This is a genomic window from Flavobacterium beibuense, from assembly GCF_004151245.1.
Lineage (GTDB): Bacteria > Bacteroidota > Bacteroidia > Flavobacteriales > Flavobacteriaceae > Flavobacterium > Flavobacterium beibuense_A.
In genome coordinates this window covers 115344-230686 of sequence record NZ_JUIW01000008.1, presented here as the reverse complement: position 1 = coordinate 230686, position 115343 = coordinate 115344, and the positions used below count along the sequence as shown (strand labels likewise).

Annotated in this window: 85 protein-coding genes, 4 tRNA genes and 1 riboswitch (2 of these 90 cut by a window edge); of the genes, 25 read left to right on the top strand and 64 right to left on the bottom strand. The window is 38.1% G+C overall.

Going from position 1 to position 115343, the window contains the following annotated elements; genetic code table 11:
• Window positions 1-824 carry the 3' portion of a hypothetical protein gene (locus NU09_RS12635; protein WP_129751656.1) on the top strand. Its footprint begins 433 nt before the window's first position, so only the last 824 of its 1257 coding nucleotides appear in the window; its start codon lies off the left edge, out of view; the stop codon is at window positions 822-824.
• The gene (locus NU09_RS12630) at window positions 824-2068 is read left to right on the top strand and encodes a hypothetical protein (RefSeq protein WP_129751655.1); all 1245 of its coding nucleotides are present in this window, start codon (window positions 824-826) and stop codon (window positions 2066-2068) included. Before NU09_RS12635 ends, NU09_RS12630 begins: the two co-directional genes overlap by 1 nt.
• Window positions 2069-2114: 46 nt before the next feature.
• On the opposite strand, the gene NU09_RS12625 is transcribed toward NU09_RS12630, so the two are convergent.
• The 31 genes from NU09_RS12625 to NU09_RS12475 all read right to left on the bottom strand — a co-directional run bounded on the left by NU09_RS12625 (window position 2115) and on the right by NU09_RS12475 (window position 36952).
• Window positions 2115-2426 (bottom strand): DUF3467 domain-containing protein, encoded by a 312-nt coding sequence (locus NU09_RS12625; protein ID WP_129751654.1) that lies wholly within the window; start codon window positions 2424-2426, stop codon window positions 2115-2117.
• A 5-nt stretch (window positions 2427-2431) separates the two neighbouring features.
• Window positions 2432-6730 carry a DNA-directed RNA polymerase subunit beta' gene (gene rpoC, locus NU09_RS12620; protein ID WP_129751653.1) on the bottom strand — a complete coding sequence of 1433 codons (4299 nt, stop codon included), beginning with the start codon at window positions 6728-6730 and terminating at the stop codon, window positions 2432-2434.
• Between the two features lie 72 nt (window positions 6731-6802).
• Entirely contained in the window at window positions 6803-10615 is a 3813-nt protein-coding gene (gene rpoB / locus NU09_RS12615) for a DNA-directed RNA polymerase subunit beta (RefSeq protein WP_129751652.1), read from the bottom strand.
• Between the two features lie 126 nt (window positions 10616-10741).
• Window positions 10742-11119, bottom strand: a complete 378-nt coding sequence (rplL, locus tag NU09_RS12610; protein WP_129751651.1) for a 50S ribosomal protein L7/L12 — start codon at window positions 11117-11119, stop codon at window positions 10742-10744.
• Between the two features lie 63 nt (window positions 11120-11182).
• Window positions 11183-11698, bottom strand: coding sequence for a 50S ribosomal protein L10 (gene rplJ / locus NU09_RS12605; RefSeq protein WP_129751650.1), 516 nt, complete (start codon window positions 11696-11698; stop codon window positions 11183-11185).
• A gap of 22 nt (window positions 11699-11720) precedes the next feature.
• Window positions 11721-12410 (bottom strand): 50S ribosomal protein L1, encoded by a 690-nt coding sequence (gene rplA, locus NU09_RS12600; RefSeq protein WP_129751649.1) that lies wholly within the window; start codon window positions 12408-12410, stop codon window positions 11721-11723.
• Window positions 12411-12431: 21 nt separating this feature from the next.
• Window positions 12432-12869 (bottom strand): 50S ribosomal protein L11, encoded by a 438-nt coding sequence (gene rplK, locus NU09_RS12595; RefSeq protein ID WP_129751648.1) that lies wholly within the window; start codon window positions 12867-12869, stop codon window positions 12432-12434.
• A gap of 70 nt (window positions 12870-12939) precedes the next feature.
• On the bottom strand, window positions 12940-13491 hold the full coding sequence (nusG, locus tag NU09_RS12590) for a transcription termination/antitermination protein NusG (protein WP_129751647.1): 552 nt from the start codon (window positions 13489-13491) through the stop codon (window positions 12940-12942).
• Between the two features lie 10 nt (window positions 13492-13501).
• A complete protein-coding gene (secE, locus tag NU09_RS12585; protein WP_129751646.1) occupies window positions 13502-13699 on the bottom strand; it encodes a preprotein translocase subunit SecE in 198 nt (65 codons plus the stop codon).
• A 16-nt stretch (window positions 13700-13715) separates the two neighbouring features.
• Window positions 13716-13786: transfer RNA gene (locus NU09_RS12580), tRNA-Trp, on the bottom strand.
• Window positions 13787-13846: 60 nt separating this feature from the next.
• Window positions 13847-15034 (bottom strand): elongation factor Tu, encoded by a 1188-nt coding sequence (gene tuf / locus NU09_RS12575; RefSeq protein ID WP_129751645.1) that lies wholly within the window; start codon window positions 15032-15034, stop codon window positions 13847-13849.
• Window positions 15035-15090: 56 nt separating this feature from the next.
• Window positions 15091-15162: transfer RNA gene (locus NU09_RS12570), tRNA-Thr, on the bottom strand.
• A 28-nt stretch (window positions 15163-15190) separates the two neighbouring features.
• Window positions 15191-15271: transfer RNA gene (locus NU09_RS12565), tRNA-Tyr, on the bottom strand.
• Window positions 15272-15307: 36 nt separating this feature from the next.
• Window positions 15308-15381, bottom strand: a tRNA-Thr gene (locus tag NU09_RS12560).
• A 92-nt stretch (window positions 15382-15473) separates the two neighbouring features.
• Entirely contained in the window at window positions 15474-15776 is a 303-nt protein-coding gene (hpf, locus tag NU09_RS12555) for a ribosome hibernation-promoting factor, HPF/YfiA family (protein WP_129751644.1), read from the bottom strand.
• Between the two features lie 27 nt (window positions 15777-15803).
• Window positions 15804-16706: a tyrosine-type recombinase/integrase gene (locus tag NU09_RS12550; protein WP_129751643.1), complete on the bottom strand. Its 903-nt coding sequence runs from the start codon at window positions 16704-16706 to the stop codon at window positions 15804-15806.
• A 71-nt stretch (window positions 16707-16777) separates the two neighbouring features.
• A complete protein-coding gene (rpsU, locus tag NU09_RS12545) occupies window positions 16778-16972 on the bottom strand; it encodes a 30S ribosomal protein S21 (RefSeq protein WP_129751642.1) in 195 nt (64 codons plus the stop codon).
• A gap of 72 nt (window positions 16973-17044) precedes the next feature.
• Window positions 17045-18397, bottom strand: coding sequence for an alpha-amylase (locus NU09_RS12540; RefSeq protein ID WP_129751641.1), 1353 nt, complete (start codon window positions 18395-18397; stop codon window positions 17045-17047).
• A 161-nt stretch (window positions 18398-18558) separates the two neighbouring features.
• The gene (locus NU09_RS12535) at window positions 18559-19701 is read right to left on the bottom strand and encodes an acyl-CoA dehydrogenase family protein (RefSeq protein ID WP_129751640.1); all 1143 of its coding nucleotides are present in this window, start codon (window positions 19699-19701) and stop codon (window positions 18559-18561) included.
• A 14-nt stretch (window positions 19702-19715) separates the two neighbouring features.
• Entirely contained in the window at window positions 19716-20594 is an 879-nt protein-coding gene (locus tag NU09_RS12530; RefSeq protein ID WP_129751639.1) for a ComEA family DNA-binding protein, read from the bottom strand.
• A 21-nt stretch (window positions 20595-20615) separates the two neighbouring features.
• A complete protein-coding gene (locus tag NU09_RS12525; RefSeq protein ID WP_129751638.1) occupies window positions 20616-20843 on the bottom strand; it encodes a PspC domain-containing protein in 228 nt (75 codons plus the stop codon).
• Between the two features lie 40 nt (window positions 20844-20883).
• Complete coding sequence (locus NU09_RS12520) at window positions 20884-22155, bottom strand: DUF2851 family protein (protein WP_129751637.1); 1272 nt, start codon at window positions 22153-22155, stop codon at window positions 20884-20886.
• A 40-nt stretch (window positions 22156-22195) separates the two neighbouring features.
• Window positions 22196-22708: a 3'-5' exonuclease gene (locus tag NU09_RS12515; protein WP_129751678.1), complete on the bottom strand. Its 513-nt coding sequence runs from the start codon at window positions 22706-22708 to the stop codon at window positions 22196-22198.
• Window positions 22709-22755: 47 nt separating this feature from the next.
• Window positions 22756-24117, bottom strand: coding sequence for a pyridoxal-phosphate dependent enzyme (locus NU09_RS12510; protein ID WP_129751636.1), 1362 nt, complete (start codon window positions 24115-24117; stop codon window positions 22756-22758).
• Window positions 24118-24195: 78 nt separating this feature from the next.
• Window positions 24196-26163, bottom strand: coding sequence for a putative porin (locus NU09_RS12505; protein WP_129751635.1), 1968 nt, complete (start codon window positions 26161-26163; stop codon window positions 24196-24198).
• A gap of 102 nt (window positions 26164-26265) precedes the next feature.
• Window positions 26266-27111 carry a hypothetical protein gene (locus tag NU09_RS12500; protein WP_129751634.1) on the bottom strand — a complete coding sequence of 282 codons (846 nt, stop codon included), beginning with the start codon at window positions 27109-27111 and terminating at the stop codon, window positions 26266-26268.
• 26 nt (window positions 27112-27137) lie between these two features.
• Complete coding sequence (locus tag NU09_RS12495; protein ID WP_129751633.1) at window positions 27138-27992, bottom strand: hypothetical protein; 855 nt, start codon at window positions 27990-27992, stop codon at window positions 27138-27140.
• Window positions 27993-28012: 20 nt separating this feature from the next.
• Window positions 28013-29494, bottom strand: coding sequence for a RagB/SusD family nutrient uptake outer membrane protein (locus tag NU09_RS12490; RefSeq protein WP_129751632.1), 1482 nt, complete (start codon window positions 29492-29494; stop codon window positions 28013-28015).
• 11 nt (window positions 29495-29505) lie between these two features.
• Window positions 29506-32580 (bottom strand): SusC/RagA family TonB-linked outer membrane protein, encoded by a 3075-nt coding sequence (locus NU09_RS12485; RefSeq protein WP_129751631.1) that lies wholly within the window; start codon window positions 32578-32580, stop codon window positions 29506-29508.
• 244 nt (window positions 32581-32824) lie between these two features.
• Window positions 32825-34780 carry a S8 family serine peptidase gene (locus NU09_RS12480; protein ID WP_129751630.1) on the bottom strand — a complete coding sequence of 652 codons (1956 nt, stop codon included), beginning with the start codon at window positions 34778-34780 and terminating at the stop codon, window positions 32825-32827.
• Window positions 34781-35011: 231 nt separating this feature from the next.
• Window positions 35012-36952 carry a S8 family serine peptidase gene (locus NU09_RS12475; protein WP_129751629.1) on the bottom strand — a complete coding sequence of 647 codons (1941 nt, stop codon included), beginning with the start codon at window positions 36950-36952 and terminating at the stop codon, window positions 35012-35014.
• 198 nt (window positions 36953-37150) lie between these two features.
• Between NU09_RS12475 and NU09_RS12470 the strand changes: the two genes are divergently transcribed.
• A complete protein-coding gene (locus NU09_RS12470; RefSeq protein WP_129751628.1) occupies window positions 37151-37756 on the top strand; it encodes a ribonuclease HII in 606 nt (201 codons plus the stop codon).
• Here the strand turns inward: NU09_RS12470 and lipB are convergent, their stop codons facing one another.
• Window positions 37757-38485 carry a lipoyl(octanoyl) transferase LipB gene (lipB, locus tag NU09_RS12465; RefSeq protein ID WP_129751627.1) on the bottom strand — a complete coding sequence of 243 codons (729 nt, stop codon included), beginning with the start codon at window positions 38483-38485 and terminating at the stop codon, window positions 37757-37759.
• Between the two features lie 93 nt (window positions 38486-38578).
• Window positions 38579-39313, bottom strand: coding sequence for a hypothetical protein (locus tag NU09_RS12460; RefSeq protein WP_129751626.1), 735 nt, complete (start codon window positions 39311-39313; stop codon window positions 38579-38581).
• Between the two features lie 138 nt (window positions 39314-39451).
• On the opposite strand from NU09_RS12460, the gene lysS reads away from it, so the two are divergent.
• The gene (gene lysS / locus NU09_RS12455) at window positions 39452-41146 is read left to right on the top strand and encodes a lysine--tRNA ligase (RefSeq protein WP_129751625.1); all 1695 of its coding nucleotides are present in this window, start codon (window positions 39452-39454) and stop codon (window positions 41144-41146) included.
• Between the two features lie 44 nt (window positions 41147-41190).
• Here lysS and NU09_RS12450 read toward each other — a convergent pair whose 3' ends face one another.
• From NU09_RS12450 to NU09_RS12435, 4 genes are all read right to left on the bottom strand, one after another.
• Entirely contained in the window at window positions 41191-42144 is a 954-nt protein-coding gene (locus NU09_RS12450; protein WP_129751624.1) for a transporter, read from the bottom strand.
• A gap of 4 nt (window positions 42145-42148) precedes the next feature.
• Window positions 42149-43192, bottom strand: coding sequence for a cytochrome-c peroxidase (locus tag NU09_RS12445; RefSeq protein ID WP_129751623.1), 1044 nt, complete (start codon window positions 43190-43192; stop codon window positions 42149-42151).
• 47 nt (window positions 43193-43239) lie between these two features.
• The gene (locus tag NU09_RS12440; RefSeq protein ID WP_129751622.1) at window positions 43240-44067 is read right to left on the bottom strand and encodes an MbnP family protein; all 828 of its coding nucleotides are present in this window, start codon (window positions 44065-44067) and stop codon (window positions 43240-43242) included.
• Between the two features lie 128 nt (window positions 44068-44195).
• Window positions 44196-44567 (bottom strand): hypothetical protein, encoded by a 372-nt coding sequence (locus tag NU09_RS12435; RefSeq protein ID WP_242501878.1) that lies wholly within the window; start codon window positions 44565-44567, stop codon window positions 44196-44198.
• Window positions 44568-44675: 108 nt separating this feature from the next.
• Here NU09_RS12435 and NU09_RS12430 point away from each other — a divergent pair, with 108 nt between their 5' ends.
• Window positions 44676-45107, top strand: coding sequence for a hypothetical protein (locus tag NU09_RS12430; protein ID WP_129751620.1), 432 nt, complete (start codon window positions 44676-44678; stop codon window positions 45105-45107).
• An 83-nt stretch (window positions 45108-45190) separates the two neighbouring features.
• Window positions 45191-45544 carry a hypothetical protein gene (locus NU09_RS12425; RefSeq protein ID WP_129751619.1) on the top strand — a complete coding sequence of 118 codons (354 nt, stop codon included), beginning with the start codon at window positions 45191-45193 and terminating at the stop codon, window positions 45542-45544.
• Between the two features lie 50 nt (window positions 45545-45594).
• On the opposite strand, the gene hemL is transcribed toward NU09_RS12425, so the two are convergent.
• From hemL to NU09_RS12410, 3 genes are read right to left on the bottom strand one after another with little or no spacing between them, the layout of a single operon-like run.
• Complete coding sequence (gene hemL, locus NU09_RS12420; RefSeq protein ID WP_129751618.1) at window positions 45595-46881, bottom strand: glutamate-1-semialdehyde 2,1-aminomutase; 1287 nt, start codon at window positions 46879-46881, stop codon at window positions 45595-45597.
• Window positions 46882-46885: 4 nt separating this feature from the next.
• Complete coding sequence (locus NU09_RS12415) at window positions 46886-47782, bottom strand: glucosaminidase domain-containing protein (RefSeq protein ID WP_129751617.1); 897 nt, start codon at window positions 47780-47782, stop codon at window positions 46886-46888.
• A gap of 5 nt (window positions 47783-47787) precedes the next feature.
• Window positions 47788-48675, bottom strand: coding sequence for a 1-aminocyclopropane-1-carboxylate deaminase/D-cysteine desulfhydrase (locus NU09_RS12410; RefSeq protein WP_129751616.1), 888 nt, complete (start codon window positions 48673-48675; stop codon window positions 47788-47790).
• A 129-nt stretch (window positions 48676-48804) separates the two neighbouring features.
• On the opposite strand from NU09_RS12410, the gene NU09_RS12405 reads away from it, so the two are divergent.
• The gene (locus tag NU09_RS12405; protein WP_129751615.1) at window positions 48805-51174 is read left to right on the top strand and encodes a GAF domain-containing protein; all 2370 of its coding nucleotides are present in this window, start codon (window positions 48805-48807) and stop codon (window positions 51172-51174) included.
• Window positions 51175-51181: 7 nt separating this feature from the next.
• Here the strand turns inward: NU09_RS12405 and NU09_RS12400 are convergent, their stop codons facing one another.
• A complete protein-coding gene (locus tag NU09_RS12400) occupies window positions 51182-52366 on the bottom strand; it encodes a Pycsar system effector family protein (RefSeq protein ID WP_129751614.1) in 1185 nt (394 codons plus the stop codon).
• Window positions 52367-52458: 92 nt separating this feature from the next.
• Here NU09_RS12400 and NU09_RS12395 point away from each other — a divergent pair, with 92 nt between their 5' ends.
• Window positions 52459-56124: a metallophosphoesterase gene (locus NU09_RS12395; protein WP_242501877.1), complete on the top strand. Its 3666-nt coding sequence runs from the start codon at window positions 52459-52461 to the stop codon at window positions 56122-56124.
• Here NU09_RS12395 and NU09_RS12390 read toward each other — a convergent pair.
• A complete protein-coding gene (locus NU09_RS12390; protein WP_129751612.1) occupies window positions 56107-56976 on the bottom strand; it encodes an SdiA-regulated domain-containing protein in 870 nt (289 codons plus the stop codon). The genes NU09_RS12395 and NU09_RS12390 overlap by 18 nt on opposite strands.
• Window positions 56977-57294: 318 nt before the next feature.
• Here NU09_RS12390 and NU09_RS12385 point away from each other — a divergent pair, with 318 nt between their 5' ends.
• The 7 genes from NU09_RS12385 (at window position 57295) to NU09_RS12360 (ending at window position 60786) form a co-directional block, all read left to right on the top strand.
• A complete protein-coding gene (locus NU09_RS12385) occupies window positions 57295-57825 on the top strand; it encodes a DUF892 family protein (protein WP_129751611.1) in 531 nt (176 codons plus the stop codon).
• Window positions 57826-57832: 7 nt separating this feature from the next.
• Window positions 57833-58684, top strand: a complete 852-nt coding sequence (locus NU09_RS12380) for an SDR family oxidoreductase (protein ID WP_129751610.1) — start codon at window positions 57833-57835, stop codon at window positions 58682-58684.
• A 30-nt stretch (window positions 58685-58714) separates the two neighbouring features.
• Window positions 58715-58984 carry a hypothetical protein gene (locus NU09_RS12375; protein ID WP_129751609.1) on the top strand — a complete coding sequence of 90 codons (270 nt, stop codon included), beginning with the start codon at window positions 58715-58717 and terminating at the stop codon, window positions 58982-58984.
• Window positions 58985-59138: 154 nt separating this feature from the next.
• Complete coding sequence (locus NU09_RS12370; RefSeq protein WP_129751608.1) at window positions 59139-59429, top strand: hypothetical protein; 291 nt, start codon at window positions 59139-59141, stop codon at window positions 59427-59429.
• A 144-nt stretch (window positions 59430-59573) separates the two neighbouring features.
• Window positions 59574-59849 (top strand): SemiSWEET family sugar transporter, encoded by a 276-nt coding sequence (locus tag NU09_RS12365; protein WP_129751607.1) that lies wholly within the window; start codon window positions 59574-59576, stop codon window positions 59847-59849.
• 76 nt (window positions 59850-59925) lie between these two features.
• Window positions 59926-60096: a hypothetical protein gene (locus NU09_RS17095; RefSeq protein ID WP_165357691.1), complete on the top strand. Its 171-nt coding sequence runs from the start codon at window positions 59926-59928 to the stop codon at window positions 60094-60096.
• 18 nt (window positions 60097-60114) lie between these two features.
• Window positions 60115-60786, top strand: coding sequence for an MgtC/SapB family protein (locus NU09_RS12360; RefSeq protein WP_129751606.1), 672 nt, complete (start codon window positions 60115-60117; stop codon window positions 60784-60786).
• Between the two features lies 1 nt (window position 60787).
• Here the strand turns inward: NU09_RS12360 and NU09_RS12355 are convergent, their stop codons facing one another.
• Window positions 60788-61498, bottom strand: a complete 711-nt coding sequence (locus NU09_RS12355; protein WP_129751605.1) for an SRPBCC family protein — start codon at window positions 61496-61498, stop codon at window positions 60788-60790.
• Window positions 61499-61801: 303 nt separating this feature from the next.
• Here NU09_RS12355 and NU09_RS12350 point away from each other — a divergent pair, with 303 nt between their 5' ends.
• From NU09_RS12350 to bglX, 3 genes are read left to right on the top strand one after another with little or no spacing between them, the layout of a single operon-like run.
• A complete protein-coding gene (locus tag NU09_RS12350; protein ID WP_242501876.1) occupies window positions 61802-62878 on the top strand; it encodes an SGNH/GDSL hydrolase family protein in 1077 nt (358 codons plus the stop codon).
• Window positions 62871-64253 (top strand): sialate O-acetylesterase, encoded by a 1383-nt coding sequence (locus tag NU09_RS12345; protein WP_129751603.1) that lies wholly within the window; start codon window positions 62871-62873, stop codon window positions 64251-64253. The genes NU09_RS12350 and NU09_RS12345 overlap by 8 nt, the downstream gene beginning before the upstream one ends.
• 2 nt (window positions 64254-64255) lie before the next feature.
• Window positions 64256-66529 carry a beta-glucosidase BglX gene (gene bglX / locus NU09_RS12340; RefSeq protein WP_129751602.1) on the top strand — a complete coding sequence of 758 codons (2274 nt, stop codon included), beginning with the start codon at window positions 64256-64258 and terminating at the stop codon, window positions 66527-66529.
• Between the two features lie 47 nt (window positions 66530-66576).
• Here bglX and NU09_RS12335 read toward each other — a convergent pair whose 3' ends face one another.
• The 19 genes from NU09_RS12335 to NU09_RS12245 form a co-directional block, all read right to left on the bottom strand.
• The gene (locus tag NU09_RS12335) at window positions 66577-66996 is read right to left on the bottom strand and encodes a lysozyme inhibitor LprI family protein (RefSeq protein ID WP_129751601.1); all 420 of its coding nucleotides are present in this window, start codon (window positions 66994-66996) and stop codon (window positions 66577-66579) included.
• A gap of 49 nt (window positions 66997-67045) precedes the next feature.
• Window positions 67046-67699 carry a thiaminase II gene (gene tenA / locus NU09_RS12330; RefSeq protein ID WP_129751600.1) on the bottom strand — a complete coding sequence of 218 codons (654 nt, stop codon included), beginning with the start codon at window positions 67697-67699 and terminating at the stop codon, window positions 67046-67048.
• Window positions 67686-68522, bottom strand: coding sequence for a bifunctional hydroxymethylpyrimidine kinase/phosphomethylpyrimidine kinase (thiD, locus tag NU09_RS12325; RefSeq protein ID WP_129751599.1), 837 nt, complete (start codon window positions 68520-68522; stop codon window positions 67686-67688). The genes tenA and thiD overlap by 14 nt, the downstream gene beginning before the upstream one ends.
• Entirely contained in the window at window positions 68519-69151 is a 633-nt protein-coding gene (gene thiE / locus NU09_RS12320) for a thiamine phosphate synthase (RefSeq protein ID WP_129751598.1), read from the bottom strand. The genes thiD and thiE overlap by 4 nt, the downstream gene beginning before the upstream one ends.
• Complete coding sequence (gene thiM / locus NU09_RS12315; protein ID WP_129751597.1) at window positions 69129-69947, bottom strand: hydroxyethylthiazole kinase; 819 nt, start codon at window positions 69945-69947, stop codon at window positions 69129-69131. The genes thiE and thiM overlap by 23 nt, the downstream gene beginning before the upstream one ends.
• A 66-nt stretch (window positions 69948-70013) precedes the next feature.
• A riboswitch (TPP riboswitch) is annotated at window positions 70014-70106 on the bottom strand.
• Window positions 70107-70198: 92 nt separating this feature from the next.
• The gene (locus NU09_RS12310; protein ID WP_129751596.1) at window positions 70199-70999 is read right to left on the bottom strand and encodes a TIGR00266 family protein; all 801 of its coding nucleotides are present in this window, start codon (window positions 70997-70999) and stop codon (window positions 70199-70201) included.
• 63 nt (window positions 71000-71062) lie between these two features.
• Window positions 71063-72055 (bottom strand): sodium:calcium antiporter, encoded by a 993-nt coding sequence (locus tag NU09_RS12305; RefSeq protein WP_129751595.1) that lies wholly within the window; start codon window positions 72053-72055, stop codon window positions 71063-71065.
• A gap of 5 nt (window positions 72056-72060) precedes the next feature.
• The gene (locus NU09_RS12300) at window positions 72061-72645 is read right to left on the bottom strand and encodes a hypothetical protein (RefSeq protein WP_129751594.1); all 585 of its coding nucleotides are present in this window, start codon (window positions 72643-72645) and stop codon (window positions 72061-72063) included.
• A 108-nt stretch (window positions 72646-72753) separates the two neighbouring features.
• On the bottom strand, window positions 72754-73569 hold the full coding sequence (locus NU09_RS12295; protein WP_129751593.1) for a M15 family peptidase: 816 nt from the start codon (window positions 73567-73569) through the stop codon (window positions 72754-72756).
• A 90-nt stretch (window positions 73570-73659) separates the two neighbouring features.
• The gene (locus NU09_RS12290; RefSeq protein WP_129751592.1) at window positions 73660-74037 is read right to left on the bottom strand and encodes a YchJ family protein; all 378 of its coding nucleotides are present in this window, start codon (window positions 74035-74037) and stop codon (window positions 73660-73662) included.
• Window positions 74038-74098: 61 nt separating this feature from the next.
• Window positions 74099-74902 carry a hypothetical protein gene (locus NU09_RS12285; protein ID WP_129751591.1) on the bottom strand — a complete coding sequence of 268 codons (804 nt, stop codon included), beginning with the start codon at window positions 74900-74902 and terminating at the stop codon, window positions 74099-74101.
• Between the two features lie 76 nt (window positions 74903-74978).
• On the bottom strand, window positions 74979-76301 hold the full coding sequence (locus NU09_RS12280) for a glycoside hydrolase 5 family protein (RefSeq protein ID WP_129751590.1): 1323 nt from the start codon (window positions 76299-76301) through the stop codon (window positions 74979-74981).
• Between the two features lie 3 nt (window positions 76302-76304).
• Window positions 76305-77336, bottom strand: coding sequence for a UDP-glucose--hexose-1-phosphate uridylyltransferase (locus NU09_RS12275; RefSeq protein WP_129751589.1), 1032 nt, complete (start codon window positions 77334-77336; stop codon window positions 76305-76307).
• Window positions 77329-78498: a galactokinase gene (gene galK, locus NU09_RS12270; RefSeq protein WP_129751588.1), complete on the bottom strand. Its 1170-nt coding sequence runs from the start codon at window positions 78496-78498 to the stop codon at window positions 77329-77331. The genes NU09_RS12275 and galK overlap by 8 nt, the downstream gene beginning before the upstream one ends.
• Before the next feature lie 6 nt (window positions 78499-78504).
• A complete protein-coding gene (locus tag NU09_RS12265; protein ID WP_129751587.1) occupies window positions 78505-79731 on the bottom strand; it encodes a glycoside hydrolase family 26 protein in 1227 nt (408 codons plus the stop codon).
• A 140-nt stretch (window positions 79732-79871) separates the two neighbouring features.
• Complete coding sequence (locus NU09_RS12260) at window positions 79872-81044, bottom strand: AGE family epimerase/isomerase (RefSeq protein WP_129751586.1); 1173 nt, start codon at window positions 81042-81044, stop codon at window positions 79872-79874.
• Window positions 81044-82240 (bottom strand): glycosidase, encoded by a 1197-nt coding sequence (locus NU09_RS12255; RefSeq protein ID WP_242501875.1) that lies wholly within the window; start codon window positions 82238-82240, stop codon window positions 81044-81046. Before NU09_RS12255 ends, NU09_RS12260 begins: the two co-directional genes overlap by 1 nt.
• Before the next feature lie 34 nt (window positions 82241-82274).
• A complete protein-coding gene (locus tag NU09_RS12250) occupies window positions 82275-84200 on the bottom strand; it encodes a sodium:solute symporter family protein (protein WP_129751585.1) in 1926 nt (641 codons plus the stop codon).
• Between the two features lie 30 nt (window positions 84201-84230).
• A complete protein-coding gene (locus NU09_RS12245) occupies window positions 84231-85409 on the bottom strand; it encodes a glycoside hydrolase family 26 protein (protein ID WP_129751584.1) in 1179 nt (392 codons plus the stop codon).
• A gap of 190 nt (window positions 85410-85599) precedes the next feature.
• Here NU09_RS12245 and NU09_RS12240 point away from each other — a divergent pair, with 190 nt between their 5' ends.
• The 7 genes from NU09_RS12240 to NU09_RS12210 all read left to right on the top strand — a co-directional run bounded on the left by NU09_RS12240 (window position 85600) and on the right by NU09_RS12210 (window position 95417).
• Window positions 85600-86475, top strand: a complete 876-nt coding sequence (locus NU09_RS12240; RefSeq protein WP_129751583.1) for an AraC family transcriptional regulator — start codon at window positions 85600-85602, stop codon at window positions 86473-86475.
• A 275-nt stretch (window positions 86476-86750) separates the two neighbouring features.
• Window positions 86751-89924, top strand: a complete 3174-nt coding sequence (locus NU09_RS12235; RefSeq protein ID WP_129751582.1) for a SusC/RagA family TonB-linked outer membrane protein — start codon at window positions 86751-86753, stop codon at window positions 89922-89924.
• Between the two features lie 10 nt (window positions 89925-89934).
• A complete protein-coding gene (locus tag NU09_RS12230; RefSeq protein ID WP_129751581.1) occupies window positions 89935-91497 on the top strand; it encodes a RagB/SusD family nutrient uptake outer membrane protein in 1563 nt (520 codons plus the stop codon).
• Window positions 91498-91514: 17 nt separating this feature from the next.
• Window positions 91515-92549, top strand: a complete 1035-nt coding sequence (locus NU09_RS12225; protein ID WP_129751580.1) for a hypothetical protein — start codon at window positions 91515-91517, stop codon at window positions 92547-92549.
• Between the two features lie 118 nt (window positions 92550-92667).
• Window positions 92668-93906 (top strand): glycoside hydrolase family 27 protein, encoded by a 1239-nt coding sequence (locus NU09_RS12220; RefSeq protein ID WP_129751579.1) that lies wholly within the window; start codon window positions 92668-92670, stop codon window positions 93904-93906.
• Between the two features lie 2 nt (window positions 93907-93908).
• Complete coding sequence (locus NU09_RS12215; RefSeq protein WP_129751578.1) at window positions 93909-94865, top strand: glycoside hydrolase family 5 protein; 957 nt, start codon at window positions 93909-93911, stop codon at window positions 94863-94865.
• Window positions 94866-94949: 84 nt separating this feature from the next.
• Window positions 94950-95417 (top strand): hypothetical protein, encoded by a 468-nt coding sequence (locus NU09_RS12210; protein WP_129751577.1) that lies wholly within the window; start codon window positions 94950-94952, stop codon window positions 95415-95417.
• A 324-nt stretch (window positions 95418-95741) separates the two neighbouring features.
• Here the strand turns inward: NU09_RS12210 and NU09_RS12205 are convergent, their stop codons facing one another.
• Both NU09_RS12205 and NU09_RS12200 read right to left on the bottom strand, forming a co-directional pair.
• On the bottom strand, window positions 95742-96677 hold the full coding sequence (locus NU09_RS12205) for a type IX secretion system membrane protein PorP/SprF (protein WP_129751576.1): 936 nt from the start codon (window positions 96675-96677) through the stop codon (window positions 95742-95744).
• Window positions 96678-96749: 72 nt separating this feature from the next.
• Window positions 96750-115343: the 3' portion of a T9SS type B sorting domain-containing protein gene (locus NU09_RS12200; protein WP_129751575.1), read on the bottom strand. 1620 nt of this gene lie beyond the right edge of the window; only the last 18594 of its 20214 coding nucleotides appear in the window; the start codon falls outside the window, past its right edge; it ends in the stop codon at window positions 96750-96752.

The following is a 115343-nucleotide window of genomic DNA, read 5'->3' as shown; positions in this document are numbered from 1 at the left end:
TTAAACAAAATTTTGAGGACGGTAAAACTAAGGTAGATTATGAGGAAAAATATAAATCTTATAATTTATATTTCACAATATGGACGAATTTAACCGAAACAGAATTAGTAAAAAAAATGTTAATCCTAAATGCAGGACATAAAGCTGTATCTACTCAACATCAATTTGAAATTCTATTTCTTAATCTTTGGAAATCTCTTAAAGACAATAACAAGAATATTACTATAATTCGAGAAAAAGAATCTCAATTTAATCAAGTAAAAAGAGGAAATAGAAATCCTGGAGAATATTTATTTTCCACAATCATTACTTCATTAATGTCCTTAGTTTTAGCTAAGCCTCAAAGAATTAGCAGTGATATTATCTATAAATATGATTTAATTGATGAGAAAGAACAAGGTGGATCTTTAAAATTTGCTGAAATAATTTTCAACAGTGGTTTTATATCCGAATTGTTAAATAAGATTTATCTGCTAGATAAAAAAATTAATTCCGAATATGGTGAACTTGGAACTTCATGGTTTGGTAAAGACACAACATTAAATGGAATTTTTGCAGGAGTTGGAAGTTACTTAGACATTAATGAAGATGAAGATACCTCAGAATTAACAATAAAAATTTTGATAACATTTGACATCTTAATCGAAAACTTCTCAAGTAAACTTGAATTGGAAAAATTCAATTCTCAATACGATAATTTAAGTGGTAGATCTGTTAATATTGGAAACCTTATACGAACAGTTATAATGAATTATACCGTTAAAGTTCTAAATAAAGAGACTACAAGTTGGAATACATTGTTTAATCAGCAAATGAAAAAATAATGAGTATTGAAGAACATATAAAGCTTTTTTTAAAGAGACTATCTCAATATTATGGAGTATTGAATGAAGACTTAGAGCTTTCGTTTGAATATGATATTCCGGAAACTTTTTTAGAAAATATTAAAAACATCATTCCAAGTAATGAACAACTTGAATACTTTTATACTATAATAACAGATTTTTTATCAGACACAAATATCGATTTGAATGACGATGCAACTTCCTATCAAAATATTTATAAATTAGAAATAAAACATCTCTCGAGGAAAAAGGAAACTAAATTTAGAATAAGAAATTTTGCTATTACAATTGATTCTGGAGCTATAATACCGCTATCATTCTTTAAAACTCCACATTCTTTTTCTTTTTTAAATACAGAAAAAGACAATATTATCAGAAAAATAAGAGAAATTATACTATTTTACGGGGACTCATCTTTACCTCAAATTGAATTTGAAGAAACAATAAACAAAATTATCAATCCAGCCAAAAATAGCATTATTGCCATTTATAACACTACAGATAAAGATTTTGTAAAACTTTATTCAAAAAGTTATTTCATATATTTACTCAAAGGTCATAAAACTATCTATCCCACGGAACTGCTTCATACTTATAGAATAAATAATACCTTAATTAATACTGTTAATCATTCAACTTCGGATTTTACGCAGTTTTTCGAAATTTATGACGTCATAGATGAATATCATCATATTGATGACCTACTAATAAAATACTTAAAGCTTTATCAAATCATTGAATACTTAATTACAAGACATATATTAGTAAACATACAAAGTAATACATCTAATCAAAATTTATTTTTAAGGGAAATGTACAGCTTAGCTAAAATTGACGATTTTGACGAAAAAAATTTTAAAAAAGTTTTTGAAAATAATCGTACAGATCTCTCAAATTGGTTTAAATCAAAAATAGATGGAAATAGTAAAATTAAAGTTGCTGTTGAGCATTTGCTTTACCCAAATGAAACAAAAAGTTTTGACACATCAAATCTGAATCAAGTTTATAATGGACTATTTAGAGTGTTATATAAACTTCGTAATACTATTGTTCATAATAAAGAAAGTGAAATTCATTTAACGATACATAATATACTTTTAAAAGAAGGCATAATATTATTAATAAAAGAACTAATCATAAAATTTGAATTTATAATATTAAAAAAAGTAGCTGATTTCGAATCAACAATAAAGTATAAAAATAAGCACTTAGATTTATATTAAATCAATAAAAAAACCCACTCTAACGAGTGGGTTTTTTGTTTCTATATTAAGCCTGACCTGCAGGCCCAAAACTCAAAGGAAGCGGCGGTTGTTCCGTTTCGCTTATCGGGCCGTGAGCGGCTTCAAAGCGCTGGATGTTCTCGCCTAGTGCCTTAAGCAGCCTTTTGGCGTGCTGAGGCGTTAATACAATGCGTGATTTAACTTTAGCTTTAGGCACGCCCGGCATAATGGTTACAAAGTCCACTACAAACTCAGAAGCCGAGTGGTTTATAATTGCCAGGTTAGAATAGATACCTTCTGCTGTTTTTTCATCCAGTTCAATATTTATTTGTCCCGGTTGCTGTTTTTGATCACTCATTTGTATTAGTAATTAAATTCCTCTTTAGGAGTTAGTAATTCATTATACTCTTCTTTAGAACCTACGATAATGTTATCATAATCCCTCATACCTGTACCAGCAGGTATTCTGTGTCCTACAATAACGTTCTCTTTAAGTCCTTCAAGTCCGTCAACTTTACCAGCTACAGCTGCCTCGTTAAGTACTTTTGTAGTTTCCTGGAACGATGCTGCCGAGATGAACGATTTAGTTTGAAGCGATGCTCTTGTAATACCCTGAAGTATTGGAGTAGCAGTTGCCGGAACAACGTCTCTTGCCACAACAAGGTTTTTGTCACCACGCTTAAGGATTGAGTTCTCATCCCTTAACTCACGAGGAGTAATGATCTGGCCCGGTTTAAGGGTATCAGAATCACCAGCATCTTCAACAACTTTCATTCCGTAAAGTTTATCATTCTCAACGATAAAGTCGCTTGTATGAGCTAACTGATCTTCTAAGAATAATGTATCTCCCGGATCTTCAATCTTCACTTTACGCATCATTTGGCGGATAACAACCTCAAAGTGCTTATCGTTGATTTTTACACCCTGTAGTCGGTAAACTTCCTGAATCTCGTTTACAAGGTACTGCTGTACTGCAGAAGGTCCCTGTATTCTTAAGATATCGTCCGGAGTAATAGCACCGTCTGAAAGTGGCATACCCGCTTTCACGTAGTCATTCTCCTGAACAAGTATCTGGTTAGAAAGTTTTACAAGATATTTCTTGATCTCACCAAATTTAGACTCAATTACAATCTCACGGTTACCTCTCTTGATCTTACCGAATGATACTACACCGTCAATTTCAGATACTACTGCCGGGTTAGAAGGGTTACGTGCTTCAAGAAGCTCGGTAATCCTTGGTAAACCACCGGTAATATCACCCGCTTTAGATGAACGCCTAGGTATCTTAACAAGTACCTTACCAGCCTTAATCTTCTCACCGTTATCTACCATAAGGTGGGCACCTACCGGTAAGTTGTAAGAACGGATTAGTTCGCCATCATTTCCGTAGATCAATAAAGTAGGGATTAATTTCTTATTCCTAGCTTCAGAGATTACTTTCTCCTGGAATCCGGTCTGCTCATCGATCTCAACAATGAACGATTGTCCCTGCTCGATATCTTCATAAGCAATTTTACCGGTAAACTCAGATATAATTACCCCGTTATAAGGGTCCCATTTACATATTACAGTACCTTCATCAACTAACTGGCCGTCTTTCACATAGAAACTAGAACCGTAAGGGATGTTATGTGTATTTAAAACAATTCCGGTGTTCTCGTCAACAAGTTTTAACTCAGTAGAACGTGATACCACGATATCCACTTCATTACCTTCGCTGTCTTCACCTTTAACTGTTTTAAGGTCTTCGATTTCAAGTCTACCACGGAATTTAGTGATGATGCTTGATTCCTCAGAAATGTTACCAGCGGTACCACCCACGTGGAACGTACGTAGTGTAAGCTGTGTACCCGGCTCACCAATTGACTGTGCTGCAATAACACCTACTGCCTCACCTTTTTGTGTCATCTTAGCTGTTGCAAGGTTACGTCCGTAACATTTTGCACATATACCTTTAGGAGCCTCACATGTTAATGGAGAACGTACTTCTACGCTTTCAATTGGTGAAGCTGTAATAGCTCTAACCTCTGCTTCAGTAATTTGCTCACCAGCGTGAACAAGAACTTCTGAAGTAAGCGGATTAATAACATCCTGTAAAGCTACACGTCCTAATATTCTTTCTCCTAAAGATTCTACTATCTCTTCGTTTTTCTTAAGAGCAGTAACCTCAATACCTCTTAAAGTACCACAGTCTACAGAGTTAACAATAACATCCTGAGAAACGTCATGCAGCCTCCTTGTAAGGTATCCTGCATCGGCAGTTTTAAGAGCCGTATCCGCAAGACCTTTACGAGCACCGTGAGTAGAGATAAAGTACTCAAGAATTGAAAGACCTTCTTTAAAGTTTGATAAGATCGGGTTTTCGATAATCTCACCACCACCGGCAGTCGATTTCTTAGGTTTAGCCATCAAACCACGCATACCTGTTAACTGACGAATCTGCTCCTTAGAACCCCTCGCCCCAGAGTCAAGCATCATGTACACCGAGTTGAAACCTTGCTGGTCTTCTCTAATGTTCTTCATTGCAAGCTCAGTAAGTAATGCGTTAGTAGAAGTCCATACGTCAATAACCTGGTTGTAACGCTCATTATTGGTAATAAGACCCATGTTATAGTTCATAGAAATAGCATCTACCTGCTCGTTTGCATCAGCGATAAGCTCCTCTTTTCTTTCAGGGATAATAATATCACCTAAGCTGAAAGAAAGACCTCCTCTAAATGCGAAACGGTAACCCATATCTTTAATATTATCAAGGAAGGCAGCCGTTGTAGGTACATCAGTAGCATTTAATATCTTACCGATAATATCCCTTAACGATTTTTTAGTTAATACCTCATTGATATATCCTGCTGCTTCAGGTACAACTTCGTTGAATAATACCCTACCTGCAGTAGTTTTTATAATTTGATAAACAAGTTCACCTTCTTTATTAAAGTCTTTAGCCCTAACTTTTACAGAAGCATTAAGCTCTACTCTACCTTCATTTAAAGCAATGTTTACTTCTTCAGCAGAATAGAAAGTAAGGCCTTCACCTAAAATCTTGTGCGTATCTGTAGACAAACGCTCTTTGGTCATATAGTAAAGACCAAGAACCATGTCCTGAGATGGTACAGTAATAGGCGCACCGTTAGCAGGGTTAAGTATGTTGTGCGAAGCAAGCATTAATAGCTGTGCCTCAAGTATAGCCTCCGGTCCTAGCGGTAAGTGAACCGCCATCTGGTCACCGTCAAAGTCGGCGTTAAATGCCGTACATACTAACGGGTGCAGCTGTATCGCTTTACCTTCAATAAGTTTAGGCTGGAATGCCTGAATACCTAAACGGTGAAGCGTAGGAGCACGGTTAAGTAATACAGGGTGTCCTTTAATTACGTTTTCAAGGATATCCCATACTACAGGCTCTTTTTTATCGATTATCTTTTTAGCCGATTTAACTGTTTTTACAATACCTCTTTCGATAAGCTTACGGATAACGAATGGTTTGTAAAGCTCAGCAGCCATATCTTTTGGAAGACCACATTCAAACAGTTTCATTTCAGGACCAACAACAATTACCGAACGTGCAGAATAGTCAACACGTTTACCAAGTAGGTTTTGACGGAAACGTCCCTGCTTACCTTTTAATGAATCTGAAAGTGATTTAAGCGGCCTGTTTGATTCTGTTTTAACAGCAGAAGCTTTTCTTGTGTTATCGAATAACGAGTCAACAGATTCCTGAAGCATACGTTTTTCGTTACGAAGGATAACTTCCGGTGCTTTAATCTCCATTAATCTCTTAAGACGGTTGTTACGGATAATAACCCTTCTGTAAAGGTCATTAAGGTCAGACGTAGCAAAACGTCCACCATCCAGAGGTACTAACGGACGAAGCTCTGGCGGGATAACAGGTATAACTTTAAGAATCATCCACTCAGGGCGGTTTTCCCTGTTAAGGTTAGCCTCACGGAAAGATTCTACAACCTGTAATCTTTTAAGTGCTTCTGTTTTACGTTGTTTAGACGTTTCTGTATTAGCACTATGACGTAGGTCATAAGACAACTGGTCAAGATCGATTCTTGCCAATAAATCCATAATACATTCAGCACCCATTTTAGCAATAAACTTATTAGGGTCTGTATCGTCTAAGTATTGATTTTCCATCGGAAGAGAGTCTGCAATGTTCAGGTACTCCTCCTCTGTTAAAAAGTCTAGTTCTTTAAGCGCCTCCCCATCAGGACCTTTAGCAATACCCGGCTGGATAACCACATACCTTTCATAGTATATGATCATGTCTAATTTCTTAGACGGAAGGCCAAGAAGATAACCAATTTTGTTTGGTAATGAACGGAAGTACCATATGTGAGCAATAGGCACAACAAGGTTGATGTGTCCTACTCTGTCACGACGTACTTTTTTCTCCGTAACCTCTACACCACAACGGTCACAAACGATTCCTTTATAACGGATTCTTTTGTATTTACCACAAGCACACTCAAAGTCTTTTACAGGACCAAAGATACGCTCACAGAAAAGTCCGTCCCTTTCCGGTTTGTGGGTACGATAGTTAATGGTTTCCGGTTTTAACACCTCACCTCTTGATTCGGCAAGGATTGACTCCGGAGAAGCAAGACCTATCGAAATCTGGTTAAATCTTTTAACGGTATTTTTATCTTTTAATCTCGTCATGATATGAATCTATCAATTATATTAAAAACGCTATAAAAGGGAATGGCGCCAAGGCACCACTCCCGTGGAAATTTATTCTTCTAATCTGATGTCTAGTCCAAGACCTTTAAGCTCGTGCATCAATACGTTGAATGATTCCGGCAATCCTGGTTCCGGCATGGTTTCACCCTTAACGATAGCCTCGTAAGTTTTAGCCCTACCTATAACGTCATCCGATTTAACAGTCAGTATCTCCCTTAAGGTACTAGAAGCACCATATGCCTCAAGAGCCCATACCTCCATCTCTCCAAAACGCTGACCACCAAACTGAGCTTTACCTCCAAGAGGCTGCTGAGTGATAAGCGAGTAAGGACCGATAGAACGTGCGTGCATCTTATCATCTACCATGTGACCCAGTTTAAGCATGTAGATAACACCTACAGTTGCTGCCTGGTGGAAACGCTCTCCGGTACCACCATCATATAGATAAGTGTGACCAAAACGAGGTATTCCAGCCTCATCAGTAAGCTTGTTGATCTGATCAAGCGAAGCACCATCAAAAATAGGAGTAGCGAACTTCTTACCTAACTTCATACCAGCCCATCCAAGAACAGTCTCATAAATCTGACCGATGTTCATACGAGATGGTACCCCTAGTGGGTTAAGAACGATATCTACCGGTGTTCCGTCTTCAAGGAATGGCATATCCTCCTGACGAACAATCTTAGCAACAATACCTTTGTTACCGTGACGACCCGCCATTTTATCACCCACTTTAAGCTTACGTTTCTTAGCGATGTAAACTTTAGCAAGTTTTAAAATTCCTGATGGAAGCTCATCCCCTACAGTAATAGTAAATTTCTCTCTTCTTAATGCACCCTGAAGGTCGTTCAGCTTAATTTTATAGTTGTGGATAAGGTCGTTAACCATAGCATTGGTTTCGTCATCCGTTGTCCACTGTCCTTTAGTTAAGTGAGCGAAATCTTCAACAGCATAAAGCATCTTCTGAGTATATTTCTTACCTTTTGGTAATACTTCCTCACCAAGATCATTCATTACTCCCTGAGAAGTTTTTCCGTTAACGATATTAAATAACTTATCGATAAGTCTGTCTTTAAGCTCATTGAACTTAACTTCAAACTCCATTTCAAGTTTAGTTAAATCGTCTTTATCTTTTGTACGTTTGCGTTTATCTTTTACTGCTCTCGCAAATAATTTCTTATCAAGAACAACACCATGTAATGATGGAGAAGCTTTTAATGAAGCATCCTTAACATCACCCGCTTTATCACCAAAGATAGCTCTTAATAACTTCTCTTCAGGTGTAGGGTCTGATTCTCCTTTAGGAGTAATCTTACCAATAAGGATATCACCAGGTTTAACTTCTGCACCAATCCTGATCATACCGTTCTCATCAAGATCCTTAGTAGCCTCTTCACTTACGTTAGGAATATCGTTAGTTAATTCTTCGTTACCTAATTTAGTATCCCTTACCTCTAGTGAATAGTCATCTACGTGGATAGATGTAAAGATATCATCACGAACTACTTTCTCAGAAATTACGATCGCATCCTCAAAGTTATAACCTTTCCAAGGCATGAACGCCACCTGAAGGTTTCTACCAAGAGCAAGCTCTCCGTTTTGTGTTGCATAACCTTCACAAAGTACCTGTCCTTTTACAACTCTGTCACCTCTTCTTACGATAGGCTTAAGGTTGATACTTGTACTCTGGTTGGTTTTTCTGAACTTGATAAGCTTGTATGTCTTCTCATCCGTATCAAAGCTAACGCTTCTTTCACGATCTGTTCTGTCATACTTAATAGTAATCTCGTTTGCATCAACATACTCAACAACACCGTTACCTTCGGCATTGATAAGTACTCTTGAATCTGACGCTACCTGACGCTCAAGACCGGTACCAACGATAGGTGAATCAGGACGTAATAATGGTACGGCCTGACGCATCATGTTTGATCCCATCAACGCACGGTTAGCATCATCGTGCTCAAGGAATGGGATTAATGAAGCTGAGATTGAAGCAATCTGGTTAGGAGCAACGTCAGTATAATGTACTACAGATGGCTCAACAACCGGGAAGTCACCTTCCTCACGGGCAATAACTCTTTCGGCAGTGATATCACCTTTGTCGCTCATCTCAATATTTGCCTGAGCAATAAGCTTACCTTCTTCTTCCTCTGCACTTAAATAAATTGGTTCAGACTCTAAATCAACTTTACCGTTTTCTACTTTACGATAAGGTGTTTCAATGAAGCCCATACCGTTTACCTTAGCATAAACACCTAGAGAAGAGATCAAACCAATGTTTGGACCCTCTGGTGTTTCAATAGGACATAAACGTCCGTAATGCGTATAGTGAACGTCTCGCACCTCGAAACCTGCTCTCTCTCTCGAAAGACCACCAGGCCCTAGTGCAGACAATCTTCTTTTGTGTGTAATCTCCGCTAATGGATTTGTTTGATCCATGAACTGAGATAGCTGGTTAGTACCAAAGAAAGAGTTGATAACTGACGACAATGTTTTAGCATTGATAAGGTCAATTGGTGTAAACACCTCGTTATCCCTAACGTTCATACGCTCTCTGATGGTTCTCGCCATACGCGCCAAACCTACGCCAAACTGAGCCGAAAGTTGTTCACCTACAGTTCTTACACGACGGTTTGATAAGTGGTCGATATCATCAATTTCTGCTTTAGAGTTGATAAGTTCAATTAGATATTTAACGATAGTAATGATATCCTCTTTGGTAAGCACCTGCTTATCCATAGGAATATCAAGATTTAGTTTTTTGTTCATTCTGTAACGACCAACTTCACCTAAGTTGTAACGCTGATCTGAGAAGAACAATTTATCTATAATGCCACGAGCCGTTTCCTCATCAGGCGGTTCTGCATTACGCAGCTGACGGTATATGTGCTCTACAGCTTCTTTTTCTGAGTTTGTTGGGTCTTTCTGTAAAGTATTATGGATAATAGCATAATCTGCCTGATTATTATCCTCTTTATGTAACAGAATAGATTTTACATTAGAATCAATGATCTCCTCAACATTATCTTTGTCGATAAGAGTATCCCTGTCTAATATAATCTCATTACGCTCAATAGACACTACCTCTCCTGTATCCTCATCCACAAAGTCTTCATGCCACGTGTTAAGAACACGAGCAGCAAGCCTTCTGCCTATATACTTCTTAAGACCGGTTTTAGAAACCTTAACCTCTTCAGCAAGGTCAAAAATTTCAAGGATGTCCTTATCCCTTTCAAAACCAATTGCCCTGAATAATGTTGTAACCGGTAACTTTTTCTTCCTGTCGATGTAAGCATACATCACATTGTTGATATCGGTTGCAAACTCAATCCATGAACCTTTGAAAGGAATTACCCTTGCAGAATATAATTTTGTTCCGTTTGCGTGGAAGGATTGACCGAAGAAAACACCCGGTGATCTGTGTAACTGAGATACAACTACACGCTCTGCACCATTGATAACAAATGTACCGCTAGGTGTCATATAAGGTATAGTACCTAAATATACGTCCTGTACAATTGTCTCAAAATCCTCATGCTCAGGGTCTGTACAATACAGCTTTAATCTTGCCTTTAACGGCACGCTGTAAGTTAGCCCCCTGTCTATACACTCCTCAATTGTATACCTAGGCGGATCAACAAAGTAGTCAAGGAACTCCAGTACAAACTGATTTCTGGTATCAGTGATCGGAAAGTTTTCCATGAAGGTGTTATAAAGACCTTCGTTGCCTCTTTCGTCAGATTTAGTTTCAAGTTGAAAAAAATCCTTGAAAGACTTAACCTGAATATCCAGAAAGTCAGGGTACGCAGGAATGTTTTTCGTAGAGGCAAAATTTAATCTCTCAGTCTGATTTGTTATCATCAATGGACAAAATTTTGATTAAAAAAGTTTAATAAGAAAGCGTATAATGTTATTATACGAAAAATGGTTTAGGCCTTTGAGAGATTTTCTCAAGGCCTAAACCTAGGTTTTCAAACCGAAGTCTGCTTATTTAAGCTCAACTACAGCTCCAGCTTCTTCTAAAGATTTTTTAAGACCTTCAGCCTCGTCTTTAGCAACACCTTCTTTTACGTTTGCAGGAGCAGAATCTACAAGATCTTTAGCCTCTTTAAGACCTAGACCAGTAAGTTCTTTTACAGCTTTAACAACAGCTAATTTAGAAGCACCAGCATCTTTAAGTACTACAGTGAATTCTGTTTGCTCAGCAGCAGCCTCAGCACCAGCACCACCTGCAGGACCAGCAACAGCTACAGCAGCAGCTGCAGGCTCGATACCATACTCATCTTTTAATATTGTAGCTAGTTCGTTAACTTCTTTAACTGTTAAGTTAACTAATTGTTCTGCGAATTGTTTTAAATCTGCCATTTTCTATCGTTTTAAATAGTTTTTAAAATATATAATTTATTAAGTGCGTACTCGCGTTGGTTATTATCTTTCAGATAATGTTTTAACAATACCCGCAATCTTGCCTCCACCTGATTTAAGAGCAGAAACAACATTTTTAGCAGGCGATTGAAGTAATCCGATGATGTCTCCGATAACTTCTTCTTTAGATTTAAGAGCAACAAGAGAATCTAACTGGTTGTCGCCGATAAATACCGCCTCATTAATGTAAGCTCCTTTTAATAAAGGCTTATCAGATTTTTTACGGAATTCTTTGATTACTTTAGCAGGAGCATTTCCTACTTCAGCAAACATAATGGAAGTGTTTCCTTTTAATATCGATGGTAATTCACCATAGTTATTTTCAGAAGACTCCATTGCTTTCTCAATAAGAGTATTTTTAACAACCTCTAACTTGATACCTGCTTTAAAGCAAGCTCTTCTTAAGTTTGAAGTAGTTTCTGCATCAAGGCCCGATATATCTGCAAGATAGATCACATTTGAACCGGTTAACTGTGCAGTTAAATCTTCAATAACTCTTGATTTTTCTTCTCTGGTCATAATAAAACTTTTTAACTACCAATTATACCGCCTTAGGATCTAAAGCAATAGCAGGACTCATAGTACTAGAGATGTGAATACTCTTAATGTAAGTACCTTTTGCTGCAGTTGGTTTTAATTTGATTAATGTTTGAATAATTTCGTGAGCGTTCTCAGAAATCTTGTCAGCATCAAAAGATACTTTTCCGATTCCGGCGTGAACAATACCGGTTTTATCAACTTTAAAGTCAATTTTACCAGCTTTCACTTCCTGAACAGCTTTTGCAACGTCCATAGTTACGGTACCTGTTTTAGGATTAGGCATTAAACCTCTTGGACCTAAAACTCTACCTAACGGACCCAGTTTACCCATAACGCTTGGCATAGTAATGATAACATCAACATCTGTCCAACCGTCTTTAATTTTTTGAAGGTAGTCATCTAAACCTACGTGGTCTGCACCAGCAGCCTTAGCTTCAGCTTCTTTATCAGGAGTTACTAATGCAAGTACTCTAACGTCTTTACCTGTACCGTGTGGTAATGTAACAACCCCTCTAACCATTTGATTCGCTTTCCTAGGATCTACACCCAAACGTACTGCGATATCAACAGACTCATCAAATTTTGCAGAAGCAACTGTTTTGATTAATGCAGAAGCATCTTTCAGAGAATACAGCTTGTTCTTTTCAATTTTTGAAGCAGCCTCTTTTTGTTTTTTTGTCAATTTTGCCATGTCTTTTTTTTCTTTTTACGATTAAAAAGGAGCTGTTCCTGATACTGTTATACCCATAGATCTTGCAGTACCGGCAACCATACTCATTGCTTTCTCAATAGTGAATGCATTTAGGTCAGCCATTTTGTCTTCTGCAATAGCTCTAATTTGATCCCAAGTAACACTAGCTACTTTCTTACGGTTTGGTTCACCAGAACCCGACTTTAACTTAGCAGCTTCTAATAATTGAATAGCTGCAGGTGGCGTTTTAACAACAAATTCAAAAGACTTGTCTTTATACACAGTAATTTGTACTGGTAATACTTTGCCTGGTTTATCCTGAGTTCTAGCATTAAATTGCTTACAGAACTCCATGATGTTAACTCCAGCAGCCCCCAAAGCAGGTCCAACCGGTGGCGAAGGATTCGCAGCACCTCCCTTAACTTGTAGTTTAACTACTTTACTAATTTCTTTAGCCATTTCTTTAAAAGATTTAGCACATCTTCATTTGGAAGCGAATGATGTGATTTATATATTAGTGTAACAAAAATTATACTTTTTCAACCTGCATAAAGCTTAACTCCAATGGTGTCTTTCTTCCAAAAATCTTCACCATCACCTCAAGCTTACGCTTATCTTCGTTAACCTTCTCAACTGTACCGTTAAATCCGTTAAACGGCCCGTCGATAACTTTAACTGTTTCACCTACTACATAAGGTATCGCAACGTTATCTGTCTTAACAGAAAGTTCGTCTACTTTACCCAGCATCCTGTTAACTTCCGAAAGACGTAACGGCACAGCGTCTCCGCCTTTAGTTTCACCAAGGAAACCAATAACTCCGGAAATTGACTTAATTATATGAGGTATTTCTCCGGTTAGATTTGCTTCAATCATAACATATCCCGGAAAATAAACTCTGTCTTTGCTAATTTTCTTACCATCTCTAACCTGTACTACTTTTTCAGTAGGAACAAGTACCTGAGAAACATAATCAGCCATACCTAAACGGCTTATCTCAGTTTCGATGTAGTTTTTAACTTTATTTTCCTGACCGCTTACCGCTCTAACCACATACCATTTTTTGACATTGTTATCAGTCATCGTAATAAAATTAATTTTTTAAGAAATCATAAATTCTCGCAACAACAACTTCAAACCCTCTATCAACTGCAAATGTTGCTAAAGCAAAAAGTATAGAAAAAACAGCAACAATAATAGTTAATCGCTGTACTTCTGACCATTCAGGCCACGTTACATTTGTCTTTAACTCAGTAAATGCTTCTGATATATAATTGGTAACCTTTGCCATATAATTTCGTTTTTTGCACGGGCGGAGGGATTCGAACCCCCATCAACGGTTTTGGAGACCGCTATTCTACCCTTGAACTACGCCCGTTTGTTATAAAAGCCGGCAGTTACAAAAGCACTGCCGGCCTTTTATTATTTAACTAATAAATTAGTCTAGAATTTCAGTAACCTGACCAGCACCTACAGTTCTACCACCCTCACGGATAGCGAAACGTAGACCTACGCTTAGAGCGATTGGACTAAGTAATTGTACATCAATAGTAAGGTTATCACCAGGCATAACCATCTCAACACCTGCAGGTAAGTTAATAGTACCTGTTACGTCAGTTGTACGAACGTAGAACTGAGGACGGTAGTTGTTATGGAATGGAGTGTGACGACCACCTTCTTCTTTTTTAAGGATATAAACCTCTGCTTTGAATTTAGCGTGAGGCTTAACTGATCCTGGCTTACAGATAACCATACCACGACGGATATCAGCTTTATCTATACCACGAAGAAGTAGACCTACGTTATCACCAGCTTCACCTCTGTCAAGGATTTTACGGAACATCTCAACACCTGTAATAGTAGATGTCAATTTGTCAGCACCCATACCAATGATTTCTACAGGATCACCTGTGTTAGCAACACCAGTTTCGATACGACCTGTAGCAACAGTACCACGACCAGTGATTGTGAATACGTCTTCAACAGGCATAAGGAATGGCTTCTCTCTATCACGTACCGGCTCTTCGATCCAGTTATCAACTGCATCCATAAGCTCCATAACAGTATCAACCCATTTTGGCTCACCGTTAAGTGCACCTAGAGCAGAACCTTTAATTACAGGACCGTTATCACCATCATACTGATAGAATGATAATAGGTCACGGATTTCCATCTCTACTAGCTCAAGTAGCTCAGCATCATCAACCATATCCACTTTGTTCATGAATACAACGATTCTTGGAACACCTACCTGACGACCTAGAAGGATGTGCTCACGAGTTTGTGGCATTGGACCATCTGTAGCAGCAACTACAAGAATAGCACCGTCCATCTGAGCAGCACCAGTAACCATGTTCTTAACGTAATCCGCGTGACCTGGACAGTCAACGTGAGCGTAGTGACGGTTAGCAGTAGCGTACTCTACGTGAGATGTATTAATAGTAATACCCCTTTCTTTTTCTTCAGGAGCATTATCAATTTGATCAAATGATCTTGCTTCAGAAAGACCTGCATCAGCTAATACTTTAGTAATAGCAGCAGTCAAAGTTGTTTTTCCGTGGTCAACGTGTCCAATAGTACCAATATTCAAGTGCGGTTTGGAACGATCAAAAGTTTCCTTTGCCATGATTTAATAATTTAATCTTAGTTATATAATTAGTGTTCAAATTTTTACTAATATTGAGCCAATGACGGGATTTGAACCCGTGACCTCTTCCTTACCAAGGAAGCACTCTACCCCTGAGCTACACCGGCTTAATCCTAAGCTCTCGCTTAAAGTTAGTGGGGAGAGCAGGATTCGAACCTGCGAAGGTTTCCCAACGGATTTACAGTCCGTCCTCGTTGGCCGCTTGAGTATCTCCCCTAACCTTTATCTTCAGTTGCTTTTCAAAAAACTTTGAGCCGATGGAGGGACTCGAACCCACGACCTGCTGATTACAAATCAGCTGCTCTAGCCAGCTGAGCTACACCGGCAACTTAGAATAAAAAAAGTCCGCTATTTCTAACGGACTGCAAATGTATAGATTTTTTATTTTAATCAAAACATTTTTGAACTTTTTTTTCAGTTATGAATGCGCTCTTACTTTTTGTTTTCTTTTCACCAATAAACGCTCCATGGAATCAGCCGCTAACATTACAGCCTCCTCAAATGTCTTACACTGTTTTTTGACTACAAATTCGTCTCCGGGAACACTAACTTTAAGCTCTGCAATCTTATTAATTTTTGCACTCGTATTATCCAGTTTAAAAAACACATCAGAACATACAACTCTGTCATAATACTTATCAAGCTTATCCAATTTTTCCTGAACATAGCCAACCAGTTTTCTGTCAACATTAAAGTTGACTGCATGAACATTTACTTTCATAAACATAACTTTTAAAATAGTTAAACATTATGAATCATTTCGGTTACGGGGATGCGCTTCCTGATATACTTTTTTAAGCTCCGCAAGACTGCTGTGCGTGTATATTTGAGTAGAAGACAAACTTGCGTGACCTAATAATTCTTTTACTGAGTTTAAATCTGCTCCGTTATTGAGTAAATGTGTAGCGAAAGTATGACGCAACACATGAGGACTCTTTTTAACCTTAGCAGAGACAACACTAAAGTAACTATTTATTAACCTATAAACAAAAGATTCACTCACTTTTTGACCCCTCCTGTTTAAAATTAACACATCTCTGTCTACTATATTTTCAAGCTCATTTCTTTCTGTAAGATATTTTGTAATAAGTTGAGCAGTACAGCTCAAAACCGGTAATATTCTCTCCTTATTTCTCTTACCTAAAACCTTTAAAGTCTGCCCACCTTTATCATAGGAGTTAAGTTTTAGACCAATAAGCTCTGCCCTACGCATGCCTGTTGTATAAAAAAGCTCCACAATAAGCCTGTCCCTAACACCATCAAAATCATCGGCATACTCCATTTCCTCATACACAGCAGTAAGCTCTTTTTCAGAAAAAGGAACCTGGATTTTTTTTTCTGTTTTAAGCGACTTGTGTTTTTGAAGCGGATTGATCTCAATCTGCTTTGCACGAAGTAAAAATTTGTAAAACGATTTAAGCGAAGATATCTTTCGGTTTACCGAGCGGTTAGATAACCCCTGCTCCACCAAATTTACTATCCAACCCCTAATGTGAGCATAAACCACATCTTCAAGTTCCATACTTTCATCATCCTGTTTGATAAATGATTCAAATTCAGACAAATCATTAGTATAAGCCTTAAGGGTTAAAAGAGAATAATTCTTCTCCTTTAAAAGATAATCTGCATATGCCTGTTTAGAATTAATCATAAAAAAACCGTTAACAGCAAAGTTAATGAACTTTTCTGCTAACGGTTATTATTTTAAATCCAAAAAATTAATTAGTTCTCTACAGAGTCTCTTAATGTTTGGATATAAGCTGCTTTCTGGATTTGAGCTCTTCTTACAACAGATGGTTTCGTGAACTGCTGACGACTTCTTAGTTGTCTAACAACTCCTGTTTTATCAAATTTTCTCTTGTAGCGCTTTAGAGCTCTATCGATATTCTCTCCGTCTTTAATTGGTATAATCAACATAATATAACACCTCCTCTCGTTAAGGGTGCAAACTTATAAAATATTTTTTGATTAAAAACCAATTATTTAAATTTATTTTACCGACCAAATGGTATACCCATGAGGGGGCGCCTGAATTTTTACCCAGGTATCACTTTGAGTAGTAGGCTCCCAACCTGAATTACCCGTATAATCTTTTATAACTGTATTAGCCCAGTTAGTATCTACCCATCTTTCCTGCCATGAATTACTATTATTGATATAAACTACTAACCCCGGACTTCCGTTTCTTCTCGCCACATACTCATCATTGTCTGCATATAAATAAGTTGTGTTACCCGAAGCCTTATTATTATGTATCCATATAAGGTTATTCATTTTATTTTTATCCAGCCACTCTTCATAATCCCTGTAAAATACACAAGGGTAACCTTCATGAGTCATTATATAAGCATAAGCCAGTAACTTATTATTATATATCTCATCCGTATCATGGTTAGCTACAAAAGTTACAGCTTTATAGGAATTACGTTTTAAAAGCATATCTCCATTTAGCTGAGTAAGATCATTACCCATAAAAGCATCCCTCATCCTGTAGTAACACGCAAAGTCAAAAGCACTGGCTTCTGCCTGATTAGCCCACCACTCTAAAGTAGCCGCATTGCCATCCCAATACTCCCCTACAGCAAAACCACCTGCGGCATTTTTAAAATTCTTAACCACCCACGGTTCAAAACCTTTTACATAATCAAAACGCCAGCCATCAAACCCCATCACATTCTTATAATATTTAGCTATAGAGTTAGAGTTGTTGTACAACCAGTCCTGCACATATTGTTTATCATGACACAAATCAGGATATCCGCCAAACGAACCTGAATCCCCGGAATGCACATCATTAGGATGAAAATCATAATAAGACCTATTAAACAATCCTGAAGCAGGCTGAAAGTTGGTCCATGTATTGCCCCCCGTAAAAGGGTTAGCCTGCGAAGCACCACCGCTGTTGTGATTAATAACGATATCAGCTATAACACTTACCCCGTTTGAATGAGCTGTAGAAATAAGTGACTGAATCTCCGATAGGGAACCGAAGCGGGTTTCCGTACTACCCATTTGATTATAGCTACCGAAATCAAAATAATCAAAAGGATCATACCCCATAGAAAACGGGCCGTTTTGTGCCTTTGTAGCAGGAGGCAGCCATATAGCATCTATACCGGCGTTTTTCCATGCAGGAACTTTACCTTTTACCGTATTCCACCATGTCCCCCCAGCCGGAACATCCCAGTAAAAGGCCTGCATCATAACCTTAGAACCTATAGCCTTTGTATTGAATACCGGAGTGGTAACCTCCTGACTTGTCTGGATGTCATCTTTAACATCCGCTTCATCGCTACAGCTTATTAAAGCCAAAGCGAACAGTAGAGTAAATATGTATTTCATAATTAAAAGGGTTAAATTTTATTTAATCTACATATATAACCCCTTCATTTTACGAAATCAAAAAATATTTTAACACTACAACGTTGTAATGTTGATAAGTTTAATAAAAAAAGAGCAACCTATATAAGTTGCTCTTTTACAATTATTTAAATTATAAATAATTAGTCTTTTAATATGTTCCGTGATATTACAAGTTTCTGGATTTCAGTTGTTCCTTCACCTATAGTACATAATTTGGAGTCTCTGTAAAACTTCTCAACTGGGTAATCTTTAGTATAGCCATACCCTCCATGTATCTGTACCGCTTCATTAGAAACCCTTACACATACTTCAGATGAATACATTTTACCCATTGCTCCCGCAACGGTCATTTTTTTATTGTTATTCTTAAGATAAGCCGCTTTGTGAAGTAGTAATTCAGATGCCTCAATTTCTGTAGCCATATCGGCAAGCTTAAAAGCAATACCCTGGAAACTACTGATAGGCTGACCAAACTGATAACGCTCTTTAGAATATTTAAGAGCAGCTTCATAAGCTCCTTTTGCTATACCTAACGATAACGCACCGATAGAAATCCTACCTCCGTCAAGAACCTTCATCGCCTGAACAAAACCATCTCCTACTTCACCTAATCTGTTTGCATCCGGAACACGGCAGTTATCAAAAATAAGCTCTGCAGTTTCGCTGGCACGCATACCTAACTTGTCTTCTTTTTTACCACTTGTAAAACCAGGCATGCCTTTTTCAAATACAAAAGCAGTCATACCTTTAGAATCACCTTTTTCTCCCGTACGAACAATAACCACAGCTATATCACCCGATTTAGCATGCGTAATAAAGTTCTTAGCACCGTTAACAACCCAGTGGTCTCCGTCTTTTACAGCAGTAGTATTCATACCCCCTGCATCAGATCCTGTATTGTGTTCCGTTAACCCCCATGCACCTATATGCACGGCAGTTGCCAGTTTAGGAATCCATCTCTTTTTTTGCTCCTCATTACCAAAAGTAAGGATATGATTTGTACATAACGAGTTATGTGCCGCTACCGATAAACCTATTGAAGGGTCTACCTTAGATATTTCTTCTACAACAGTAATATATTCATGATAACCAAGCCCTGTTCCTCCATATTCTTCCGGAACAAGAACTCCCATATATCCCATTTCGCCAAGTTTCTTAAAAAGGTCTACCGGAAAGTGTTGTTTTTCGTCCCATTCCATAATATTAGGACGTATATGCTGATCTGCAAAATCCTTAATGGAGTCAGCAATCATTTTTTGGGTTTCGCTATATTCGAAATTCATTTTGACTATTTTTTTTAGAATTCCAAATATAAGGCAATTATTTTTTCTTTTTCAACAGGAAAACCATTTATTTCTAACAAATCCTCAATTTTAGAAAAATTTCCTAACATGCTGCGTTGGGTAATAATTGCTCTGGCTAAATCTTTATTAAAATAAGGAAATCTTGAAAGTTGATGTAAAGAAGCCGTATTTACATTTATAGTTTTTACTATCGGTTCATGAAGCACTGCGAACTTATCCCCTATAAGAAGTAAAGCATCAGAGGGAACATCATCAAAATCATCAAGCTGATTCATATTCACATAACCGCCAAGCTGCTCCCTTTTTTCAAGAATACACTTGGCATAATAAGGTCCTATCCCATAAACACTCTGCAGTTGTTCGCTGGTTGCAGCATTAATATCTATTACTTTAATCCTTTCTTCTTTTACAGGTTTTTGTTTTGCCTCTCCCTTACTTACCATAATGTCAGGTTTTTCAGAAAAGCGGAAGTAAGGTTTTAGCTTTAGTAATAAAGTATCATGTATACCGGTAACTTCCTTAAACTCTTCGGGAGAGTTAACATAAGCTCCTGTTTTTCTAAATACGGTCAGTTTATCAAGCTGTACTTCATTCAGCCCAAGTATATACGCTTTATAGTCGGAAATGAAATTAGGATTAAAAGGAAAGATAGTATCTTTCTTAACAGACTTCGCTTCTTTAAGCCTGTCAATTTCTTCCTGATGAGATAACCATTCTGCCTCTTCAGGAGAAATCTCTTTATTACCCGAAAAACCAAATGATGTGAATATAAAATAGCCTGCCTGAAAAATGATAATCAGAAACAGTAAAGCCATAACACCCTTTCGTTGCCCTTTAGTAAAACGCAAAAAGAATCCGAAAGGTTTTTTCATTCTTAAGAATGTATAAGAAGTTTATAAATCGAATACCGAACTGCGTTTGGTATAAACAGCATCTTTTAAGCGAAGCCAGAAGGCAAGCGTAAGATATACCCCAAACCATAACCCAACAGTTACAAAGGATATATATATAAAGAACAGTCTTACGTTTGTAGCACGCATACCCAGCCTGTCGGCCAGACGGGCTGACACACGAAAACCGTGTCTTTCAAAAAAGTGCCTGATGTTTGTTACAAATGACATAAATAGAATTTGAAGTCCAAATTTAAACAAAAAGTTAGTATTATAAGCTTTTAATAAGCTCTAACCCTAAAGCGCACTGCATACATTTTTTATGAGCGCAGTATTCATTCCTTAATTGTAATAAAGACTGACTATCGTATGCCGATTCCACGGGAACCTTATAGTATTTAAACTTATCGATAACAGCATTCTTTTCAGGTGCTATTTCCTGAAGTAAGGCAATCATCCCCTCGTCTGATTCTTTACCTACATGCTTATTGTAAGCAAACTTAAAGGGAATAACCGTATTAATAACCAGCAGGTCTATAAATGATGACGAAAGGGTTTTTCTTTTTCTTGTGCTTTCTTTATCAAACTGGTAATGGGTTTGCCAATAGTCTCCAGACTGAATCTTTAAAATATCATGGATACTTTTTAAAGAATCTGCTTCTATTATTTTAGAAAAAAGGTTTTGATGCAAATGATATAACTGTGCTAATTGCGACAGGCGTATAGTAGGAAAATTATCGGGGCGCAGTTTAAAAAACTGCAGTTCGTTTATATGGACTTCTTCAAACCTGTATTTGGTAAAGAGGTAATTGTACCTTGTCTGTAATTCTTTATAGTAAACATCCTCTTTATCTCCTTTAAGTAGTCCTGCCCTACCCATAAAGAGTGCTTCAAGATTTTCTGCTTCAAATCCTTCTTTCCTTATAATAGCAAACGGAATTGACCCTGCTATTTTATAAAAAATCTCTCCATTTGTATTTAATCCGAAATTCTTAGCCAAAAAACAGAACAAAACAGCCTCCCAGTCATTTGCCGTTTCTTTTGCCAACTCCAGCACAGGTAAAGATTTCCTTTCCAGCCTTTCAAAAAACAATCTCTCTTTCCAGTTGGCAAAAACAAAACTGTTTACCGTAGCCAACTCCTTTTCACAATATATCCAGGTTTTAGGTGAGGTTAACGAACGGTAACTATCTACAAGACTTTTATCTGTATAATCCTTTAATTGCAATACCGGAATCTCAGTATTATCCTTTCTAAAGATTTCTGTATCATGTTCCCATACCACATGAAGCACCACATTCTCATAAGCGGCATCTCGTTCATGATTATGCACATACCAATCGGAAGACTTTAAATGTATCTCTACATTGCCTGCCCATTTTTGTGTACCTATTATAAGTTGTGCATTAAAAAAATCAGGACCCGCCTGTTGCAGGTATTGTCCTGAATTCAGGATCTCTATTTTTTCTCCTTTGGTGGTATGTATATTCAGCAGATCAAACTTTTTGAACTGCCATAAATAATGGAGGAAGTCTTCTTTCATTTTAGGGTGTGGTTACAAACCCCTAAAGTAAAGAAAAATCTTAAAAAAGCTTTATCTGATTGTTATGAAGTAAATAAAGTTTAGCGCAGGCCCTCGCATCAGACAATGCTTCATGGTGATTAAGTTCTATACCGTTGCGCTCACTACAATATTTTAAATTAGCTGGCTTATAGCCCTTTGCCCTATAAATACGACAGGTACACTCCCATTTATCAGCCAGCTCCAGTTCGTCATAATACAACCCGTAATATTTCATGGTTTTTATCAGCACATTTCTATCAAAAGCTTCATTGTGTGCTACAATCTTCCTGCCGTAAAGCCTTTTTTGTATTTCGGGAAAAATATCGTCAAAAGTTGGGATATCAAGAGTCTCTACAGGCTTTATACCGTGTACCATTATATTCCTGTACCAGTATTCATTATCCGGTGGCTGGATAAGTGTATAATATTCTTCGGTTATTTCACCATTTTCAACAGTTACTATACCTACTGCACAGGCACTATGTGCATAACCGGTTGCAGTTTCAAAATCTATGGCTGTAAACGTACTCATATAAAAAAAGAAAAGAGCCATAAAGGCCCTTTTCAAATATAGTCAAATTATTTTATCGAACTTATGATATCATGCTTGGTTATAATATGGTGTTTACCATTTCCTAAATCTACCAACACTGCCTGATTGTCCTTATTGATAAGCTTAGACACTTCCTCAATTGAAGTATTGGCCTGTACTACAGGATATGGTTTACCCATTACCTCCCTGATTGGCTTTTCAGCTATATCCTTATCCTCCACATAGCTCCTGAATAAATCAGTCTCATCAACCGAACCTATAAAACCATTAGTATCTATAACCGGGATTTGAGATATTTTGTATTTACGTAAACGCTCTATAGCATGCGACACCAATTCTTCGGTTCTTACCACCACAAGTGGTTTATCTGCATGATCTTTAATCAGATCCTCTGCTTTAGTAATTTCCTCATCAAGGAAACCTCTTTCACGCATCCAGTCGTCGTTAAACATCTTACCCACATAACGGCTGCCGCTATCATGGAATAATACCACAACAACATCGTCTTTTTTAAAGTTTTCTTTCAGCTGAAGTAAGCCTTTTATAGCAGCCCCGGCAGAGTTACCTACAAATATTCCTTCTTCAAGAGCCAATTTTCTGGTATAAACCGCCGCATCCTTATCGGTCACTTTAGTAAAGCCGTCAATTAAAGAGAAGTCTACGTTTTTAGGTAATATATCCTCCCCTATACCTTCTGTGATATAAGAGTAAATTTCATTCTCATCAAATACTCCGGTTTCATGGTATTTTTTGAATACTGAACCATAAGTATCAATACCCCATATCTTGATATTAGGGTTTTTCTCTTTTAAATATTTTGCAACGCCCGATATAGTACCTCCGGTACCTACCCCTACTACAAAATGTGTAATCTTACCTTCCGTCTGTTCCCAAATCTCAGGACCAGTCTGCTCATAATGAGCAACAGCGTTAGACGGATTATCATATTGGTTAACATACCATCCGTTAGGTGTTTCTTGTGCCAGTCTTTTAGATACCGAATAGTAAGAACGAGGGTCGGTTGGTTCAACATCGGTAGGACAAACCACAACCTTGGCTCCAACAGCTCTAAGAATATCCATTTTTTCTTTAGACTGCTTGTCTGAAATAACACAAATAAGCTTATACCCTTTAACAATCGCTGCTAAAGCAAGTCCCATACCTGTATTTCCCGAAGTACCTTCAATAATAGTACCTCCCGGTTTTAAACGACCGTCAGCCTCTGCATCTTCTATCATTTTCACAGCCATCCTGTCCTTAACCGAGTTACCCGGATTAAAAGTTTCAACTTTCGCCAAAACCAAAGCTTCAATATCTTCAGTCAGTTTATTAAGTTTTACTAAAGGTGTATTACCAATGGTTTCAAGTATGTTTTTTGCGTATTTCATTATAATAGTAAATGTTGCCTCAAATTTGAGGACAAAGATATTAGATAAAGCTTAAAAAAACAGTTAAATGACAGAATCTTAAGAGAAGAAATCCCAGATAACACCAAAACGTATAACAAAATCCTTATAAGGATAAGTAGGTGCCGAATAATAGTTATACCCTGAAAAAGAAGAATTAAAATGTTCTGCCTTAAGGAACACCCTAAACTGTTTTACTTTTGCATTGATAAAGAAATCCATTAAAGGAAAGTCGCCTATCTTCTTTTCATCCTGAACATAAAACTCTCCCAAAAGCGGATTATAACCATTCATATAGTATTTTGTAAAATACTGGAATGTTACTCCTGTCTGGACAAACAATGCTTTTTTAAACAGGTATTCTGAAAAATAAAGGGTATTTCTGGTAGTAAAGTCCGGTACATTTAAAATCGCATCGCTTTGTGAAACACTTTGATAAAGGAGTGTGTTATCAAGTCCAAACTTACCAAACTTAATATCCTTTGATGCTTTTACCGAAAAGTAATTAATTGTACCATCAAACTGAGCAGGTTTTACAATCAAAGGTTCAACATCATCCGAATCATAAGCTACATCAAGCCTTTCAAAATACAATTTATCTTTTAATACTGTATACTGCATAGAAGCAGTGAGCCACTTGGTTTTAGCTTCAAACTCAAAGTTGTTTATTTTTTCATTCTTTAGCTCATTATACCAGTTGTATTCCACATAACTGCTCTGGTAAAGTCTATAGTTTAAATCAGGAAGCTTGTTCATGTTCTGGTACCTAAAGCTAAGCTCATTTTCATCGTTAAACCTATATCTGGCAGAAGCCTGTATATTAGCCAACGACTGATCTGTTATAGAATTTGAGAAAAGTACCGATCCTTTAAGCTTACCTTTTTGATAAGTATATCTTGCACCATAAGTATCAATCCTGTCATTTAATAAATTGGGTACAAAGTTATCTCCCAATATAACTCTGTTATAGTAATAGTTATATGTATAGTCTTCAACATAAAACTCAAGTGTACCTATATTATCATTTGTATAGGCTGCACCTACCATATTATACATTCTGTTGTATCTGGTTTTATTGTTTACATTTGAGGTATACCACGGACCAAACCTTGCACTCGCAGTTGGCTGGGTATATGTAAACGATTTATTCTCATAGTTAAACTGATGATGCAACAGTATACTATTAGGATTGCTTTTACTTAATCTAAAGGTATGGTCAACAAAATACCTATTACCCTTAAGCAAAGAAGAAGCATCCTGAAAATACACCTCTAACCTTTCTCTATCAGTGTAAAGTGCATCACCGCTCTCAAAAAGATTAGTATCTATAATACCTCCATTCTCCTGATTGGATATATCCTGAGCTGTTACATGAAGTTTTAAGTTATATCTTTTGTCTTTTGTATTATAACTTGTAATAAACCTGAAGTTACCATTACTGGAAATAGAGTTTACATATTTACCTATAGAGCGTAAACCTTTATAGGCTACTGCAAAGTTTAGATTTTCAGAAGTATTTAAAGTAATAAATGCATCCAGCATCTGTCCCTGAGACAGTACCGACCTGTAAAACAAATCAGTATAAGGAGTAGGAACATTATAATAGTTAATATCATTTACCTCCATATAAGCCGCATGTTTAGCTTTAAAACCAAACTCAGGAAACGGGTTATGATCTACCAATCCATAGTCAAGAATATTATAGGTTTGTCCTATATTAGGGAACTGCAGTAAGCCGAAATTATCTTTTCTAAGATAATTAACTTTATAATCATTTTGTACTGTTAGTGATGTATCAACATAGGTAGTATCCCTATCCAGTGTTATAATTTTATACATGTCAACAGTAGCAATTGTATCCTTTTCCTTCTTAGCCCCTCGCTTTAAATCGGCATTACTATCAGACGTCTGCATCTTATTTTCAGATGTAGTATTACCAGCAGATCTTAATCCTTTCTTATTGTTTATTTGTGAAAACAACACAACAGGAAAAAGCAACATATAAAAAATAATAAACTTCTTTAGCATCGGGCTTTGATAATTTGGACAAAGATAATTTTTTAGCTTTAAACAAACATATAAAAAAACCCGCTTAACAGCGGGTTTTTAAATTATATATAAAATATAATATTATTGCTTAGTTAGTACAAGACTATTAGTAGCATAAAGTGTAGTAGTAGTTCTTAATCTAAAGCTAAGAGCCATAGTACCACCATTTAAACAAGTTGAAAGACCGTTAAAACCTTCAACATAGATACTTGTACCACCGTTAGTGAATAAAAAGTTATCTGTGTAATCAGGGAATGATATAGACCCATCCTCATTAACATAAATAGTAGTTTGAGAACCAGGAGCAATACCATAAATATCACCAATGATTAAAGAGTTTGGCTCTTCTCCTAAAGTTACATTACACTGATACTGGTCTTCACCATCTAATAAAGCGTTATAAGTACCTACCATTGCATTTAAATCATAAGCACCTACAACAAAAGTTTGAGAAACAATGTTATTTTCCTCAAAACCAACAGAAACGTTAGAATTACTTGTAGAAGTTAATGTTACTTTAAACTCTGTACAAGAAACCTGAGCAGACGCAGGAACTGTAAAAGCGATATTAGCACTTAACTCTCCTTTAGGAATATAAACAGATCCTGAAGCGTTTAAATAAGCTGAAGAACCATCTATATCTTCAATTGTATAATAAACTGTTAATCCATTGTTTACTGGGTTATTAGAAACAAGATCATTATTTAAGTCAATTAAGTCAACGCTCTTGATAACAACCGGGATAGTAGCTTCTACTGTAGACCCTGAACCTTGAACTACACTAAGATAGCTTACACCATCTTCTTCAAATTCAACCCATCCTGCAGAAGATTCACCTCCAAATTTACCGTCGTTTGGGTCGTGATAATCACAACTAGCTAAAGAAATAGCTGCCAAACTTAAAATACCGTATATAAATTTTTTCATAACTAATTAATATCGTATATAGTTAATTATTGTTTAACAAATGTAGCAGAGTTTAACTCCGATGGAGCTTCACATGCACCTCTAGCATTTTCTATAAAGTTCATTGTAAATGAACCTTCATTATTAGTATTATAAGGAGCGCGATCACCAACATCTGCAGGCTCTAACCAAATATAAATCGGGTTTCCATCTCCATCCTCTTCACCACAACCTACCTGAGCATTAAGATTAGCACCAAGGTTTAAATAATCACACTGGAAGTTAATTGGAATTCTTTGTGTGCTACCATACCCTGCATAAGCATTACCAAAAAATACTCGCTCATATGGATTAGAACCTTCCAGTAATTCAATATTAACACCATTACCAAAAGGAAATACGTTATTAAAAATTGCAGAAGTTGAAGTCACTTTATAAGTTCCTAAAAAAGGAGCCTGAAGAGGACACACTTCATAAACATTTACTGTAGACTGAACATCACCTAGAGATTCTCCTGTTATAGAAGCTTCTGAAACTTTAATTTCAAAAGTCTTAATATTCTCATTTACTAAATTGTTATCAGTACCTGTAATATTAAATGTTGCAGTATATTCACCTGCAAGAATAGTTACTGAAGTAGGAACTGAGTAGGTAGCCGGATTTGCAGAACCAGCAATAACCTCAATATTATAAGTTCTGTCTACAGTAGAAATAGTACTAACGGTTAATGTTACAGTACTTGTTCCTGTAGCATTTCTTTCAATTGGAAGCGAATAAGTTCCGCTAGAAAAAGAAAGAAAAGTTTGCTCAGCAGGATCATCGCCATGAAAAATAGTAGGCTCAACATCATCACAAGAAGTGACAACTGCTGCTAATAATAATATTTTAAAAAATGTTTTCATATTCATTTCATTTTTTGATTTTAGTAACCAGGATTTTGTTGGATTGTAGGGTTAGCACTGATCTCAGAGTTAGGTATTGGTAACGTAAATCTGTAATCTCCTGCATTTAGACCGCAAGGAGCGCTAAATGAACCACAGTCTGCATCATTTCTGTTAATTGCTCTGTTTAATCTTTTAAGATCTAAATATCTGTGACCCTCAAAAGCAAATTCTAACCTTCTCTCTAAAAGAACATCATTTAAAGCAGCATCAAGGTTAGCGTAAACCGGAGCAGGAGCAGGATTAACATATCTTGCGTCTCTTAAAGTTTTAATTGAATTAGCAGCAGCAGTTAAATTGCCTGCACGAGCTTCACATTCAGCTTTAATAAGAACCATTTCAGAAGATCTGAAAATCTTTAAATCGTTGATCTGTGCACCATCAGTAGATCCTTGATATTTACCAATAAGTAACATGTTGTTTGGAGAATCTACACCAACAAAAGTAGAACTACCCTCTACAAGAACAACTCTTCTTACGTCATTATTAGAAAGAAGATTAAATAAACTGTTAGAGATTTCAAAGAAAGGGCTACCATTTTCTCCAGAACCGTTTGCAGCATATAAAGCTACTATTCTATTATCACCTATACGACGAGAAAGTGTCCATATTTGCTCTTCTATAGATGCATCATCACTTAAGAACATGTCAACATAAGCCTGACCCACAGCAAGATTGTGACCTTGCATTAACTCAACAGCTAATGTTTGCGCTACAGTATAATTACCTTCAAATAGTGCAACTCTTGCCTGCATAGCTTTAATAGCATCAGGTCCTACAAAGTAAAGTATATCTTCCTCAGCAGCATACGCGCCAAATGAATCAAATGTACCCCCCATAAGAGTAGCAGCCTCCTCAAGATCATTATCAACAAAAGCAAATACCTCTCCTACTGTACTACGAGGAAAAACTTGCTGAAGCTCCGGAACAAAATCCATAATTATAACACCAGGCTGACTTAAATCAGTATAGCTAGGTGCAAAATATTGAAGAAGTTCAAAGTGCATAAAACCTCTCATTGCTAAAAGCTGAGCTTTAATTTCCTGAGCAGCTTCTCTATCATCTTCAGTCTCAAGAGTAGGGTAAATTCTATCCCAAGCTCTTAATACCCTATTTGCAAAGTTGATTACAGCATAACGACTATTCCAGATAGAGTTAGGAAAACCTGTACCTGGCTGCACAATAAAGCTGTATACAGTATTACCCTGTCCTGAACTTGATGCACCTTTTTTAATGTTATCTGTAAACAGGTCGTTAAAAAGAACACTATCCCCAGAACCATTACCTCCTGCATCTGGGCTATATGCTGCATAAACGCCTATTAAACCACTGCGTAAATCATCAACAGTCTGATAAGCAATATCTTCAGAAAGTTCTGATTCCTGAATTATATCTGTAGCATCTTCACAGGAAACCATTCCTACAAATAAAGCTAGTAAACTTATTCTAAATATATTTTTCATAGTTATTTTTTTTAGAAATTAATAACAGCTCCAAGAGTATAAATCTTAGGAGTAGGATAGTTACCCCTGTCAGTCGTACGGAAACCAGCTTCAGCATCCCATCCTCTGTAAGAAGAGAAAGTAATTAAGTTCTCTCCCTGTACAAAGAATCTAAGACCAGAGATTGGTAAATCCTGAAGAGTTTCTTTACTGAATGAGTAACCTAATAAAACATTTCTTAATCTTAAGAAAGAAGCATCTTCAAGGTATCTGTCTGTAAAGTTGATATAATCAACAGCACCTAACGGGTTATTTACTCTTGGAACAGAAGTGATATCACCAACATTTTGCCAAGCAGTAGCTGTAGAGCTTACCCTGTTAGATCCATCGTCAATAACACTAGTTTCCTCAAGTTCAGCATAATCAAGGTTATTTCTGTAAAGATCAGCAAAATAACTCCATTGAGTACTAAATTCAAATCCTTTGTAAGTAACTAAAGTACCAAAACCACCTTGCCAAGCCGGGTAGCTTGATTTACCTGTATTAATTCTGTCTGAATCATCAAGAGTTTCTGTTAAACCACCATCAGCAGTATAGAATAAAGCGTTACCGTTTGAAGGGTTAACACCCGCATATCTTACAATATAGAAAGTATTAATAGCCTCACCTTCAATTAATGAAGTTGAACCACCGTTAAATACTAAACCATTGTAGCTATCAGGTAAGTCTCTGATGAAGTTTTTATTGTATGATGTATTACCATTAAGAACAACATTCCATCCATTTTTGTTGTAAACTGTATACTTTAATGTTAACTCAACACCTTTGTTCTCCATGTTACCAATATTAGTATCAATAGAAGTTGTTGCATTTACCGGAGATACAGGAGTAGACTGGAATAAGTCACTTGTACGTTTTCTATACACATCTACACTACCTGAAAGTTTATTATTCCAAAAACCAAAGTCAACACCAACGTTAGTTTGTGCAGTTTCTTCCCATCTTAAATCAGTATAACCGATTTGTGTAGGAACTGTACCAACTGAACCATTGTAGTTACCTCCCTGGCCATATAAGCTACGGGTTAGGTTTAATGCTGAATATTGAGCATTGTTTATACGTTGGTTACCTGAAGTACCATAAGAAGCTCTAATTTTAAGCTCTGTAGCAGGAAATTTACTCTTGAAGAACTCTTCCTGATCTATATTCCATCTACCACCTACTGACCAGAAAGTACCCCATTTGTTATCATCAATAAAACGGAAAGATGCATCACGTCTAATAGTAGCAGTTAAACCAAATCTACTTTCAAAATCATAATCGAAGTTAGCAAAGTAAGAGAATAAACCTTCTGAAACTTTAGTTGAACCTAAAGTAGGAATATATGGCTGACCATCTCCTTCTACTACAGTACCAGAGATAAATGCTGCTCCTGTACCAACTAACCTAGGGTCAAGACCTCTTTGACTAAAGCTGATTCCGTCTAGATGTGCTTTGTTGTACTCTACAAATAATGTAGCATCAATAGTATGCTTTTCAGCAAAAATATTGTTATAGTTTAATCTTGTTACAGAGTTGAATCTGAAATCTCTACTGTGAGACTCTGCCTGTACACCTCCAAATTCAGCATAATTATTTCCATCAGTACCTTCAACCTGGTAAGGGCCTAATAAACTGTTTGGATGAAGAATTTCAAGAGTTCTGAAACCAGAGTAATCTATACCCATTTGGAAACCAGCTGTTAAGTTTTTAGCAAAATTCCAATCAGCTGAGAAACTAGATAAAATTTTAATCTCATCCTCAACATCTGTATTCATTTTAACTGAATTAAGCAGAACATAAGGAGCTTTATCTGGGCTAATTGAACCCGGATCACCATAAACCATTCCACCTGTAGAAGTTATACTACCATCCGGATCATACGGAGAAAGATAAGGTAAACCGTGAAGAGCAGCTCTAAATGGAGCAAAGTATATTGCATTTGAACCAGCTCCGTCTACACCATTAGATCTTGAGAAGTTACCATTAAAGTTAAAGCTGTAATTAAATTTACCGTTTTCTGATTTTCCGGTAAAGTTATTTCTAACACTAAAACGTTTAAAGTTAGTATTCATAAAAATACCATCCTGCTCAAAATAACCTAATGAAGTAAAGTTCGTTGTAGTTTTAGAACCTGTTGTTATAGCTAGGTTATGTGATTGAGTAACACCTTTTCTGAAGAATATATCAGACCAGTATGTATTATTTTGTCTTGCTAACAAATCTCTTTCAGCCTGAGTAAGTTCAGAACCTAAACCTTCACCAACTCTACTCTGGAAGTTTAATAATTCACTTGAATTCATTAACTCCATATTTAAAGGCTGTAATTCACTGTAACCAAACTGTGAAGTATACCTAAACTGCATCTTCTGATCAAGAGATCCTCTCTTAGTTGTAATAACAATTACACCGTTAGCACCTCTATTACCGTAGATTGAAGTCGCAGCAGCATCTTTATAAACCTGAACATTTGCAATATCCATTTGGTTTAAACTTCTGAAACCATCCTCATCAACAGGAATACCGTCAATTACGAATAATGGCTCAACGTTACCACTGATACTACCAACACCACGAAGGATAATAGTACTATCTGCACCCGGCTGTCCTGAACCAGTACCGATATTTAAACCGGCTATCTGACCCTGAAGACTCTGAAGAACTGAAGCATTAGCTCTATCTTCAATTGCCTCAGCAGTAATACTCGCAACAGCCATTGTTGCTTTTTTAGGCGTTACACTTCTGTAAACGTCTTTTACAACTTCAATAAGTTGTTTTCCCTGAGCCATAACTACATTATAAGTGCTCTGGGTACCAACTGTCACTTCTTGTGACTGATAACCCACGAAAGAAAACTCTAAAACCTCTCCCTGACTAGCACTAATGGAAAACTTACCATCAATATCAGTTTGAGTACTGCGCTGTGTTCCTTTTACAAGAACATTAGTACCCGGCATAGGGCCCAATTCATCGGACACCGTACCACTCACCACTTTCTCCTGCGCAAAAGAGAAATTAATTGTCAACGCCACTAAAAGCGTCATAATCCAAGTAAACTTCGATCTCATACTTTATTAATTTGAGTTAGTTAACCGCAAACTTCTTAATAATTTATTAATAAAACAAATATTACTTCGGAATAATAATGTTAAATCAAAGAAAAATTACACTATTAAAAATTTGCAAATCATATGATTAATAGATACCAAAATTGTTAAATGGTTGCGCATAAATTTCAACTAAAACAAAAAAAACTGCCTTAAAGACAGTTTTCTAAATAAATATGTATAATTAAAAGTTATTACAATATTATTATTTTACCATTATTTTTTTAGACTCTGTATATCCGTCATATTCAATATTTAAAATATACATACCTGAATTTAATGATGAAACATCAACTTTATCTACTAAAGAATTAAACTGCCTAACAATTCTTCCCTGCAAATCATACATCACCACACTCCCTTCAGTCCCCTGTACACCTGAACCTAACTTAATATTAACAACATCTGTTGCAGGATTCGGGTAAACAGAAACGCTGTTATACTTAGAATCTCTCACATTAAACTCATCGGTTACAGCATTTACAACTAATGAAAAACGCTGCGCTTGAGCAAGAGTCCCTTTATGTGTAACAGTAATAGTATATACGCCCGGGGTAATTTCATTTTGAGAAATTAGTATATCCTCAACATTGTCTTTATCATTATCTCCCTTTACAGCACCTAACGCTAAAAAATCACCCAGTACCCAAGGCAAGGAAGGAAATATATCACCTTCGCCCTGCACCCTAACATCAAGGTCATTAACAAGTTTAGACGTTGAATCATTATTATCATTCTCATCAACTGCGATATCTATCCATGCCGGATCTGTCCAAACAACAGTAACCCTTAAATCCTGATTACCCTCAACCATAATATTTCTTGTATAAGTTTCGCCGGGATTCAAAACAAGATCACCATCAATTATTGAAGTTTCACCATTAGCATTAATTGTCTCTATAGCTCTTTTCGCATTGATAAGCCCCCATCCAAATTTTTGGTCAGGACCTGGAAAACTTCCTGCCTCATCAGCACTGTTTATCATAAGAGCCTTTAATGTAGCTGCACGCATAAACTCACCATTTAACTCACTATAATATTGTTGCCACAAAAGCAGAGTACCTGCTACACCAGGAGAAGCCATAGACGTACCCTGAAGTTTGACATAACCACTAATAATACTCGAGTTATCTTCAGAGAACACAGGGTAAGATGAATGCACAGCAACACCTTTCATAGAAATATCCGGTTTTATCCTTCCGTCATCTGTTGGCCCCCAACTACTAAACTCAGACATATCAACATCACCTGCAATATTATAATTTGCAACACCTTCTACAGCAGCCACTACAATAGCATTTTTTGAGACCTTGTTTCCTATAAGCAAATCATTAGTATTAGCACCTTCCCTGTCATTACCCGCAGATATAACTGCCTGATAGTATGGAGCAGCATGCATTACCTCATCCCACTGACGGCTCTCTAAAGAATAAGCTCCCTGCAACCATGCTGGCACAGTACCTACTTTGAACCCATAAGAGTGATTTGAGATTAAGAGCATAATATTAGGATTAGTTGCAGCAGCAAGGGCTTCATCATTATCAAGATAGGAATCATATGCTAATAAATTAGCCTGTGGCGCCATGCCCATAGCTGTAATATCACCATTACCGGAACCGATTAAGGTACCTGCAACGTGTGTAGCGTGACCTGACTCATTTAAAGCAGCTGAACTAGAACTACTAAAAGCAACTTGGTCCCCTGGAGTTATCCTCCCAACTAATTGCTCATGCGTGGTTAAAGGACCTCTGATTTCCCACATTCCTACAGTCATACCCTGCCCCTGAAGATCAAGACCCAGGCTACCACCCGCCCTTAAATGATTAACACGGGCTGTAATAGCTGAACTGGAAGGACCATAATTATTATCATTCCCTTTATAGAGAGGCTCATCATTTTTAGTAACCCCACTAAGGTAGCAGTTACCTCCATTCTTATCTTTAACAACTAACGGCCACCCGTTAACCTTTGCAAGTTCAAGAGCCCTATTGTAATTCTTCTCGTTATAATCTTGAAGTTCTGCACGAACTCTGCTAATTTCAGCCTGATCATATTGCGCTATAATTTTAGCTCTCAATTCAGGATTGCTTTGGGCATTGGCCGTTAAGCCTGCAAATCCCAAAGACAGCAACAAAAAAGCTGATAGAGTATTTTTTTTCATAACCGGTTAAGTATTTAATAATCAATGAATAGAAATTTATCTGCAATACGTTAAATCCTAATAAGAATATATAAATAAAGTGAGAATTTATTAAAACAAACCTGAATGTTAAAAATTTCACAAATTATCTCACTTAACAGATGAAAAAAATGTTAAAGGGTTGCGTACAATTTAAACGAAAAACAAAAAAAGCTGCCCGAAGGCAGCTTTTTAATTATCAAGTAAAAAATATTATTTTACCATTACTTTTTTAGACTCTATATATCCGTCATATTCAATATTTAAAATATACATACCTGAGTTTAGCGACGAAACATCAACTTTATCAACTAAAGAATTAAACTGTCTAACAATTCTTCCCTGTAAATCATACATTACAACACTACCTTCAGTGCCCTGAACACCAGAACCTAACTGAATATTGATAACATCTGTTGCAGGATTTGGGTAAACAGAAACATTGTCATACTTAGAATCCCTTACATTAAGCTCATCTGTTACAGCATTTACAACTAACGAAAAATGTTGAGCCTGATTGCCCTGAAGAGTACCTTTATGAGTTACAGTAATAGTATATACACCCGGAGTAATTTCATCCTGAGAAATTAACACATCCTCAACATTATCCTTAGCATTATCACCTTTTACAGCTCCTAATGACAGAAAATCACCAAATCCCCAAGGGAAAGAAGGAAATATATCACCTTCAGCTTTTACCCTAACATCAATGTCATTAACAAGCTTAGGAGTTTGATCGTTTGCGGTAGTTGTCGCAGAACCTGCAGGATCTGTCCAAACTACAGTAACTCTTAAATCCTGATCTCCCTGAACAATAATATCTCTTGTATAAGTCTGACCCGGATTCAAAATAAGTTCCTCAACTATTGAAGTCTCTCCATTACCGTTAATTGTTTCTATAGCTCTTTTTGAATTAATAAGTCCCCAGCCAAATTTTTGATCAGGACCAGGAAAACTTCCTGTCTCATCAGCGCTATTTATCATAAGTGCCTTTAATGTAGCTGCACGCATAAATTCTCCATTAATTTCATTATAATGCTGCTGCCACAAAATTAAAGTCCCTGCCACACCGGGAGATGCCATAGATGTACCATCAAGCTGACCATAACTACTGGTAAAATTAGTACTTCCTGCAGCTCCTCCAGGATAAGACGAATGCACACTAACCCCTTTCATAGAAATATCCGGTTTTACCCTACCATCATCAGTTGGCCCCCAACTACTAAAATTAGACATATCAACATCGCCCGGGGTTGTATAATTTGCAACACCTTCTACAGCAGCCACTACAATAGCATTCTTTGACACCTTATTACCTATTAGTAAATCATTGGTATTAGAACCGTTCCTGTCGTTACCCGCAGAAATAACCGCCTGATAATATGGAGCAGAATACATTACCTGATCCCATTGACGACTCTCAGTAGAATAAGCTCCCGGCATCCATGATGCAGCGTTTGCAAGAGGAACACCATAAGAATGATTTGAAACTAAAAGACCCTCTGTAGTTGCGGCATCAAGAGCCTCAATATTATCCTGACTTGAATTAAAAGCCAACATAGTAGCCTGAGGCGCCATACCCATAGCCGTAATATCACCGTTACCTGAACCTATTAAGGTACCTGCAACGTGTGTAGCATGACCTGAACTACTTAATGCATCTGTTGTCGAACCATTAAAAGTAACTCCGTCACCCGAGGTTATTCTTCCCACTAACTGTTCGTGTGTAGTTAAGGCACCACTAATTTCCCACATACCAACAACCATATCCTGACCCTGAAGATCAAGACCAAGGCTACCACCTGCTCTTAAATGATTAACACGGGCTGTAATAGCTGAACTGGAAGGACCAAAATTATTATCGGTTGCCTTATAAATAGGCTCATCAAGATCTGTAACACCACTAAGATAACTATACTGACCTTTCTTATACTCTAACACAAGAGGCCATCCGTTAGCTTCTGCAAGCTCAAGGGTTCTTTTATGGTTTTTTTCGTTATACTCTTTAAGTTCTGCACGAACTCTGCTAATCTCAGCCTGATCATAACGAGATGTAATTTTAGCCTTAGCTTCCGGAGTTGTTTGAGCATTAGCTGTTAAGCCAGCAAGCCCTAAAGACAACAACAGAAAAGCTGATACAGTATTTTTTTTCATAACTGTTTTAAATAATTTAAAATAAACAAATCAATCAATAGATAAACTCATTTTCAAAAAGCTAAACTTCTAACAACTTGAAAATAAGATTCGCAAAAATATAAATAAATATAAATTAACCGGTATTAATTTTAATTTTAACGCAACTAAACTACATTTGCGTATAGTTATTTACGAAAAAAAGCAACAATTCGGTTTATGTTATCATTAAAATTTTCAGAGCACCCTATTGAAACAGGTACAGATGAAGCAGGAAGAGGATGCCTTGCCGGCCCGGTTACCGCAGCAGCTGTTATTCTCCCGGAAGACTTTGAATTAAAATTACTTAACGATTCTAAACAATTAACCGAAAAAACCAGGGATTTTCTTCGTCCTTTAATTGAAGAAAAAGCCCTTTGTTATCACGTAACAAACATCGAGCCAGACATTATTGACGAAATAAATATTTTAAACGCCTCAATAAGAGCAATGCAGGAATGCATTACTAAACTTGAGCCTGTACCTCACTACATTATCGTAGACGGAAACAGATTTAAACCTGTAAACAATATTCCTTACAGTTGTATAGTAAAGGGAGACAGTAAGTTTTTAAGTATTGCAGCAGCTTCAGTTTTAGCTAAAACATATAGAGACGAATACATGAACCGTATTCATGAAGAATATCCAATGTATAACTGGAAAAAAAATAAAGGCTACCCAACAGTAGAGCACCGTGAAGCGATTAAAAAATACGGCATTACCAAATACCATCGCAAATCATTCAGGCTATTACCAGATCAGTTAGAACTTGATTTCGGATTATAATTAAACTTTAAGCAATTGCTCTGCTTCGGCATTTACAATCTCTGCTTCAAAAAGCTCAACAAAGTATTTAAGTATCTTTTTCTTTATTTCTTCTTCATCAACTTTATCCACCCTTAACTCAACATTTAGGGAAGTTACAGCTTTATCCTTTATTCCACACGGGATAATATTATCAAAATAGCCTAAGTCGGCATTTACATTAAAAGCAAAACCATGCATGGTTACCCATCTTGAAGCCCTAACACCCATCGCACATATCTTTCTGGCAAAAGGAGTGCCTACGTCAAGCCACACTCCGGTTTCTCCTTCACTCCTAACCCCGTTAAGACCATAGTCGGCCATTACCTTTATAATCACTTCTTCTAAAAAGCGAAGGTATTTGTGTATATCGGTAAAGAAGTTTTCAAGATCCAATATTGGGTACCCTACAACCTGACCGGGGCCGTGATAGGTAATATCGCCTCCCCTGTTTATTTTATAAAAAGTAGCCCCTTTACTCTCCAACTGCTTTTCGTTAAGCAACAGGTTTTCTATATCTCCGCTTTTCCCTAATGTATAAACATGAGGATGCTGTGTAAACAAAAGGTAATTAGGCGTATCATCATTACGCTCTTCCCTCCTGTTTTTAATCTTCACATCAAGTATTCCGCTAAAAAGACTTTCCTGAAAATCCCATACCTCTTTATAATCTTTCATTCCTAAATCCAGGAACTTTACTTGTTTATTCATAGCAGTAAAATAAGTTGACTACAAAATTACAAAACTTAAACCAATAAAAAGAGGTGCTTAAAGCACCTCTTATATATTGTGTATAAATATAAATTATTCAAAATTTACCTCAATCCCCATATTTTTAGGATCAACATAATAATCGCTAAGAGTATATGTAACGGTAACTGATTTTCTGTCTTCACTAATTACGGCAGCAGAATTTGACACCGACTTGATTCTTTTAGGAAACTTATAATTCATTACATATTTAGAACTTTCAAACATAGCCATATACATTGCAAGGCTATCAGGAATTTGTTCTATTTCGGCAGGCATAGTTATTTTTTTAATAAACTTTTTACCATTATAAAAATAGCTTACTTCCGAATCATTTTTAAAAGCATCAGGCATACCATCCTGCTCATTAGCTCCTCCCTGCATATTTTTAACTTCCTTCATAAGCTTCATCATATCCTGAAGTTCGTTAACTCCTTTAAAATCCGTTATCATATCAAATTTAAATTCGGTTGTAGCAGGATCCATCAACATTTTCATTTTCATATTAGAAAACGCCTGCATCATCTTTCTTTCCTTTTCAGGCAGCATAGCAATACTATCTTTATGTTCTTCAAGAAGTTCCTTAAAATTTATAATAGTATCCATACGCTCACCTCCTGTTTCCTTTGTCATTTCTTCACCTGCCATAGCCATTAGCTGAGAGGCGTCCATAGCTAATGTCATGGTACCGCTACCATCTTCGTTTATAACCAGTGTTTCTGTAAAGTTGCAGGAAGTAGCAAACAGTGACAAGAAAAGACTGAACGCTAAAAGTAATTTTGTTTTCATATTAAGGTGTTTGTTTTTGTTAATGAGCCAAATATAATCTTTTTTAAAAGCTAACAAAAAGTCCTGATACAGTTAAAAATGCAAATTGATTATTTGTTAATAATGATTATCTTTGCGGGCTTAAAAACATTAATAATCATGCAGCTTTCAGAACAAGAAATCATCCGTAGAGAAAAACTGGACTCGCTGAGAAATCTCGGCATCAATCCGTATCCCGCTAATTTATTTCCTGTAGACCACACGTCTAAACAGGTTAAGGAAGATTTTGCTGAAGGTAAGAAGGTTGTTATTGCCGGACGTGTTATGTCGTTCCGTATTCAGGGTAAAGCTTCTTTTGCCGAAATACAGGATAGTGAAGGCCGTGTACAGATTTACATCAACAGAGATGAAATTTGTCCTGATGAGGACAAAACAAAATACAACGAGGTATTTAAAAAACTTATTGACCTTGGTGACTTTATTGGTGTGGAAGGTACTCTTTTCACCACCCAGGTTGGAGAAAAATCAGTTCGTGTAAACGATTTTACTCTTTTAAGTAAAACGCTTCGCCCGCTTCCTATGCCTAAAACAGATGCAGAAGGAAAAGTTTACGACAGTTTTAGCGACCCTGAGCTACGTTACCGTCAGCGTTATGTAGACTTAGTGGTTAACCCTCAGGTTAAAGAGGTTTTCGTTAAAAGAACAAAACTGTTTAACGCCATGAGAAGCTTCTTTAACGACAAAGGTTACTTTGAGGTAGAAACACCTGTATTACAACCTATTCCGGGAGGAGCAGCGGCAAGACCATTTGTAACACACCACAACTCACTGGACATCCCTCTATATATGAGGATAGCTAATGAGCTTTATCTTAAAAGGCTTATTGTAGGTGGTTTTGACGGTGTGTATGAGTTTAGTAAAAACTTCCGTAACGAAGGTATGGACAGAACCCATAACCCTGAGTTTACTGCAATGGAAATATATGTAGCCTACAAAGACTACAACTGGATGATGGAGTTTACCGAAAACCTGCTTGAGCACTGTGCTACTGCTGTTAATGGAACCACCAAAGCTACATTTGGTGAGCATACGGTAGATTTCAAAGCTCCTTATGCAAGAGTTACCATGACTGACGCCATTAAGCAGTTTACCGGGTTTGATATTACCGGAAAAACTGAAGCAGAGATTTTTGAAGCTGCTAAAGGTATGGGTATCGAGGTTGATGAGACTATGGGTAAAGGAAAACTTATCGATGAGATTTTTGGTGAGAAATGTGAAGGTAACTTTATACAGCCAACATTTATTACCGACTATCCAAAAGAGATGAGTCCACTTTGTAAAGAGCACCGTGAAAATCCGGAGCTTACAGAGCGTTTTGAGCTTATGGTTTGCGGTAAGGAAATAGCTAATGCTTATTCTGAACTTAACGATCCTATTGACCAGAGAGAGCGTTTTGAAGCTCAGCTTAAGCTTGCCGAAAGAGGTGATGATGAAGCTGGTCAGTTTATAGACTTTGACTTCCTTAGAGCTTTAGAATATGGTATGCCTCCTACATCAGGTCTTGGTATTGGTATGGACAGGTTAATAATGTTTTTAACTAACAATCAGTCTATCCAGGAAGTACTGTTCTTCCCTCAAATGAGACCTGAGAAAAAAGGGCCTGAACTTACGGAAGACGAAAAACTTATTGCAGAGATACTTAAAACCAGTACATCATTAGCTTTAGATGCTCTTAAAGCCGAAGCCGGACTAAGTGGTAAAAAATGGGATGCTGCAATGAAAGGCCTTTCAAAACACGGACTTGTAAGAGTGCTTGTAGAAGGTGATGTAAAAACTGTAGAATTTAAAGGATAACATTTTATACACAAACAAAAAAGGAACCATTTAGGTTCCTTTTTTTATAAGCTATAATTAAGATTTAAAGCCAATCGGTAATTTGCCTCCACTTTACCTCCCGTAAGATTTTGGTTTATGGGCAACATTCCGTTTACCCCAAAAGAAAATTTGTTCATGCCAACCTCAAAACCTCCCCTTCCAAAAAGGATATCTCCTTTTGTGTTGGGCACATCTTCACCATACTGCCTGTTTGAAGCATAAACTTCTCCCGCCAGCCCAGCCTGAGGCACAAGTGTAAACTTTTGCTTCTCTATCACATAAAAGAATGTACCTGCATAATTAAACTGGTCACCAAACTGATAGTTTTCATTATTTTCAGTTTTGAATACATAATTAAGCATGGCATTAAAACCCCATTGTTTATGCTTCACAACATATTCGGCTGCAAGAAGGTAATCCCAACTACCGGTACCCAACTGAAAGCTCGGGTTAACACTACCATTATTAGCGCTGTTATAAGTACCTGTAGGAGCCTTAACCCCTGCACCTGCCTGAAGCGTATGTGTAAATGCTAACGTATCTGCCTTGTTTTGATAAACTGTATAAAAACCCAACACCGTAATATCACCTATGCCGTCTATTGACTGTTTTCCTGTTGAAGGAGTACGGCTATTAAAGTGATAAGGCATCAATGCCGAAACCTGTATGTTTTTTGCCACAGGTATTCTTGCCCAGACCTGTATTGTATTAAAGTTCTCGTCTATCCATGGTGAATTATTAAAAATACCTTCTCGGCTTGAATAGCTTTGATACATATATCGTATCCCTACAAAATTTTGATCGAGCATGGAACTGAACCCCATACCTCCCCCGCTGGCTGAACATCCGCAGGCATCACAAAAATCTTCAAATTCAAACATATACTGCCTGAAATTTGGATAAAGTGTATCTTTTTCTGTTTTGGCATAAAACATTTGCGACACAAGAAGCAGTATGCCTATTATATAGTTTTTCATTTAATTATGTTTGATAATAAAACATCGAGTTATTTATATACTCCTCATCGGTAAGTGTTTTTAGGAACGCTATAAGCGCCTCCTTTTCTTCCTGAGTGAGCGGGATACCCAGCACTCCTTCATGCTTTAGTTCCTCATCCAGCGTAGCCGAATCGACCAACCCGCTTGAGTAAAAATTAAGTACCGACTGTAACGAACCAAAGCGACCATCATGCATATAGGGCGCGGTAAGCTCCACATTGCGCAGGCTTGGCACCTTAAACTTATGCCTGTCGGCTGCAAAACCTGTTACCGTTTCCCTTCCTAAGTCGTTTAAGTTAGGGTTAGGTGGTAAACCGTTATTGCGAAATGCACTATCCGTAAACAAATCGGTTTTATGGCAAACAGTACAATTTTGCTGAAACAGCTCCATACCATATTGTTCCTGCTGGCTAAAATCACCTCCCGGCTCATTTCTTACATGCTTATCATAACGGGAATTTGCCGAAACCATCATCGTCATAAACTGCCCCAAGGCTTTCAACACATTTCCGGACGATACCTCACCATTATCAAAGGCAACTCCAAAAAGCCTTATATATTCCGGATCCTGCTTTAGCTTCAAAACAACATTTTCAAGTGTTTCATTCATCTCAACAGGGTTATGTATAGGTGCTATGGAAAGCATTTCTATACTGTTTGAAGCCCCATCATAAAAATACTCACTCTGAAAAGCCATATTTTGAACAGCAGGAGCATTCCGTACACCAACTAAATCATTTATACCGTGACTAAAGTCATGTCCGTGATGTGTAAAAGCGGAAGCCTGCTCATGGCAAAAAGAACAGGAAATGGTATTATCTGCAGATAGTCTTCCGTCATAAAACAGTTTCCTCCCCAGTTCAAATCCTTTTTCGGTTGGCCAGTTATGTTCTATGTCCTGAGCCAAAACAGGAAAATTTACAGGAACCTGAAAATCAATAGATTTGTTTATCTCTGTATATTCCTCTTCTTTAGAGCAGGATATAAAAAGACAGGCAAACGATAGTATTAAAATAATTGTCCTCATAGTAAAGAGATTAAGCCCCACCACATTATATAGCAGGGCATTATCAATTATTCTCCGTGACCTGTGTGGCTACCGTTGTGCACGTGATCTACAGCAAACATCTGTAACGTGTTTTCTGCAATACTTATAAGATTTTCACCTCCCATTATAGCAGTACCCGTTTGTGCTTCATTTATATTATCTGCCAGTTTAATTTTATTAACACCATCTAATATTACATTAGCATCGGTTTTTAAGTGTATATTAGGCATTTCATCCTCCCTTACCCTTGCTGTTGTGGGCAGAGTTAAAGTAACTTCCCTGTAATTATCGATAGCTGAGTTGCTTCCCTGATGCACCTGGAATGTTTTTTCACCTTCAACAGCCGGTGAAGTATAAGTTCCTTCAAAGTTGATAAAACGATATCCTGTAGACCATGTCCAGGTAAGGTTATACTGGGCAGCTAAATCCCAAAAGCTTTGCTGCTCACTCTCTCCCTGTAAATAACGTTGCTCATCTACTCCTATTCCAAATTTTACTTTAGTGTAATCTCCTGCAGGAACTCCTTCTAAATGAACCGTAAGCAAATCACCTTCTTCACTAATTACAAAATAGCTTTCCTCTTTAGGGTAAGTAAATTCAGTACCATCTTCTTTTATAAGTACAATGTTGCTTACTATATAATTTAAACGATTAATAGTAAGGCTCTCATTATTAGAGTTAGTGTAAGTATTACCTAAAATAAGTGCATCTCCTGCAACACCATTATCAAAGTAAAGCTCGACATCTCCTGTTGTACCTTCAACAACAGAAGAAGAATCGTCATCATTTGAGCATGAAACAAAAAGGGTAGTAAACGCCAATACGGCTATTGTATTTTTTAACTGAAATTTCATCGTGTTTATTTATTAAGATTATATATGTTTCCCGGCACATAAAATTAATTATGCGCACAAGTATAACCTGTAGCCACTAAAAAGCAGTTACAGATAATTTTGGCAGCAGAGTACTACCTGATAAAGTCTTAAGAAATAAATGAGGGCGGATGAAATACAGCAGAGTAACCGGAATAAACATACAGATTAGTATAAATAACCGATATTTCTTTTTCTGTATTTATATAAAAAGGAGTAAATTCAAATTCTAATGAAGACTGACAGAATAAGACCTCTGTTTCCTGATGTGAATTTTTCTTTTGTGATGCCGGTTTTTCATCTTCAGCTGCTTTGGCAAGCTCTTTCATAAGGTGACATTTACCGTTACAGTGAAGCTCTGGCTTTGCTTTATTTTCACAAAGTTCCTTTGCTATATAATCATATTTAATAATGTATTCTGCAACCGGCATTAACGGCTTAAACAGCATTACCAAACAGCATATGATTATTAGTTTTTTCACAGCGCAAAAGTACTGCCCAAACCCTACATTAAAAAATTTTTCTCCTCCATTTTAAACTTTTTCTTTTTGAAAATGTCTTAATGGTATATAACTTAAAAAAATAAGATTATGAAAACATGGATTTTAACAGCAGTATTACTAGTTGGTTTTAATGTATTTGCACAACACGGAGGAAGAGGAGACAGACAAAGACTTACTGCCGAACAGCGCACCGAACTTCAGGTAAAGAAACTTACTCTTGAACTTGATTTGAATGACAGTCAAAAAGCCAATGTACAGAAACTGTTTTTGGACAAAAATAAAAAAGTTGAAACCGCAATGGCCGAGCGCAAACAAAACAGAGAAGCAGGACAAAAGCTTACTAATGACCAGAAATTTGAAATGAAAAGCAAAATGCTGGATGAGCAGATTACAACAAAAGCAGAAATGAAAAAAATACTTACCAAAGATCAGTACGAAAAATGGGAAAAAATGAGAGCTGAAAAAAAGAATAAGTTTGAAAAAAGAAGTAAAAAATATCAAAAAGGCAATAAGAGATAATTTTTTTTCTGTTAAAGTTTTGTGTTGTTTTATAAATTAATTAGATTTGGCGTACATAACACTAAACAAAAACCAGTTAAATCATGAAAAAAATAATTGCTTTATTCGTTATCATGCTTGCTTTTAGCGTGAACGCTACTGCTCAGCAAAAAGCTGCTTCTAACCAGGCAGTTGCTCAGCAACAGGAAAATTACAAAGTTGCCGCTCAAAAAGATTTAAAGGCACTTAAAGAAGTGGTAGAACTTGAAGGCACTCAGGAAGAGGCTTTTATGAACCTGTTCACTAACAAACACCAATTGCTTGCAATGGATTTAAGCCAAGAGCGTAAAGACATTTTAGCTGAGTCTATTGAAAGTAAAATAAATTCTACGCTAACTCCGGAGCAAAACAAAAAACTTGCTACATCACCGGGCTTACTAAAAGTTTTAAGCCACTAATATTATAAAAACATAATATTAAAAAAGCTCCCTTAAAGGGAGCTTTTTATTTATAGATCTTTTGCTACTTTTCCTATAGCATTTATTGTAAAATCCAGATCCTCATAAGAAAGGGCATCTGTAATAAACCAGGTTTCATAAGCCGAAGGCGCTATATAAATCCCTTCTTTAAGCAAACCGTGGAAAAACTTCTTAAAGGTATCATTATCCCCGTTTGAAGCAGTTTTAAAATCGGTTACCGGATTAGCATCAAAGTGCACAGAAATCATAGAGCATCTTCTGTTGATCGTATAAGCCAAACCTGCTTCAGTAAGTTTTTCACGGATACCTTTTTCAAGATAAGCCGTTTTTTCTTCAAGCCTTTTAAATACATCAGTATCATTATTTAAAGCTTTAAGCATTTCAAGACCTGCAGCCATTGCTAATGGGTTACCCGAAAGTGTACCTGCCTGATAAACTGGCCCTACAGGTGCTAAATAATTCATTATTTCATTTCTTGCAGCAAAAGCACCTACCGGAAGACCTCCGCCAATTACTTTACCAAAAGCAACAATATCGGCTTTGATATCAAAAAGCTCCTGAGCGCCGCCTTTAGCAAGACGGAAACCAGTCATTACCTCATCAAATATCAATAGAGAACTATTAGCATCACAAATCTCTCTTAACCCCTGTAAAAAACCTTCAGCAGGAGGTATACACCCCATGTTACCCGCAACAGGTTCTATTATTATAGCAGCTATCTGGTCTTTATTTGCTTCAAATAAATCCTTTACATTCTGTAAATCATTGTAGGTAGCAAGCAGGGTATCTTTTGCCGTACCCTGAGTTACACCCGGGCTGTTAGGCGAACCGAAAGTTACAGCGCCACTACCTGCCTGTATAAGAAAAGAATCGGAATGACCGTGATAACATCCTGCAAACTTTATGATCTTATCACGTCCTGTATATCCTCTTGCAAGTCGTATTGCACTCATACAGGCCTCTGTACCCGAGTTTACAAAACGTATTTTATCTATATTAGGAACCATGCTTACTGCAAGTGCAGCAATTTCTGTTTCCAGTTGTGTAGGCATACCAAAAGAGGTGCCTTTTTTAGCTTTCTCAATAACAGCATTTACAACGGGCTCATAAGCATGGCCCAAAATCATAGGTCCCCATGAGTTAATATAATCTATCAGCCTGTTACCGTCTTCATCATATAAATATGCTCCTTTTGCCTCTTTTACAAATATTGGAGTACCTCCTACCGATTTAAATGCACGAACGGGCGAGTTCACACCGCCCGGAATAACTTTTTCAGCTTCAGCAAAAAGCTGGCTGCTTCTTTGATATAACATGTTATTATTTTACTTTAAGAATCTGTCCTATTGATATTGCGTTAGAGCTAAGATTATTTAATTTCATAAGCTCGTCTACAGTAAGATTATGTTTTTTTGAAATAGAATAAAGGGTATCTCCCTGCATTACCTGATAGGTTTTACCTGAAGATGAAACATTAACAACAGCTTCTTCTTTTTGTTTCTCTTCGTCCCTGTCTCTTTTTCTTGTTTTATGCGATTTACCTAAAACCTCCTCGTCATAACTATTTAGATCATAACGCTCAATTAAATCGATAAGTTTAGCCGGATATTTAGGATCGGTTGCATAACCGGCTGCCTTAAGCCCGTGTGCCCAGCCTTTATAATCGTCTTCATCAAGTTTGAAAAGCGATGCATACCTTCCTCTTGTTGTCAGGAATAAAGAGTGATCTTCATAAGATCCGGCAGGATCATCATATTTCCTGAAACATTCGCCTTTTGCGTCATCATCATGATATACTTTATCTCCGTCCCAGTCGCTATGGCATTTTATACCAAAGTGATTATTAGCGTTAACACAAAGTGTACCTCTTCCAGCTCCAGACTCTAATATACCCTGAGCAAGTGTAATACTGGCAGGTATGCCGTGGCGTCTCATGTTATCCATAGCTGTAGGTGCAAACTGAGCGATATAGTTTTTAACCACATCAGCATATACTACCGTTTTAGAAGATGATACAAGTGTTTCGGTTTTACCAGAACTGCTGTTATTATTAGAAGGCGTTCTTGTGTCGGCTGTACTGCTCTTAGATCTTGACTTTTTGTCTTTTTTTGTTTTGTGCTTTGCCGTACTGTTTTTAGTTGTTTGTATACGCGACTTGTGAGAACCGCAGCTTACAAAAATACCAAGTACCACTAAAACTAAAATTTTCTTTATCATCTGCATCAGGTTTTAATCGTGGGCAATCCTTTTTTTAGTAATTCTTTATTCATTCCTGCTATTCCCTGCAATCCTCCGGTGTGTATCATTAAAATACGGGAATCATCAGCAAAATAGCCTCTCTCTATTAAATCTATAACGCCAAAAACCGCCTTACCTGTATACACAGGGTCTAACGGAATATTTGTTTTGGCATAAAAATCATTTATAAAAGCAACAAGCTCTTCATTGACTTTTGCATATCCGCCAAAATAATAATCTGCAACAAGTAGCCAGTTATCCTGCTGCGCAAATTTAGCAATATCAACTGACAAATCAGCTTTTAAAGCAGGGAAACCCAGTACTTTTTGATGGGGTTTTGAAGTATTTATTATACCCGAAATGGTTCCTCCCGTACCTACCGCGCAGGCTATATAATCGAACATCTCATCACCATCCGTCAATATTTCCTCACATCCTTTAACAGCAAGCTGATTAGTTCCTCCTTCGGGCACCAGATAAAAATCACCCAGCTTTTCTCTCAACTCCCCAATAAATTCGTCTTTTGTCTTTTCCCTGTAATCTTCGCGTGAAACGAACACAAACTCCATACCACAGTCCTCAGCAAAACTAAGCGTTGGATTGCTCTTTATCTTATCGGCAAGTTCTTCTCCTCTTATAACCCCAATGGTTTTTAATCCATATTCTTTGCCCGCAGCAGCAGTTGCCGCTATGTGATTGGAATAGGCTCCGCCAAAGGTTAGCAAACTCTCTGCATTCTGCCTCTTGGCTTCCAGTATATTATATTTTAATTTCCTGAATTTATTCCCTGAGATATGGGGGTGAAGGAGGTCTTCCCGTTTTATAGCGAGATTAATGTTGTTAGGAAAATTAATTTGCACCGTTTGGTTCATAAAACTTAAAAGACACTACAAAATAAACATAAAATAACCGAAAAATGTTGCAAAATATGTTAAACATCGTGTTTAGTGTAACGTGTTTTAATTTTTTGTAAATTTGATGTACTTTATACCTAGCTAAAAATGGAAGATGAAAAATATGAAAATAGCCCTTTAACAGCTCAGATTTCCTTTCATAAAGTCTTAGAAAAACTGGAAGAAATTGCCGAGTCTGATATAGACTACAGATCAGATTATGCCAAGGCATTACTTAGACATGCCGAGCCTTTTCCTGAGCTACGAGAGGGTATTACCGACCTAACTTTACTTGATAAGCACAAATTACTTATAAAAAACCTGTTGGCAGATCTTTTTCCAACTGCCCTTACACATAATGAGATTAAGGCTGCTTCTATACCTTTTTTCAACATTACATTTAATCATACAGAACGTTTCGATAAGATACTTAAAAATGCCGGTAAGGACTTTGGCATGCAGATAAGGAATTTTGACGATCATCAGTTCTATGTGTTCTGCTGTTGCCTTATCCTAAATTTTTATTACGGACAGAATCTTGATTTCAGCAAACCTTTGTTTTACGACATTCCTGATTCTGACGGAATAATGAAGCACTATAGAATATTGATTAATGCTGATTTTCTTGAAATAATACCTACAGAGAAGGCAATCCCATTATCTCAGGAAGACATCAATCTGCTAACCGACAATTATGATAACCTGAAGCTGTGGAAAGAGAAATTCCCGCCACATAGCTGGATTTCCAGAGGGTTTGGTATCGTTACGCTTTTTGATGCTACAGTAGAAAACGCCATATCAAACCTAAAAACAAACCTGTTACAACCTCACGAACTAAAAGAAACAGTAAAAGGCAATGTAGAAGCCATTTTTAAGTCTATTTACAAAATACCTGATCTTAAAATCGGCTTTACTGAAGTAAATGAAGAAGATAATGTTTTTACCCTAGCTCCTTTTAAAGAAGTGAAGAGTTTTATACTGAAAGATTGCAGAGAGATCAACTGTAATAATCTTTTTTGTGACTCCACCCTTAAGACAATGATGAAGGATAAAAGGGAATTTATTATTTCTGACGTTGAGGAATACAAACTGCAAAGACCTGAAGATACACGATTTGCAGACAGCCTTTTAGAACAGGGAATAAAAAGCTGTATACTGGCCCCTATTATCAAAAATGATAAGATGCTTGGCTTTATTGAACTGGTTTCTTCAAAACCAAGAGAACTAAACAGTATTAATGCCATAAAGCTACACTATATACTTCCTTTCCTTACAGATACCATGGAGAGATATTATTCTGAGCTTCAGAATGAGATAGATGCCATTATCCAAAAGGAATACACTGCGATTCACCATAGTGTTTACTGGAAGTTTAGGGAAGAAGCTTTAGCTCACATTAAAGCAGGCAATAATCCTGACCTTGCCTTTAAGGAAATCATCTTCAAAGAAGTATATCCACTTTACGGACAGATAGACATTAAAGGCTCTTCAACTGCCCGTAACCAGTCTACCGAAAAAGACCTTATACGCCAGATTGAAAAGCTAACAGTACTGTTCAGATTTATTAACGAAATTGAAAAGCTTCCACTGATCGAGCAGCATATGTATGAGCTTGAAAAAATGCAGGATGACCTTAAACAGGAACTCAAAGCAGATACCGAAGCTGTAGTGCAGGGATACATCATTAATGAAATTCATGTACTACTTCAGCATTTTGATACCACCAATACCAAAATACACGATAAGATATCGGAATATTTTGAGAGCCTGGACGGTAAAGCTAAGATGGTGTATGAAAACCGTAAGGATTTTGACGACGCTTTATCGGTTATCAATAAAAAAATGGCCGAAGTACTAGATAAAAAACAGGCAGAAGCACAATCGTTCTTCCCTCATTATTACGAGCGTTTTAAAACAGATGGTGTAGAACACAACCTTTACATAGGTGCATCCATTGCTCCTAAGCTAAACTACAATCCATTATATCTTAACAACCTAAGGTTATGGCAGCTACAGGCTATGTGCGAAATGGAAAACGAGTATTACAAACTTCGCCCTACCCTGCCTTATGATCTGGATGTTACTTCTTTAATACTGGTATTCAGCGTGCCTATCTCCATCCGTTTCAGAATGGATGAAAAACGTTTTGATGTGGACGGAACTTACAATGCCAGATATGAGGTTGTAAAAAAACGTATCGACAAATCGTACATTAAAGGCACTCAGGAAAGAATAACACAACAGGGTAAAATTACCATTGTATATTCTCAAAAACAGGAAGAGGCAGAGTACAGAAGATATATAAAATACCTGCAACATAAAAATATGCTGGGCACCTCTATTGAAAACTTTGAGGTTGAAGACTTACAGGGCGTAACAGGCCTACGCGCTCTGCGTGTTGAGATTATATACGATAAATCGGAAAATCCCGAAACCTATAGCTATCAGGACCTTTTAAAAGAAATGACTACGAAATAACTTTACGCTACATCATTTTAAAAGCATATACAAACAATGCTACCGATACTATTATACCAATCATGAAAATAGTATAGGTAATACGTAAAAGCTTGTATTTTCTGTGGAGCACAAGCCCCAGAAAATACAGGTCTTTTATCATGGAGTTATACAGATAATCCCTGTCTTTCATCATTTCGTTTACTGCCCACTCATATTCTCCTAAAGGCATTTTATAAAAATTACCAAAGAACAGAAGATTCACTTTTTTATCTTCTATATCCTTTCTGGTGAAAGTACCACTGGTAACCTTTGGCCTGGTAGAAAGAATAGCAAAAACTATAGAAACTACCGAAAAAAGCATCATTACCAGTGTTGGTATAATAAGGTGTGCATTATTGGGACTATCCAGCTTAGGGATAAGCGTTGAAAGCGATATGGAAATAATAATCGCATTTACAGAAAGAAGGATATTTGCCTTACTGTCTGCTATATCACTCAGTCTTGTATGATTATTAAGTGTAATCCTAAACATGGTATCAATACCCCTTTCAGGCCTGTCCAGTTTTTCAAGCTTCTTTTTGTTTATTTTTTCTTTAGAGCTTTTCTTACTGTCTTTTTCAAGTTTAGCAATAGCCAGCTGTATATCAGCAAGATTTTTTTCCTTTAAAGGCTGCAGGTTTTTTTGAGCATAATCGGTAAAAAAGCGATGCTTTATAGAAAGTACATGCCTGTTAACTGTTGCCCATTCCATATCAGTAAACTCTTTATGGTGGGTAAGCTTCCATTCTGCCCTTAAAAGCTCGGAAAGATTACAGTAATTCTTATCCGCAAAATGACAGCAGTCGGCATCCTTAATTATTTTCTCAAGATGTGTTTGAGGCTCTACCCCAAGTTTAGTTACCCTAATCAGCGATTCTATAAGGTTTATTCTATCTTCAGGATAGTTGTTTTCTCGTAAGAATTCAACCGCCAGTTTACAGCTTTCTTCTTCATGCTCGTTATCACTAATAACATAACCTGCATCGTGCATCCACGCAGCAAGTACTAGTACTTCAAAATCTTCTCCCCCCACTCCCTCCTCAGAAGCGATAAGCTTTGCATTGTTTACCACACGTAAAGTATGGTTAAAATTATGGTAAATATAATCGGGAGATAGTTTATCTTTGAATAAGTTAAAAACGTAGCTTTCGGCTTTTTGGACAACACTCATAAGTATGCAATTAACACTACCAAATTATGAAATTCTTTTGGGTTAACATTGTAAGGTGCAGAAATATTAAACTCCTGTTACCTTTTTTTATTGTGTTTACACTTTTTTCCTGTGCCTCTTATGATGTTAGGTATGGCAAAAATGCAACAGCAAGACCTTTGGACACTATCACTCAGCACACAATATCTCACAGGTTTGCACTAGTGGGAGATGCCGGCTATGCGGCCCGACCAAACTCGCAGGAAGTGCTTGGTTTTGCTTTACAAAAGCTAAAAGCAACAGGCAAAAATACTTCGTTACTATATCTTGGTGACAATATTTATCCGCACGGCATGCCACCAAAAAAAGATAAGGAAGGCAGAAAAGCTGCTGAAGAAAGCCTTTTGTTACAGCTTAAATTATCTGACAATTTTGAAGGGACAACACATTTTATCCCCGGTAATCATGACTGGTATAGTGGCCTTGACGGACTTAAAGATCAGGAAGATTTTATAAAAGACTATCTAAAAACTAAAAATTCTTACCTGCCGGGTAAAGGATGCGGCATAGATGATCTTGAAGTTAACGATAGCCTTACACTTATAGTGATAGACAGTGAGTGGTTTTTAGAGGACTGGGACAAATACCCTATCATTAATGACGATTGCGACATTAAAACCAGGGAAGGAATGATTCTCGAACTGGAAAGCCTGTTAAATAAAAATCAGGGAAAAACCATTATCCTTGCCATCCATCACCCTTTAATGACTAATGGTTCACATGGCGGGCAATTAACATTGAGAAAGCAGCTATATCCGTTAGAAAGTAATATCCCGCTACCTGTATTGGGTACTGTAATGAACTTTGTGAGAAATACATCAGGCGGAAGCCCTCAGGACATACAGGGCAAACAATACAATGCCCTTTCTAAAAGAATTAAAACCCTTGTACAGGGTAAAGACAATGTTATTGTTATATCGGGTCATGATCATAACCTCCAATACATACATAAAGACAACATACACCAGATTATTAGTGGTGCGGGCTCTAAGGCAGAAGGAGCTAAAGCCATCAACCCTGATGATTTTTCGTATGGAGGTTCGGGTTATGCAGTATTGGATGTATATGACACCTACACTTCTAAAATAACATACTATGCCGTAAAAGACGGTAAAGAGGAAATGGTATTTGAAAAGTATATTACAAGGCCTAAACCGAAAACCTATACCGCTGAAAAGTTCAGATCGGATTTTCCTAAAACAGTAGAAGCGTCTGTTTATACTCCGGAAATGACTAAGAAAAGTGGTTTCTACAAATTCCTTTTTGGGAATTATTACCGTAGTTACTTTAGTACTCCAATAGAGGTTAGTACCGTAAACCTTGACACTTTATACGGAGGCTTAACTCCCTTAAGGGAAGGGGGCGGACACCAGTCTATGTCGATAAGAATGGAAAATCCTTCAGGTAAGGAATATGTAATGAGGGGAGTAAAGAAAAGTGCCAACCGCTTTTTACAGACTGTAGCTTTTAAAAACCTTTATATAGGCAGTGATTTTGATCAAACTGTTACAGAATCTTTCTTAATGGATTTTTACACGTCGTCACATCCGTTTACGCCTTTTATAGTAGGAGACCTAGCCGATGCTGTAGGCATTTATCACACCAATCCTAAACTATATTATATACCCAAGCAAAATGCGTTAGCTGAATTCAATACCGAATACGGGAACGCCCTTTATATGCTGGAAGAACGACCAATGGGTAAATTTAAAGATGAACCCAGCTTTGGCAACCCTGATGATATTGAAAGTACCGATGATGTACTGGACAATATGAGGAAAAACCCTAAATATACTGTTGACGAAAAAGCTTTTATCCGTGCACGACTGTTTGATATGATTATAGGCGACTGGGACAGGCATACCGATCAGTGGCGTTGGTCAAGGTTTAACGAAAAAGACAGTGTTATTTACAGGCCAATACCTCGTGACAGGGATCAGGCTTTCCCTAATTACGGAGGAGTATTACTTCCTTTAATTATGAATATGCCTCCTCTGCGCTACATGCAGGATTACAAAGACCACATAAGGAGCGTTAAGTGGCTTGCCTTTGAACCTTACCCTATGGATATGGCATTGATAAGGAATGCCAACCAATCCTTATGGCTGGAACAGGCACGTTTTCTAAAAGAAAATCTTACCGATGATGTTATTAACCGTGTGTTTACCGAATTACCTAAAGAGGTACAGGATGAAACTATGGAAGAAATAAAATCTAACCTTAGGAAAAGACGAGATGATATTGAAAAATATGCTTTAGAATACAGAGCAGTCCTTTTAAAAACCGTGCTTATAACCGGTACCGACAAAAAAGAGCACTTTGTAATAAACAGGCTACCTGAAGGAGAAACAAGGGTGCAGATTTACAGTATTAAAAAAGATGGTGAAGAACTTATTCGCGATAATACATACAACCGTAAACAAACCAAAGAATTATGGATTTATGGTCTGGATGACGATGATATTTTTGAAGTAAAAGGCAAACCTGAAAAACCAATACTTATACGATTACTGGGTGGACAAAACCATGATGAATACCTTGTGGAAAATGGTAAAAAAGTAAAAGTATATGATTTTAAAAGTAAGAAAAACACCTATAACGTTGACAGCAAAACAAAACTGTTGCTTACCAACGATTATGAAACAAATACCTATAACTTTAAAAAACCTACTTACAATGCCTACACCGGGTTACCAACCCTTGGTTTTAACCCGGATGACGGAGTTAAGCTGGGCTTTATAGCTAATTACACTGTAAACAATTTTAATCGCAAGCCATTCTCTCAAAAACATACGGTAAAAGCAAACCTGTATTTTGCTACAACAGGATTTGAGCTAGACTACATTGGCAAGTTTATGAATGTAGTAAGCAAATGGAACTTTGGCTTTAATGTACATTATACAAGTCCAACGTTTAGCATAAACTACTTTGGCTATGGTAATGAAACACCTAATAATGATGACAATTTAGGAATGGATTACAACAGAGTTAAGCTGCAAACATTTAGCGTAGCTCCTGCTGTATTTAAGGAAACACCTAACGGAAGTTATTTTGAGGTATACACAATGTTCACCACTGTAGAAGTGGAAGAAACTAATAACCGCTTTATCAGCACACCGGGACTAATCCCCGATTACCTTATGGAGCACAGGCAATTTGCAAGGGTTAATGGTAAATACAAATTTGAGAATTACGATATCAGGTCTTTACCATCTATGGGAATGCTGTTCTCTGTAAATGCGGGATGGACAGTAAGTATGGATGAGTTTGAAAGAAACTTCCCTTATCTGGAAGGCACTTTAGGCTTTACACATAAAATAACGGGTGACAATAATTTGGTTTTCTCTACTACTTTTAAGGGAAGGAGCCTTTTAAACAACAACTTCGAATTCTATCAGGCATCTACATTGGGCGGTGATACGGATCTAAGAGGTTACCGCAATCAGCGTTTTACGGGTAAAGAATCTTATCTTCAAAGCTCAGATTTAAGATTAACCCTGGGTCGTTTTAAAAGCAGCATAATCCCAATTAAATATGGAATTTTTGGAGGGTACGACTATGGTCGTGTTTGGATAGATGGTGATGATTCAAGAAAATGGCACCAGTCTGCAGGTGGAGGAATCTGGCTTAATGGTGTAGAGGCTTTAACAGCTAAAGCTTTTTACTTTCATGGTTCAGACGGAGGTAGGATAGCGTTTGGTCTATTGTTTGGATTTTAAAGGGTTTAAATCAAACTCATAGAGCTTACCACCTGTCTTATTAGATTTTTCATCTGCAATAAGCAAAGTGTTATTGTCTTTAAAACAAACCCCTTCCTTTTGGGAAAAATCTCCTAATGGATATTGCACCATATTTTCCTGGAGGAAATTATCATTTTCAAAATTGCTAAGGAGCCATATTTTATCCGCAGCCAGTAAAACTATTGTTTTACCGTCAGGACTAATGTCCGCTGCAGTAATGGCACATTTACTGAATACTTTGCAGGAATTTAAGGTAGTGATAAGCTGTGCAGCATGATTACCCTCTTTGTTAGGCACTTTATACACATAAAAGTCACCCTCAAACTTTGCACTCCTGTTTTTTGTAAAGAGGTAAAAGTTCCCGTTTAACTCAAAAAAAGATTCCACATCAAAAAACATTTGGGAACGCTTGGGCGGAAACTCTTTTTGTTCGGGATAATAAAAGGAAACAGTATAAGAAGCCTCAACTTCTTTTTCATCAAGATCTGTTTTATTCACCTTGTGAATAGCCAGATTTGTTCTGTCGTTGTCGTTATTACCAAAATCACCTATATAAAGGTTTCCCTCGGTATCAGAAGTAATATCTTCCCAATCGATATTCTTAACATTGGTAATCTCAACCTTATGAGTTACATCGCCATTTTGGTCAAGATTATAAATCATATTCTTATTCCCACTGTCTTCTATTGCCCAAAGCTTTTGGGTTTCTGCGATATATTCTAATCCCGAAACCTCTTTAAGACCCAGCTTCCCTAATACCTTTAACCCTTCCTGGTTTGTGCTGTTGCAGGAAAAAAACAGAAAGGGGATTAATAGCTTTACAATTCTCATAACTTACCAATTGCTACAGTAAAGTTAAATAAAAAACCATCGGCTAAAAAGCCGATGGCACAACTACTAAAAAAAATCAATGTTTCCTAATTAAATCAGAAATGAGAAAAAAATAATCTTTTTACAACGAACTCATTACAAACATACATTCGCAATTTGAAAAACCATCCTAACACTTAAAAAAAACGTTAAAATGCTGTTTTTTTAGGATAAACGGGACAAAGCTTTAAGATAACCTGTTAATTATGAGTTAATTAGGAAAACCTAAAGATTTTGATTGGTAACTTTATAGGACAAAATCGGTTTATACAATAACTCATGCAGCTAAATGTAATTAAAAAAGACGGAGATGAAACCCGTGAGCTAAGATCGCTTTTTGAAAAGCAGTTAAGCGAAGTGAATTGGTCTGAAAAACGACTGCTTACGGTATTTCCTTTAATTATAAAAAACTGCTATTCAAAAGACCTGATTTTTATATTGGAAAAGCATGTAAAAAACACACTAATAAGGTTAGGCCGGCTTCAATTGATATATAAAGCAATAGGGCTTCCTCCTGTCGAAACAGAATACAAAGCTCTTACCTGCCTGATTGATGAAGTTGATGAGTTGCTTAAACAAACTAAAAAAGGTGTAGTTAGAGATGCAGGAATAATAGCTGCCATCCAAAAAATGGAGCATTACAAAATTGCAGCATATGGCACTATGAGGGCTTATGCACTTGCACTTCGTGAAGAAGATATAATTCAGCTACTGGAAGACTGTCTTAAAGAAGAAAAAAATACAGACATGCAGCTTACCCAAATTGCGGAATCGCATATTAATATTGAAGCTGCTGATAAAGAAATATAAACAGATTATGTCAACCAAACCTAACACATTTCCAAACCAAAAACAAAGTCAACCGGGAAAGGAATACAAAATGATCCCTGAGCCTGAATATATACGAAGAGATTATAAAGGCAGCAGTAAGCTTAAAGGCCTTAAAGCAATAATTACCGGAGGTGATAGTGGTATTGGGCGAAGTGCAGCAGTACATTTTGCACGAGAAGGAGCTGATGTTGCAATAGTCTATTATAATGAAGATAAGGATGCGGATAAAACGAAAGAACTAATAGAAAAAGAAGGACAAAAATGTATCCTGATAAAAGGCGATCTTAAAGATGAAACGTTTTGCAAAAATGCTGTTGGTAAAACCGTAAAAGCATTAGGAGGTTTAAATATAGTAGTAAATAATGCTGCTGTACAGTTCCCAAAATCTGATTTTAAGGACATAACAGGCAACCAGGTAAGGGAAACATTTGAAACTAATATATTTCCCTTCTTCTACCTTACCCGCGAGGCTTTAAAACACTTAAAAGAAGGTGATTGTATCATTAATACAACATCGGTAACAGCCTATAGAGGAAGTGAACATTTAATTGACTACAGCAGCACTAAAGGGGCCATAGTTTCATTTACCAGATCTACCTCGGCAATGTTAGCCGAGAAAAGGATAAGGGTAAACGGCATTGCTCCAGGTCCTATCTGGACACCTTTAATCCCTTCCACATTTGATGATGTAAGGGAGTTTGGAAAGGATGTGCCCCTTAAGCGTGCAGGACAGCCAAGTGAAGTTGGCCCGGCTTACGTGTTTTTAGCAAGCAAAGATGCCTCTTACATAACCGGACAGATTATACATATAAACGGAGGGGAAATTGTAGGAGGATAAATAATTTATTAATCATTAAAAATCAATATTATGGCAACTAATGAAAAAGACAGAAAAGAGAAACTTAATAAACCGGATAACGCACTAAATAATCCTGATGAGCAGTTGATAACAACTGATGATCCTGCTATTATAAATCCGGTAGAACTGGCAACTTTTCCTAAACAGAAGAAAACAGAAAATCCGAATCTGGAAGAGGAAAGAGAAAATCACATGGTTAACAGGAAAGACTCACCCGTAAGAAGCGGACGAAATATTACCAATACCGATAATAACCCGGACAAAAACAATTATATGTAATTTAAAAGCCTCTAATGAGGCTTTTTTAACATAAAACTATTAAAACATTGTCATTATTTATAAAAAATAGCTTACAAATTGACAAACTTAACATTGAAAAGTTGCTAAATCGTTAATTTTTAATTATATTTAACTAATTAAATTTTAAGCGATTATGACAAATGAACTATTCGGGCGTCAGGATCAAGGCTATCAAGGCGGACCAAATGAAGCAATGAATGTTTATGGTAACGGGACAAGCGGCTACAACATGTGGTCTCAGGAAGGTTTACCATATGAAGACCCAGCAATTGTCAACCCTCAGGAACTTGCAACCTTCCCTAAACAGGTGAAGAAAAACGATGCACATCATCATCACTCACATCATCATCATCACTACGAACAAAAAGACGGTAAACGAATTACCAGAACTGACAATCATCCGGACAAAGACGGATACATGTAAAAACGTAACAACTCATTAACCATAAAAGAAAGGCTGTACCACACGGCCTTTTGTTATTTATAGCTGTTAATCCACCGTTAATATAAGTGGATTTGCCACTTGGTATTTGTACTTTTATAAGTAGCAGGAAAATTTTAAAACCGCATGGATTATATACAAATCACAGGACTGCTTGCAGCCATATTAACAACAGGTGCAAACATTCCTCAAGCCATAAAAGTAATAAAGACCCGTTCTACAAAAAGCCTTTCGGCAGCAACCTACAGCATGCTGTTTTTTGGTATGATATTGTGGGTAATTTATGGCGTAATTAAAAAGGATATCCCAATAATTCTTGCTAACGCTGTTGCGGGCAGTTTATGCGGAATTATATTATTCATGAAATTGATTGCTATATATCATGCAAAAAAATCTGGTTAAGTAAATATTAAATAAACAAGAACCATAACTACCTAAAGATAAATTCATTATCTTTTACATCCTAAATTTTTTAGTTATGAAACAACTTAACCATGACCATCCTAAAAACAATCATCCTTACGGGAATGAAGGGCACGATTTAAGCCCTAACCAAGTAGGAGAAGAAACAAAACACAGAAGAAAAAGAGAAAAATTCAGTCCGGGAGAAAGCCAGGATTATAATCCTGAAGACTTTAGCACGGACTAGAAACCAAACTAAAGTACTATGCTCAGTTGGACAGAAATATTACTCCGTTTAGTACTGGCTGCAGTTTTCGGTGCCGTTATAGGTATTGAAAGAGAGCGAAAAGACTGGGCTGCCGGTATGCGAACCCATATGATGGTATGCATGGGGGCTTCACTTATTATGATGGTTTCTTCCTTTGGTTTTTCTGACACAATTGGAAAAGAACATGTTGAGCTTGATCCCTCACGTGTAGCTGCACAAATTGTTAGCGGAATAGGTTTTATAGGCGCAGGTGCAATCTTATTTTTAAAACCGACTACAGTATTGGGGCTTACCACTGCTGCAGGATTATGGACAGTGGCAGGTATAGGGATGGCTACCGGAGGGGGTATGTATATTGCAGCAGGAATAACAACAGTTCTTGCTATTATCATTTTATGGGGACTACAACCCCTTCAAAAGAAATTTTTTCCAAAATTTCAGCAAAAATCACTCACTGTTATTGCTCAAAACGAAATGAATCCTAAAGCGATAATAGATGAACTTTTACAGGACAAAACCCTGGATTTTGCCAACTTTACCGTTACACGTGAAAGTGATGAAATAACTATAGAGCTTAAATTGGAAAAATCGGATAATCCAATGCTTTCAAAAATTGTAGAAAAACTACATACCAACCCTAAAATAAAAAAGATCTATTGGGAAAAATAACCTACATGTAAATCTTATTGGTTTCCTGACTAATTTTTTTAGCAACTCCGGTTTCCATAAAACGCTTAAAAGCCAAAATATCTTTCCTTATCGTTTTTTCAAAAGTTGGTGTAAGCAAACGGGCTATCTCCTCTCCTACACTACCAAGCGGTGCATGGTAAGAGAATACCACGTGTACCAAAGTACCCAGTTCTCCTGCATCCTTAAACTGTACTTTCCCGGCATTCTTAATTTTCGAACCCGGTAACGATTGCCATCCTATAAACCTATAAGGTTCTTCAGCTACAATTTCGGCTTTCCATTTTACCGTACCCAATCCTCCGGGCAGTATAGCCTTCCACTCAGATAATGTATCACCCAAAACGGCAACACTTTCAAGATGCTCCATAAATAAGGGGAGATTGCCTAAATGACGCCAAAAATTATAAACCTCATCAACAGGCTTACTTATTACCATTCTGGTATGTATATTTATATTAGAAGTGTGACTGTAATTTTTATTCAGAATCCTTTCTCCTAAATGACTTGCGGGACAATATCCGCTTAACCCCCTAAACAACATAAAACCTGCCGCGCCATATTCTGCAACTCCTCTTTTATGCCTCAAAGAATCATACAACAAATAGCTACCTCCCAGTACAGATACTAAGCGTTCTATAGTACTGATGTTTTTCTTTAACTCTGGCAACTGTATATTAAGTAAATTTTTCATAAGTAAATAATTGTACCCTAAAAATACTAAAGGCATAGCTGTACTCATATCAGTTTAACACAACCTTAGCTGCTAAAAAAATTCGAAAATTTTAAAGCCTTATAACTCCCTTTAAAAACATAAGCTTCTGAAAAACAGATATCAAAAATTTCATATATACTTTTTAAACACTTAGCAATTTCTTTTCTGATATATTATGATATGTATAAATTTTATAACTAAATGATATAATAGTACACTTCCAAATAGTCATTTTTACCTACATTTACTTTTTATGAAAATACTATGCAAACACTACAAAAAATGCTTTTTTTGCTACTGGTATCTGCAATAGCGCTATCGGCTGACAAACCTTCACAAAAGACTGACCTGTACATTACTCAGGGACGTACAGACAAAACAACAAACAATGAGATTATCTTAGCAGGACCGGGTTCATCAGTTACCTTTAGTTTTAAAGGTTCGCAATGTACCCTGAATTTAAAATCGCTAAACAATAATAACCAGTATGATTATGTCGCCATACAGATAGACGGAAAATATACCGGTAAACAAAAAGTATCTCCAACTACAGGAAGCATCTTTATCAACGAACAGGATAACAAAACACATAAAGTAACTATTTATAAAGCTACGGAAGCCGGGAACGGAAGTATTATTTTCCTGGGGGCAGAAGGCGATATTGTAAAAACCAAAAAAACAAAAGGAAGAAAAAAAATCGAATTCATTGGTGATTCAATCACCTGCGGTATGGGAGCTGAAACCGAAGAGATACCCTGCGGTACGGGAGAATGGTTTGATCAGCACAACGCTTATTTCGCCTACGGTCCTGTAACAGCACGAGCACTTAACGCCGATTTTCTACTTAGTTCGGTTTCTGGCATAGGTATTTACCGTAACTGGAACGATGAGCACGAAAAAGAAAAGATTATGCCGGATGTATATGAGAACATTTACCTGAATAATTCAGACAGAACTGGGACTTATCAATTTGGTTTTGATCCGGATATTACCTGTATAGCTTTAGGAACCAATGATTTTTCTGAAGGTGACGGTAAAAAAGAAAGGCTTCCTTTTAGTGAAGATAAATATGTTGCCAGCTATGTAAACTTTATTAAAACCGTTTACAGCCATACACCAAATACACAAATTGTACTATTAACCAGCCCTATGGTTAAAGGTGAAAAAGCCGATATATTTTTAAGATGCCTTAAACGTATACAGGCTACCTACAAAGACGATAAAAAACATAAACCAATACAGGTTTTTGAATTTAACGATATAACGCCTCATGGTTGTGGTTATCACCCAAATGTTAAAGATCATCAGGAGATGTCAAACCAATTAACTCCTTTCTTAAAATTACTTTTAAATGAATAAAATAAGCTTTTACATTTCCGTTCTTATCCTTTTTGCAACGGGCACGGCAAATGCGAATGTATTACTGCCATCTTTCTTTTCAGATAACATGGTACTGCAACGCAACAGTGAAGTTACCATTTGGGGATGGGCAAGTCCTTTTGAGGACGTTACCCTTACTGTAGGATGGTCAGGCGAAAAGATTGAAATAAAACCCGACAGCCAGGCATACTGGCAGGTAAAACTTAAGACACCCGAAGCCGGAGGACCTTATACCCTAAACTTTAAAGGCTATAACGAACTTACCATAAAAAATATAATGATAGGTGAAGTATGGCTTTGTTCGGGACAGTCTAATATGGAATGGTCGGCATCAATAGGTATAGACAATTCCGAGGCTGAAATAGCAAAGGCGAACTATCCTAACATTCGTTTCTTTACCGCTCCTAAAGTGGCAGGAACATCACCACAAATGAATGTGGTGGGTAACTGGCAGGAATGTACACCGGAGACTATGAAGTATTTTAGTGCCGTAGCTTACTTTTTTGGCGAGCGCCTGCAAAAAGACCTGAAAGGTGTTCCCATTGGGTTAATTAATTCCAGTTGGGGAGGTACACCTGCCGAAATATGGATGCCGGAAGATTATATTGCTAAAGACCCAGTACTTGCAGAAGCAGCTTCAAAGCTCACTCCTGTTGCATGGGGACCAACCGAACCGGGACGTACCTATAACACCATGATAAATCCATTTGTTGGTTTTAAACTGGCCGGTGCTATTTGGTACCAGGGAGAAAGCAACGTGGGCAGTAATGTGTATGATAAGACACTTGCCGGATTAATAAAATCATGGCGCAAAGCATGGGGAGACGATTTCCCTTTCTACTTCATACAAATCGCTCCGTTTAATTATGAAAATGATACTTATGGTGGTGTTACAATCCGTAACTCACAACGCAAAGTTTTGAATGAAGTTCCAAAAACAGGAATGGTGGTTGCGGGCGATGTTAGCCCTACCGATGACATTCATCCTCGTGATAAGAGAACTGTAGGTGAAAGACTTGGCAACCTGGTATTAAAATCGCAATACGGTATAAATACCGGAGTAGTATACGGTCCGCTTTATAAAAATATAAGCATCAGTAAAGACAAGGTAACAATATCTTTTGATTATGCCGAGGGACTTCACTTCTCTACAAAAAAATCAGAATTGTTTGAGGTAGCCGGAAAAGACGGGAAATTCTATCCTGCAACTGCAACCATAAAGAATAACACTGTAGTGGTTTCTTCCAAAAAAGTAAAGGAACCGGTAACCGTACGATATGCATGGTACAACACAGCAAAGCCGGATTTGTTTAACGGAGCAGGGTTGCCTGCATCCTCTTTTTTAAGTGAATAATTATGAAACGAACCTTATTGATACTTGCCGTGCTTACTGTTTGCAGCACCAGTGCTCAAAAAAAGAAAACAATGAACAACAAACAGGATACAGAACAAAGAATTGAAGAGCTATTGGCTAAAATGACCCTAGAGGAAAAAGTAGGCCAAATGAATCAGTATAACGGTTTTTGGGATGTAACAGGCCCATCACCAAAAGAAGGTAACGCCGCTACAAAATATGAACATCTTCGTAAAGGATGGGTAGGCTCTATGCTTACCGTTCGTGGTGTGAAGGAAGTGCGTGCCGTACAAAAAATTGCAGTTGAGGAAACCCGTCTGGGTATTCCGCTTATTATAGGTTTTGACGTAATACACGGCTATAAAACATTAAGTCCTATCCCACTTGCCGAAGCTGCCAGCTGGGATATGGAAGCAATAAAGAATTCAGCTAAGACCGCCGCATCCGAAGCTGCTGCTTCGGGTATTAACTGGACCTTTGGTCCTAACGTAGACATTTCACGTGATGCCCGCTGGGGTCGTGTAATGGAAGGCGCAGGAGAAGATCCGTTTCTTGGAAGCCGTGTTGCCGAAGCACGTGTAAAAGGTTTTCAGGGAGACGACCTTTCTGATCCGCTTACCATAGCTGCATGCGCCAAGCACTTCGCTGCTTATGGCTTTGCAGAATCGGGAAGGGATTATAATACGGTTGACATTAGCAATGCTACATTGTACAACACAGTACTTCCTCCGTTTAAGGCAGCTAACGATGCCGGAGTACGTACCTATATGAATTCATTTAATATTCTTAACGGTATTCCTGCTACCGGAAACAGTTTCCTGCAAAGGGATATCCTGAAAGGGAAATGGGGCTTTAACGGTTTTGTAATTACCGACTGGGCTTCAATAAGAGAAATGATTGCTCACGGATTTGCCAAAGATGGTGCAGAGGCCAGTGAAAAAGCAGTAAAGGCAGGTGCCGATATGGATATGGAGTCTCACCTTTATATTTATGAACTGGTTAACCTGGTTAAAGAAGGTAAAGTGGATGAAGCGCTGATTGATGATGCCGTAAGACGTATTTTAAGAGTTAAGTTTGAACTTGGCCTGTTTGATGACCCATACCGTTATTGTGATGAAAAGCGTGAAAAAGAAACCATATACAGCAAAGTGAACCATGAAGCCGTACTGGATATAGCTAAAAAGTCTATCGTTCTTTTAAAGAACGAAGGCAACCTGCTTCCGCTTAAAAAGAAAGGACAGAAAATTGCACTTATAGGTTCGCTTGCCAATGATAAAACGAGTCCGCTTGGAAGCTGGAGAATTGCTTCAGATGATAATACGGCTGTATCGGTATTGGAAGGTATGCAGCAATATAAAGGGAATACATTGGTATACGAAAAAGGTGCCGAATTAACTATTGGCAAGACTACTTTCCTGGACGAACTGGTTTTCAATACTACTGACAGAAGCGGATTTGAAGCAGCTAAAAAAGCAGCCAAAGAAGCTGATATTGTGGTAATGGTTCTTGGCGAGCACGGTTTCCAGAGCGGTGAAGGCCGTAGCCGCACTAATCTTGATTTGCCGGGATTACAGCAGGAGTTGCTGGAGGAAATCTACAAAGTAAATTCTAATATAGTATTAGTGCTTAACAATGGGCGTCCTTTAGCTTTACCTTGGGCAGCCGAACATATACCAACTATAGTTGAAGCATGGCATTTAGGTACCGAAACTGGTAATGCGGTAGCGCAAGTACTGTATGGTGATTATAATCCAAGCGGTAAATTACCTATGAGTTTCCCACGCAATGTAGGACAGGTGCCTATTTACTACAACCAACACAGTACAGGAAGGCCAACCAACACCGACAATAACGTGTTTTGGTCACACTACAGCGATGTGGAAAAAACTCCACTGTTTGCATTTGGCCACGGACTAAGCTATACTACCTTTAAATATGGCACTGTTAAGCTTGACAAGAAAACCTATACTAAGGGAGAAGCTGTAAAGGTTTCTGTTGAAGTTACCAATACGGGAGATTACGATGGCAAGGAAGTAGTTCAGTTATATATAAGAGACATAGCCGCAAGCCTTTCACGACCGATAAAAGAGCTTAAAGGTTTTGAACTGGTTCCGCTAAAAAAGGGAGAAACCAAAACCGTTACTTTTACCCTTACCGATAAAGAACTTGGTTTCTTTAATAACGAAGGTGAATATCTGGTAGAAACGGGAATATTTAAAGTATTTGTCGGAACAAGTTCTGACAATGTTCAGGAAACCGAATTTGAGTTGAAATAACTATTTCCCATAAAATAAAAAAGCGCGGTAATTACCGCGCTTTTTTATTAAAATGACTGCTGTATATCATAGTACTCTTTTAACTCTAATGCTCTTGTCTTTATTATTTCCTTCACCCTATTTGCAGTAATAACACGCCAAATGGTGCCTATTTGTTTTCCATAAAACTGAGACAAAAAAGACCCTTCCATATCTTTATAAATAATCCACTGTCTTTGCGATTCCCTAAGAGCTTTTTGCTGTTCGGGGTTAAGTACATCCATTAACTGTGTGTAATATTTGTTAAGCTCACCATCCCATGCTTCGGCAGCATTAAGTTCGCACTTTACTATTTCAGCATCTATGCCTTCACTTAATTCAATGCATTCCTTCAACTCAACGTCAATAGAATACTGTGGGGTATCGTTATCCTGAGAATAGCTAATAAAAGAAAACAGGCTAAAAGCTAACAGTAAAATGTTCTTCATGATTGTATTGATTTCAGTCAAATATACTCAATCCTAAAAAAACACTACCCTATCGCTTCCACTTTTCCAGTTTATAGGCACTATCCCAAAACAGGTATTCCAAACGGCTGGCATCTACAAATGCCGCAGTCATTTGTTTTCTTTGGGTTTCAGTACATTTATCGGCACCTTCATCACAAAGCATAATAGCTTTTTCAACCAAATTCCCAAACTCCTCGCCTCCGTAGGTGTTTATCCAGTCGGCATACGGATTGTTTTCTTTGGCTTGTATTTGCAGTATATAATCTCCTACCTTTTTATAAATCCAAAAACAAGGCAATACTGCTGCCATACCTACCTCAACCTGCTGCATGTATACTGTGCTTTGCATATAATGCACATAGTGATGGCAGGTAGGCGACACAGGCATCCTTTCCCCTACATTAAACTGCTTGAAGTAAGAATCGTGCAATGCCCTTTCTACCACTATCGCACCTTCCGAAAAACGGATAAAATCTAACATAGTATCCACACTTTGGGCTTTGGCACTAATAACAGCAAGCGTTCGTGCAAAGTATTCCAGGTAATGTGCATCCTGCTGCATATAGTATTTAAACTTCTCTATATCCAGTGTCCCGTTTGCCAATTCTATGATAAAAGGCATTTGTATAATATCTTTATATACAGGCAGTATTTCCTGCCATGCTTTTTCACTCCATTTCATTTTTTATCATGGTTTGAGGGTTATAAAAATGATTTAAAGGACCATTACCTTTACCTATAAGTACATCACTACCGTAATAAATAGCCCCGTTAATATATTCCTTAGCCAAAGCAACCGCATCCTGCAGTTTTTCTCCCCTTGCCAGATATGAAGCAATAGCCGAAGATAATGTGCAACCGGATCCGTGAACATTGTTAGTATCTACCTTATCGGAAATATAGGTGCTTACTATCCCACTTTTATTTATAAGAATAGAGGTGAGTTGCTCCGATTTGAGATGCCCCCCTTTCATCAGCAAAGCCTTACAGCCCATTTGGGCAATCACTTCTCCTGCCTGCTGCATTTGGGCAACAGTTTCAATAGTCATATTTGCCAGTAACGAAGCCTCATCCGTATTAGGGGTAATCAGTGTAACCAACGGAAAAAGCAGTGATACTATAACCTCAATAGTGGCATCTTCGATAAGTTTATCACCGCTTGTAGCTACCATAACAGGATCAAACACTATAGGTATATCGGGATATCGTTTAAGGGTATTGGCAATAACCTCAACGAGCTGTGGCGTATGTACCATCCCTATCTTAATAGCGTCCGGACGAATATCATCCATAATAGCATCTAATTGCTGCTGTACAAATTCTGCCGGAACATTATGAATGGCTCTTACACCGGTTGTGTTTTGTGCTACCAATGCCGTAATAACCGACATGCCATAGCAACCAAGTGCAGAAAATGTTTTCAGGTCAGCCTGAATACCGGCACCGCCACTGGGGTCAGTACCTGCAATGGTTAATACAGTTAGGTATGTATATTTCTTTTTCATGCTGTTTCTATTAAATTTCTAAGTGTTTCGGCTGCTTTTGCCGGATTATCTGCTGCACATATTGCAGACACTACGGCTAGGCAATCAGCTCCAGCCTGTATCACCTGTTTTGCATTAAATTGATTAATACCGCCTATTGCCACAAGTGGCTTATCAGTAAGAGTCCTTATCTGCTCAACACCTTTAAGCCCCCATTCGGTTACGGTATCAGTTTTGGTTGGTGTGCTAAATACAGGGCTTACACCCAGATAATCGGAAAATTCAATTTCAGTTCCTGAAAGTTGTTCCATATATTCTACCGAATAGCCTATCATGTTACAGCCGGGCCACTTCTTTTTAATCTCAGAAGGTGGTATATCCGAATTCCCTACATGAATACCATGAGCATTACAATTAACCGCCACTACAGGATTATCATTTACAATAAGCGGTACCGAATAGCTATCCAGCATTTCTTTTAGCCTTAAGCTGCTTTCCAGAAAATCTGAATAGTTTTTATTCTTTTCTCTTATCTGTACCAAATCGACCCCGCCTTTAACAGCCTGTTCAGCCACCCACAACATATCCCTGCCATAACATGCCTCTTCACTTATAACCAGGTAAAGCTTATATGGAAACTGTCTTTCCATTTTCCTGACTTACTTTTAGGTATTGATTAAATTCCGTTTCGGTTATATTGTACAGTTTGTCCAGAAGGTTCGTTTGAAGACTTCCCGGTCCGTTGGACTGTGCTATGGCTATTTCACCTGCAATACCCAACAATGCCATTGCAGCAGCAGTTGCTTCAAAAGCATTTTCAGGCTGACCGGCAACAAAAGCACCTATTAAAGATGTAGCGGTACAGCCAAGTCCTGTTACTTTTGTCATCATAACGTGACCGTTATCAATAAGTATTTTTTGATTTCCGGAGATAACCACATCCGTAGCTCCAGATATACAAACTACTGCCCCGGTATTTTCATTTAACCATTTGGCAGCATCTATAGCTTCTGTACTTTTGTGCAGGCTATCTACACCTTTGGTTTGCCCTCCGGCATTGGCTAATGCCATAATCTCTGATGCATTGCCTCGGATTACTGTAGGCTTATATTTTAAAAGTTGTGCCACCGTAGTATTGCGAAGATTACTTGCTCCTGCTCCTACCGGATCGAGTATCCACGGTTTACCCAACTCCTGTGCTTTTGCCGCTGCCTTATACATGCTTTCTATCCAGTATTCGTCAAGCGTACCGATATTGATAACCGTAGCACCGCAAATACTTACCATTTCTTCAATTTCAGGATGAGCATGTGCCATAATAGGCGAGGCACCTGCAGCCAAAAGCGCATTTGCCGTGTTGTTCATTACCACATAGTTGGTAATATTATGTACTAAAGGGGAATTTTGTCTTACAGACAGGACAGACTTCCAAAGGGACTCTCTCATATTTAAGTTTTTTAATGATGAAATAAATATGGCTATAGAGTCTCCCGTAAAAAAGTGGAAGATAAATGAATAAGCAATGCTTTTCCCTACGTCGGTGTAAACCGTATCAGGTTCAAAGGGACTCTCTCAATTCTTTTCAGAATACCCCTAAAGCCAGCTCAAATATAAGTAATGTTATTTATCAGGTAAAAAGAAACATGTTAAAATAAAAAAGAGAGCTTATAGCTCTCTTTTTTTTGTATTTATAAATATTAAAATCTGTTATCTCCGTCTAGCAGGTTACCCAGTCCGCCAAGTATACTGCCTTCTCCTCTTTGCTGTCCGCCTCCCTGAGGTGCTGCTGCATAAATCCTTCCGGCAAGCCTGCTAAATGGTAACGACTGTATATAAACCACTCCGGGACCTTGAAGCGTTGCATAAAACAAACCTTCACCACCAAAAATGGTATTTTTTATACCTCCTACAAACTCAATATCATAATGTACATCTTTAGTAAAGCCTACAATACAACCTGTATCTACTTTAAGTACTTCGCCTGCCTGTAGTTCTTTACGTGCCAAGGTACCTCCGGCATGCACAAACGCCATACCATCACCTTCCAGCTTTTGCATGATAAAGCCCTCGCCACCAAAAAGACCCCTCCCTAATTTTCTTGAAAACTCAATACCTACCGACACCCCTTTTGCTGCACAAAGGAAAGCATCCTTTTGACAGATAAAGCGTCCGCCGTATTTAGTAAGGTCTATTGGTACTATTTTACCAGGGTAAGGAGAAGCAAAACTTACTTTACGTTTTCCATGATACTGGTTAAGAAACACCGTCATGAACAGGCTTTCCCCGGTAAGTAATCTTTTACCTGCCGAAAACAGTTTACCCATAACGCCCTGCGTTTGGTTAGAACCGTCTCCAAAAATGGTATCCATGTGTATACCCGTATCCATCATCATAAAGCTTCCTGCCTCTGCCACTACGGCTTCCTGCGGATCAAGCTCTATTTCTACATATTGCATTTCCTCACCATAAATATGGTAATCAATTTCGTGTGCTGTCATTTTCTTTATTGTTTTTTGATTTGATTGTCTATTAGTTGTAAAATCCTGAAAAATGTTACGCTTTTATCCCATATTATACAAGAAGACGAGATTCACAACATACAAAAGGAAGATGACAAGCGTATCCCACGCCAGGAATATTCTCTTCCTTTGATAAGGAAAAATAAAACCAATTACGGCAACGGCTGTCATAACCACCACCATAAAAACGGTCATCACATTAATGTCACTGGCATCTTTTAGCAATAATCCTTTAGTATACAGAATATCATCTATAAACAGAATAAATATATTAAATATATTACTACCCAACAGGTTACCTACAGCCATATCGGGCGAGCCCATGCGTACTGCAGCCAATGAAACAGCAATCTCAGGTAAAGAGGTAGAAACTGCTAAAAACAATGTGCCTACAAATGACTTCCCTAGTCCTGTTTGTTCTGCAATATGTTCAGCAAAAAATGGCAGTGCCAAAGCCACAACAATAATAACCAATGCAAAAGCCGAGTATCTCAGTATAACTCCTCTTAAGGTATATCCTTGTGTATGATTCTCTTCTGTAACCGTGGCATCTACCGGAATTGATTTCTGGTACTTAAATATTGTACGTACAGACATAAAGTATATTACCCCAAAACCAATACTGGTTATACCCAGTGTATGGCTAAGCACTATATCCCTGTCAAAAAACAACCCTAAACCGGTAAGTGCCAATAGTATTATACCGAAAGCCGCAGCCAGTATATGGCTTTTTGACACCTGCGAAAACAGGGGCTTATCCTTTTTGGTAAAAACATCCATTAGCGAGAGAATACTTAGATTAAGCGCACAGCTACCCAAAATATCGCCCATTGCCAGGTCGGCCGACTGTACAATAGAAACCGAACTTATACCTACCATCAGTTCAGGCAATGACGTTACGGTAGACATGAGTATCAAGCCTATAAAGGCTTTTCCCATCCCTGTCATATCTGCAAGCAAATCACCATAGAAAGAAAGTTTTTTACCTGCAAAGAATATAATTATCGCACAAACAAGAAATCCAGTTATATACATCGTTATCAGTTAGAAGAGTTAAGATTATTTTTAATTACTCGAAAGGGTAATGATATACTTATACTATCATTTTTACTAAAAGTGGCTAAAAATGATTTTTCGGAAAAGACTCCGTATTTAAGCACCACCCCTTTATCATTTTTATTATGATTAAAGAATACCGTGTCATTACTAAGTCTATATTGTCCACTATATTTTCTTAATCCAAAATAAACCTCTTTTACAAAGTAAAAACCATTATTCTTCAACCTTATGGTCGTACCTCCATTTGCTACTCCTTCATAATGAGCAACCATTACATCTTCCCCCTCCCACTTCTCAAAATCAATAAGCCCAAAAGGTTTATAAATAGTAAGAGTGATTACAAAAAGTAAAACCAACACGGTGATATTTCTTAATCTATTGGCCAGCTTTTCCTTAACAATTAAGACCAGTTGCCAAATAAGGATTATAACTAAAGTAAAGAAAGTAATCATTTCAAAAATAAATATTGGAAATGCCCAATAAGACAGATTACCTTCCCAAAAATAGGCAGTATTAACTAATAGGAAAAAAACAATCTCTGTTACTAAAAGAATTTTAAGTTTCAAGAGGGTCTGGTTTAAGTTTCTCAAATATACAAAAGCTTTTTTCAGCAGTAAAAAAAGAAAAGGGGCTTTCGCCCCTTACTAACTAGTAACTATACACTTAAACACAATTTATGAAAACAATTTTGCTGCCTGGACATGCATCCAGTCGTAGTTTCGTTCACGCCCCAGGCTAACCCGGCCTTCCTCTTCCCAAAAGTCCCACCATTTATTGTATTCAGGGCGGGCAAAAGTTGCCTTATCCCTACCCCATTGCAGTTGGTTATTTATAGGATCAAAATCAAGGGCTACACCCCATGAATGGGTACTTAGCGAACTACCTCCCCTAATGGCACGGTAGTTAAAACATCCTCCAAAATAATTAAGCCTAAGCCTCTTTATTTCGGTAAGCCCGTAATAGTCGTGAACTTTATTTAAAACACGTAACACACTATCCTTTACTTTGATGTGCGCCGTTATTTTAGTGATTTCCTTAGAAGTATCCCATGCTAATAACACAGGATAAGGTATATTGAAGGTTACAAGGTTTTTATTTCCTGTGGGTTTTGCTATTCCGTAAAAAGCCTCTAAAGTTGTCTGGGTTTGTATTGGCCAGTTATTTGGATTAACCGGTTCTCTGTCTTCGGGACGCCATGGTTCGGGCTGTTGCCCGTATAAAAGCATGTAGGTTAACTCATCAAAAGCGGTTTGTGTACGCTGGCCCCATAAACCATCTACAGGCCCGGGATCAAATCCCTGCTCCTGTGCATACAACTGTATTGCCCCTACCAACTTTCTTTCAGCCTTCCAGCTTTTAGGCAGTTCGTTAAGCTTATCGAGTGCGGCATAGGTTTTCTTACCTGCAATACCGTCTATAGCTCCCGGATTAAGCTTTTTTAAGGTGAGGTAACGTTGCGCAATCCTGATTATTTGAGGCGTGGGGTCCATAACCTGAGTGCTTTATATCTTAAAGTTAAAACTTTGGATATAAAATTCCTCAAATATCTGACAAACAGTTTAAAAAAACCGACAAATGGATTAATACTCTCCGTCTAAATAATACCAGTTGCCTCCCTGATTTATAAAACGTGAATTTTCATGATGAATCTGCGCTTCCAGATTATAATCTATATAATATGCCTTAAACTCTACAGTTGCCTCTGTTGCCTTAAGCACTTCCAGTTTTATCCACTGGTTGCTTTTTGCCCACTCCAGTATAGCTGTTTTACTGTGATGCCTTCTTTCTTTTGGGGCAGTGGTTAGCCATAAATAATCGGCATTACAAACGGCATAAGCAGAATAACGCGAACGCATAAGTGCTTCGGCTGTAGGAGCTTTTTCTTTTCCTGTAATATAGGGTTCGCAGCAGTTTGAAAACGGTTTCCCCGAACCACAATAACAATTTAATAAAGACATCTTTTTTATATTATTCTGCAAAAATAAAAAAAGGGCCAAAGCCCTTTTCTATATTCTATTATTATTTGCCTTTACCTACTGTTGTAGCCTGAGCTATTTTAGTATTCATTTTAACACTAATTGACATACCTCCCTGTTCCATTTGCATTATCATATCCATATCAGCATTATATACAACAGGATATTTAGTATCTATATCATAAACCATCTCTCCTTTTCCTTTTCCTGAGCCTTTCATATTCATACCTTCTTCAAGATCTCCATCCATAGAAATATCATGAATCACATCAAAATAAGCTTTTTTACCTTCAACTCTTATCAACTTATAGGTAACCACATTATTCATTTTCATGGCTCCTCCTCCCAAAGGTATATCCATAGGAACGTCCTGAACAAAAGTTTCTCCTATTTTAAGTGTTTTCTTAGGATAAGAAACCTTAGTAAGCATTTCTTTTACCATATCCATAGCGGCCTGCTTAGCTGTAGATGGCATATCCTGTGCTACGATAGAATCAAAAACAGGAACAAATTCTCCCTGCTTCACCTTACCATATATATCTATCTTATTGTCAGTGACATTATCCGGCATACCTTCCATTTTCATACCCATAGACATAGACATATTCATCTTTACAGGTATCATGCCTTTTTCAGCTTTATCAGTTAGAATATTCCCTTTCATAGATATTGACATATCCATCTTTTTAGATTCTCCTCCATATGCCATTTCTATTTGCATATTTTGAGCAGACACCTGATCATATTTTTTACTTGGTAATAATTGCATATCAAGCGTTACCGAATCCTGTGCCTTTACAGCTCCTGCTATAAGAAAAGCTGCTAAAAATAATGTTACTTTTTTCATGGTGTGTTTTTAATTTGTGGCAAATATAACCTTATATAAAGCCAATACAAGAAAAAAAGGGCTAAAAGCCCTTTTCCTATTTCAATAACTTATTGTATTGTTTAATCATATTAAGGGTTGTTGTATCGCTGGCAAAAACCGAATTAAGTCCCTGTGGTTCCTGTGGCGGATCGGTTGTAAAATCGTCTCCTTTATTCCACTTACCATTTTCAGGGTCATTATTTGCTATTCCGCCAAAGCCCCAAAAATTAAGACCTGCAAAAGTTTCGTTATGCTTTTTACTTTGCTCCAGCCTCTCGAAAATGGATTTAAAAAATGCATCCCTGTTTGCTACAGATGATTTTTTATCCAGACTCTCCCCTTCACGTGGCAAACCAAACTCCTCTAATACTATAGGTTTGTTTAGCTTTTGTGCCACAACTATATGGTCGTTAATATATTGCTGTGCATTGGTGATACTAACCGGAAGTGTTTCTTTCGCATTTTCATATTTAAACCAACTCCAGTTTTTAGGCCATATATGCATGGTTAAATAATCAATCTTAGGATTATTGTGTGTACGCTCATAAATAGCTATATCATCAGCAGAGCCTGCCTTACCTTCAGATCCTGTGCATATTAAATGATAAGAATCCAGCTTGTCAATAAGATCTACCACATCATTAATCCATTTAGTGAACTTCTCCTCATTATCGGCCGTAAATACCCTTGGCTCATTGGCTACCTGCCATGCCATAATAGTATTGTCCTCGGTATACTTTTTATTATTGTAAACATTGGTTCTTCCCAATATAAACTTTATATGGTTTTTAAAGGCCTCCATACAAGGATCACAGCTATGAAACTGCTTAGTATACTCCATAAACTCCGGCCATGTATGTGGCGGCACATTAGGGTTAGGAAAATCTCCCTTACCATTCCACTCAAGGTATTGTGCCATACCTCCGCTCCATTCCCAGTTATTGGTAAGATAAAGTACGGCATGCATATCACGCTTGGCCATTTCGTCCAGTAAATAATCAAGACCGTCAAGCAGGTTATCATCATATTTACCCTGTTCCGGCTGCAGTGCAGGATTTACGGTAAAATCCTGAGTACCGGCTTCGGCTCCAACCAAAATACGCAGGTTATCAATACCATACTCTTTCATTATGTCTAACTCCTTTGCCAGACGCTCCCTGTTACCTCCCTCTTTAGCTGCCAAAAGCGCTCCATACCAATAGTTCGTGCCTATATAATGATACGGTTTATCTCCTTTATAGAGCTCGTTGCCTTTAACAGTTATTCTTTCGGGTGTTGTAGTTTCATTCACTGAAACAACCTCATCCGTTTTTTCTTTTTTACCCCCGCAGGAGAAAAGTAAAGGTAGGGCAAGTAGGCCTGCCAAAATTCTGTTCATAATTTATATGGTTTGGTTAATGTCTTTAAGCAATTGTGCTGCCGACTCAGGTGTTATATCCCTTTGAGGGGTAGCCAGCATTTCATATCCCACCATGAATTTTTTAACGGTTGCCGAACGAAGCAATGGCGGATAAAACACCATATGCCAGTGCCACTCGTTATGTTGCTCACCATCGGTTGGTGCCTGATGAATACCGGCCGAATAAGGGAAGGAAACATCAAATACCTTATCATAAATCATGGTTAGCCTTTTATAGGTATCGGCAAGACCTGTTTTCTCGTCATCGGTCATATCGGTTATTCTTGCCATAGCACGTTTAGGGATTATCATTGCTTCATAAGGCCATGTTGCCCAAAACGGAACAACTGCCACAAAATGATTGTTTTCAAAAATTAAACGCTCATTCTTATTTATTTCCTTTTGCAGGTAGTCTGAAAGGAGTGTATTATTATGCTTTTCAAAATACTCCTTTTGTGAACACTGCTTTTTAAACGGTTCCAGAGGCAATTTTTGAGAAGCCCATATCTGACCGTGCGGATGCGGGTTACTACAGCCCATTATTTCGCCTTTATTCTCAAATATCTGTACATAGTTAATTTCAGGATCACTACCCAGTGCCTGATATTCTTCTATCCACAGGTCTACCACTTTTCTAATATCTGCCACCTTCATTTGTGGAACGGTAAGGCTATGATCGGGAGAAAAACATATTACCCTGCAAATGCCTTTTTCTGATTCTGCCCTGAAAATATCATCTTCTTCAAGATTAAAATCAGGAGAGTCTTTTAAAAGAGCCGAAAAGTCGTTCGTAAAAACATACACATCTTTATATTCAGGATTCTGCTCTCCCCCTGAACGTGAATTGCCTGGACATAAATAACATCCCGGATCATACTGCGGCCTTGAATCTGCAGAATGCTTTTCTACCTGCCCCTGCCACGGACGCTTACTCCTATGCGGGGATACCAAAACCCACTCTTCTGTTAAAGGGTTATATCTCCTGTGCGGATATTCGTTTAAATTCTTATCCATTTTTTATTACCGTAGCGCCGTCCCCTATGCTCACAGGGTATACTTTAAGCTCCTTTTTATATTGTTTGTAATAGCTTTCACTTACTTTACTGATAACATCTTCAACTCCCTCATTTTTTACAAGGTTAATGGTACAGCCACCAAAGCCACCACCCATAAGCCTTGCTCCTAAAACATCTTGATTATCTCTTACGGCAGTAATCAAAAAGTCAAGCTCTTCACAGCTCACTTCATATAATGATCTTAACCCCTCGTGTGTTTCAAACATTTTTTGCCCTACTGCCTTAAGGTTACCTGCTTCTAAAAATGCCGCAACCTGCTGCACACGCTGATTTTCTTCCACCACATAACGGCAGCGGTTGTATGCTGTCTTATTATTAGGGTAAACATAATTATCCAGCATTTCCAGCGAAACATCCCGAAGGCTGTCTACCAATGGCACATATTTTTTTACCATTGCAACACCCTCCTCACACTGCTGCCTTCTTATATTATATTCTGACGAAGCAAGGGAGTGTTTTACATTGCTATCAAAAAGTATAAGGCTGGCTCCTTCCAGTTTTAATGGCTTGTACTCATATTGCAGTGTGCGACAATCCAATTTTATAAGGGTATCTTCTTTACCAAAAATACTGGCAAACTGATCCATGATACCACATTTTACTCCTGCAAAATTATGCTCTGCCTTTTGGGCTACCAGAGCCAGTTCCTTATTATCAAGTCCTGCTTTACTATATTTATTTATGGCTACAGCCACAGCACACTCCAAAGCGGCAGAAGATGAAACCCCTGCACCTATAGGTATATTTCCTGTAAACACGGCATCAAACCCGTTTACATCATAACCCTTATTGATAAAGCCATCCACTACACCCAGTATATAATTGGCCCAGGTTTTTTCTTTTGTTTTGGCCAGATTTTTCACTTCAACAGAAAATTCCTCATCCATATCAAGACTATGAAGATGTATAGTATTATCAGTTCTGGGATTTAAAACAAAATACATCCTTTTATCAATAGATGCCGGCATAACAAAACCGTTATTATAATCGGTATGTTCGCCCAATAAATTAATTCTTCCCGGTGCAAAAGACACTATACTGCCCTGTTGAATGTAGGGCTCCAGTGATGCCGGAACCTCTTGTTTAACTTTTATATCCATTTATTATTATGGTAGATTATACATATCCGGAATGTTACTTTGCAATACACTTTCCGTTTTATTGGCAAAAGTTACGAAATCCTGAGTATCCTGCTGCCCTGAAGGCGGAACATAATATTCGTTTTGTGAATTTGCCCAAAACATTACAAAAGCAACTTTCACATTGCTATCAGTCAATGCGCTGTAAATATAACCAGAAAAGAAGTGGTCAATAGGACTGTTTAATGTGTTTATCTGATATCCGGTTTCTGTAAGAGCTGCAATCTTATTTTTTAAAATTGCCAAATCAGAAATCATTTTAAGTTTATTATTAGCTGCTGTAGCACCCGATTCTCCCTGGTTATTAAAATCACCATAATTATCCATACCTAATATATCCACATAGCTATCTCCGGGATAACGGCTTAGATACTGCGTTGAAGTTGAATAGGAATTATCGGGAGAAAAAGCATAAAGAACATTATGTACCTGCTTTATATCTCTTAAATATTCAACTGTAAAACGCCATAATTCCTGATATTCGTTTGGCGTACAATAAGTACTTCCCCACCAAAACCAGTTACCGTCAAACTCATGAAACGGCCTGAAAATAACAGGTATAAGTTTATTGTTATTATCTTTAAGGTTAGCAAGAACATCTGCAATCTTATCCAACTTCCCTTTATAATAATCATGGTTTACTCCTCCGGGCAATATACTTGGCAATGCATTATATTTCTGAAAATCGGTCATATCGCTGGCATAGAAACTTTCCCCTTCAAAGGGTTCCCTAAAGTGCCAGCAAAAAATATTAACCATTCCTTTACTATATGCCTGCTTAACATTATCTGTTATAAGCACTTCCTGCTGATAGAACCAGTTTTCAGGCTGTTCATTATTCAGGTCATCTGTAATGAACATAAAGTCTGAGCCAAGTAACGCCGGATCACTACCGGTAGCTTTCTTCATATCAGAATCGCCTATATCATCATTATAAAAACCGGTATAGGCATCCTGCTGACCAACAAGATATTTGGTTTTAGATAAATTATAAAGATTATAAAACAATGCTACCGTTTCATCAGTCGCGTTAGGATCTGCCATAAAGTTGCGGACATTCTCAGCAGTAAGTTCTTCATGTGGTTCAACAATTGGGTCTTCTGTGACAGTCTGCTTATCATCATCAGAACAGGCAACAAATAAAAGGCATGTCAAAAATACCGTTACCGATATTAATCTATAGGTAAATTTCATAGTAGCTTCGTTTACAAAACAGTTGCTTTTTAGCGGCTAAAGTGCAAGTGTTTTTCCAGTATGTTATATTTTTGAAAATTAAGATTTCAAACGTTTTCGAGCTACTTGTTTTTTGTCAAAAAGGTATACTATTCCTTCAATCAGGGTAACCTTTTTATAAGCTCAATACATGCCCTTGAGTTGTGGTAAGGACATTTCCAAAAACCTGCCTTGTCTTTTTCTATAAGTAAGTAATCTTTATTTACACCCCAAACCCATTCACCATTTTCTTTATCCAGTATATGTTCCTGAACAAATTCCCAGTTCTTTTGGGTCAGGTCAAGATATTTTTTATCTCCGGTAAGCTGCCATGAATTTACAAGGCCAATCCATAGTTCCGATTGTGGCCACCAGTGTTTTTCCTCAATCATTTGGTTTTTATGTATATCAAACTCATACCACAAACCACCATCTTTATCTAATCCTTCCAGCGCACCTTCGGTTAATAGTAGAGCATGCTTCTTATAAATAGCAGTAAGGTTTTCATCCCCAATTGCCTCGGCACACCATTGTAATAGCCATGCTGCCTCAATATCATGCCCATAAGAAACAACATCTTCTTTTTCCATCCATTCTTCATTAAAGAACAGCCTAAGATGTTTACTCTCTGTATCAATAAAATACTTATCAATGGTTATAAGTAATTCCCGGATTGTGTTTTTAAGACCCTCATCTTTCCAAACCCTGTAAAGGTTAGCATAAGCCTCTACTATATGAAGGTGCGTGTTCATGGTCTTCTTCTCGTTAGCATCCTTATCACTTAGGCGAAGATCATCAATAGGTTGCCAGTCTCTTGTAAAGGCTTCAAAATAACCTTTATGCACAGGGTCAAAACTATACTCTTCTATTTTTTTATAAAGAGCTACAGCCATTTCCAAAGCCTGAGTATTTCCTGATGCAGCATAAAATTCAGACAGTCCGTATATTGTAAATGCTAAGGCATAAATCTGGTTTTTGGTATCGTTTGGCGAGCCGTCGCTATTAAGGCTCCAAAAAATACCACCATGCTCCCTGTCATAAAAATATTGGACTATGTAATTAAAAGCCCTTTCAGCAATTTGCAGGTTCTCCTCATTTTTGGTAATTGGATAGGATGCAGAAAATGCCCATAAAATACGGGCATTTAATACAGATCCTTTCGGGTCGTTATAGTGTTTTATTTCGTTATGGTCAATCGTCCCAATGAAACCGCCATTGTTATTGTCTATTGTATTTTTACTCCAATAGTCAAGAATTGAAAGCAGCTCATCACGCATTTGCGATTTTAAATCCATTACAAAAACTTTTTGTTGTTTTCTACCTGTCTGATTATTGTATTTACCGATCCTGAAGATGTAAAAGTATCTTCCGGTGTATTCATTACATAATCCACGAGTTTATCTACAGTAGATACGGCAACATGCATACGGGTATCCGAAGAAGCATAGTAAATATAAACAGTACCGTCCTCATCTGCAATCCAGCCGTTAGAAAACAATACATTAGATACATCACCCACTCTTTCCTCTCCCTCAGGCCCCATAAAATGGCCTGCCGGCTGATGGGTTACCTTAGAAATATCATTAAGATCAGTCATGAACATATACAATGTATAGCGAAGCCCGGCTGCCGTATTACGAACACCATGAGCCATGTGCAGCCATCCTTTAGACGTTTTTATCGGTGCAGGCCCAAGACCGTTTTTAAGCTCATAAATTGTATGATACACCTTACCGCAAATAATCCTTTCATCCTGAACAACAGGGTTAGTCATATCATCCACAAAACCAAGGCCTATTCCGCCTCCGCTTCCTACATCAATAAAACCATCCTGCGGACGTGTATATAAAGCATATTTTCCGTTCACAAACTCAGGGTGAAGCACAACATTACGTTGTTGGCCAGTATTTGAAACAAGATCTGGTAATCTTTCCCAGTTTATAAGGTCTTTAGACCTTACAATACCTGCATTGGCAACTGCTGCGCTTGTATCTCCTTTTGATGCATTAGGATCTTTTCTTTCAGTACAAAAAATACCGTATACCCATCCGTCCTCATGCTCCACAAGCCTCATATCATATACGTTTGTATCATGATTTTCCAATTGAGGAATGACACATGGTTTTTCCCAAAACTTAAAGTTATCCACCCCGTTAGGGCTCTCTGCTATAGCAAAAAACGACTTTCTGTCTACACCTTCTGTACGAACGGCAAGCACGTATTTACCTTTCCATTTCATAGCTCCGGCATTAAAGGCAGCATTCATACCTATACGCTCCATACCATAAGGGTTGGTTGCCGCATTAAGGTCATACCTCCACTCTATAGGAGTATGTGCTGCTGTAACTACCGGATTTTTATATCTTGAATAAATACCATTGGTTTCTTCAACCGGAGTATTTTTCCTTTCAATCAGTTCCTGATGCTTTTTAACCAGGGTTTCATAGTTAGGTATTCTAACCTGGTTGTTTGTTATCATCTCGCTAGCCATATATTAATTTATATTAAATTCTGAGTTTTAGTTATTAATAATCTGTAAGCCTGCTCCACCATGTCTTTTTCATAATCAGTACTATAATCAGCATCAGTGCAAGTACAATGGCAAAACCTGTCCATTTGCTAAGTATAAAGTACATAGGAAGTAATGTTAGCAGTATCTGGCCGGTAATACCCATAGCCACATTAACCATGTTAATACCAAAGTTTTTGTTTTCTGTAACCGAAGGATCCTGTACCTGTGCTGCTTCCCTAACCGGTTTCCAAAAGCCCCACGGCCTTACTGTTTTATAGAAATTTATAAGCGTTTCCTGATTGGTAGGAGGTGCCGAGTATGAACCCAGTACGCATGCCACAAATTGTATTATAATAAACACAGGGAAATAATACAGCATTCGGGTACCGTCAAAATAATCGGTAATACCGCTTACTGATAAAGCCGGAGGTATAGCACTGGCAATAATACCTGCCAGCATTCCCCAAAAGAATCCGTTCGCATTAAAGCGCCACCAGTACCACTTAAGCACGTTTGCGCATACAAACCCACCATAAAGGCCCGCTGTTATTATATTAAAGATCATATTAACATCTTTAATAAGAAGCCCTAAACCAACTCCCAGGATTACCATTATAGTACCTGAAAGGTAACTCATACTAATTATCTGCTTTCTATCGGCATTCGGCTTTAGGAATTTAAGATAAATATCATTTACCAGATAAGCCTGTCCCGCATTTAATGTTCCTGAAAAGTTACTCATAAATGCCCCAAGGAATCCTGCCAGTACAAGACCTACAAGACCTACAGGCAAATACTTATTAATAACTGCAGGCATAATACTTTCAAAGTTTACTCCGTCTGCACTGTGGCTTAATGCCAAATCCTTAAAATACAGCACGCCCAGTATGCATAGCCCCATTGTCATAAAATAACGTATAGGAAGTAGTATTATCGAAATAAAACCACTCATTTTGCTGGCTTCTTCCGGCGATTTTGTACTTAATATCTTTTGGCAATCGTAATTAGGTGCAGGACCGGCAAGGCTTTTCAGCACTCCGGAAAAAAACATCATTCCTACTACTGCCGAGAACAGCTTATACCCATCCTTTTCAAGCTTTACCTGCGCATCGGTCAATATGTTTTGCCAGTCAAGGCCAAGCTCCCATCCAAACATAGGGCTGTCCCACCCTACCGGCATTTTATCCGCTATTACTATACCCGAGTCTGCCAAATGAATCATGGCTATAGTCCCTACAAACAGGGAACAAACTATCATGATCATATATTTTATAAAGTCAGCGAGCACTATACCGTGCATACCGCCTACAATACTGTAGAATGTAGCAACAAGACATATACTTACTCCGTAAAACTTAGCGGTAAGATCTTTCGCTTCATACAATGCTGTTTCATAAGCCGGTGTCCCTGCCTGAAAAGCATCTACATGCTGATCAAGAAACGGAAATACTTCCTTTACACTTTCATAAGGAATAAATATTTCCAAAAACTCCCCTACTCCCACAAAAGCATAAGCCATATAGCCCACACAAAGCATAAGTGCAAAAACCACTACTACCGCATGACTTTGCTTAACTCCTTTATCTGATAGCCCAAAACGGGTACTTAGCCATTCTGCTCCGGTTGTAGCATTACTTCTTCTAAGCCATTTACTTAAAAAGACCATTAAGAAAACCTGATTAAATACCGGCCACATCCATGGTATCCAAACACTTTTAAAACCATACAGGAATGCCATACTTACCAATAGCATTGTTCCGCTTATATCAAACATATCGCTGGCATCGCTTAACCCCAACATGTACCACGGAAGTTTTTTTCCTCCCATAAGATAGCTGTCTTTGCTTTTCTTGGCGCGGTTTTTCATGACAATCCCTATCACGATCATCATTATAAAATAAAGTGCAATTATCGTTAAATCTATGGCTGTTAATCTCATATTATAGCAGCTGCAAAAGCAGTATATGTCTTATTGATATAATTTTTCTTTTGTTACATCGCTTTGAAAAAGCGTATTCCTATCCTTATAGTATTGAATAAAATCCTCCTTATAAGAATGTCCGCTATAGGGCGCATAATAATGCATTCTTGGCGGATCCATATGCTCGTTCCATCCGTGGTTTCTCCACACCAGGACATAAGATATCTTGTTTTTACCCACAGCATTTGTAAGCGTTTCTGTCCACCATTTTTCATACGGAATAGCCTCATAACCGGTCTCTGCAAGTGCAGTAAGCTTTCCGTGTTCATCAGCTGTTTTTTGCACAACAGTTAAAAGACGGTTTACTTTTTTGCTGTATTCCTCAAGCTTAGGCCCTTCGCCCATCTGGTAAGCATCAAAACTCATCATATCCACATACTCATCTCCGGGATAATATTCCATAAAATCTTCCTGAGTATTTACATTAGCATCCGAAGTATTGTATACATATATAAGATTATGTACACCTTTCTCTTCAAAATAGTTTACCGTAAACTTCCATAGTTCCTTAAACTGCTGTGGAGTGGTAGTATTTTTGCACCACCAAAACCAGTTGCCCGTAAATTCATGATAAGGCCTATATAGTACAGGTATCTGCTTACCGTCACTTCCTTTTAAGGAAAGGAAAAATAAAGCAGCGTTATCCAGCCATCCTTTAAAAATCTCATGCTTTTCACCTCCAGGAAGTATAGAGGCAACCGTTCCCTGCGGGTTATCCCAGGAATCGCCGCCACTAAGCGGGTTATTCATATGCCAGCTAATGGTATTTACACCCCCTCTGTCATAAACCTGTTTAATAAACTCTTTCATTTTTTCAAAAGGCACTCCGTCAAGGTTTTTCTCAGCATTATTCTCCAGTCTGCCTATATCCCAGCCGTACACTGCAGGATAATCTCCGGTAACATCTTTAACATCACTGCGTCCCTCTTCATACTTCCATTCTACCCCATATGCAAGGTCATCCTGATGACCGAACATATATCCTTCTTCCCTTAGATTAAACAGATTGTTATATAGTACAGCGGTTTCTTTTGTGGCCTGTTTGTCGGCTAAAAGATGTACATCCTTAAGATTTGTATCGCTATTTTCCGACTCCTGCGTTTTATCTGATTTTCCACAGGAAACCACAGCAAAAGCTAACAGCAGTATTGGTAATTTGTTTCTCATTTAATTTTGTAGTTGGTTTGCGAAGAACCTGTTACGCTTGATAAATTCTTAAATTCTTCACCTTATTATTTCACAAAGTGTAATTTTAAATACACTTTTTTGATAATGCCAAAGATAATTTTAGTCTTAAATTTAAGTTAATATTATTTTATCAATATTATATCATATAATTGCAAATAAAATTACAGATATGAACAATCAAAAATTTCACAGAGAAATAACACCGCTTTCTAAAGGGGACAGTTTCCTGGTTTTTGACAGGATAAAAGACAATTTTGACTTCCCCATTCACTATCATCCCGAGTACGAAATTAACTTTATTCTAAATGCGAAAGGTGTAAAAAGAATTGTGGGTGACCATATAGAGGAGATAGAGGATGTAGAATTGGTATTGGTAGGACCTAACCTGTATCATGGGTGGGAGATGCATAACTGTAAAAGCAAAAACATACACGAAATAACCATACAGTTTCACAATGACCTGTTTAGTGAATCGTTACTTTCCAAGAGAATAATGATGCCTATAAAAGACATGTTTAACAGAGCTAATCACGGTATACTCTTCTCAAAAAAAACAGGCGAAGAATTAGCTAACAGACTGGTACACATATCTAAACTTGACGGAATGGATTATTTTTTAGAGATTATATCCGTATTGCACGACATGGCCAATTCCAGAAACCAGAAACTACTTTCTACCTATACCGTTAACTACGACACCTTTGAGGATGACGATAAGATGAAACTGGTATATGACTATATACAAAAAAACTTTTCGGGTAAAATAACTCTTGATGACGTGTCAGATATAGCAAGTATGAGTCCTGTATCATTTAACCGTTTTATCAAGAAAAGAACCGGAAAAACCTTTGTCAACTACTTAAATGATATTCGTGTAGGTTATGCCGCAAGATGGCTGGTAGAAAAAGACCTCAGTGTATCTGAAATTGCATTTAAATCAGGCTTTAATAACATTGCCAACTTTAATCGCATTTTTAAAAGCGTAAAAAACACAACACCAAGCCAGTACAGAGATGAATTTTACGGAATGAAACGATTTTTATAAAATAAAGCCTATATAAAACAAACACTCAAGAAGAGAGTAAATAATTGATTTAAAATGATTTAATTATTCTTAAAAACCACTTTCTGTTTTTACGGTATACTATTTACGCAAACGTTAGAGAAAATATTATCATTAAATGATAAAATAATATTAACAAACACTTAACATCTCCCATAAATTTGTTTTTATCAATAAATAAACTCTAAAATTACCGAAAGTAAAAATAAAGTGTTTATTTATTCAGAAATTAGTAACTAACCTAACACAAATCAATTATGGGGATTAAATTATTCTATTTTACTAAATGGCTCCAGCGAGGCAATGCATTACTGTATTTGCTTTTGTTGTGTTCTTTTAGTGCCTTACAGGCGCAAACAACTGTTACCGGCACGGTAATAGACAATACAGGCATGGGTATACCTGGTGCTAACGTTACTATAAAAGGTGCAGGAACCGGTGTATCTACAAATGAAGACGGACAATACAGCATTAATGCTCCAAGTGATGCTGTGCTGGTTTTCAGTTTTATCGGGTATGGAAATCAGGAAATTGAAATAAACGGAAGAGAGGTAGTAAATGTTACCCTTGAAGAAAATGCACAAACTCTTGACGAAATAGTATTAATTGGTTATGGAAGTCAAAAAAGACAGGAAGTTAACGGTTCCGTTTCAAAAATAAAGGCTACTGATGTTGCCGACTTAACACAGGTAAGTATAGACCAAATGATGCAGGGTAAGGCTTCGGGGGTTGTTGTTACAAACAACTCAGGACAGCCGGGTAGTTCAACCTCTATACGTATTAGGGGTAATACATCACTTTCAGGAACAAACGAACCTTTATATATTATAGACGGTGTACCAGTTTCGGGAGATGCTACAGGAAACGCTATGAGCGGAAGACCTATAGCAGGTGGCGATTTTACATCACAGGGTAATAACACAGTGAGTCCGCTTGCTATGCTAAACCCTAATGACATCGAGTCGATGGACATCCTTAAAGATGCCTCTGCAACAGCCATTTATGGCGCAAGAGGTGCCAATGGTGTTGTAATAATCACTACTAAATCAGGTAAAAAAGGTACAGGAAAACTAACATACGACAGTTATGTTTCGTTCCAGGAACAGGCTAAATTACTTGATGTAATGGATCTTCAGCAATATGCCCGCCAGCAAAATGAACTTGCCGCTTTGTACGGACAGGAATTAAGACCTGAATTTGCACATCCTGAGTTATTAGGATCTGGTACTAACTGGCAGGAAGAAATTTACCAGACAGGTATACTTAAAAACCATCAGTTAGCTTTTTCAGGTGGTAAAGACGACACCAATTACTATATATCAGGAGGTTATACAGACCAACTTGGTACAGTAATCGGATCTCAGTTTAAGCGTTATACATTTAAGTCTAATGTTGACACTAAAGTAAAAAAATGGTTAAAGGTAGGTGCTTATGTAACAGGTTCAATTACCAACGAAGACATTACCTTAAATGGTCAGCAAAACGGTATTGTAAGTACTTCACTACTTCAGGCTCCTGATTTAGCAGTAAGAAATCTTGATGGTTCTTATGCCGGTGCTCCGGCAAACAACCAGGGTGTTGCTTACATAAACCCTGTGGCCCTAGCTCTAACAAAATCTAACGAACTGGTTCGTAAAAATTTCTTAGGAAATGTTTATGCTGAAATATCTTTATTTAAAGGCCTTAGTTACAGGTTTGAACTTGGTGCCAATACAGAGTTTAGCGAAAACGACGAGTTTCTTCCAACATATCAGTGGGGTTCTTTTGGCAATGAGTTTGCCGACTTAAACAAAAGACGCCAAAACTGGTACTCATGGAACGTAAAAAACCTTCTTACTTACAGAAACACTTTTGCAGGCAAACATGATGTAACAGTGCTTGCCGGACAGGAGGCTAATGAGTCTACCTGGGATGGTATGTATGCTTATGCTACAGGTTTCCTGAGTAATGATGTACACACTATAAGTGTTGCCGATGCTTCTCAAAGCACTGTAAACGACTATAAAGGCAGCCAGGCTCTTAACTCATATTTTGGCAGGGCTATTTATACTTTTGACGATCGTTATAGCATTCAGGGTTCAATAAGGGCTGATGGTTCTTCTAAATTTGACCCTGTAACTAAAAAACAATGGGGATACTTCCCTGCAGTTTCAGGTTCATGGACACTTTCAAACGAAGGCTTCATGGAAGGAACTAAAAAATATATAGACAATATTAGATTTAGAGCCGGTTATGGTGAAGTGGGTAACCAACAGATAGGTAATAACAGGTATGGTGCTAACCTTAGCTTTATTGGTACAGGATTAGGAACAGGTACTCTGTTTACTAATATGGCAAACCCTAATGTAACATGGGAAACTTCTAAACAAACCAACTTAGGTATAGATTTTACGCTATTTAGCAATAGACTTAGTGCTACAGTAGAATTCTACAACAAAAGATCGGAAGACTTCCTTACTACGCTCCCTCTACCTTATTACCTTACAGGCGGCCCTAACTGGGAAGGTGGTATAGACCCTCCTTATGTAAATCTTGGTGAGATACAAAATAAAGGTATAGACCTTACCCTTTCATACAAAACAGATCCTTCAAAAGATTTTTCATGGAACTCTACCCTTATTTTCTCAAGAAACAGAAATAAGGTAGTATCCCTAAACGACGGACTTGTACTAATGCAGGAAGTAAACACTAATGATTATACTACTGTTACCGCTACAAATACTGTTGTAGGACAGCCAATGGGACAGTTTTACGGATATCAGACATTAGGGATCATCAGAGACCAGGATCAACTTGACAATGCGCCGTTAATTGGCATTTACAACGGAGACCCGGTACAATCTCAATTAGGAGATGTATTATACGCCGACTTAAATGATGACGGAGTAATAAACGATGATGACAGAACTTTTATAGGTAATCCTTACCCTGATTTTACTTATGGTTTTACAAACAACTTCAGGTATAAAGGTATAGACCTTTCTATTTTCCTACAGGGTTCTCAGGGCAACGACATTCTTAATCTTACAGGAAGAACCGGTACCCTAAACACCAACCTATATCAAAACCAGCTAGCTGAAGCTGCTGATTACTGGACGGTAGACAATCCTAATGCAAGCCTGCCCAGGCCGGTAAGTAACCTTGGCCACAGTAATCTTTTAATTTCTGACAGGTATGTTGAAGACGGTTCTTACTTAAGAATCCAAAACATTACGTTAGGTTATACTTTACCATCTGATATTACATCAAAAGTAAGTATTACAAAACTGAGAATTTATGGAGGTGTTCAAAACCTGCACACCTTTACAAAGTATAAGGGATATGATCCTGAAGTAGGTTCTTTTAACCAGAATGCACTTTTAACAGGAGTAGATAACGGACGCTACCCTTCGCCACGTTCATTCACTATGGGATTAAATGTTGAATTCTAAAAATTAGCTCATGAAAAAAAATATAAAATCAATAGCAGTCGCAGTTTTCGCTTTAGGAGTGATGTCGCTTAACTCATGCAGTGATGACTTCCTTATACGCGAACCGCAGGACAGCATTACACTCGAAAATTACTTTAGTTCTAATGACCAGGTAAGAAACAGTACTAATGCAATGTACAGCAAAACATGGTTTAACTTTCACAACAAGGCTTTCTTTGCAATTGGTGAAGTTGGATCGGGTAACAGCTACACAGGATCAAGCGACGTTAACAGTTTAAGAACACTTACAATTTCCGGTACCGACGTAGAAATGGTTAATGCATGGAAAGGTCTATGGGCTACTATAGCACAAGCCAATATGCTTATTAGCCTTCTGCCGGAAAGAGTAGGTCCGGAAGTAGATCCGGAAGTAGTGGATGTTGCAATTGGCGAAGCGCACTTTATGAGAGCTACGGCTTACTTTTACCTTGTTAGGCTATGGGGACCGGTGCCAATTGTAGAAAACAACCTGGATAACGTTGAAAACCCTCAAATACCTACAAACCCTGTAGAAGATATTTATCAGTTTATTGAATTAGAATACAATGCTGCAATAAATATGCTTCCTGAAAAAATAAGAAGCTCTAATTATGCCGATAACGGAAGGGTATCTAAAGGTTCTGCCAAAGCAATGCTTGCTAAGGCGCACTTATATCAGGGAGAATATAATGAAGCAAGACAACTTGCTGAAGAAGTAATAAACAGCGGTGAGTTTAAACTTTATGGAGGTGAGGAACTTCCTTCCTACTCTTTTGGAGACCTGTTCCTTACAGCTAACAACAATAATGAAGAATCTATTTTTGCACTACAGTGGAAAGTTACCGGAAACTACGGTACTGCCAGCAACTGTAACACTCAGTTTGGTTATTCCCCTTACATAAATCAGGCTACTTACGGAGGTGTATTTGCCCCTTCTATGGACCTGTTAGCCTCATTTGAAGACGGGGATTTAAGACGTAAGGAAACAGTTATGTTACCTGGGGATTTCTACCCTAACATTACAACTGCCGATGGTCCCGGATTAACTGTTCCTGATGATATTGATGCACAGGGTACAGGTTCGGGTATCAAAAAATACGTTGTAGGTAAAGGCGGCGGTGCTGCAGGTCCGTTTGACAACTGGGGTATGATGGAAAACAACACTTATATCATGCGTTATGCTGAAGTATTACTTATACATGCAGAGGCAATTTTAGGAGGTGCTGAAAGCACTTCAGATGCTGCTGCTCTTGATTCTTATAACAAAGTAAGAAACAGGGCCGGTTTACCATCTGTAACTTCATTCACTTTTGATGAACTTTTCCATGAAAGAAGAATCGAATTGGCTTTTGAGGGAGATTACTGGTATGACCTTGGAAGATTACCATTATCTAAAGCAGCAGATATAATAAGTAATCAGGACAGAGGCTTTGTAGACAATCCTAACTTCGTGCCAATCCCGTCGGGAGACTTCTTTATACTGCCTTACCCAACTATCGATTTAGACAAGAATCCTAAATTAGGTGAGCCTCCGGTACCTTATAACTTTGACTAATTTTAAAAATTCAGTATATGAAAACTTTTAAATTAAAAAAACTAATGGGTTTACTTACCGTTTTTACGGTAGTATCCCTGGGGATTGTATCCTGTAGTGATGATGATTCGTCTGCAAGTACATCTGCCCCTGAAATTAACAGTATAGCCCTTTCTGCCGACGAAAATCTGGAGCCACTTGAAGTAGGTTATGCTAACAACATGTATGCAATACAGGGTGTAGGATTCAGTACATTACAAAAAGTATATTTTAATGACACTGATACTTATTTTAACCCAACCTTAGTTACTGAGAACACCATTTTTGTTACGATAGACAAAGACACTCCTTATGCAGATGCATCAAATGAGTTAAAAATCGTCACTAAATATGGCACAGCAGTATACCCGTTTATTGTGGCACCACCGGCACCGGAACTGAGAAGTTTCCAGCCTGTTAATGCAGCAGATGGCGAAGTGGTAACCCTTTTAGGAAACTATTTCCTTGACCCTGTAGTAACTGTAGGTGGTGTAGAGGCAGAAATCGTTTCCACATCTTTAACGGAAGTAGCTATTAAACTGCCTGCCGGTTCTCAACACAAATATATTGAGGTTGAAACCATATCGGGATCAGACACCTGGGGAACAGCTGTAGGTACTGCTATTTATGACGATGCATTTTATGACCCGTGGACTATAGAAGAATGGAACAACCACGAATATATAACTGATCCTGCAAAAGCATATCAGGGTGTTACTTTCATCAAGAAAGAAATTTCAGGATGGGATAATATTCAGGGTAACTGGGCATGGGATGATCAGATATCTCAATACACAGGAATACGATTTTCAGTTCGTTCTGACGATCCGGGAAAACTGGTGCTTATTTTTAACGGTGCTAACTGGGGTGATGCAAACTTTGCATTCACTACTACTTCTGACTGGAAAGAATACCGCTATACATGGGAAGAACTGGGCGGAATGCCTGAAGCCTTACAGAATATTTCGTTCCAGGAATTTACTGGAGCAACCCATAACTATTACTTTGACAATATAGGATTCACCGTAGATTAATCCCCTACACTTATACATTGTGATTTTGTTTTTTGTGAAACATTCCCTGATTTTGGATCGGGGAATGTTTTAATTATTTTTAAGTTCCCCCATAACACCTGCACAATAAAAAAACATAATGAAAAAAATCTTTTATAGCCTTTTAAGCTTAATATTATCCCTATCGGCATTTTCACAGGGAAATAACCATAAACTGGAACCTTCAAAATTTGAAGGACTGGCCATGACCCCTCCTATGGGATGGAATTCATGGAACACTTTTGCAACCGATATAAATGAAGACCTGGTAAAACAAACTGCCGATATTATGGTAGCATCAGGCATGAAAGATGCCGGATATACTTACATAGTACTGGATGATGGCTGGATGACGCGTGAAAGAGATGCAAACGGCAACTTAGTTCCCGATCCTAAAAAATTCCCTAGCGGAATGAAATCCTTAATAGATTATGTACACTCTAAAGGCCTAAAATTTGGATTATATAATTGTGCAGGCACTAAAACCTGTGCTGGTTATCCCGGGACAAGAGGCTATGAATATCAGGATGCCCGCTTTTATGCTGCGCTGGGTATCGATTTCTTAAAATACGACTGGTGTAATACAGAAGGCATTACCGCTAAAGAAGCTTATACAACAATGAGCAATGCCCTTAAAACTGCAGGCAGGCCAATCCTTTTCAGCCTTTGTGAATGGGGAGACAACCAACCTTGGGAATGGGCAGAACCATTAGGAAATATGTGGAGAATATCTGGCGACATCTATCCTTGTTTTGATTGTGAGTTTAAGCACCCTGAAAACTGGTCGTCATGGGGATTTATGAAGATAATTGACATGAGAAAAGGCATCCGAAAATATTCGGGTCCTGACCACTGGAACGACTTTGACATGATGGAAGTAGGTAATGAAATGAATGATACTGAAGACAAATCTCATTTCAGCATGTGGTGTATGGTGGCTTCTCCGCTTATTGCAGGCAACGATTTTAGAAAAATGAGCGAAGAAACCCTTAATATCCTTACCAACAAAGCTATGATTGCCATTAATCAGGATAAACTGGGAATACAAGGGTTTAGATATAACGAAAATAACAGACTTGAAACATGGGTAAAACCATTGGAAAACGGTGATTGGGCTGTGGCTTTTCTTAACAGAAGCGAAGAAGAAAAATCAATTGACTTTAACTGGAAAGACCACAGCATAAAAGATGAAGAATTCAACAAAGAGACTTCATTCAACACCATTACTTATAATGTCCAGGATGTATGGAATAATAAAAAAGCAGGAAATACTAAAAAAGCTTACAAAAGCAAAATAGCTCCGCATGATATTGTTGTATTAAGACTTTCTAAAAAATAAAAATGAAACACCGCTTAAAACATATTATAGCCACACTCCTACTCTACTCGGCTACTTTTGCACAGGTAAGCAAACATGGGCAACTAAGTGTTGAAGGAACAAAACTTGTTGACCAAAACAGTGAGCATGTTATGCTTCGGGGCATGAGCTTCGGGTGGCATAGCTTTTGGCCGCGCTTTTATAATAAGGAAGCGGTACAATGGCTTAAAGATGACTGGAATGTAAACATCGTTAGAGCAGCAATGGGTATAGAGATAGGCAACAACACTTATCTTCAAAACCCTCAGGATTCTGAACAAAAAATAATGGCTGTTGTTGAAGGGGCCATAGCTACTGATATTTATGTTATTATAGACTGGCATAGCCACAATATAAACCTTAAAGAAGCCAAGCTGTTTTTTGACAAGATGTCTAAAAAATATGGAGACAGCCCCAATGTTATTTATGAGGTATTTAATGAACCTGATGAAGAGACATGGCCGGAAGTAAAAGCATACAGCGAAGAAATAATTAAGGTTATACGAAAAAATGATCCTGATAATATTATACTGGTAGGCTGTCCGCACTGGGATCAGGATATTCACTTACCCGCTCAGGACCCTATCACCGGATTTAAAAATATTATGTATACAGTACATTTTTATGCCGCTACACACAAGCAGGAACTACGTGACCGTACCGACAAGGCAATTGAGGCCGGATTACCTGTATTTATTTCAGAATGTGCAGGAATGGAAGCAACCGGAGACGGTCCTCTTGATTATGAGGAATGGCAACGATGGATTGACTGGATGGAAAGCCGCGGACTTAGCTGGATAACATGGTCGGTGTCCGATAAGGATGAAACCTGCAGTGTACTAAAAAAGACTGCCTCTTCTACAGGAAACTGGAAGAAAGATGACCTCAAAGAAAGCGGTGTAATAACAAGAGATTATTTAAAATCATTGAATAAATCATAGATTTAGTTTGAGTTAGTTTTGTAATTTAAAAATCCTGCTTTTAGCAGGATTTTTTGTTTTATCTTCGCAAAAAACCAATAACTGATGAAAAAATTAATTTATTTATGTCTTGCATTCTGCATGACTACAACGATTAGTTTCGCACAAAAACTGACTGACAAGGACTTACAGGGAACATGGAATGTTGTTGCATTGGATCTTCTTGAAACCGAAGGCATATACTTTGATCTTATAAAAGGAGATGTTGAGTTTTCTGAAGCAATAAAAAGCCAGACTCCTGCAGAAGCTTTAGAGCAAGCCAAAGTAAGTATAGCCCCAACGATAACTATGCTTAAGGAAATGAAAATGATAATAACCGGAAACAATATACAGCAATACATACCGGGAGAGGAAGTAACCGGAGTTTATACTCTGGTTAACGAAAATGAAAAGCAAAAGCTTAAGATTATATATTCTGACGACACAGAGGATTTTGTTGAAGTTTACATGAAAGAAGGCAAACTTTATATTGACCTTGAACAGGATGGTCTTTTTATTTATAAGAAAGGATAATTCTCTTAATAAAACAAAAAAAGCTCACCACTTGGTGAGCTTTTTTTGTTTAGTAATTTTTTAGCGAAGGAAGCAGGCCCCCACAAAAAGCAGGATTATGGAAATGCATAAGTTACAAACACCTATGCTCCTAAATCTTACACTGTCTCTGTCGATTCCCGCCAGAATTAGTTTTCCTGACGCCATTAAAAAGAAAGCTCCAAACGAATAACATAAAACCTGGTACATAATCGTAGTTTTTTTAGTGAAACATTAAGACTCCTTTTTTCTTTTTCTTTTTAGCTTTTTAGTTTTTCCTCAAACTAACATTAAACAGATGCAGGATTAATGCCATGTACAAGGACAGTTACTAACGCCCTGGAAGATATCCAGACCAATAGTTATCATGTGTGTACCGCTGTTATAAGCCAACAACTCATTTGTTGTTAACTGATAAGAGTACGCAAAATAAAAATTCGAAACTTTTAACCCCGCCATAGGCCCTATATTAATAGGATTACCCATCTGGTCGTTAAGAAAACGGTAGTTACCCCCTATCCAGTAATAATTTTCACCATCCATATAGCGAAACTTAAGGTTAATATCTGTTGTAGACCTTCCGTCACTTTCAAAATACTGAATAAAGCTTGAAGGCTCAACTTCTAAGTTACCACTACCCTTAAAGGTATATCCGGTATAAAACTGATAGTTCCTTAATCTGTTCGGCTCGTTTATAGCAAAAACATCAAGGCTTTTATTAAGTAAGTTACTACCTGTAGCATTAAAATAAAACTGGCCTATCCTGTATAAAACAGCAACATCAAAGTTGTGATTAACCACATACCTGTTATTGCTTATAGACGGATCGGGTGTTTCAATATTCTCTATATCCACCTTAAACTGGTTAAGGTTGTAAGAGATACCAAACGACAGGAACTGGTTACTATACTTGTCAAGAATAATGTGGTGCGCAAAAGATACCTTACCACCATACTGACGTGTATTACCATTCTTATCGTTATATAAAAACAATCCTATACCTGTATCATCGGCTATCCTCATGTCTGCAGCTAACGACTGCATGTCGGGCGCATCCTTAATACCTACCCATTGGGTAAGGCCGTTTGCCCTAATCTTAACATAATCCCCAATACCCGCATAAGCAGGAGAAATTATAAAAGGGTTATCTGCAAGATATTGTGTAAATGTTGGTATGGTTAACTCCTGAGCACGTAAAAAAGATGCTGTTAGCAATAATAATAGGAGAAATGTTTTTTTCATTTTTTGAGTTTTTGGCCTGTTATGATAATTAAAACCACAGCCGGCTAAGCGGCCGTGGCTTTTATTAATTTATTATCTGAATATGGTAAAGTGTCCTACAAATTCCCTGTCATCTACCGGATTGTTTAGTTTTACTATATACCAGTAATCTCCGGTTGGCAGTTCTTTGCCGTTATACTTACCGTCCCATTCCTGTCCTTGTCTAAGGGTTGCCAGTTTCCTGCCGTACCTGTCAAATACATAGAACTCAAGGTTTGGATAATTTTGAGCATTGCCTGGCGCCCATGTATCGTTTATTCCGTCATCATTTGGAGACATAACATCCGGAAGGATGATATCAACAAATTCAGCTGAAATAGTTTTCTGAGCCACACAGCCTCTGCTGTCAGTCACTGTTACCACATAAGTTCCTGTAGCATAAATTTCAAACACGTTTGTACTACCCATATAGTCGTCGTTAAACGTATAAGTATAACCTCCTGAACCTCCTGTTGTAGTTGCAGTAATTTCATTAAGATCAGTTTCTGCAAGTATCAGCACAAGCGGTGTAGTATTTTCTACAGTCACCGGATCTGTACTGTCTATACATCCTGATTCATGAAGCACGTCTACAACATAAGTACCGTCGGCTAGGTTAGTAAACACATTACTTGCTTGTGGTGCGCCACCATTTAACGAATAAGTTACCTGACCCTGAACGCCTGATTCTACATTAACTGTAAGTACATTCTCGTCACAGTTATAAACCAGTTCCGGTGTTGCATTAATTGTAAGTGGTGCATCCATCCAAACATCTATAGAAGCGATACAGTCGTTAGCATCTTTAACATAGATGGTATAAGTAACACCTCCGTCAAGATTAGTATAAAGGTTTTTATCAACCTCAAACGGCTGGTTCATATCCATACTTGTAGAGTATGGTGCTGTACCACCTGTAATGTCAATTAATATTGCACCATTATCGTCGTTTTCACATACTTCAGGATATACCTCAACTTCAGTCAGTATAAGTGCAGTTGGTTCACCTATGGTCGCTGTGTATTCCATGTAACATCCTGTTTCATCCTGAACTCTTACAGTGTATGTTCCTGCAGGTACATTAAATGTACTTTCGGTAGTCATAGCAAAGTCAGGTGAAATACCATAAGTAAGCTGTCCTACACCTCCTGAACCATCAACCATGATAACACCATTTGCCTCACCATTACAAAGAGCATCTCTTACAGTAAGGAAACCAAGGATTGGCTTGCTGTTTTGAAGCGTAATTTCTCTTGTTCTAATACATCCGTTTGTGTGTCGGATATATACAGTGTAAGTACCGGCAGGTAAATTAGTAAATATGTTTGATGACTGGTAGTTCACTCCATCAATAGAGTACATAATATCACCCGCTATATTAGCATTGATGTTCTCTACCGTAATCATATGAAGCGGTGTGTTATTGTTACATATCTGCTCTGAAGTAAGAACAGGGTTAAATGTTACACCATCTTCAATATTGAATACAATTGGTATGATAGAACATCCTGCCGCATCCTGAACGAATACTATATGCTGGCCACCACCAAGGTTACCGTAAGTAAACTGATCCTGAACAAAAGTAACTCCGTCCATACTTGTTGAATATGGCGCTGTACCACCCGATACGCTTATAGTAACTGTACCGTCATTAGCATTTAAACAGGTCTCGTTAGTCCAGTTTACAGAAGCTACTATTTGTGACTGAGCCTGAGTTATTACCACATTGTTTAGGGTTTGTACACATCCTAACTCGTCTCTTACCTTGATAGTATATGTTCCTGCTACCAGCGAAGTAAACGTATTGTTAGTTGTATAAGTAAATACCGGTGAAATGGCATACTCTAACTGACCTGTACCTCCTGTAGCGGTAACCAGAATTTCTCCTGTATCATCCCCAAAACAAATTACGTTTTGAGTAACCGTTGCCGTAGCATTAACCGGCTGATGATCTTCCACATCAAAGTCTACAGTTTGTATACATCCGTTTACATGCTGTACATAGGCTGTATATGTACCTGCTGTAAGGTTATTATAGATGTTAGAACCCTGATATGTTATACCATCTACAGAGTACTGAACCTGGCCTACATATTGAGATGCAATTGAAATAGTCACTATGTTGCCTGGTGTGTTGTTATTACAGATATCCTGTACATTAACACTTGGCTGAGTATTTACACCCGGAGCCACATTAAAGGCTATTGGTGTAACTGTACAACCGTTACTATCCATTACATAAACTGTATGGTTTCCTGCGGTTAGTCCTGTGTAGTTAAACACATCCTGAACAAAGTCAGCAGGGTTATTAGAATCTAGACTTGTAAAATATGGAGCAGTACCACCACTTACTGTAAATGTTACTGTACCATCAGCAGCATTAAAGCACGTCTCATTTGTTGTAACAACATTGCTTGTTGCTAAAGCAGTTGTAGGTTCAGTAATTGTTAGTGTAGCGCTTTGTACTTCACATCCTATACCATCTGTTACCATTACTGTATAAGAACCGGCTGTTAGGCCTGTAAATACATTGTTAGTACCATATACAAAGTCTGGTGAAATTGCATACTGAAGTGTACCTGTACCTCCGGAAACCGTTACGGTTATTTCACCCGTTGTCTCTCCAAAACATAATACATCTGCAGTTACTACAGCCGCATCTATTGTTATTGGCTGAAGCGTGTTTATTGTAAATGTAGTGGTCTCGACACATCCGCTTGCATGCTGTACATAAGCCGTATAGTTACCCGGTGCTAAGTTGTTGAACACGTTTGATACCTGGTAAGTAGTACCGTCAACTGAGTACGTCAGGTCAGCAGGGTCTAATATCTGTGATGAAGCCACATCAATTGTTACCTCATTACCCGGTACATTGTTAGTACAGTTGTCAACTACTGTAGCACTTGGTGTCATGTCTGCACCAGGAGCAATTGTAAAGTCAACAGGTATTACTGCACAACCGTTACTATCCATTACATAAACTGTATGGTTTCCTGCGGTTAGTCCTGTGTATGTAAATACATCCTGAACAAAGTCAGCAGGATTATTAGAGTCAAGGCTTGTAAAGTATGGAGCTGTACCACCACTTACTGTGAACATTATTGTACCGTCAGTCGCATTAAAGCAAACCTCATCTGTTGTAACAACGTTACTCATTGATAAAGCTGTTGTTGGTTCAGTAATAGTTAGTGTAGCGCTTTGTACTTCACATCCTATACCGTCTGTTACCATCACTGTATAAGAACCGGCTGTTAAGCCTGTAAATACATTGTTAGTACCATATACAAAATCTGGTGAAATTGCATACTGAAGCGTACCTGTACCTCCGGAAGCCGTTACGGTTATCTCACCCGTTGCATCACCAAAACATAGTACATCAGCAGTTACTACAGCCGCGTCTATTGTTATTGGCTGTAGTGTGTTTATTGTAAATGTAGTGGTCTCGATACAGCCGTTTGCATGCTGTACATAAGCTGTATAGCTACCCGGCGCTAAGTTGTTGAACACGTTTGATGCCTGGTAAGTAGTACCGTCAACTGAGTACGTCAGGTCGGCAGGGTCTAATGTCTGTGACGAAGCCACATCGATTGTTACCTCATTACCAGGCACGTTGTTAGTACAGTTGTCAACTACTATAGCACTTGGTGTCATGTCTGCACCAGGAAGGATATCAAACACAAGCGGTGTAGCAATTGTACAGTCGTTTGCATCTTTTACAAATACTGTGTGTGTACCTGCCGTTAGGCCAGTGTAGGTAAACACATCCTGAGCAAAGTCAGCGTCGTTGTTCGAATCAAGGCTTGTAAAGTATGGAGCCGTACCGCCACTTACCGTAATGGTTACCGTACCATCAGCCGCATTGAAACAGATTTCATCCGTAATAACATCTATAGCTGATGTTAGTGCATCAACAGGTTCATTTACTGTTACAGAAGCTACCTCAAATTCACAGCCTATACCGTCCGTTACCCTTACAGTATAAGTGCCCGCTGGAAGGTCTGTAAATACATTTGAAGATCCGTAAACATAAGCCGGTGATATCGCGTACTGAAGTGTACCTGTACCGCCTGTAGCAGTTACAGTTATCTCACCTGTAGACTCACCTTTACAAAGAACGTCAAGCGTAGCAACTGCTGTAGCTGCAATTGGCTGAAGCGTGTTTATTGTAAATGTAGTGGTCTCGATACAGCCGTTTGCATGCTGTACATAAGCCGTATAGGTACCCGGTGCTAAGTTATTGAACACGTTTGATGCCTGGTAAGTAGTACCATCAACTGAGTACGTCAGGTCGGCAGGGTCTAATGTCTGTGACGAAGCCACATCGATTGTTACCTCATTACCAGGCACGTTGTTAGTACAGTTGTCAACTACTATAGCACTTGGTGTCATGTCCGCACCAGGATTTATCGTAAAGTCTATCGGAGTAATAGTACATCCGTTGCTGTCTGTTACATATATAGTATGAGAACCTACAGCTATATTAGTATACACAAACTGATCTTGTACAAAATCGGCCGGGTTGCTAGAATCCAGACTTGTAAAGTATGGAGCTGTACCACCGGTAACTGTTAGGGTTATTGTACCGTCATTTGCGTTAAAACATATTTCATCAGTTACTACTTCAGCAGCAGTAAGAGCAGCTGAAGGCTCATTTACTGTTAAGTTAGCTGTAGTTATTTCACAACCTATCTCATCCATTACACTAACAGTATAAGTACCTGCAGGAAGACCTGTAAATATATTGTTTGCAGTGTAGTTACCAGGATTTGTTGAAATAGCGTAAGTAAGAGCTCCTGTACCTCCTGAAGCCGTTACGGTTATCTCACCCGTTGCATCACCAAAACATAGTACATCAGCAGTTACTACAGCACTATCAATTGAAATTGGCTGTAGCGCATTGATCGTAAACGGTGTTGTTTGTACACATCCGTTTGTATGTTGTACATAAGCCGTATAGTTACCCGGTGCAAGATCTGTAAAGAAGTTATCCGTTTGATAGTTAACTCCGTCAAGTGAGTATTGTACATCTGCCAATACGTTTATATTAACATTCACAATTACCACATTACCCGGTACATTGTTAGTACATAAAGGAAGAACCTCTGCACTTGCCTGTATATCCACACCCTGCTCAATATCAAATACAAGCGGTGTAGCAATCGTACAGTCATTAGCATCTTTTACAAATAGTGTATGTGTACCTGCTGTCAATCCTGTGTATGTAAACACATCCTGAGCATAATCTGCATCGTTGTTTGAATCAAGGCTTGTAAAGTACGGAGCCGTACCACCACTTACAGTAATGGTTACCGTACCATCAGCAGCATTGAAACAAATCTCATCTGTAATAACATCAATAGCTGATGTTAATGCGTCAACAGGCTCGTCTACTGTTACAGAAGCCACCTCAAATTCACAGCCGATACCATCTGTTACCCTTACAGTGTAAGTTCCCGCAGGTAGGCCTGTAAATACATTTGAAGATCCGTAAACATAAGACGGTGATATTGCGTACTGAAGTGTACCTGTACCGCCTGTAGCTGTTACGGTTATCTCTCCTGTAGACTGTCCTTTACAAAGAACATCCAGTGTGGCAACTGCTGTAGCAGCAATTGGCTGAAGGGTGTTGATTGTAAATGTTGTGGTCTCAATACAGCCGTTTGCATGCTGTACATAAGCCGTATAGTTACCCGGCGCTAAGTTGTTGAACACGTTTGATGCCTGGTAAGTAGTACCGTCAACTGAGTACGTAAGGTCGGCAGGATCTAATGTCTGCGACGAAGCCACATCGATTGTTACCTCATTACCCGGCACATTGTTGGTACAGTTGTCAACTACAGTAGCAGTTGGTGTCATATCTGCACCAGGAAGGATATCGAACACAAGCGGTGTAGCGATCGTACAGTCGTTTGCATCTTTTACAAATACTGTATGTGTACCTGCTGTAAGCCCTGTGTATGTAAACACATCCTGAGCATAATCTGCATCGTTGTTTGAATCAAGGCTTGTAAAGTATGGAGCTGTACCACCACTTACTGTAATGGTTACCGTACCATCAGCAGCGTTGAAACAAATCTCGTTTGTGATCACATCTATAGCTGATGTTAATGCATCAACAGGCTCGTCTACTGTTACAGAAGCCACCTCAAATTCACAGCCTATACCGTCCGTTACCCTTACAATGTAAGTTCCCGCTGGAAGGTCTGTAAATACATTTGAAGGTCCGTAAACATAAGCCGGTGATATTGCGTACTGAAGTGTACCTGTACCTCCGGAAGCCGTTACGGTTATCTCTCCTGTAGACTCTCCTTTACAAAGAACATCCAGTGTAGCAACTGCTGTAGCAGCAATTGGCTGAAGCGTGTTTATTGTAAATGTTGTGGTCTCAATACAGCCGTTTGCATGCTGTACATAAGCCGTATAGTTACCCGGTGCCAAGTTGTTGAACACGTTTGATGCCTGGTATGTAGTACCGTCAACTGAGTACGTAAGGTCGGCAGGATCTAATGTCTGTGACGAAGCCACATCAATTGTTACCTCATTCCCCGGTACGTTGTTAGTACAGTTGTCAACTACTGTAGCACTTGGTGTCATATCTGCACCCGGTTCAATATCAAATGTTAATGTAGCTACAATAACACAGTTATTAGCATCATGAACATCTATTGTATGTGTACCTGCTGCAAGACCAGTATATGTAAACATGTCCTGAACAAAAGCAGCAGAGTCTAAACTTGTAAAATAAGGAGCTGTACCTCCTGAAACAGTTACTGTAACTGTTCCGTCAGCAGCATTGAAACAAATCTCATTTGTAATACCTCCTGTTACTGAAGCAGTAAGCTGAGCAGGCTCATTTACCACTATAGCCGAAGAAGTAACTTCACAACCTATCTCATCCATTACACTAACAGTATAAGTACCCGCAGGAAGACCTGTAAATACATTGTTTGCAGTGTAGTTACCAGGATCTGTTGAAATAGCATATGTAAGAACTCCTGTACCTCCTGAAGCCGTTACTGTTATTTCACCTGTCGCATCACCAAAACAAGCAATAGCAGATGTTATTGGAGTTGCATCTATACTGATAGGAAGAAGGTTGTCTATTACAAAATCATCTGTATCAACACATCCATTATTATGTCTTACATAAGCGGTATAGTTACCAGGAGTAAGATCTGTAAAGAAGTTGTCCGTTTGGTAGTTAACTCCGTCAAGTGAGTATACCACGTCTGCTAATACGTTAGTATTAACATTCACAATTACCACATTACCCGGTATATTGTTAGTACATAGAGGAAGAACCTCTGCGCTTGCCTGAATATCTACACCCTGCTCAATATCAAATACAAGCGGTGTAGCAATCGTACAGTCGTTTGCATCTTTTACAAATACTGTATGTGTACCTGCCGTTAAGCCTGTGTATGTAAACACATCCTGAGCAAAATCAGCATCGTTGTTTGAATCAAGGCTTGTAAAGTACGGAGCTGTACCACCACTTACCGTAATGGTTACCGTGCCGTCAGCAGCATTAATACAGATTTCATCTGTAATCACATCTATAGTTGATGTTAGCGCATTTAGCGGTTCATCTACAGTTATAGCATTTATCTCAACCTCACAGCCTATACTGTCTCTTACTCTTACGGTATAAGAACCTGTTACTAGATCTGTAAACACGTTTGAAGAACCATATACAAATGCCGGTGAAATTGCATATTCAAGAGCTCCCGTACCACCTGTAGCAGTCACTTCTATCGATCCTGTCGCATCTCCCTTACATGGTACATCAACTATATTTGAAATTGAAGCACTAACAGGCTGTAAAGGATCTATAGTGAAGGTTACCGTTTGTACACATCCGTTAGTATGTCTTACATATACTGTATATGTAGTCGGAGCAAAGTTTGTAAATACATTTGATGCCTGATAGTTAGTACCGTCTAATGAGTACTGGATATCTGCAGCATTAAGTGTTTGTGACGAAGCAACATTAATGGTTACTGTGTTACCCGGCACGTTATTGCTACAAGTAGCCACTATATCTGCTGTTGGTGTCATATCAACACCTTCATTTATTGTAAAGTCTATTGGAGTTACAGTACAATCATTAGCATCCTTAACATAAACCGTATGGTCTCCCGCCGCAATACCTGAATATGTAAACACATCCTGAGCAAAATCAGCATCATTGTTTGAATCAAGGCTTGTAAAGTATGGAGCAGTTCCACCTGCTATTGTTAAAGTAATTGTACCATCGGCAGTATTAAAACATATCTCGTGGGTTAAATTACCAACTGAAGCTGAAAGAGGTGCAGTTGGCTCCATTATTTCTAATGTAGACGTTTCAACCTCACAACCTATTCCGTCAGTCACCCTTACAGTATATGTTCCTGCTGTTAAACCTGTAAATACGTTAGTTGAACCATACACAAATGCCGGTGAAATTGCGTACTGAAGTGTACCTGTACCACCTGAAGCAGTTACAGTTATTACACCTGTTGCATCACCAAAACATAGTACATCAGCAGTTACTACAGCCGCATCTATTGTTATTGGCTGAAGTGTATTGATTGTAAACGTATCAGTTTTAATACAGCCGTTTGCATGCTGTACATAAGCCGTATAGGTACCCGGCGCTAAGTTGTTGAACACATTTGATGCCTGGTAAGTAGTACCATCTACTGAGTACGTTAGGTCGGCAGGGTCTAATGTCTGTGACGAAGCCACATCAATTGTTACCTCATTACCCGGTACATTGTTGGTACAGTTTTCTACTACTGTAGCAGTTGGTGTCATATCAACCCCCGGAAGGATATCAAATGTTATAGGCGATGCTATAGTACAGTTGTTGAAATCCTTAACATATAATGTATGTGTACCTGCCGCAAGGCCTGTATATGTAAACACATCCTGTGCAAAATCAGCAGGGTTATTAGAATCAAGACTTGTAAAGTATGGAGCAGTTCCGCCTGAAACTGTTACAGTAACTGTACCGTCAGCATCAGTAAAACATATCTCATTTGTAATACTTCCTGTTACAGAAGCTATAAGCTCAGTTGGTTCATCTACAAATATACCTGCCGATGTAATTTCACAACCAATAGTATCAGTTACACTTACATAGTAAGTTCCCGTTGCTAAGTTATTGAATACATTACCTCCGCCATAAGTAAACGGACCTGTTGCACTTGTAGAAATACCATACTGAAGTGCACCTGTACCACCTGAAGCCATTACAGTTATTACACCTGTAGTACCTCCAAAACAAGCGATAGGCGTTGTTACAGTAGCAGCATCAATACTTATAGGCTGACGTGTATTAATTGTAAATGTATCGGTCTCAATACAGCCGTTTGTATGTTGTACATAAGCCGTATAGTTACCCGGTGCTAAGTTATTGAATACATTAGATGCCTGATAAGTAGTACCGTCTACAGAGTATGTAAGTTCTGCAGGGTCTAAAGTTTGTGATGATGTAACATTAATAGTTACTTCATTACCCGGTACATTGTTAGTACAGTTTTCAACCACTACAGCATCCGGAACCATATCAACACCCGGCTCAATATCAAATGTTATTGGTGATGCGATAATACAGTTATTGGCATCCTTAACATATAGTGTATGTGTACCTGCCGCAAGGCCTGTATATGTAAACATATCCTGGGTAAAATCACCCGGGTTATTAGAATCCAGACTTGTATAGTATGGTGTTGTACCTCCCGAAACAGTTACAGTAACTGTACCGTCGGCAGCATCAAAACATATCTCGTTTGTAACACCTCCAGTTATCGAAGCTGTAAGCTCAGTTGGTTCGTCTACAAATATACCTGCTGATGTAATTTCACAACCAATGCTATCGGTTACACTCACATAGTAAGTTCCTGTTGCTAATCCATTAAAAACGTTACTTGCTCCATAAGTAAACGGACCTGTAGCGCTCGTAGAAATAGCATACTGAAGTGCACCTGTACCACCTGAAGCAGTTACCGTTATAACACCTGTAGCATCACCAAAACAAGCAATAGGTGTAGTTACCAGAGTTGCATCAATGCTTATAGGGACAAGAGTGTCTATAACAAAATCATCGGTATCAACACACCCATTAGTATGTCTTACATATACTGTATAGTTACCCGGTGCTAAACCATAAAACTCGTTAGAAGCCTGATAAGTAATATTATCAAGAGAGTATTCTACATCTGCTAATACATTAGTATTAACACTCACTAAAACTACAGTACTAGGCACATTACCAGTACATAGATCAAAAACCTCAGCAAATGCCTGAATATCCACACCAGGATTAACCGTAAAATCAAGAGGAGCAACGATTGTACATCCGTTTGCATCTTTAACGTATACCGTATGATTTCCAGCGGCAAGGTTTGTATAAACTAACTGGTCTTGTGTAAAGTCAGCATCGTTGTTTGAATCAATACTTGTAAAGTATGGTGATGTACCACCGCTTACAGTAATGGTTACTGTACCATCTCCTGCACTAAGACATATTTCATCTGTAACACCACCGGTAACAGAAGCTGTTAGTTGAGTAGGTTCATCTACAAATATACCTGCTGATGTAATTTCACAAGTAATTTCATCCGTTACGCTTACATAGTAAGTACCTGTTGCTAAGCCTGTAAACACATTAGCCGTGCCATATGTAAACGGACCTGTAGCACTTGTAGAGATACCGTACTGAAGTACGCCGGTACCTCCTGAAGCAGTTACAGTTATTTCACCCGTTACATCACCAAAACATTCGATAGCTGAAGTAACTACAGCTGAGTCTATAACAATAGGCTCATGCAGGTCAATAGTAAATGTAACCGACTTGATACAACCATTAGTATGAGCCACATCTACTGTATGGCTACCTACTGAAAGGTTATTGAATATATTTGAAACCTGATAAGCACCACCGTCTACCGAATAAGTAAGGTCGGTTAAATCAAGGGTTAAATCTGAATCAACAGAGATAGTAACCTCGTTACCCGGAACATTGGCTGTACAGTTATAAACTATAGCTGCACTTGGCTGTAGGTCTACCGGAGGTAGTACCCAATGTTCTATAGGAGGTGTAAGATTACAATCGTTTCCGTCTTTAACATAGATAAGGAACATAACCGCATCATCAGGGTTAGCAAGATCTACCGGAATTGTTATTCCTGTAAAGGTATATGTAGTGCCTGTTACAGGATACCATGTAGTATTATCCATACTAACTTCATAGTCACCTACACCACCTGAAATCTCTACAGTAATAGTACCGTCACCTTCGTTATAACAAACTTCATCACTAAAGCTTGTTACTTGGGCTTCAAGTTTAGCCGGTTCAATAATTTCTACCTGGAACATTTCAAAACATCCGTTTTGATCCTGAGCAATTACATCATACCATCCCGCTGCAAGGCCTGTAAATACATTAGTATCTACAAACTGGTTTAAGTTTGGTGAAATAGCATATTGTACATTGCCTGTTCCCGGTGAAGCCGGATCAATCGTTACTGTAATAACACCATTTATCTGATCCCAACAAAGAATATCCTGTTTCGACACCGAAGCATCAAAGGCCGGTGGAGCAACAATATTAATTGCCGGTGAAGTTTCCTCACAGTCATCACTTGTTACACGAACATAGTAATCACCTGCAGGCAATCCTGAGAAAGTATTTGCAGATTGTGGCCCTGCTATTACTGCGCTAGTACCATCCAGAAGTTCATAACTATAGTTACCTAAACCTCCTGTTACATTTGCAACGATTGAAGCCGTAGACTCACCAAAACAGTTGATAACTGCACTGCTAAGGTCTAGGTTTATGGTTAATGGCGGTACCGGAAGTACAGTAACTTCGTTAGAAAGTACTGCTGTACAATTATTAGAATCTCTTACATAGATTTGATAAGTACCTGCACCCACAGCGTAAACTGTCTGGTTAGTGTAAGTTACTCCATCTAAGCTATATTGATAGGTAGGTGTACCACCAATTGCAGAAACCGTAATCTCTGCCTGAGTTGTACAGGTTAAAGTATCTGTAAGATTTAAGAATGCCTGAATCGGATCCGGCTCATTTATAATAACCGTAGGTGTTGTTAAATCACAACTCCATCCGTCGGTTACAGTAATGCTGTATGTACCTGCACCAAGGTTATCAAAGGTTGGTGATGTTTGTGCATCTGTACTAATAACTATAGTAGTACCTGCATCATCATAGATATTAAGTATATACTGGTATACAGCCTGACCTCCTGTTACACCTGTTACCTCTACAGTAGCGGTGTTATCACCATTACATAGTAACAATGTTGCAGAAGCATTGATCGTTGCCGATATCGGATCCGGTTGTATCAGGTCTATTGTTTGTGAAACTATACAACCACCGGCATCTCTAACATTAACAGTATAGTTTCCGGCAACAAGACCTGCAAACGCATTGTTTGTTCCGTATGGCTGAACAGTAGTTGCAGATGTGTTGTTTATCAACTCAAACTCATAAGAGCCCCAACCTCCTGTAGCAGTTGCTAAAATTTCTCCCTGATCATTTGTACAGGTAACGTTAGCCGTTTCAGCAGCATTAAGTACAAGCGGATCTGCCGGAGAGGCAACTGTAATATTATTTGATACGGCAGAACAGAAAGGTGAATCTGTAGCAGTAACCGTTACATTTAAGTTACCTGCCGTTAATCCTGTTATTGTGAAAGGATTTGTTGTTGTAGCGCTACTACCGGTAGCCACAGTATTACTTAGTGCATCTGTAACCACATAGTCGTAAGCACCGGTATACCCTGTTACTTCAATAGTAACAGTACCGTTTGCATCTCCAAAACATGTTACCTGAGTAGAAGCTATAGCCTCAACCTCAATAGTATCATAAGGAGCTATTGTATAAGGAGAAGTAGTAATTTCATAACATCCCGTTACATTATCTGTAACCTGGAAGTCATAACTACCCGGTGCAGAAAGAACAAAATTAGCCGTATATGTTCCCGCACCCGGAGTAATAGAGGCCTGAGTACCAAGTGGAAGTAAATCAAAAGTGAAATCTCCCGAACCTCCTGTTACCGTTATAGTAACTGTTTCGTCGTTAGTACATGTAATAGCCGTTACTAATGTAGACACTACACTTATTATCTCCGGTAACGGGTCTATTGTTAACGGGAATGTAGCCGTACAGTTATTAGCATCTTTTACAGTTACTGTTATATTTTGAGTAGTACCATTATCTGCTACTTCAAAAGTATTTGACGTAAAGAAGTTAGTACCGTCTATACTGTAAGTATATGGTGCCGTACCTGTACCTGCACCCACAGTAGCAATTATTGTTGATGTAGTTACCGCGTTAGTAACATCACACGCAAAATCAGTTGCTGTTGCTGTAAGTGTTAATGCATTTGGCTCTGTAATATTTATTATTTCCTGAGCCGTACAGTCTTTACCGGAAGTTACCGTTAATGTATAAGTACCTACTGCAAGACCTGTAAATATGTTTGAGTTTTGTACAACGGCAGGGTTAGTACCATCGTCAAGTGTATATGTATAAACAGGGTTGTTGTTAGAAGCCGGAAGCGTAACAACTATAGAACCATCGTTTGCCCCGTTACAGCTTACGTTTTGAGAAACATAAGTGAATGTAACCGGAGTTGGCGCTTCAAGTGTTACAGGTGCTGTAACGCTACAACCTGTTGTAGTATCTGTAATTTCTACAATATAATTACCCGGATCCTGACCTGCAAATACATTAGATGGATTTGCTGCCACGATTGGGTTATTTGATGTATCCTGAAGTTCATATTCGTAGTTAGATGAACCTCCTGTAGCAGTAACTGTAATCACCCCGTCACTACCCGCACAGGTTGGCTGAGCCGTTACTGCAGGAGTGAAGTTAAGCGGAGGGTATACAGTAATTGTTTGTGTATTGGTACATCCGTTTACATCTCTAACAGTTACATTATAATTTCCTGAAACAAGGTTAGTATAAGTAAATGTAGTGCCCGATTGTGCCTGGAACGCACCTCCGTTAAAACTGTAAGTATATGGAGGCATACCTGCTGTTGTAAGGTCTACCTGAATTGCATAGCTACCTTCGGCAACACCACACTGCTGTACTACGGAAAGTGCGATTACCGGAGAAGGATCTGTATCTAATGTTATTGGTGCTGCTATTGGCTGAATACATCCGTAAGCATCCATAACATATACCATATAATCACCACCATCAACATTAAATGTATTTGATGTTGTCCATCCTGCTGTAGCAGCCGTAGGAGGTGTAACTACAGGAGCAGCCAGTATTAAATATTGGTAAGATGCTGTACCGCCATCTGCAACGGCAGTTATAACACCTGAATTAGCATTACAGTTTGCATTTGATACAACAGAAGCTGTAACTGTAAGCACTTCCGGAGACTCAGTTATTGAGAATTGTCCTGAAGCAGCACTACAACCTGCATTTGCGCCATCAACTTCTGTAAATAAAATAAAGTAAGTACCCGGAGCTAATGGTCCAATACCTGTTATTGTAGCAGGTGTCCCTGCAGTAACAGGTGTAGAACCTACAACACCTGTTGGCTGGTTAGATTGCGCATAGTATACTTCATAATTAACCTGCGTAGTACCTGTATCAAAATTATCTATTGTAACATCTACATTACCGTCTGCACTTCCTTTACAGCTTACATTATTGATAACGTCTATTACAGAAGTTAGTGATGAAGGAGTATTAATAGGCTGATCTGCAGCCTTTACATAATAACATCCTGTTATATTATCACGAACTACAAAAGTATAAGTTACACCAGGTATAAGTCCTGTAAAAGTAGAAGTTAAAGGCGTGCCCAAATCTGCAGCCTGCCAGTCACCTGCCGGAATATTTGCAGGGTCATTTTCTGTTGTTAAAACAGCAAAACTATAATCATTACTACTTACATCAGGATTTACAGTTACTACTGCTGTACCACCCGTAGCACAATCTGAAGTCAATGTAGATATATCAATATCCATGTCCTCAGGAGGTGAAGCCATAACGATGTCCTGCTCTATTATAGTACATCCGTTAGCATCAACCACAGTTACCTGATAAATACCGTAGTCAAGCACCGCAAAAGAATGATCTTCATTTGCAGTTGCAGTAAAGTTATCTGAATATCCAAAGTTATTTGTAAGGTAATATGTAAACGGAGCAGTACCGCCCGTTACATTTTGTACTATAATCTCTCCTGCGGTTACGTTAGTTCCCGAACCGTCATCACCACAGGTAATAGGAACTTCAGACGTATCAAAAGCAATAGCTGAAGGTTCTGTGATTATTACATCTGTTTGAGAATCAGTACAAGCATTTGCATCTGTTACCGTAACAGTATAATTACCCGCAGGTAAACCTGTAGTTTGAGTACCATAATCAGTACTTGTAGTAGTATTATAAACATTTATAGTGTAAGGTCCTGTACCTGTAGTGTTATCAATAACTACTGATAGCGCACCTGTACTCTCACCGTTACATAAAATATCCTGAGTTTGTGTTACTGAAGTTATAGACGGTAAAGTAAGCGGAGCTATAACAGTTGTATTGGTTTCCGTTACGCAACCATTTGCATCTGTAATACGGAATCTGAATGACCCGTCTACAGCCGTCTGGTATGAAATTGCAGATAATGCTACTGGAGCAGAAGCACTATAAGTAGTACCTCCATCGTTAGAAACCTGATAAGTATAAGGAGATGTACCTCCATTGATAGTTACATCTATTTGTGCATCTGGTGACGCTGTACAGTCTAAGCCTTTTGTAAAGGCAGCCATAGCTGTTAATGTAGGCGCAATGGTTTGTGTAACTGTATCGGTACAACCGTAAGCATCCGTAACTGTAATATTGTATGTATTTGGGGTAAGGTTACTAAATACATTTGATGACTGGCCGGGAGCTCCGTTAAGTGAATAGGTAAACGGAGCAGTACCACCCGTTACAGTAACTGTAAGTGAAGCACCATTTGAATCATAACAAATATCAGAACCTGTTAATGAAGCTGTAGGTGGTACAGGTGTAGTTAATGTAAATGTATCTGTTACTGTACAGTTGTTAGCATCTCTAACAGTAACCGTGTAAGTACCTGCCTGTGTTAAACCTGTGAATGAAGAACCCGATTGTGGGCCAACCGTAGAAAGGTCTGGCTGGGTTAAAGTATATTGATAACTACCCCACCCTCCTGATGCTGTTACAGAAACACTTCCGTTTGCAACACAAGTAATAGGGTTAGATGTAGTAGTTAGTGTTAATACCGAAGCAGGACCACTAATTGTAACCGTAGCCGTAGCTGTACAGTTAGTAACATTATCTGTTACAGTAATGGTATATGTTTGGGCAGCAAGTCCAGTTAAAGGTATTGTTGTAGCCGTTGCCGAAGCAGATGAACCTACTGTTACCGAAGCACCGTTAACTATTGTATAAGTATAGTTAGTAGAGAAACCGCTTACATTAAAGTTAAGCGACCCGTCTGCTGCGCCGAAACATGTTACATTACTTACTGGCTGGCCATTAACTGCGATAGGTGTTAAAGCGTTTATAGTATAGTTTTCGCTATAAGTACACCCTTTACTGTCGGTCACCATAAAGGTATATGTCCCTGCGTTAAGGCCTGCAAATACATTATTGGTACCATTGTTAACTACTGCCGCAGCAGGAGCTGTTATCTGATAATTAAACGGACCTGTACCCGACACTACTGTTAAAGTAACATCTGAAGTTAATGCAGGACATGTTTGTGTTGTAGCACTAAATGTAAGATCTGTAGGCGGTGTAAGGGGGTCGATTACAATTGAATTGATAACATATGTACATCCGTTAGCGTCTTTAACCGTAACATTATAAGTACCTGCTGTTAGTCCTGTAAAGCTAGTGGAAGAAGTAAAGTTAACTCCGTCTACACTATATTGATATGGAGCAGTACCTCCTGTTATGGTTGTCGCATCAACAGTAATAGTCGCTCCCGATGAACCTGCAACTGTACAGTCATAAGCCTGGGTTACACTTGCAGCACCACCCATTATAGAATCAGGTTCTGTAATGGTAAAGCTGAAAGGAAAATCACATGCTCTGTTACCTTTTGTTTGATGTAATATAACAGTATAGTCTCCAGGAGGTAATCCTGTAAACGATCCTGAGCTGTTTGAAGCTATTACATTACCTAAATCATCCAGTAAATCAAAAGAAACATTATATCCCTGAGTGTTTCCTATAGTATAAACTATAGATCCGTTATTGGCGCCATTACAGCTAACCATATTTACAGCCGTAGTATATGCCACATCCGGAACAAGGCTAATAGTAACTTCATTTGAAAGACTTGTACAACCGTTACCATCCATAACTATAAATACATAGTCTCCCTGATCACCTATCTGAACGTCAAATATTACACTGGTTTGATAATCACCCGGTGTTGGGTTTTGTAATACTCCATTATAACTATAAATAGCATAAATATATGGCGTATTACCTCCTGTTGCATTCATTTGAATGTTACCCTGAGTACATGATATATTTTGTGAAACAGAGGCAATTAAATTTAAATTGCTCTGATCTATGATAGTTGCTGTTCCTGTTACTGAACATCCGTCATCAGTAGTAACTGTATAGGTATAAGTACCAGGGTTAAGGTTATCAAAAAGGTGGTTATTATCCATAACCGGTCCATGTGAATCACTTGACGGGCCTGTAATTGAGAAATAGTATTGCGGACCTACATTTAAAGCTTGCAGCCTAATACTTCCTAATCCGTTACAGGTAGCATCTTCAGTAATTACATTAACCGTTAAAGCTCTGTTTTGAATACCTATATCCTCTAAAGAGAATTCACAGTAAGTATTACCAGGGGTTGTATCAACTCCCTGCTGTCTGATATTTACGGTATAAATACCTGAAGTAGTAATATCAAATGACGGCCCCATACCATCAGTATAGTCATAAATAACTGTGTTTGTGGTTTGGTTTACTAATTGATATTCATAACCTGCAGGTACATTTGTAACTGTTATGTTACCATCTGCCGTACAGATAATATTTTCTTTTGTAAACTGTGGGTCAAGGTTATTTTTAAATACATTAAAGTAATATGTAGCCGGACATCCGTCATACATAATTACCAAACGGTACTTACCGGCTGAGTCAGCAACAAAATCCTGACCTGTACCAACAACACCCCAGGTGCTGTTTGGACAGCCTGTCCACGGACAGTCGTCCGGAAGGTCATCACAAGTAGGGCAAGAAGCTATACAGTCACCTTCATTAAGCTTTTGCCAGCTTATACTTGTAGCATCAGTAACTCCTGTTTGTATTAATCGCTCATCGTCAATACCACATAAAAATATATTTGGAATAGGCTCACTTCCGTCACCATAGTTAGCACATGTTGCCAGTTCATCTGCAAACGGTATAACCGGGTTAGGATTTAAATCACTAAAATTATTTACCGTTACATATTCTGTTATAGAAACACACGGAGCCGGAGCCACACATACAACATAATAATCTCCTTCCGTTAGATCAATAGATTGTGTATTACCTATTTGCACATTGTTACTGTCATACCATGTATAAGTAGTATAGCCATCTGAAGCTGTTACAGTTACCGGACCAGAACATAAAGTAACCGT

Excerpts from the sequence above, each read along its gene's own strand:
- NU09_RS12630 (WP_129751655.1), top strand. The coding sequence starts at position 824 with ATGAGTATTGAAGAACATATAAAGCTTTTTTTAAAGAGACTATCTCAA.
- NU09_RS12625 (WP_129751654.1), bottom strand. The coding sequence starts at position 2,426 with ATGAGTGATCAAAAACAGCAACCGGGACAAATAAATATTGAACTGGAT.
- rpoC (WP_129751653.1), bottom strand. The coding sequence starts at position 6,730 with ATGACGAGATTAAAAGATAAAAATACCGTTAAAAGATTTAACCAGATT.
- rpoB (WP_129751652.1), bottom strand. The coding sequence starts at position 10,615 with ATGATAACAAATCAGACTGAGAGATTAAATTTTGCCTCTACGAAAAAC.
- rplL (WP_129751651.1), bottom strand. The coding sequence starts at position 11,119 with ATGGCAGATTTAAAACAATTCGCAGAACAATTAGTTAACTTAACAGTT.
- rplJ (WP_129751650.1), bottom strand. The coding sequence starts at position 11,698 with ATGACCAGAGAAGAAAAATCAAGAGTTATTGAAGATTTAACTGCACAG.
- rplA (WP_129751649.1), bottom strand. The coding sequence starts at position 12,410 with ATGGCAAAATTGACAAAAAAACAAAAAGAGGCTGCTTCAAAAATTGAA.
- rplK (WP_129751648.1), bottom strand. The coding sequence starts at position 12,869 with ATGGCTAAAGAAATTAGTAAAGTAGTTAAACTACAAGTTAAGGGAGGT.
- nusG (WP_129751647.1), bottom strand. The coding sequence starts at position 13,491 with ATGACTGATAACAATGTCAAAAAATGGTATGTGGTTAGAGCGGTAAGC.
- secE (WP_129751646.1), bottom strand. The coding sequence starts at position 13,699 with ATGGCAAAGGTTACCAATTATATATCAGAAGCATTTACTGAGTTAAAG.
- tuf (WP_129751645.1), bottom strand. The coding sequence starts at position 15,034 with ATGGCAAAGGAAACTTTTGATCGTTCCAAACCGCACTTGAATATTGGT.
- hpf (WP_129751644.1), bottom strand. The coding sequence starts at position 15,776 with ATGAAAGTAAATGTTCATGCAGTCAACTTTAATGTTGACAGAAAACTG.
- NU09_RS12550 (WP_129751643.1), bottom strand. The coding sequence starts at position 16,706 with ATGATTAATTCTAAACAGGCATATGCAGATTATCTTTTAAAGGAGAAG.
- rpsU (WP_129751642.1), bottom strand. The coding sequence starts at position 16,972 with ATGTTGATTATACCAATTAAAGACGGAGAGAATATCGATAGAGCTCTA.
- NU09_RS12540 (WP_129751641.1), bottom strand. The coding sequence starts at position 18,397 with ATGAAATACATATTTACTCTACTGTTCGCTTTGGCTTTAATAAGCTGT.
- NU09_RS12535 (WP_129751640.1), bottom strand. The coding sequence starts at position 19,701 with ATGAATTTCGAATATAGCGAAACCCAAAAAATGATTGCTGACTCCATT.
- NU09_RS12530 (WP_129751639.1), bottom strand. The coding sequence starts at position 20,594 with ATGAAAAAACCTTTCGGATTCTTTTTGCGTTTTACTAAAGGGCAACGA.
- NU09_RS12525 (WP_129751638.1), bottom strand. The coding sequence starts at position 20,843 with ATGTCATTTGTAACAAACATCAGGCACTTTTTTGAAAGACACGGTTTT.
- NU09_RS12520 (WP_129751637.1), bottom strand. The coding sequence starts at position 22,155 with ATGAAAGAAGACTTCCTCCATTATTTATGGCAGTTCAAAAAGTTTGAT.
- NU09_RS12515 (WP_129751678.1), bottom strand. The coding sequence starts at position 22,708 with ATGAGTACGTTTACAGCCATAGATTTTGAAACTGCAACCGGTTATGCA.
- NU09_RS12510 (WP_129751636.1), bottom strand. The coding sequence starts at position 24,117 with ATGAAATACGCAAAAAACATACTTGAAACCATTGGTAATACACCTTTA.
- NU09_RS12505 (WP_129751635.1), bottom strand. The coding sequence starts at position 26,163 with ATGCTAAAGAAGTTTATTATTTTTTATATGTTGCTTTTTCCTGTTGTG.
- NU09_RS12500 (WP_129751634.1), bottom strand. The coding sequence starts at position 27,111 with ATGAAAAAATTTATATACGGTATTTTAAGTTTGGCAGCTATTTCTTTA.
- NU09_RS12495 (WP_129751633.1), bottom strand. The coding sequence starts at position 27,992 with ATGAAAACATTTTTTAAAATATTATTATTAGCAGCAGTTGTCACTTCT.
- NU09_RS12490 (WP_129751632.1), bottom strand. The coding sequence starts at position 29,494 with ATGAAAAATATATTTAGAATAAGTTTACTAGCTTTATTTGTAGGAATG.
- NU09_RS12485 (WP_129751631.1), bottom strand. The coding sequence starts at position 32,580 with ATGAGATCGAAGTTTACTTGGATTATGACGCTTTTAGTGGCGTTGACA.
- NU09_RS12480 (WP_129751630.1), bottom strand. The coding sequence starts at position 34,780 with ATGAAAAAAAATACTCTATCAGCTTTTTTGTTGCTGTCTTTGGGATTT.
- NU09_RS12475 (WP_129751629.1), bottom strand. The coding sequence starts at position 36,952 with ATGAAAAAAAATACTGTATCAGCTTTTCTGTTGTTGTCTTTAGGGCTT.
- NU09_RS12470 (WP_129751628.1), top strand. The coding sequence starts at position 37,151 with ATGTTATCATTAAAATTTTCAGAGCACCCTATTGAAACAGGTACAGAT.
- lipB (WP_129751627.1), bottom strand. The coding sequence starts at position 38,485 with ATGAATAAACAAGTAAAGTTCCTGGATTTAGGAATGAAAGATTATAAA.
- NU09_RS12460 (WP_129751626.1), bottom strand. The coding sequence starts at position 39,313 with ATGAAAACAAAATTACTTTTAGCGTTCAGTCTTTTCTTGTCACTGTTT.
- lysS (WP_129751625.1), top strand. The coding sequence starts at position 39,452 with ATGCAGCTTTCAGAACAAGAAATCATCCGTAGAGAAAAACTGGACTCG.
- NU09_RS12450 (WP_129751624.1), bottom strand. The coding sequence starts at position 42,144 with ATGAAAAACTATATAATAGGCATACTGCTTCTTGTGTCGCAAATGTTT.
- NU09_RS12445 (WP_129751623.1), bottom strand. The coding sequence starts at position 43,192 with ATGAGGACAATTATTTTAATACTATCGTTTGCCTGTCTTTTTATATCC.
- NU09_RS12440 (WP_129751622.1), bottom strand. The coding sequence starts at position 44,067 with ATGAAATTTCAGTTAAAAAATACAATAGCCGTATTGGCGTTTACTACC.
- NU09_RS12430 (WP_129751620.1), top strand. The coding sequence starts at position 44,676 with ATGAAAACATGGATTTTAACAGCAGTATTACTAGTTGGTTTTAATGTA.
- NU09_RS12425 (WP_129751619.1), top strand. The coding sequence starts at position 45,191 with ATGAAAAAAATAATTGCTTTATTCGTTATCATGCTTGCTTTTAGCGTG.
- hemL (WP_129751618.1), bottom strand. The coding sequence starts at position 46,881 with ATGTTATATCAAAGAAGCAGCCAGCTTTTTGCTGAAGCTGAAAAAGTT.
- NU09_RS12415 (WP_129751617.1), bottom strand. The coding sequence starts at position 47,782 with ATGATAAAGAAAATTTTAGTTTTAGTGGTACTTGGTATTTTTGTAAGC.
- NU09_RS12410 (WP_129751616.1), bottom strand. The coding sequence starts at position 48,675 with ATGAACCAAACGGTGCAAATTAATTTTCCTAACAACATTAATCTCGCT.
- NU09_RS12405 (WP_129751615.1), top strand. The coding sequence starts at position 48,805 with ATGGAAGATGAAAAATATGAAAATAGCCCTTTAACAGCTCAGATTTCC.
- NU09_RS12400 (WP_129751614.1), bottom strand. The coding sequence starts at position 52,366 with ATGAGTGTTGTCCAAAAAGCCGAAAGCTACGTTTTTAACTTATTCAAA.
- NU09_RS12390 (WP_129751612.1), bottom strand. The coding sequence starts at position 56,976 with ATGAGAATTGTAAAGCTATTAATCCCCTTTCTGTTTTTTTCCTGCAAC.
- NU09_RS12385 (WP_129751611.1), top strand. The coding sequence starts at position 57,295 with ATGCAGCTAAATGTAATTAAAAAAGACGGAGATGAAACCCGTGAGCTA.
- NU09_RS12380 (WP_129751610.1), top strand. The coding sequence starts at position 57,833 with ATGTCAACCAAACCTAACACATTTCCAAACCAAAAACAAAGTCAACCG.
- NU09_RS12375 (WP_129751609.1), top strand. The coding sequence starts at position 58,715 with ATGGCAACTAATGAAAAAGACAGAAAAGAGAAACTTAATAAACCGGAT.
- NU09_RS12370 (WP_129751608.1), top strand. The coding sequence starts at position 59,139 with ATGACAAATGAACTATTCGGGCGTCAGGATCAAGGCTATCAAGGCGGA.
- NU09_RS12365 (WP_129751607.1), top strand. The coding sequence starts at position 59,574 with ATGGATTATATACAAATCACAGGACTGCTTGCAGCCATATTAACAACA.
- NU09_RS17095 (WP_165357691.1), top strand. The coding sequence starts at position 59,926 with ATGAAACAACTTAACCATGACCATCCTAAAAACAATCATCCTTACGGG.
- NU09_RS12360 (WP_129751606.1), top strand. The coding sequence starts at position 60,115 with ATGCTCAGTTGGACAGAAATATTACTCCGTTTAGTACTGGCTGCAGTT.
- NU09_RS12355 (WP_129751605.1), bottom strand. The coding sequence starts at position 61,498 with ATGAAAAATTTACTTAATATACAGTTGCCAGAGTTAAAGAAAAACATC.
- NU09_RS12350 (WP_242501876.1), top strand. The coding sequence starts at position 61,802 with ATGCTTTTTTTGCTACTGGTATCTGCAATAGCGCTATCGGCTGACAAA.
- NU09_RS12345 (WP_129751603.1), top strand. The coding sequence starts at position 62,871 with ATGAATAAAATAAGCTTTTACATTTCCGTTCTTATCCTTTTTGCAACG.
- bglX (WP_129751602.1), top strand. The coding sequence starts at position 64,256 with ATGAAACGAACCTTATTGATACTTGCCGTGCTTACTGTTTGCAGCACC.
- NU09_RS12335 (WP_129751601.1), bottom strand. The coding sequence starts at position 66,996 with ATGAAGAACATTTTACTGTTAGCTTTTAGCCTGTTTTCTTTTATTAGC.
- tenA (WP_129751600.1), bottom strand. The coding sequence starts at position 67,699 with ATGAAATGGAGTGAAAAAGCATGGCAGGAAATACTGCCTGTATATAAA.
- thiD (WP_129751599.1), bottom strand. The coding sequence starts at position 68,522 with ATGAAAAAGAAATATACATACCTAACTGTATTAACCATTGCAGGTACT.
- thiE (WP_129751598.1), bottom strand. The coding sequence starts at position 69,151 with ATGGAAAGACAGTTTCCATATAAGCTTTACCTGGTTATAAGTGAAGAG.
- thiM (WP_129751597.1), bottom strand. The coding sequence starts at position 69,947 with ATGAGAGAGTCCCTTTGGAAGTCTGTCCTGTCTGTAAGACAAAATTCC.
- NU09_RS12310 (WP_129751596.1), bottom strand. The coding sequence starts at position 70,999 with ATGACAGCACACGAAATTGATTACCATATTTATGGTGAGGAAATGCAA.
- NU09_RS12305 (WP_129751595.1), bottom strand. The coding sequence starts at position 72,055 with ATGTATATAACTGGATTTCTTGTTTGTGCGATAATTATATTCTTTGCA.
- NU09_RS12295 (WP_129751593.1), bottom strand. The coding sequence starts at position 73,569 with ATGGACCCCACGCCTCAAATAATCAGGATTGCGCAACGTTACCTCACC.
- NU09_RS12290 (WP_129751592.1), bottom strand. The coding sequence starts at position 74,037 with ATGTCTTTATTAAATTGTTATTGTGGTTCGGGGAAACCGTTTTCAAAC.
- NU09_RS12285 (WP_129751591.1), bottom strand. The coding sequence starts at position 74,902 with ATGAAAAAAGTAACATTATTTTTAGCAGCTTTTCTTATAGCAGGAGCT.
- NU09_RS12280 (WP_129751590.1), bottom strand. The coding sequence starts at position 76,301 with ATGAACAGAATTTTGGCAGGCCTACTTGCCCTACCTTTACTTTTCTCC.
- NU09_RS12275 (WP_129751589.1), bottom strand. The coding sequence starts at position 77,336 with ATGGATAAGAATTTAAACGAATATCCGCACAGGAGATATAACCCTTTA.
- galK (WP_129751588.1), bottom strand. The coding sequence starts at position 78,498 with ATGGATATAAAAGTTAAACAAGAGGTTCCGGCATCACTGGAGCCCTAC.
- NU09_RS12265 (WP_129751587.1), bottom strand. The coding sequence starts at position 79,731 with ATGAAATTTACCTATAGATTAATATCGGTAACGGTATTTTTGACATGC.
- NU09_RS12260 (WP_129751586.1), bottom strand. The coding sequence starts at position 81,044 with ATGGATTTAAAATCGCAAATGCGTGATGAGCTGCTTTCAATTCTTGAC.
- NU09_RS12255 (WP_242501875.1), bottom strand. The coding sequence starts at position 82,240 with ATGGCTAGCGAGATGATAACAAACAACCAGGTTAGAATACCTAACTAT.
- NU09_RS12250 (WP_129751585.1), bottom strand. The coding sequence starts at position 84,200 with ATGAGATTAACAGCCATAGATTTAACGATAATTGCACTTTATTTTATA.
- NU09_RS12245 (WP_129751584.1), bottom strand. The coding sequence starts at position 85,409 with ATGAGAAACAAATTACCAATACTGCTGTTAGCTTTTGCTGTGGTTTCC.
- NU09_RS12240 (WP_129751583.1), top strand. The coding sequence starts at position 85,600 with ATGAACAATCAAAAATTTCACAGAGAAATAACACCGCTTTCTAAAGGG.
- NU09_RS12235 (WP_129751582.1), top strand. The coding sequence starts at position 86,751 with ATGGGGATTAAATTATTCTATTTTACTAAATGGCTCCAGCGAGGCAAT.
- NU09_RS12230 (WP_129751581.1), top strand. The coding sequence starts at position 89,935 with ATGAAAAAAAATATAAAATCAATAGCAGTCGCAGTTTTCGCTTTAGGA.
- NU09_RS12225 (WP_129751580.1), top strand. The coding sequence starts at position 91,515 with ATGAAAACTTTTAAATTAAAAAAACTAATGGGTTTACTTACCGTTTTT.
- NU09_RS12220 (WP_129751579.1), top strand. The coding sequence starts at position 92,668 with ATGAAAAAAATCTTTTATAGCCTTTTAAGCTTAATATTATCCCTATCG.
- NU09_RS12215 (WP_129751578.1), top strand. The coding sequence starts at position 93,909 with ATGAAACACCGCTTAAAACATATTATAGCCACACTCCTACTCTACTCG.
- NU09_RS12210 (WP_129751577.1), top strand. The coding sequence starts at position 94,950 with ATGAAAAAATTAATTTATTTATGTCTTGCATTCTGCATGACTACAACG.
- NU09_RS12205 (WP_129751576.1), bottom strand. The coding sequence starts at position 96,677 with ATGAAAAAAACATTTCTCCTATTATTATTGCTAACAGCATCTTTTTTA.